The sequence below is a fragment of the Glutamicibacter soli genome, from assembly GCF_003309065.1.
Classification (GTDB): Bacteria; Actinomycetota; Actinomycetes; order Actinomycetales; family Micrococcaceae; genus Glutamicibacter; species Glutamicibacter soli.
The window spans coordinates 1-110,788 of sequence record NZ_POAF01000006.1 but is presented as its reverse complement, the minus strand read 5'-3'; the positions used below and the strand labels follow the sequence as shown (position 1 = coordinate 110,788).

The window sequence follows — 110,788 nt, the reverse complement described above, 5'->3', positions numbered from 1 at the left end:
GTCATCGGTGTCGCCGATTTTTCCTCCTGCGGCTCCAGCTCGCTCGACCAGCTCGTCGACCGCTTCGCGGCTGCCCAGGTCGAATGACACCGTGACCTTCGAGGGCGTATCGGGCCCGCCGATAAGTTCTTCCACGCCTCCGACACTCGCATACATTTCACGGCTGCCGAGCATGACATACTGATCAGCCGAGATCGCAAAACAGGCGACCTCGTCGCTGGACATCTCGGAGTTCAGCGTCCAACCGAGGGCTGTGTAGAACGCAGTGGCCCGCTCGACGCTCTGGACGGGGCACGTAATGAACAGGCTCATGAATCCATGGTTCTCATTCGACGATGCGCTGTCAATGCCCCGCGTCGGCTCGCCTCAAGCATCCGCGAAGGCTCCGGTCCCCGACCTGGACTCAGGCCCCAGATTCCCGGAAGCAGGACCATGCGCCGCAGGCCCGGTGCCTTGGATAGAGGCGTCCGGCCCGGGCGATGCCGAAAGCAGGAGCCGCTTGTTTCTATTTGCAGGTAGCAGCCTGGGCAAATATAGGTAGTGAATGATTGAGCCGTATATTGAATTCCAAATTCATCCTGACAAGACTGAATTTAGGATGGCGCTTGCAACCATCCATTGTTGCCGGGGCGGCGCAAATAATCCCCCAAGTTATTTGTGCGGCAGCGAGGCTCTCCACTTACCCCCAATACGGTGGAGAGCCGCCCCTCCCGATACTTTTTGCCTTGCCGGCTTGGCCGGCATTCACCAGGAACGGCGGATGACTTCCTTGTCCCGGTTCGGCATTCCGTCGACGACCAGATCATAGGAGTCCTCGATGAGCTCGCGCATGGTTTGCTCGTCCAGCCCCATTCGCACCGAATTCCAGTGCTTCTTGTTCATGTGATATCCCGGGGTGATCTCCGGGTGCTCGCTTCGCTGCTGGTCAGCCAGCGCGGGTTCGCATTTCAGGTTCAGCAGCAGTTCGCCGTGCAGGTGCATGATCAAGGCAAACAGCTTGCCGTTCTCCCGGTCCCTGCCGGCGACCTTGAAGACTGTCGTTTCCGGCCCGAACGGATGGTCTTCATAGGCGCGGGGCATCTGCAGGCACAAGGCCCGCCAGGCATTTTCCGTGCGTTCCTTGTCGCTATGCGACGATCCATTGCCCGACATTGTGAGCTCCCCGGTTCACTCAACGATCCACGTTTCGGAGCCAACGGTATCAGCCTGAATCGGCTTCGTGCTGGGCTATCGGCGCCCCGACGATACCGGGTCGCTAAATACGCGGAAATTCGATCATGGGGCAGGTGTCCATGACGACGTCCAAGCCGGCAGCGGCTGCCCTCTGTGCCGCGCTCTGGTCTATCACCCCTAGTTGAAGCCAGATTGCCCGCGCGCCGACGGCAATTGCCTGGTCGACGACGTCGCCGACTTTCTGCGAATTGACGAAGCAGTTCACCACGTCGATCGTGCCCGGGATATCCGCCAGCTTCTCGTAACCGCTCCGGCCGAATACCGACTCCCCGGTGAGCGACACCGGAATGATTTCCATGCCCAGCGAGTCCTGGAGGAAGCGTGCGACCGAAGGCGCGACGCGCCGCGGATTGTTGGTCAGGCGGACAACTGCCCAGCGGCCTCGATTTGTCAGCAGTCGCCGGATGACTGCGGGATCGTTTACGTGGTTGGTGCCCATGTGCGCAACGATACCGCCGTTGCCGATGAAAGTCTGCGGATCAGGAAATGGCAGGCAGATCCCCTCCCAGTTGGATCTGCCTGCCAAGCTTTGTTGCTAGCCCTGGTACTGCATGCTGGCCTCGGAATTTGCGGCCGAGTATTCGGTGAAGGCGCCGCGGTACTGGGCTGCCGGATGGTTTGCCGGGAGCTTGTCCCCGCGTCCGAAGACCTTTTGCCGCAGGCTTCCCGGCGCATACTCGCTCTGCGCCAGGCCGCGGCGGCGCAGCTCCGGAAGGACGCCTTCGATGAAGTTGTCGTACGAGCCGGGCAGCACGTGGTTCATGATGTTCAGCCCGTCGATCCCGGCATCCTGCCAGCGCTCCAGCTCGTCGACGATCTGTTCCGGGGTGCCCACGATCTGCTGGGCCTTGGCCCGGTAGTTCGCCAGGTCGCGCAGGGTTGGATTGCGTCCCGGGGTCGAGGCCAGTACCGCTTCCAGCACGCCCTGGGCGCCTTCGGTCTTCACCGCGCCCAGTGGAGTGTCCAAGTCCAGCCCGCCGAGGTCGACGCCGATGCCTCCCCCAATATGGGCAACGATGGCCTCCAGGTCTAGATACTGGTCGTATTCCGCTTCCAGGGCCTTGGCCTCTGCTTCGGTGGAACCGACCACGAAGGAGAGCCCTGCGAAGACCTTGATATCCGTGCGGGTGCGGCCGGCGGCTTCGAGGTTGCCGATCAGCTGGGCGTTTTTCTTGGCCACGTATTCCGGGTGCGGCGCAAACAGGAACGTCGCCTCCGCATGGGTGGCGGCGAACTGCGAGCCGCGCGGCGAGGACCCCGCCTGAAACAGGAACGGGGTGCGCTGGACGCTGGGCAGGGCCAGGTGCGGTCCGTCGATCGAGTACAGCTGGCCGCGGTGGTTGATCTTGTTGACCCGGGCCGGGTCGGCGTAGATGCCCGACCCCTTGTCTGCCTTGAGCGCATCGTCCTCCCAGGAGCCCTCCCAGAGCTTGTAGGCGGCTTCCACGTACTCCTCGGCCCAGGCGTAGCGGTCGTCGTGCGCGACCAGGTTGTCGCCGCCGAAGTTGCGGTGCGCGTTCTCCAGCACGCTGGTCACGATGTTCCAGGCCACGCGGCCGTTGGACAGGTGGTCGAGCGTGGAGGCCTGGCGGGCAAACTGGAACGGGTGCGCCTGCACCACCGAGCTGGTCATGGCCAGCCCGATGTCGCTGGTGGTGGCGGACAGCGCGGAGAGCAGCACCAGCGGGTCCTGGCTCGGAACCTGCAGCCCCTTGCGCACCAGCGAGGCCCAGCCGCCCTCGTGGTCGCCGTACAAGCCCACCACGTCGGCGAAGAACAGGCTGTCGAACTTGGCGTCTTCCAGCTTCTTGGCCAGCTCCACCCAGAGCGCCAGCTCGTTGAACTTGTGCTGCTCGGCCTGAGGGTGGCGCCACATGCCGCCGAGGATGTGGCTGGAGGTGTTCATCAGGAAGGCCGAGAGCAGGAAGCGCGGCCGCGAGTCGAAGGTTCCCATGGCTACTTGGCTCCCTTGGCTTCGCCGATCGAGTGCAGTCCCGTCGGGATGGTTCCGTTGATGAAGTAGTCGCCCACTGAGCGGGCCTTGAAGGCGACCGGGTTGTGGGTGGCGACGGTGCGGGCATTGCGCCAGAAGCGGTCAAGCGACTTGGAGGTGGAGACCGCCGAGGCGCCGGTGACGTCGAAGAGCTCGCTGGTGGCGTCCAGGACCAGCTTCGGGGCCGCCACGTGCGCCTGCTGCACTGCGAGCTCGGCGCGCAGGAAGGCGGCCTCCGCATCCAGTCCGAGGCCCGGGTCCAGCGCGGCGTCCAGGTCTCGGGCCGCCGACACCACGATCGATTCCGCGGCGAACACGTTGGAGGCCAGGCGTCCCACGAGCTCCTGGATCTGCGGGTCGTCCTTGAACAGCGCGCCGGAGCCGGTGTTGAAGGTACGGGTGCGGGTGGCCACAATGCGGGCGGCTTCGTTGCGGGCCGCCTTGCCGATGCCGACCAGCACCGAAAGCAGGCACAGCTGGAAGAACGCGGGCTCCAGGGTGGAGGCCACCTTACGCTGGATGATGTTCTGCTCGTCCACCGCGACGTCGGTGAAGATCGCGGTGCCGGTGCCGGTCAGCGGCTGGCCAAAGCCGTCCCAGTCGTCGAGGATCTCAACGCCCTGGGCATGGCGGTCGACCACCGCGTACTGGCGCCCCTCGACGCCGTCCGTGGTCGCCATGACAACTACCCAGTCGGCGAAGATCGAGCCGGTGGTGTAGTACTTCTCGCCGCGCAGCACCCACCCGGCATCGGTCTTGACGAGCTTGGTGTTGGTGCTGCCCAGCGCGTTGCCGCCGCGCTCGGTGGCGGCATTGCCGAAAATCTCCCCGGCGAGCACACGCGGGAACCAGCGATCCTGGAATTCCTGCGGCTGCAGCGCAATGGTTTCCACGAAGGAGAAGTGGCTGCGCAGCAGGTGCGACACATTGGAGTCGGCGGCCGACAGTTCAATGAGCAGGCGGAAAAGATGCTCGTGGCTGACCGGATCCCCGCCGTGGCTTGCCGGCACGCGCAACGTGGTGAATCCGGCGTCCTTCAGCCACTGGACCTGCTCGAAAGGCAGGATGCGCTGCTGTTCGCGTTCCCGGGTGCCTTCGGCGATGCGCGCGAATACCTCGCTGAAGCGGGCCGAGAGCTGCTGGTAGGCGGCTTCGCTGCCGTACGGTGCGGTAATGGTCAGGGTCGATTCCAGGGCGTCGGTGCTCATAGTATCTCTTTCGGAATTCAGTGAAATAAGTGGTTCGTGGATGTTCAGCGGCTGCGCGTCTCGGCGAGCTCGCGCAGTACGCGGCCGGGGTTCGCTGCCAGCAGTGTTCGGGTGTACTCGTGCTGCGGGTCGGAGAAGACCTGTGCGACGGATCCGACCTCGACCAGTTCGCCGCCGCGCATCACGCCGACCTGGTGGCTGATGCGTTCAACCACGTGCAGGTCGTGGGAGATGAACAGGTAGGTGAGGTTTTCCTCGCGCTGCAGCGTATCGAGCAGTTCCAGGATTTGTTCCTGCGTCAGGACGTCCAGTGCGCTCAGCGCCTCGTCGAGCACCAGGATCTTAGCGCCGTTTGCCAGTGCCCGGGCGATGGCCACCCGCTGCCGCTGGCCGCCCGACAGTTCGCCGGGCCGCTTGGAGGCAAGCTCCGCACCCAGATTGACCTGTTCCATGAGCTGGGCCACGCGAGCGCGACGCCAGGCCGCGTCGCCCAGGCGGTAGTTGACCATTGGCTCGGCGATGATCGCTTCGACCCGCTGCCGGGGATCCAGCGCGGAGTCCGGGTTCTGGTAGACCAGCTGGGCTTCGCGCCACAGCGCGTAGCGCTGCTTTCCTCCGATGCCGGTCACCTCGTTGCCGTTGACTCGCGCGCTGCCGTTGCTGGCTTCGAGCAGGCCCATGATGATTTTCGCGGTGGTGGATTTTCCCGAGCCGGATTCGCCGACCAGAGAGAACGTGGTCCCCCGGGCGACGTCGAAGGACACGGAAGACACCGCAGTATGGGCCGCAGTCCCCTTGCCGAAAACCTTGCCGAGGTTCGCGACCGAGATCGCCAGGTCATCGGTGCTCCGCGTGTCCTGCTGGTTCGCGGTGGCGTAGGCCTGGTCAAGCAGCGCCTTGGTATACGGGTCGATGCTCTGGGAGACCAATTCCGCCACGCTCCGGTCTTCGAGGATGCGCCCGGAGTTCATGACCAGGACGCGGTCGGCGATATCCGTGGCGACGGCCAGGTCGTGGGTCACGAACAGCACGGTGGTTCCGTTTTTGCGTGCCAGCGACACGAAGATCTCCAGCACGGTCCGCTGCACGGTGACATCCAGCGCGCTCGTAGGCTCATCGGCGATGAGCAGCTTCGGGTTCAGTGCGAACGCAATGGCGATCAGTACACGCTGCTTCAACCCGCCTGACAGCTCATGCGGGTACTGCGACATCCTGCTTTCGGCGCGGTCAATGCCCACGCTTTCCAGCAGCTCGATCGCCTTGGAACGCCATTGGGCTTTGGGGACCGAACGGCTGGGGTGCAGCCTGAACACCTCGATCACCTGGGAGCCGATGGTCTTCACCGGGTCCAGGGAGGCGCCCGGGTCCTGCGGCACCAGCCCGATGCCTGCCCCGCGGATCTTGCGCCATTCGTGCACGTTCAACGTGGTCACTTCGGTGCCGCCAAAGCGCACGCTGCCGGTGCTTTTGGTGCCCTGGGGCAGCAAACCGATCAGGGACTTGGTCAGCGTCGACTTGCCGGAGCCGGATTCGCCGACGATGGCAACGATCTGCCCGCCGGGAATCTGGAGGTTGATGTTGTCCGCGGCGATGGTTCCCTGCGCGTACTGAACCGTGAGGTCTTCAATCCGGATCACCGGATTGGCGGTATTCTGTGGGGCATTCATGGATCTCTCCTTTCAACCGGGTACGGCGCTAGAAGCGGAAGGCTTTGTTGACGGCTCGCCCCAAGGTGGCCATCAGCATCACTGCGGCAACGATGACCAGGCCGGGAAGGGTGGTGAGCCACCAGGCGACAGAAAGGTACTGCCGTCCCTCGGAGATCAGCAGACCCCACTCCGGGGTCGGCGGCGGGGAACCGAAGCCGAGGAAACCGAGCCCCGAGATCGCCAGGATTGCCGCGCCGAGGTCAACGGCCAGCAGCGAGAGCACTGGCCCGATCACGTGTGGAATGATATGTCGGCGCAGAACGGTGAAGTATCCGCCCCCGCTCATCAGCGCGGCCTGCACGAAGTCCCGGGAACGGACCCGGAGCACCTCGGTGCGCACCAGCCGTGCGAAGGCCGCAATGGAAGCGATCCCGACACCGAGTCCCAGCGACAGCGGGCCGGGTTCGGTCGCGGTCACCAGGATCAGGGCGATCAGGAACGCCGGGACTGCCAGGATGACATCCACCAGGCGCATGGCTGCGCTATCGGCAAACCTGCCGGCGGTTCCGGCAAGCAGCCCGAGGATCGAACCGACAATGCTGCCGATCAGGCAGGCAAGCCCCGCGGTGAGCAGCGTCTGCCGGGTTCCGTACACAACTCGGGAGAAGACATCGCGTCCCAGGTGATCGGTGCCGAACAGGTGCTCGGAGCTTGGAGCCAGGAGCTTGTCCGCCGGCACTCCGGTGATCGGGTCGTGGCCGGTGAACAGCGAGGGAACCAAGGCCCACAACAGCACGATGGCCAGCGGAACCAGGACCCACCACCGCGCCAGCCGGCGCCGCGCCGCGGAGGATCCCGAGGTCCGCGCAACCGGCTGTTCGGAAGCGGCCAGGGGTGCGGCGGTCGTATCGACGTTGTCTGCCAGAAGGCTCATGGACTTTTCCTTCCCTAGGCCGCAAGCGCGCGGGGCGAACCGGAGCGGGCGGTGATGATACGCGGATCGAGCTTCGGATGGATGAGGTCAACCAGCAGGTTGACTGTTGTGAACACGACGGCGGTCAGCAGGACCAGCCCCTGGACCAGCGGGATGTCCTGGACGGTGACCGACTGGAGAATCAGCTGGCCCAACCCTGCACGGGCGAAAACGGTTTCGGTGATCACCGACCCGGCAAGCAGCGTTCCGATGGTGATGCCGGCAATGGACAGCGCGGCGGGCGCGGCGTTCTTCAGCGTATGGCGGTAGAAAATCCACGATTCGCTGGCGCCCTTGGCCCGCAGCACGTCCACGAATGGCTGGGTGTTGACTTCCTGCACGCTCTTGATGAGCACCTGGGCGATGGGTGCGCTCAAATGCACCGCCAGCACGAAAATCGGCACCGCCAGAGAGAGGAACGAATCGTCCGGGAACAGCGACATCACGCCGAGCTGGACCGCCAGCAGCTGCAGCAGCACCAGCCCAAGCCAGAAGACCGGGATGGAAACCATGAGCGGCGGAAGATTCAGCAGCAGGTTGCGCAGCTTGGCGCCGCGGGCCAGGCTGGCCGCGGCCGTGAGCGCCACAGCGAAAACGACCGCGACAACGAAGGCCGAGCCTGCCAGCACCAGCGTTGAACCGGCGACTTCGCCGATGCGGGCGGATACTTCAGAGCCGCTGGACAGGGAGTATCCCAGATCTCCGCGCAGCAGACCGAGCAGCTGGGAGAAGTACTGGACAATGACCGGTTGGTCGTACCCGTAGTACTCCTTCATCTGCGCGATAGTCGCCGGATCAGCTGCCGAGTCCGAGTTCAGGAAAATCGTCACCGGGTCGTTGGGAAGCGACTGAACTGCGATGAATACCGCGGTGTAGGCAAGCCAGATCACCAGCAGGGCCTGGCCTACGCGCTTGGCAATGTATCCGCCCATGGCTTCGACTCCTAGCCTTCGCTCTTCCAAGCGCCCTGGAAGATCGGGGCGGTACCGGAGGTGAACTCGACGTGGGCTGACTTGTTCGCGCCGTAAACCTGGACTTCGTCCCACAGTACGAGCGTCAGGGCCTTGTCCAGCACCAGTGCACGCTGTTCTTCCTCGACCAGCTTCAGATGCTCTTCTTCGCTGGTTGCCGCCTGTTCCTTGGCGAAGAGCTTGTTCAGTTCCTCGTCGGAGTTCAGGGTCTGGGTATTGTTGGCCGGCGCGTACACCGGGCCGAGGCCGCCGAGGGCGAACTGGCGGGTGCCGAAGAATTCGACCTTGTCGTCGACCAGTGCGTTGACCAGGAAGGTGTTGTCGGCCGCGCGGTTGACCAGCTTCACGCCAAGGTCGCGCCACTGCTGCTCGATCAATTCGAAGGCCGGCTTGATGACAACCGAGTTGTTCGAGGTGGCCACCGTGATTTCCAGCTTTTCGCCGTCCTTCTCACGGATGCCGTCGGCGCCGACCTTCCAGCCTGCTTCGTCCAGGAGCTGCTTTGATTTCTCCGGGTTGTAGGCGATTTCAGAGGACAGGTCGACGAAACCCGGGGCCTTGTGGTTCAAGATCGATCCCGCCACGACGTAGCTGTCGGACAGCACGGTGTCCTTGATGGCTTGGCGGTCGATTCCGACCTGCAGCGCCTGGCGGACCTTGGCGTCCGCCAGCTTGCCGGAGCCGATGCGCACTGCTGCCTGGTTCGTGGTCAGGTCCACTCCCTGCGCGGCGAAGACCTGGCCGCCGTTGGCTGCCAGTACCTGCTCGTCCACCGGCTGCAGACCTCGGACCAGGTCGACCTGGCCCGACTGGGCGGCGCCGGCGCGGCTTGCGACTTCAGGCAGGTACTTGACCACGAGGGAGTCAAGGTATGCGTCGCCCTGGTTCGGGGCGGTTTCCGGGGCCCAGGCGTAGTCATCGCGGCTGGTGAACACCACTTCTTCGTCCGGCTTTTCCGATTCGAAGACAAACGGGCCGGAACCGACGATCTTGGCGATGGCTGACTGGCCTGCATTGTCCAGCTTCAAGGTCTTCGGGGAGACCAGGCCTGCGGCGACCGAAGAAGTAGCGCGCAGGAAGTTGGCGTCGGGACGCTTCAGCGTCACCTTCACCTGGTTCTCCCCCACGACCTCGGCCGACTTGTAGGCGCCGAAGTCCACGTTTGGAGCGATCTGTGCATCCTTGATGCCCAGACCCAGCGCGTCAAGATTCAGCTTAACCGCTTCGGCATCAAGCGCGGATCCATCCGAAAAAGTCACTCCGTCGCGAATGGTGAAGGTGAATTCCGTCTGCTCCTTGTTCGCCTTGAAATCCTTGGCAATCCAGCCCACCAGCTTGCCGGATTCAACGTCGAAGTAGGTCAGGCGGTCAAGGACCGAGTTCAGCACGTTGGCCTTCTCGTAGAAGCGCGCTGCCTGGGTCTGCCAGTTGTTGATCGGGGTGACCTCGGCGAAGGTGAAGGTGCCGCCTTCAACCGGTTCGCCGGAGGCGGTCGGGGCGCCTTCCGCTGGGGCGGCAGTTGTCGAGTTTCCGCCGCAGGCAGTCAGCGTCAGGCCTAGGACGGTGACAAGGGCCGCTGCTTTCAAGCTCAGGTGCGAAGTACGCATCTTCGTGTGTTCCTCTCGGTGTTGGACCCGAGGATTACGCCTGATGTTCAACGATCCGCTTGTAGCGAGTTCGAGGGAAGGCAGAGATCTCCCCTTGAAGGACCGTTGCGAAATCTAGCAATCTCCATCGGTCCTGGCCTTAGCACCGCTCCCGATGTCGGGTGGTTGCTGCGACGTCAACGAGCCAGGTCTCTCAGTCGCTCTGGATGGTGTGGTGTCCAATTTCTTGAACAATTTCAGTGTCGAACACGGAGTTGAATATGACCAAGCGTGACGTAAGTAAAACGTCATGAAACCCAGCAACGGTTATCAACGCTCTTGAAACGAGTCATTTTGCACGTCACAAAGCGTCTTGTGACGATTCTTGTCGACAGCTCTGACAAATTCTTGACTCGGCACCAGGAAGCAAGATCTGTTGCGGCTCCATGGATGAAGGAGCTGGTTGGACAAAATCGCGATATCAGCGACCACGGCCCGCCCTTCCCAAGCCGATGCGTCCGCCGTCCGGTGAACACGGAAATCACCGTCTCCTGCAGAATGGAACAACCCTCGATTGAAACCGGAAATTAGGTTAGCCTTAATAAAAAATTTCGCCATTCCAATCTCGCTAAGAAAGACGGGCAACATGAGCGCCACCGACGCAACACAGTTTTCCGCCCGGCTTCGCAGCGTCACCCAGGAAGATCACCACGCCGCAGAATCCAGCGACTTCATCACCACGCTGATGGGCGGGGAACGCTCGGCACGCGACTACATGTTGCTGATTGCCCAGTACCACTACATCTACGGTGCGTTGGAAGAAGAAGTCCGGGTGCTTGCCGCGGATCCGGAACTTGGCGAAATCTTGGACGCGGCACTTGAACGCAGTGGGCAGATTGCAAAAGACCTGGATGTCCTGCTGCCGGCCCACGGGTTGAAGGAGATCCCAGCGGCGTTGCCGGCCACCGAGGCCTACGTTGCGGCAATCCGCGCCTCGGCGGCGGAACCGGCGCGCCTCGTCGCCCACCACTACCTGCGCTACCTGGGAGACCTGTCCGGCGGCCTAGCCATCGGAAAGCTCGTACCCCGCCACTATTCCATTCCCGATGAAGCATTGAACATGTGGAAGTTCGAGGCCATCGACAAGCCAAAAATCTACAAGGATTCCTACCGCGACAAACTCGATGTTTTCGGGGCGAACACCTCGCATGCCGAAGCGGTGCTGGACGAGGCGAAGCGCGGGTTCCAGTGGAACAAGGCGATCTTCGAGGACCTGCTGAAGGCAAGCGCCAGCGAGCTGAGCGCCGCATCCTAGGTTTTCGGAAGTTCTGCACCGACCTGCCACCGGCCGCGGGAATGCCTTCGGCCGGCACGTCGTTGGCAACGGTAACCGTCAACGGAGGAAACTCATGAAGATCGCAGTCGCCGGAGCTACCGGAAAACTCGGCACCCTCGTTATCGATGCGCTGTTATCCCGGGGCGCCCCAGCGGGCAGCCTGGTCGCGCTCGGCAGGTCCCCGCAGAAACTCGCCGCCTTGGCAGCCAAGGGCGTGGAGACCCGCGCCGCCGACTACAACGCGGCGCACACGCTCGTCGCGGCCCTCGAAGGCGTCGACAGGCTGCTGCTGATTTCCGGCAGCGACGTGGGACACCGGATCCCGCAGCACGAGAACATCATCAATGCCGCCCGTCGTGTTAACGTCTCGATGATCGCCTACACATCCATCGCCAATGCGCGCACCGGAGCGCTGAAGCTGGCCGCCGAACACGTGGCCACCGAGGACCTGCTGGCGGCCTCCGGGATCCCCTATGTCCTGCTGCGCAACGGCTGGTACATCGAGAACTACACGGACCAGCTCATGGGCTACCTCAATAGCGGGGTCATCCTCGGCACGGCGGGCGAGGGAAAAATCAGCGCCGCCACCCGCGCGGACTTCGCCGAGGCTGCCGCGGCCGTCCTGCTGGATGAGCAGGTTGCCGGGGGAACCATCTACGAGCTCGGCGGAGACAAGCCCTTCACGCTCGGCCAGCTGGCCGGAGCGTTCGGCGCCGCCACCGGGCAAGAGGTCACCTACCGGGATCTGGACCCGCAGACCCTGGCCGGCATCTACGAAGAGTCCGGAATTCCCAAGGTTTACGCCGAGATCCTGGTGGACACCGACGTGCGTATCCGCGACGGCGCCCTTGAGGTGCACGGCTCGGACCTCGCCCGGCTGATCGGCCGCGCACCCACCCCGCTGGGCAGGGCCATCAAGCAGGCCCTGAACAGATAGGCACGGCGCCTTCGGCCCCGGCGAGCGCACGCCGGCTGATTGCGGATATCCTTGGCCTGGATTGAACGAAATGCCCGATTCGCTCGTGTATCAGGCATGAGCGAGAATCAACTCGGAAAATCCCGGCCGCGAAAGGGGCGCGTGACTTCCAGTGATGATGCCACCTTGCGGCTGCTGCACGAACGGTACGCGCAGCCGCTGTGGCGCTATGCCTTCTCACTGACCAGGGACTCGCACCAGGCGGAGGACATCGTCCAGGAGACCCTGCTCAAGGCGTGGAATTCCCCTCGGATTCTCGACGAGCCGGTGGAAGAGGTCCGCGGGTGGATGTTCACCGTGGCTCGGAACTTGGTGATCGACCAGTCCCGCAGCGCACGCTCACGGCATGAACGCAGCATCGAACGGCTGCCTGATCAGCCCGCCGAGGATCACGCCGACCAGATTTTCGACGAGATCCTCATTCATGACGCGCTCGCTGCGCTCAGCGAACCCCACCGGCAGGTGGTGGTGCTGGCCTACTACGGCGCCTACAGCACGCAGCAGATCGCAACGGAATTGGGCATCGCGGACGGAACCGTGAAGTCCCGGCTGCATTATGGGATGAGGGCCTTGAAGCTGGCCCTCCAGGAACGGGGAGTAACACGATGAGCGAGCATGAGAAGTTCGCCCAATGGGATGCCGCCTATGTGCTGGGCGCGCTGGAGCCGGCCGACCGCCGGCTGTTCGAAGAGCACTTGGAGAACTGCGAACGCTGCCAGGGCGCCGTATCCGAGCTCAGCGCGCTGCCGGGCTTGCTCTCGCGCGCGCACGACCCGGAAGAGGTGACGGCCCTGGTGCCGCAGCCCCCGGCGGACCTGTTCGAGAAGACCGCCCGGCGCGCGGTCTCCGCGCGCCGGCGCCGCGGCACCCGCTTGGTCCTGCTGGCCGCGGCCGCCGTCGCCGTGATCCTGGGCATCGGCCTGCCGTTCCTGCTGCGCCCTGCCGCTCCCGGACCGGTGCTTGCCCTGCAGCAGGTTGCCGAGCAGTCGCTGAGCGCCGACGTCGGCTTCGAGTCGGTGGCGTGGGGCACCCGGCTGAACATCGACTGCGACTATCCCGCAGGCTACGAATTCGGCGACGCCAACGGCCCGTGGTCCTACGCGCTGCTGGTGACCGACACCAAGGGAAGCACCATGCAGGTCGCCACGTGGAAGGCAGTGCCCGGCAAGAAGATCACCCTCCAAGCCGCCACCTCGCTGCCGGTCGACCAGATCGCCGAGGTGACGGTGAAGACCCTGGCCGGACTGACGGTCCTGCAGTCGCCGATGGACAAGAATTTGCTGGATCAGTGAACCGGGACGGGCTGCGCCTCGTGTAGCAGGCAAGCCGCTCACGCGGACACCACGAGAAAGGCACAGCTCATGAAATCGTCACTGAAGTCCTGGTGCGCAGCAACCTCAGCCGTCGTGGCCTTGGCATTGGCCCTGACCGGATGCGCGAACGACTCGGGATCCACCGATACCGCTTCCCCCTCCGCCGACGCCCAGTCCAGCGCCGTGTCCTCCGCCCCGGCGGAAAGCAGCCCAAGCGGCGACATGGGTGCCGCGTCCCTGGCGCTCGCCGACTCCTCGCTGGGCAAGATCGTGGTCGATGGCAAGGGCATGACGGTGTACCAGTTCGACAAGGACACCCAGGGCGCCGATTCCTCGGCCTGCACCGGACCCTGCGAAGACCAGTGGCCAGCGGTCCCGGGCGGAACCGATGTCACGGTTGACGGGGTCACCGGCAAGACCGGCACCATTACCGGGGTGAACGGCGAAAGCCAGCTGACGCTGGACGGGTGGCCGCTGTACTACTTCGCCGGCGACAAGAAGGCCGGCGACACCGCAGGCCAGGGCGTGAAAGACGTCTGGTGGGTGCTGGATGCCGCCGGCACCCCGATCAAGTAGCCGAAGCACAGGCCGGCAGGACGCCCGGGGGCACGCAGCGTTGCGTGCGCCCGGGCGTTTCCATGCCCGCGGCCGGTTTAATAATCGGGCGAAATCAGCATGTGGCGCGTGTCACGCGGCGCTGGAATGATGTTTGTCCCGTACATTGGCGCATACTTCATCCCCATCTTCTGAGGAGATTCAGGTATGTCACGACCACGTATCCGGGCCCTTGCCTGCGCCGCAGCGCTGGCCCTAGGACTGGGAGCAGCATCCGCAGTACCGGCGAGCGCCGATCCCAGACAGACCGAGAAGGACCCCATCGCCCAGGGCAGCGGAGGCGCCGTCGCCTCCGTGGACCCCCAGGCCTCCGCAGCGGGAATCGAGATCCTGCGCAAGGGCGGCAACGCCGTGGACGCGGCGGTCGCCACTGCGGCGGCCCTGGGCGTTACCGAACCCTATAGCGCCGGCATCGGCGGCGGCGGATATTTCATGTACTACAACGCCAAAACCGGCAAGGTCAGCACCATCGACGGGCGCGAGACCGCCCCGGCGGCCATGCCGCACGATGCGTTCATCGACCCGGCCACCGGCAAACCCTACAACTTCACCCCCGAGCTGGTCACCAGCGGCGCCGCGGTCGGCGTTCCGGGAACCCTTGCCACCTGGCAGCGGGCGCTGGACAACTGGGGCACCCAGGACCTGAAGAAGGTGCTGCACCCCGCCATCCAGACCGCGTCGCGCGGGTTCGTGGTGGATACGACCTTCCGTGAACAGACGCTGGACAACAAGAAGCGCTTCGAGGCGTTCCCCGACACCAGCGAGCTCTACCTGCCCGGCGGGGACGCCCCGAAGGTCGGCAGCATCTTCAAGAACCACGACTTGGCGGCCACCTACCGGCTGCTGGCCAAGAGCGGGCCGAAGGCCTTCTACCAAGGAGAGCTTGCGCAGGAGATCGCTGACACCGTCACCGCGCCGCCCAAGAACGCGGACACCGACCTGCCGGTGCCGGCCGGCTTCATCACCGCAAAGGACCTGGCCGACTACGCCGTGGTGGAGCAGGCGCCGACCAAGGTCGAGTACCGCGGGCTCGAGGTCTTCGGCATGGCCCCGTCCTCCAGCGGCGGCACCACCATCGGCGAATCGCTGAACATCCTGGAGCAGTTCGACCTGTCCTCCATGCAGACCCCGTCCGCGCTGCACCACTACCTGGAAGCCACCGCACTGGCCTATGCCGACCGCGGCAAGTTCGTCGGCGACCCGGCATTCGTGGATGTGCCGACCAGGACCTTGACCAGCCAGCTCTTCGGCGCCGAACGAGCCTGCGCGCTGGATCCGGCGCGTGCCGCCGTCAAGCCGGTGGCTCCCGGGGACGTCGAGAACTTCGACGGGTTGTGCCCGGCGGAAACCGGCGCACCGGTGGACGAGCAGGACACCGAGAACGTGTCCACCACGCACCTGTCGGTGGTGGACCGCTGGGGCAACATGGTTTCCTACACGCTGACCATCGAGCAGACCGGCGGGTCCGGCATGATGGTTCCGGGGCGCGGCTTCCTGCTGAACAACGAGCTGACGGACTTCTCCACGGTGTACAACCCCGAGGATCCGAACCGCATCGACCCGGGCAAGCGCCCGCGTTCCTCGATGTCCCCGACCATCGTGCTGCGCGACGGGCAGCCGGCGCTGGCCATCGGCTCGCCGGGCGGCTCGACCATCATCACCACGGTGCTGCAGACCCTGGTCAACCGCATCGACCTGGGTATGGACATCGGCCAGGCCATCGCCGCCCCGCGCGCCTCGCAGCGCAATACCGCGGCGGTCACGGCCGAACCGGAGTTCATCACCGCCTACGGTTCCGCGCTGGAGGCCTTCGGCCACAAGCTGACCCCTGCCGGGGACTCGTTCACCCCGCAGGCTGAAATCGGCGCGGTGGCGGCCGTGGAGGTCGACTCCCACGGCAAGCTCACCGCGGCCGCCGAACCAGTGCGCCGCGGCGGCGGCTCCGCGATGGTGGTGAAGCCGGCCAAGTAGCCCGGCGGGCGCCGCCCGCTGCGCCGCTCCTGCGCCCCGTCCGGCCTGCGGACGGGGCACAGCGTGCTAAGCCACTGGCTGCCCGCGCAAAAAAGCTTGCGGGATGCTGAACCGGAGCGGGCTCTGTCTCGTTCTCACCTTGTACGGTTTTCCACGCTCCCGCCCTCGGCTCTGCGGGAGGAACCAGGACGAACAAGGAGCACGATCATGGGCAAGGCATTTTCGAAAGCCGCGGTCCTCACCGCAGCCTTGACGTTGGTTCTGGCCGGGTGCTCCGGCCAGAACGGTTCAGCCCAGGACAATCCAGGCCAGGGCAATTCCGGAACCTCGAACTACGGGGTGCCGAATACCGGCAGCAGCCCGGTGCCGAATCTCAAGCAGAACGGAGCGATCCTTGAAATGCGGCAGACCGAGCTGGGCAGCATCGCCACCGACCAGCGGGGCATGAGCATCTACCAGTTCGACGAGGACACGCAGAACTCCGGGGCTTCCTCCTGCACCGGCGGATGCCTCGACTTGTGGCCTCCGGTCCCCTCGGGCCCGGCCTCGCTGAGCGATGCCAAGGGCATCACCGGGAAGCTGGGCACCATCACCGGCGCCGATGGCAAGCCGCAGCTGACGCTGAACGGCTGGCCCATGTACTACTACGTTTCGGACAGCAAACCCGGAGACACCAAGGGCCAGGCGGTCAGCGACGTGTGGTGGGTCGTGGACAGCGCCGGCGTGCCGATCCACTGACCTGTGGCGCAGCACAACCGCTGGTTAACTGCCGACCGGCCCCGCCGCCCTTGACTGGGCTGCGGGGCCGGTAGGCCGTGCGGTAGTTCCGGGATCAGACCTGGGCGGCCAAGCGGTTGGAGACCTTGAAGGACGCCGCGCGGTGGGTGTCCTTGACGTGGTCGCCTGCGCCGAACAGCTTGTTGCGCAGCGAGCCGTCGGCGTACTCGGTCTTGTACGCGCCGCGGGCCTGCAGCTCGGGAACCACGTACTCGACGATGTCCTCGAAGGTGCCCGGGGTGATGGCGTAGGCCAGGTTGAAGCCGTCGACGTCGGTGTAGTTGACCCAGTCGATGAGCTTTTCGGCGACCTCGGCGCCGGAGCCCACGGTGATCGGGCCGAAGCCGCCCACGCCAACCCATTCGGCCAGCTGGCGCACGGTCCACGGGTTGCCCTCGTCGCCGCTGGCCTTCTGGAAGGTGGCCACGGAAGACTGGATGGCGTTGGACTTCACGTCGGCGCCGATGACCTCGTCCGGGTTGAAGGTGGACAAATCGATGCCCATCCAGCCGGAGATCAGCACCATGGCGCCCTCGATGTCCGCATAGGACTTGTAGTCCTCATACTTGGCCTGGGCTGCTGCCGAATCCTCGGCGGTGATGATGGTCTGCATCGCGAAGATCTTGATGTCGTAGCGGCCGCGGCCCGCGGCCTCGGCATGGTCGCGGATCTTGGTGACGGTGTCCTTGAGCATTTCGCGGGTCGGGCTGGTCACGAAAACCGCCTCCGCGTTCTGCGCGGCGAACTTCAGGCCGCGCGGCGAGGTGCCTGCCTGGTAGATGACCGGGGTGCGCTGGGTGCTCGGCTCGGTAATGGCGATGCCCGGAACCTTGAAGTACTTGCCATCGTGGTTGATCGGGTGCACCTTGGCCGGGTCGGTGTAGACGCCGGTTTCCTTGTCGGCCTGCACCGCGTCGTCTTCCCAGGAGCCTTCGAGCAGCTTGTAGACCACCTCGAGGTATTCGTCCGCATGGTCGTAGCGCTCATCGTGCTCCATCTGGTCTTCCTGGCCCATGTTGCGGGCGGCCGAAGGCAGGTAGCCGGTGACCACGTTCCAGCCCACGCGGCCGTTGGTCAGGTGGTCGAGGGTGGCCAGGCGGCGGGCGAAGGGATACGGGTGCTCGTAGGCGGTGCCGGCGGTGACGCCGAAGCCGAGGTTCTCGGTCACCGCGGCCATGGCGGAGACCAGCAGGAACGGGTCGTTGACCGGGGCCTGGGCGCCGGTGCGCAGCGGGGACTCGTTGGTGCCGTTGTACACGTCGTAGGTGCCCAGCACGTCGGCGATGAACAGGCCGTCGAACTTGCCCTTTTCCAGCACCTTGGCCAGGTGGGTCCAGTAGCCGATGGTCTTGTAGTCGGCGGCCTTGTCCTTCGGGTGGCGCCACAGGCCCGGGGACTGGTGGGCGACGCAGTTCATGTCGAAGGCGTTGAAGAGGATTTCCCGCTTCGCGTTGTGTGGCTGGTTCTCGCTCATGGATGTGCCCCTTGTTCGTGGTTGAGAAGTGGAAGTCTGGTGGGTGCGCGGCGCGGCGGCCGCTAGCTGGCGTGGTGCCCGGTGGGTGCGGCGAGGTCGCCGGTGACCGAGAGGCGCTGGGGTTGGACCCCGTTGATCTCGTAGTCCCCCACGATGCGCGCCTTGTAGATCGCTGGGTTGTGGGTGGCGATGGTGCGTGCGTTGCGCCAGTGCCGGTCCATGTTGCAGCTGCTGCGGGTGGACGAGGCGCCCAGTCCGTCGAAGAGCTTGCTGGTGGCGCTGATGACTAGCGGCTGCACGATGGTCTGCGCCCGGTTGGCGGCCAGCTCGCAGACCGCGAAGCGCTCCTCCGCGTTCAGCTGCGCGTCCTGCAGCGCGGCTTCGACCTCCAGCACCGCGCCGATGACCACCGAGTCCGCGGCGAAGACCTCCGCGGAGACCTCCCCCACCAGCTGCAGCACCTGCGGTTCGCGGTGCACCGGGACGCCGGTGCCGGTGGTGAAGCTGCGGGTGCGCGCCTGCACCGAGCTGCGCATGTCGTTCAGCGCCGCGCGGCCGATGCCTGCCTGCACCGCCATGAGCACCAGCTGGAAGATCGAGGCCTCGGGGTCGTTGGGATCCTCCGGCATGAAGCTGTCCACCGGCACCTGGTGGAACTCGGTGGTTCCGGTGCCGGTCAGCCCCTGGCCGAAGCCGTCCCAGTCGTCCAGGATCTTCACGCCGCTGTGCTGGGTAGAGACCACGGCGATCTGGCGTCCCGGGCGCTCCGGATGGGCCACCGCGACGGTGGTCCAGTCCGCGAAGATGGTGCCGGTGCAGTAGTACTTCTCGCCGTTGACCACCCAGCGGCCGTCGACCTGGCTGGCCTTGGTGTTCAGCGTGCCCAGCGCGTTGCCGCCGCTTTCGGTGTAGGCGTTGCCAACGATCTGCCCGGCCGCGATGCGGGCGAACCACTTGGCCTTCAGCTGCTCGTCCTGCAGGCGCAGCGCGTCCTCGACAAAGGCAATGTGCGCGCGCCAGAGCTGGCCGATATGGGAATCGGCCTCGGAAAGCTCGATGAGCAGGCGGAAGACGTCGCTGAGCCGGGCCCCGTGGCCGCCGTCGGCGACCGGCAGGCGCAGCGCCCCGAAGCGGTCGCGGTTCAGCAGGCCCACCTGCTCGAAGGGCAGGATGCGGTTGCGGTCGCGCTCCTTGGCGCCGGCGGCGATCTGGGCGAACACCGGACGGAAAATCGCTGCAAGGCGCTCGTAGTCTTCGTCGGCCCCCGGCCCCGGAGTCACCTTGAGCAGCTGGCGGGTCGGACGGTCTTCGGTGAACTCGTCAAGCTCCAGCGCATTGCCGGCGCCCGGGGTGCTCAGCGTGTTAAAGTCCACCTCAAAATCGTTTTGGGGTGCGCCAAAAGACATAAAAAGTCCTCGATTCTTTCCATCGATCCTGGCGGTAGCACCGTCCCTGTCATGGGTGGTTGCTGCGGCGTCGTGGAGCCAGATCTCTCAGCCGCTCTGGATGGGTCGTAATCATTTGTAGCCGTAACAATCGGGCGGCTCCAAGCCCCGAAGTCATATTTCGTCGCTGAAAACGCACGGGTTGCAGGGACTCGCGAGTGCCGATTGCCGCGAACCGCCGAAGATGACCCAAGGAAGAGGGGCAAAGATCGATCAAACCAACGCTCAATGAAATAAATAACGAAATATCCCACAGATTACGCGCTTACATCGAATATTTTTCATGTTACGCAGGATTTGCAATGGAATCGTTCGAATGCGTGTAATGGATGCGTAACCATCCCGAGCGGCCGAGAGATCTGGCTCTACGACGCCGCAGCAACCACCGTTGAATTCCCGGAATTCACGGCCGGTGCTACCGCCAGGACCGATGGAGATGATCATGGCTACTGCCTTTGCCCTGCCTCAGACCGAGGTTGCAACCAGCGCATCCAGCGCGCTGTCCGTGGACTTCCACAATGTCTCGCGCACCTTCACCACCAAGAAGGAGCAGCGCACCGTCCTCGCAGACGTCAACCTCCACATCGAAGCAGGACAGGTTGTGGCGATCCTCGGAGCCAGCGGCTGCGGCAAGTCGACGCTGCTTCGCTCGGTGTCCGGCTTGGACCACCCCACGGGCGGCGCAGTCTTCACCGGCACCCGGGAAGTCAACGACATCAACGAGCTGTGCGCGGTGGCCTTCCAGGAGCCACGGCTGCTGCCATGGCGTTCGGTGCGCGAGAACATCGCACTCGGACTGGCTCCGGGGACCAGCAAGCCGGCCGGCATTGAACTCATCAACCAGCTGCTGGAGCTGACCGGGTTGACCCACGCGGCCGATCTGCGGCCACGCGAAATTTCCGGCGGCATGGCACAGCGCGTATCGCTCGCCCGAGCACTGGCCCGCCGCCCCGGCGTGCTGCTGCTCGATGAACCATTCGGCGCACTGGATGCACTGACCCGCCTGAAAATGCAGGACCTGCTCCTGTCCATCCATGCGTCGTTCCCGACCACCGTCCTGATGGTGACCCACGACGTCGACGAGGCGCTGACCCTGGCAGATCGGGTGATCGTCCTGGGGCGTGCCAATGGCCAGCAATCAGCGACGGTCATCGAGGACCTCCGGCTGTCCGCGGCGCACCCGCGCAGCCACAGCGACGCACTGTTCGTCACCAACCGCGCCCACCTGCTGGGACTGCTGGGCGTCGACACCGCAAACCACTAATACCGGCTTCGCCACCGGCATCTCGACTTTCTTCTACGGCTGCATCCACGCAGCCGCTGCACTCGCACGCACAAATCAAGGAATTTCCATGCTCGCAAACCGTGTCACCCGTCGTACCGCACTGTCCATCACCGCCCTGGCCGTCGGTGCCGTGGCCCTCTCCGGCTGTGCCGGAGAGAACGCCTCGGCAGCCGGCGACGGCAAAACCCTGTCCATCGACTACGCCACCTACAACCCGCTGAGCCTGGTGCTCAAGGAAAAGGGTTGGCTGGATGCGGCAGCCAAGGAACAGGGTGTCACCGTCGAGTGGATCCAATCCGCCGGATCGAACAAGGCAAATGAAGCGCTGCGCGCCGACGCTGTGCAGGTCGGTTCCACCGCTGGCTCCGCCGCACTGCTGGCCCGCTCCAACGGCTCGCCGATCAAGACCATTTCGCTCTACTCGCAGCCTGAATGGGCGGCGCTGGTGGTCAACAAGGACTCGAAGATCACCACCCCGGCAGACCTGAAGGGCAAGTCGGTCGCCGCCACCAAGGGCACTGATCCGTACTTCTTCCTGCTGCAGACCCTTGAGGAGGCCGGTCTGAGCGAAAAGGACATCACCCTGCAGAACGTCCAGCACGCCGATGGGCGCACCGCGTTGGCCAACGGCTCGGTCGACGCATGGTCCGGTCTCGACCCGATCATGGCCGCCGCCGAACAGGACGGCGCCAAGCTGTTCCACCGCAACCTGGACTACAACACCTACGGCGCACTGAATGCCCGCGCGGACTTCATCGAGGAAAGCCCGGAGCTGGCCCAGCTGGTGGTCGACTCGTACGAGAAGGCCCGCGAATGGGCCGTTGCGAATCCGGACGAAACCGCGGACATTCTGGCCGAGGTCGCAGGACTGGAGTCCGAAGTCGCCCAGACGGTGATCAACGAACGCTCGAACCTGGACGTGGACACCGTTCCCGGCGAATCCTTCACCAAGGTGCTCGGCAACATCGCCCCTACCTTGGTTGCCAGCGGCGACGTATCCAAGCAGGAAACCGTTGACGAAGCGCTGGCCACCCTGGTGGATGATCAGTTCGCCACCAAGGCCGACGCCAAGAACATTTCCGGAGAGTAATCATCATGTCCACGCCAACTCAGATTTCCCAGGCAGCCGACGGCAGCTCTGCCGCTGCCGACCGGCACAAACCTGGCTTCGCCGCTCGGATCCTGCAGGCGCCCAAGTGGCTGTTGTCCTTGATCCTGCCGGTGGTCATTGTAGCGGTATGGCAGTACGTCACGGTCAGCGGCATCGTCGCCCCCTGGTCGCTGCCGACCCCGGGTGCGGTGCTCGCCGCGGCCGGTGAGCTGTTCCAAGACGGAGATCTGAGCAAGCATGTCGGAATCTCCACCCAGCGAGTCCTACTGGGCTTCGCGATCGGCTCGCTGCTCGGATTGCTCTTTGGCGCGCTGGTGGGCCTGTCCAAGCTCGCCGACGCCCTGCTGAGCCTGAGCATCGGGGCTCTGCGCGCGGTCCCTTCACTTGCCTGGGTACCGCTGCTGGTGCTGTGGATGAAGATGGGCGAGGATTCCAAGGTCACGCTGATCATCATCGGCGCGTTCTTCCCGGCCTTCACCACCGTCTCGCTGGCCCTGCGCCACGTCGATGCGCAGCTGGTGGAAGCCGCACGCTCCTTCGGGTTCAAGGGCCTGAACCTGCTGCGTACGGTACAGCTGCCGGCAGTGGTCCCGTCCATTTTCTCCGGACTCCGGCTTGCACTGGCCCAGGCCTGGCTGTTCCTCGTGGCAGCAGAATTGCTCGGCGCCTCGATGGGGCTCGGATTCCTCCTGACGGATTCGCAGAACAACGGCCGTCTGGACCGCTTGATCTTGACCATCATCCTGCTCGCGATCTTCGGCAAGATCACCGACGCCCTGCTGTCGGTGGCCGAACGCTGGGCCATCCGGCGCTGGACGTAAACCGGGCACCGACACAGCCCATGTTCTAGTCCGCCACCACCCGATTTCGCATTTCAACCCAAGGAAAACCGCAATGACCGCCGAATTGGCATCCAGCACAGCAGCCGCGACCACGGAGAACCGCCACGAATTCTGGGACGAGGCGGCAAACCTTCTGGATTGGGAAACCCCCTGGCACACTACCAGCCAGATCATTCCGGCGGATCCCCAGGCCCAGCGCGGCCCGCAGATCTCCTGGTATCTGGGCGGCACGCTGAACGCCGCAGTGAACTGCGCGGACCGCCACGTGGCCGCCGGCAACGGGGACAAGGTGGCCCTGTACTTCGAGGGCGAACCGGGCGACCGCATCGCGGTCACCTACAAGAACCTGCAAGAACGCGTCTCGCAGGCCGCCAACGCGCTGCTGGAGCTGGGCATCACCAAGGGCGACCGCGTGGTCATCTACCTGCCGGTGCTCATCGAAACCGTGGTGATCACCTTGGCCTGCGCCCGCATCGGCGCCATCCACTCGCTGGTCTTCGGCGGGTTCTCCGCAGAGGCCCTGAAATTCCGCGTGGAAGACACCAAGGCGAAGCTGCTGGTCACCACCGACGGGCAGTTCCGCCGCGGCACCTCGGTGCCGGTGAAGGACAATGCCGACCAGGCCGTGTCCGGGGAGAACAGCATCGAGAAGGTGCTGGTCATCCGCCGCACCGGCGATGACATCGCTTGGACCGAAGGCCGCGACGTGTGGTGGCACGAGGTCGTCGAGACCCAGTCCACCGAGCACACCCCACAGTTCTTCGACTCCGAGACGCCGCTGTTCATCATGTACACCTCCGGAACCACCGGCCAGCCCAAGGGCCTGGTGCACACCACCGGCGGCTACCTCACCCAGGCGGCCTACAGCTACAACCTGCTGTTCGCCAACCCCGACCGGACCCAGCGCGCCGACGACGTGCACTGGTGCACCGCGGACCTGGCCTGGGTCACCGCGCACACCTACGAGATCTACGGTCCACTGGCCAACGGCGTCACCCAGGTCATCTATGAGGGCGTGCCGAATGCCCCGCACCCGGGACGCCACTTCGAGATCATCGAACGCTACCGCGTGACCAGCTACTACACCGCGCCGACCCTGGTCCGTTCGCTGATGGGCTGGTTCCCGGACGGCATCCCTGCCAGCTATGACCTGTCCTCGATCAAGATCGGCGGCACCGTAGGCGAATCGGTTAACCCCGAGGCCTGGCGCTGGCTGCGAAACCAGGTAGGCCGCGACACCGCCGACGGCATCGCCATGGTGGATACCTGGTGGCAGTCGGAGTCCGGGGCGACCATCCTCTCCCCGCTGCCCACCGACACCCACTTCAAGCCGGGTTGCGCCGCGCGCGCCCTGCCCGGGGTGAGCGTGGACATCGTGGACGCAGCGGGGAACACCGTGGGGCCGAACCAGCAGGGAAACATCGTCATCACCGAGACCGGGCCGTCCATGGCCCGCACCGTGTGGGGCAACCCGCAGCGCTACTACACCAGCTACTGGCAGCAATACGTCGAGCAGGGCTGGTTCCTCGCCGGGGACGGCGCGCGCTTCGATGAGGACGGGGACATCTACATCCTCGGCCGCACGGACGACGTGATCAACATTTCCGGGCACCGGCTGTCAACCATCGAGATCGAGTCGGCACTGGTCACCAACGCCGGCGTGGTGGAGGCCGGGGTCTGCCCAACCCAGGATGCCAAGACCGGGCATGCGGCCACCGCGTTCGTGGTCCCGCTGGACAAGTCGCTGATCGCGCTGGATCCCGATGAGGCCACCGCCGCACGCCAGGCCGAGTTCATCGCCCAGTTGCGCGGCACCGTGGCCGCTCAGATCGGCCCGATCGCCAAGCCGCGCGATGTGGTGCTGGTTCCGGACGTCCCGAAGACCCGCTCGGGGAAGATCATGCGGCGCCTGCTCACCCAGCTCTTCGAGGGCACCACGCTGGGCGACACGACAAGCCTGCAAAATGAGCCGTGCATCCCGGAAATCAACGAGATCTGCCGCGCCCGGGGCTGACCGCAGCCGCTGTCCGCACTGATTAGAAGCTGGCCGGGCCCGTGCACCATGCACGGGCCCGGCCAGCTTGTTCAGTTCCGGTTGCCTTGCCGGGGCAACCCATCAGTCGATGTCAGGATTTCTTCGGATCGCCGGGCTTCGGCCCGGCCGTGTCGGTTGGCTCGGTTGGGTCAGCTGGTTCGGTGGCCAGCAGCACTTCGCGCTCTTCCACCACCGTCCCGTCCTCGGTGCCCAGCTTCGCCGCCTCGACCACCGGAATCTCGGTGGTCATCAGACTGAATCCGCCGCCCTCATGGCGGTCCACGCCGCGCGAGACCGAATTCTCCAGGACCTGGCGCGCCACGGTGCTGCGCAGCACCAGCGGATCCTTGCTCAGGTCCTTCCAGATGGCCACGCACAACAGAAGCATCACGACGACAAACGGCAGCGCCGACACAATGGTGATGTTCTTCAGGCCGTTCAGCGCTTCGGCTGGATTGTCGCCGCCCGCCAGCAGCATCACGGCAGCCACCGCTCCGGTGGCCACACCCCAGAAGACGACCGATTTCCGCGTGGGGTTCTCGGCGCCCTTCTCGCTCAGGGCGCCCATCACGATGGACGCGGAGTCCGCTCCGGTGACGAAGAAGATCGCGATGAGCAGCACTGCCAGCACCATCAGCACCACCGACACCCATCCGGCAACCGGAAGCTGTCCCAGCATGTCGAAGAGAATCAGGTCGAAGTTGATGTCCGGAGCGCCGTCCACGATCTGCGCCAACTGCGCCGAGGTATCCCCGGCACGCTCCGCGCGCTCCTGGATGCCGATGGCTCCGCCGCCGAAGATCGCGAACCACAGCAGAGTCACCGTGGAAGGCACCAGCAGCACGCCGGTCACGAACTGGCGGATGGTGCGGCCGCGGGAAATACGCGCGATGAACAGGCCCACGAACGGGGTCCAGGAGACCCACCAGGCCCAGTAGAACACGGTCCACGAGGACAGCCAGGAGGAAACCGCTTCATCGCCCGAGGCCGCGGTGCGCGAGGCCATCTGCGGCAGGTCGCCGATGAACGAACCGATGGCGTTCGGGATGACGTTGAGGATGAACAGGGTCGGCCCGCCGATGAACACGATCAGGGCGAGGATCACTGCCAGCACCATATTGGTGTTCGACAGCCATTGGATGCCGCGCTCGATGCCGGAGACCGCCGAGGCCACGAACAGCGCCGTAAGGATCGCGATGATCACGACCAGGACTCCGGATCCGACCTTTTCCATCATGCCGGTGGCCTGGATGCCGCCGCCGATCTGCAACGCGCCCAACCCCAGGGAACAGGCCGAGCCGAACAGCGTGGCGATGATGGCCAGGATGTTGATGACGCGGCCGCCCCATCCATGGATGGCCCGGTCGCCGAAGATCGGGGTGAACATCGAGGAGAACAGCTGCGGGCGCCCCAGGCGGAAACTGCCGTAGGCCATGCCCAGGCCCACGATTGCATACATGGCCCACGGGAACAGGGTCCAATGGAACAGCGTGGTGCCCATGGCGGTGCTCAGCGCCGCATCCGTCTGCCCCTCGACGGTTCCCGGTGGAGGGGACATGTAGAAGAACAGGGGTTCGCCGACACCGTAGAACACCAGTCCGATGCCCATGCCGGTTGCGAACATCATGGAAATCCACGACACCGTGCTGAATTGAGGTTTCTCGTCGTCCTTGCCCAGCGGGATGCGGCCGAAGTTCTTGGCCGCCACGACGATGGCGAAGACGGCGAAGACCGAGGCGGCGATGATGAACAGCCAGCCCGTATTGGTAATGACCCAGTCAAGGGCTGCGTCCGCTACTGTGCCCAGTCCATCGGGCGTGATGAAACCCCAGATGATGAAGGCCAGTGCGAGTGCTCCGGCAATGCCGAACACCCAGTAGTCGGTGCCTTCGAGCTTGTACTTCTTCGGCTTACGCTGCCGAGCTGAGTGCAGCTCGCCAACGATCTCTTCTATTGATTGGTCACTCTGCTTCATTGCGTTCTTTCCCCACCAGCCAGGCAGGGGCCGAGCATATCGGCCACCTGACTATCGGGGGCGCCAGCTCCCTTGCGGGGGAACGCCATCCGGCTAGTGCATTCGGTTGAGGATTGCTTTGACTGCTTCGGTTCACTGAATCCAAGATCGACCCGCGGCACACGATGAAAGCTTGCGTGCTTGTGCCCATACTCTACGTACAAACCAGGCAATTTGGCGGAAATTATTTGTCGAACCTTGGCTCAAACGGGCCCAATTAGGGCTTTTCCATCATTAGCGAGATCGACAGCAAGGTCAAACTTCACAAATCAGTCAGCGCTTCTATTCCACGGAATTACAATCGATGTTTCCCGTGACTAGAGGGATGCAGGCATCGAATGTGAGCTTCGTCGCCGGTTGAATTTGTCTAATTTATACCGCAATAAAGTTGGATATATTCGGATATTTTCGACAAGGGATTTTTGAAAGATTGCAGAAAACTTTTTCTCATGATCGTGAATTCAAGAAATTCACACCGCTCAAAGATGCCCCGCTACGCCCGAGAGCGGCGCGCGCCACCTCGAAGCGCGCAGTTCCGTGGCCACCACATGGATCAGGGAGAGTTGTGATCCCTGAAACCAATTACATCCATGGAGACGCATATATACATGTCAAGCGATATTCGAGGACATTCATCCCTTGTTCGGAAAAAAGTAACCCGCAACACACCAATTCTTATCTTGACTCATTCAAAATAAGTAGGCATGCTTGAGACATGACATCAAAGGCAGGGATCGAGCAGGTGCTGAAAGAGGCATCCATGCGGGTGACGCAACCTCGTGTTGCGGTACTCGCCGCGGTGACTGCGAACCCCCATGCCGACACCGAAACCATTATTTCGGCTGTGCATGAGGAGCATCCGCATGTGTCCCACCAGGCGGTATACGACTCGCTCAAGCTCTTCACGAGTCTGGGTGTTGTGCGGCAGATCCAGCCTCAGGGGCACATCGCCCGCTATGAGACCCGCGTTGGCGACAATCACCACCATGTGGTGTGCCGCTCCTGCGGGCATCTGGCGGATGTCGATTGTTCGGTCGGGGCAGCTCCGTGTTTGCACGCCTCAGACGATCACGGCTTCCAGATAGATGAAGCCGAAGTGATCTACTGGGGCAAATGCCCGGATTGCCAAGCCTTGAACAGCTGAAAAGCACCCCTTAGTTCCCAAGCCCCGCCGGATGGGCTGAAAGCCTCCCGGCGGACGCTGCCCCAAAAACCCCTTAAACCGGAAGGAAGAGCATATGTCTGAGACGACAGCAGGTCAGTGCCCAGTAGTCGGCGCTGGCCGAGTGCACCCAACCCAGGGCAACGCCAACACCGAGTGGTGGCCGAGCAAGCTGAACCTGAAGATCCTGGCCAAGAACCAGCAGGTTTCGAACCCGCTGGACGAGGACTTCGACTACACCGAGGCCTTCAGCGCCCTCGACCTCGCGGCCGTCAAGGCCGATCTGGCTGAAATCATGACCCAGTCCCACGACTGGTGGCCAGCAGACTTCGGACACTACGGTCCGTTCTTCATCCGCATGGCATGGCACTCCGCCGGCACCTACCGCTCCCACGACGGCCGTGGCGGCGGCGGCGCAGGCCAGCAGCGCTTCGCGCCACTGAACTCGTGGCCGGACAACGTGTCGCTGGATAAGGCTCGCCGTCTGCTGTGGCCAGTGAAGAAGAAATACGGCCAGGCCATCTCCTGGGCCGACCTGATCCTGCTTGCCGGCAACGTGGCTCTCGAAGACATGGGCTTCGAGACCTTCGGTTTCGGCGGCGGACGCAAGGACGTCTGGGAAGCTGACGACGACGTCTACTGGGGCCCGGAGAAGGTGTGGCTGGACAACGAGCGCTACACCGGCAAGCGCGACCTGGAAGCCCCCCTGGCTGCAGTCCAGATGGGTCTGATCTACGTCAACCCTGAGGGCCCGGACGGCAACCCGGATCCGCTGGCTTCGGCTATCGACATCCGCGAAACCTTCCGCCGCATGGGCATGAACGACGAAGAGACCGTAGCCCTGATCGCCGGCGGCCACACCTTCGGCAAGACCCACGGCGCCCACGCCGATGACAAGATCGGCCCGGATCCGGAAGCAGCCCCGCTGGAAATGCAGGGTCTGGGCTGGAAGAACGGCCACGGCACCGGCAAGGGCGCGGACACCGTGACTTCCGGCCTCGAGGTCACCTGGACCTACCACCCAACCCGTTGGGACAACGAGTTCTTCCACATCCTCTTCGCCTACGAGTGGGAGCTCTTCGAGTCCCCGGCAGGTGCCAAGCAATGGCGCCCGGTCAACGGCGGCGGCGCAGGCCTGGTCCAGCCGGCATTCGATACCCTGGAGCACCGCGAACCGCGCATGCTAACCAGCGACCTTGCTCTGCGCTTCGACCCGATCTACGGCCCGATCTCCAAGAACTTCAAGGAGAACCCGGACCAGTTCGCCGATGCCTTCGCCCGTGCCTGGTTCAAGCTGACCCACCGCGACATGGGCCCGAAGTCCCGCTACTTCGGCCCGGAGGTTCCGGCCGAGGATCTGCTCTGGCAGGATCCGCTGCCGGCAGCTCCTGAGGTCACCCTGGGTGCCAAGGAAATCGCCGAGCTGAAGTCCCTGATCAACGGCGCCGAACTGTCGGTGCAGCAGCTGGTCTCCACCGCGTGGAAGGCCGCAGCGACCTTCCGTTCCTCGGACAAGCGCGGCGGCGTCAACGGCGGCCGCATCCGCCTGGAGCCGCAGGTTTCGTGGTCGGTCAACCAGCCAGCGCAGCTGAAGCCGGTGATCGCCAAGCTCGAGGAAATCGTTGACCAGTTCAACGCCACCTCCGAGATCAAGGCTTCCTTCGCCGATGTTGTGGTCCTGGCCGGCAACGTGGGTGTCGAGCAGGCTGCCCTGGCCGCAGGCCAGCAGGTAGAAGTTCCGTTCACCCCGGGTCGCGTAGACGCCACCCAGGAGCAGACCGACGTCGAGCAGTTCGCCTGGCTGGAGCCGGTCGCCGACGGCTTCCGCAACTACGACTCGGGCTTCCTGGACCTGCCAAGCGAGTACCTGCTGATCGACCGCGCGAATCTGCTGGGCCTGTCGGCTCCGGAGATGACCGTGCTGCTCGGCGGCCTGCGCGTTATCGGCAATAACTGGGACGGCTCCAACCTGGGCGTCTTCACCGACACCCCGGGCGCACTGACCAACGACTTCTTCGCGAACCTGCTGGAGCTCGGCCTAGAGTGGACCCCGTCGGCAGACGAGCAGACCTACACCACCACCGACGGCCGTTGGACCGGCAGCCGCGTGGATCTGGTCTTCGGTTCCAACTCCGAGCTGCGCGCCCTCGCCGAGGTATACGCTTCGGACGATGCCAAGGAGAAGTTCGTCAAGGACTTCGCAGCGGCTTGGGCCAAGCTCATGGACGCAGACCGCTTCGAGCTGGCCCGCAAGAACTAGTTCCCTTGCGCTAGCTTCTAGCTGAGAAGCCGGTGGCCGCCGCCTTCCTTCGGGAAGGCGGCGGCCACCGGTCTCTTCATTTGCAGTTGCTGCCGGCACAGTGTTGGCGGCATGCTCAGAACAGGGTGGCTTCGCCGCCGTCGAATTCCGGGTTCTCCAGCTTCAGCAGCTGCGTTTTCACGTCCAGTCCCCCGAGGTAGCCGCCCAGCGAACCGTCCGTGCGCAGCACGCGGTGGCATGGAAGCACAATGGGCAGCGGGTTCGTGGCGCAGGCCGAGCCGACGGCCCGCACCGCCTTCGGCTTGCCGATGTGCTCGGCCACCTGGGCGTAGCTCTGCGTCCGCCCGTAGGCGATGCGGCCCAGTTCCAGTTGCACCTGCCGACGGAACTCGGTGGAAAGCCGCAGGTCCAGCGGAAGGCTGAATTCCTGCAGCGAACCGGAGAAGTACTGGTCGAGCTGCCTGGCCGCATCGTCGAGCGACCGGTCGTCCTTCAGGATCCGCGGACCCACCTTGTGCGCGAGCACCTCGAGGATGCGCTCATGCCCCTCGGTCTCGAAGGCCACCCGGACCAGCCCGGCCTCGGTGGAGGCCAGCAGCAGAGCACCGATCGGGCTGTCGACAATGCGGTAGGAAATCTCGATCAGCTGCTGGCTGCGGGCATCATGAACAAATTTTTTGTTCAATTCGGCCAGGATCCGTTCTTCGTCCCGCGTTGCAGGGACGGCGGCAGTCCGTTCGCTCATGACAACTCCTCCAGCATCTGCGCGTGCTTCCAATGGGTACGCAGGTTCTTGATTCCGTCGCTGCCCGCGCGGCGGGCGGCCGCTTCGGAACCTGAAAGGATCTGCGAGATCTGCGCGTAGCTCAATCCGCCCAGGTACCGGTAGGCGAGCACGAAACGCTGCTTCTGAGGCAGCGCCTTGACCGCCTGCCACAGTTCTCCATCCATGATCCTGGCTTCGGGCCGTCCCGCCTGCCCGACTTCTGTCTCGGGCAGCACCTCGGCCAACACCTCGGACGGGTTCTTGCGCAGTTCGTCGATGGCCTTGCGATGGGCGATGGTGACCAGCCAGGCCTGCACGTTGGCATCATCCGGCAGATCCGGATAGGCCTTGAGCGCGGCTAGGAACGTTTCCGACCACGCATCCTGGGCGCGATGCTCATCCAGCAGGGCACGGCACACACGCAGCACGGCCAGCCCATGGTCCTGGACAATCCGTTCGAACGGTATCTGCATGGCTCTCCCGGCGGCTGCTTCCCCTTGCGGGCTCTCACCTTGTAAACGTACCGCAGGGGCGGTTTGTGAGGTCGGGAGCGAAAATTTTTTGCTCCGCGGCGCCAAGGCGCAATCGGAGAAGCCAGCTACAGGCGCACCGTGTCCAAGTCAGCGGCGATTTCTTCCAGCCGCTTCAGGTCGATGTCGATCACTTCGCCGTTCTCCACGCCCTGGGGCTGCCGGCTTCCGGCGAGCGCGTCGCGGATAGTGCGCATGGTCGCGCCGTGGCTGACGACCATGATCCTGCGCCCCGCGTGCTCCTGCACCAGCTGGAGCAGCGCAGGCAGCGCCCGGTCAAGGATCTGCTGGTGGGTTTCCAGTTCGTGCTGCACCTCGGCGGCTTCCAGATCGCTGACCTCGGCCATGATGCGCCCCTCCAGCGGGCCGAAACTGCGCTCGGTCAGGGTGGGCACCGCCGGTCCGGTCTCGGCCCCAAGCTGCTCGGCGATCAGCGCCGCAGTCTGTTGGGCGCGGGCCAGCGGGGAGGCCAGCAGCAGGTCCCAGCCTTTGCCCTTCAGGAAGCGCCCCAGGCTGCGCGCTTGGTGGCGTCCGGTGTCGTTCAGCTCGATGTCGGTGCGGCCCTGCAGGCGGCCGGCCAGATTCCAGTCGGTCTGCCCATGTCGTACCAATGCCAACGCGGTGTCCATGACTCGAGCATAGGCGCAGCGCAAAGATATCGAAGAATCTGTGGCGAAGGAAGCAATACGCAACGTTACGACTCATAGTTGGGTCATTTTCGGTCATGTTGCGAAGATTGTTACAACCATCCCGAGCGGCCGAGAGAACTGGTTCGATGACGCCGCAGCAACCTGCCACAGCCGGTGGATACGGTGCTACCGCCAGAAACGATGGAGCTGCTTTCCGCCTACCCGGCGTTCAAGCGACATTGACCGGGATTCCTGCCTCGATGGCTTCCGTGTTCGGCACGGAGGCCAAGAACGTATCGACAAGGAGTCATAAGCCACCATGGCAGACCACAAGTTTGGATTCCGCACCCGCGCGCTGCACGCCGGAGGCACCCCCGATGCCGAGCACGGCGCCCGCGCGGTGCCGATCTACCAGAGCACCTCGTTCGTCTTCAAGGACGCCGACGATGCCGCGAACCTGTTCGCCCTGCAGAAGTACGGGAACATCTATTCGCGCATCGGCAACCCGACCGTGGCCGCGTTCGAGGAACGCATGGCCTCGCTGGAAGGCGGCCTCGGCGCGGTAGCCACCGGCTCCGGCATGGCCGCGGAGTTCGTCACCTTCGCCGCGCTGGCCCAGGCCGGCGACCACATCGTGGCCTCGGCCAAGCTCTACGGCGGCACCATTACGCAGCTGGACGTCTCGCTGCGCCGCTTCGGCATCGACACCACCTTCGTCGACTCCAACGACCCGGCCGATTTCGAGGCGGCGATCGGCGAGAACACCAAGGCCGTCTACACCGAGGTCGTGGCCAACCCTTCCGGAGACATCGCGGACCTGGCCGGACTGGCCGAGGTGGCGCATCGCCACGACATCCCGCTGGTGGTCGACTCCACGCTGACTCCGCCGTACATCCTGCGCCCGATCGAGCACGGCGCGGACATCGTGATCCACTCGGCCACCAAGTTCATCGGCGGCCACGGCACGACCCTGGGTGGCGTGGTCATCGAGTCAGGCACCTTCAACTGGGGCAACGGCAAGTTCCCGACCATGACCGAGCCGGTGGCCAGCTACGGCAACGTCTCCTGGTGGGCCAACTTCGGCGAATACGGTTTCCTGACCAAGCTGCGCAGCGAGCAGCTGCGCGACTTCGGCCCGGCGCTGCCGGCGCAGTCGGCCTTCCAGCTGCTGCAGGGCCTGGAGACCCTGCCCCAGCGCATGGACAACCACCTTTCCAACGCCAAGCAGGTCGCCGCCTGGCTGGAAGCCGACGAGCGAGTCACCTACGTGAACTACGCGGGGCTGGAATCCCACCCGCAGCACGAGCAGGCAGCCAAGCTGCTGCCGATGGGCGTTGGCTCGGTCTTCAGCTTCGGTGTCAAGGGCGGCCGCGAGGCCGGCGCCAAGTTCATCGACGCGCTGCAGCTGGCAAGCCACCTGGCGAACATCGGCGACGCCCGCACCCTGGTGCTGCACCCCGCCTCAACCACCCACCAGCAGCTCAGCGCCGAACAGCTGGTCGCCGCCGGCGTTCCGGAAGACCTGATCCGCCTGTCGGTCGGCCTGGAGGACGTCGAGGACATCCTCTGGGACCTCGACCAGGCGCTGGCCGCCTCGCAGGAAGGCACGCTGGAGTCCGACTTCGCGGCACCGGCCTACGACGGAGCATCCTGCGCCGTTCCCGCCGCTTCGAAGGGAGCGAACTAATGAGCACCGCTGAACGCACCTGGCAGGGCCCGGGCGCCGCGCAGCGCCTGAACATCCTGCGCGACACCAAGACCATCGCGATTGTCGGCGCCTCGAACAAGCCCTCGCGGGCCAGCTACTTCGTGGCCACCTACCTGCTGTCCTCCTCGAAGTACAAGGTGTACTTCATCAACCCGGTGCTGGACGAGATCCTGGGCCAGCCGGTGTACAAGTCGCTGGCCGACCTGCCGGAGTCCCCGGACCTGGTCGAGGTGTTCCGCAAGCACGAGGACATCCCGGGCGTGCTGGACGAGGCGCTGGCGGTCGGGGCGAAGACCCTGTGGCTGCAGCTGGGCACCTGGCATGAAGAAGTGGCCCACCGTGCCGAGGCCGCGGGCCTGAACGTGGTCATGGACCGCTGCGTGAAGATCGAGCATGCCCGCTTCCACGGCGGGCTGCGCCTGGCCGGATTCAACACCGGCGTGATTTCCTCCAAGCGCCAGCTGCTGGCCTAGGGAATCTCCGGGACGAACACGGCGGTGCCGCCCTTCTGAATGAAGGGCGGCACCGCTGTGTTGTCTTTTTCGGCGCTACTTGACCAAGTAGCCGCGCAGGTCGTCCAGGATCTGGTTGGCGCCGGTCGGGCCCAGGCCCAGGAACCAGACGTCGTCGTTCACGCGGATGGCCTGGCCGTCCTTGACCGCCTGCATCTGGCCCCAGAGCGGACCTTCCACCGCGGCCTTCTCGCCGGTGGCTTCCGGGGTTCCGTAGGAGGTGTAGAACAGCCAGTCGGAGTCGGCATCCGCCAGGTTCTCCGCGGAGATTTCTGCGGCCAGGTCGTCGATGTCCTGGTTGTCCGGACGAGAGAATCCGGCGTCGGCCAGGATCACGCCGATCAGAGACTTGTTGGCATACAGGCGGATCTTCTCCGGCATGAAGCGCAGCAGCGAGATCTTCGGATCGCCCTCGACGTCTTCGTTCAGCGCGGTGGCCTTGGCCTGGTAGTCGTTCAGCACGGAAACCGCCTTGGTTTCCTCGCCCAGCGCCTCGCCGGCCAGCAGGAAGTTCTCCTTCCACGGGAAGCCCGGGCGGATGGAGAAGACGGTCGGGGCGATCTGGTTGAGCTGGCTGTACAGCTTGTCTGCGCGCAGCTGGGAGCCGATGATCAGATCCGGGTTCAGCGCGGCGATGGCCTCCAGGTTCAGCTCCTGGATGGTGCCCACGGTCTTGGCATCCTTGACCTCGTCGGCCAGGTAGCTCGGCACGGAGTTCGCGCCCTCGGTGGACGGGATGCCTACCGGGGTGACGCCCAGGGAGAGCACCGCGTCCAGCTCACCGGTATCCAGCACGACCACGCGCTGCGGTTTGGCCTGGATTTCGGTGGTGCCGTTGGCGTGGGTCACGGTGCGGGGGAACTGGCCGGCTTCGGCATCCGAGCCGAACTTGGCGGTTTCCTCATCCGCGGTCGTGAAGCTCTGGCCGCCTACGGCAACGTCCTTGTTACCGGCGTTGGAGTCCGAGGTGCTGGTGGCTGCGCCGCAGCCGGCGGTGACTGCAACCATGAGTGCAGCGGTGGCGCCGAGGATGGTGCGGCCCCACGAAGTACGAGTGTTCAAGAAATTCACAACGCCAATATACCGTATTCAGTCGCGCAGCTTGATAGGTAAGCATCATCTACTGCAACATTCACGATAAGGTGTTCCAGTCACCATTCTCAGCGTGAAAGTGCGACCCCCACACCGTGAAGACCTTATCTCCACCCGATGATTTGCAACGTAGCAAGTCACCGAGCAAACATTTGTTGATTCTCGCGATGCTGGCGGTCCTGCTGGTCGCTCTGGCCACCGTGTCGCTGACCATCGGCTCAAAATCCCTGAGCCTGCAACAAATTTTTTCCGCGCTGGCAGATCCCGTGGAGTCCGTCGAGCGCAGCCTCATCCTGTCCTCGCGGCTGCCGCGCGCGCTGTTGGCAGTCTTCGCCGGCGCCGGGCTGGGTGTGGCAGGGTTGCTGGCCCAATCGCTGACACGCAACCCGCTGGCCGAACCGGGCATCCTGGGTGTCAACGCCGGCGCCTCGCTGGCCATCGTGACCGCTGTCGGATTCCTGGGCGTCTCGGGGTTCGCCGGCTATGTCCCCTTCGCCTTCCTCGGCGCCCTGCTCACCGCAGCGCTGGTCTACCTGATCGGCCGTCCCCGCGCGGGTTCCTCGGACCCGGTGCGCCTGGTGCTCTCGGGTGTAGCCATCGGCGCGATCTTCACCGGACTTGGCACCGCCCTGTCGCTAGTGCGCCCGCAGGCCTTCGACCAGCTGCGCGCCTGGACCATCGGTTCGCTGCAGGGCCGGGACGCCTCCATCATCGTTCCGCTGGCGCTGCTGACCGCCGTCGGAATCCTGCTCGCTGCGCTCTGCGCGCGGTCGCTGGACGGGCTGGCGCTCGGAGACGACGCGGCCACCGCGCTGGGCGTGAACGTGCGCAACACCCGCATCCTGGTGCTGATCGCCATCACCATCCTGGCTGCTTCGGCCACCGCCGCGGTGGGCGCCATCGGCTTCATCGGCCTGATGGCGCCGCATGCCGCGCGCCGGCTGGCAGGTTCCGGCACCGGCTGGGTCATGGCCTACACCTGCCTGCTGGCACCCATGCTCCTGCTCGTCGCGGACGTGCTGGGCCGCGTCATGCTTCCCGGCGAGCTGCAGGCCGGCGTGGTCTGCGCGTTCATCGGCGCGCCGATGCTGATCATGCTGGCCCGCAGCCCCAAGGCGGCGGCCCTGTGAGCATCGTATCGACCAACAAGACCCGGAGCCTCAAGCGTTCCACCCGCTCCCGCTCGGTCGGGCTCGCCCTGGCGGCCGCCGTCCTGCTGGCCACCGTCTTCGCGGTATCCGGCGGCGAGTACTCTCTCAGCCCGTGGCGGGTCCTGACGATCCTCTTCGGCGGCGGCGAGGGGCTGGAGACCACCGTCGTCTGGCAATGGCGCATGCCCCGGGCGACCGCCGCACTGGTCTTCGGCGCCGGCCTGGCCGTGTCCGGCGCGGTCTTCCAGACGCTGACCCGCAACCCGCTGGGCTCCCCCGACATCATCGGCTTCTCCACCGGCGCCTACACCGGGGCGCTGGTGGTGCTGACGGTGGTCGGCGGCGGATTCCTCGCCACCAGCCTCGGCGCGCTGGCCGGCGGCCTGCTGACCGCCTTCGTGGTGTACCTGCTGGCCTGGCGCAACGGCACCCACGGATTCCGGCTGATCCTGGTGGGCATCGGCGTCTCCGCGGTGCTTGCCTCGTTCAACCACTACCTGGTACTGCGCGCGGAACTGGACGTGGCCATGGCCGCCGCAGTGTGGGGCGCCGGCACCCTGAACGGCGTGACCTGGGCCGGGGTGATTCCCGTGTCGATTGTCGTGCTGGCCTCCCTAGCCGCGGTGCTTGTCGGCTCGAAGTCCCTGCAGATGCTGCAGATGGGCGACGACCTGGCCAGCGCCCTGGGCATGAAGGTCGAGCGCACCAAGCTGGTGCTGGTGACGCTGGCGGTCCTGCTGGTTTCCGCGGTGACCGCCCTGGCCGGCCCGATCGCTTTCGTTGCGCTGGTCGCCCCGCAGCTGGCGCGGCGCCTGGTGGGCGGGGGCTCGTTGAACCTGATCCCGACGGCGCTGACCGGGGCCTTCCTGCTGGCGCTGGGAGACCTGCTGGCCCAGCGGCTTTTCGCCCCGATCCAGCTGCCGGTAGGTGTGGTCACCGTCTGCATCGGTGGCATCTACCTGGTGTACCTGCTCAATCGCGGAACCCAGAAGGTCCGCGGGTAGCGCCCCGCACGCCCGACTGAGACCCAAGGCACATTTATCCCCGGAATTCCGGTGGTTTTCAGCGGTTTTGATAACAATTCGGTGGAGTTTGCGGACAACGCGGTCCGCCAGTTTGAAAACCGCGGCGGCGGCGCGGGAAGGTTGATTAATGCCTCCCCTTTCCCGCCGCCTTGCGGTGCTCCCTGTCGTCGCGTCCGCACTGCTTTTGGCCTCCTGCACCTCGCAGGTCCAAGCCGAGGACGGCTTCGCCAAGCAGGCGGTGGCGAAGCTGCTTCCCGGCCAGGAAAGCCCTCGGCTTTCGGGGTCCACCGGCGTTCTCGCGCAAGCCGCCCCACAGATCCCCGCCGTAGTGGCGCCGGCCGGGCCGATGCGGCTGCATCCGCGCCCCGAGGTCGACTGCGACCAGTCCAAGTGCGTGGCGCTGACCTTCGACGACGGGCCGGGGCGCCACACCGAGCGGCTGCTGGACCACCTGGCCGCCGCGGATGTCCCGGCCACGTTCTACCTGCTGGGGCAGAACGCGCAGAAGTACCCGGAAACCCTGCACCGCATGGTCATCGAAGGGCACCAGCTGGGCAGCCACACCCACGACCACAAGGCGCTCACCGCGCTGAGCAGCTCGCAGATCACCCACGAGATCGACACGGCGGCTGCCATCATCAAGGATTTGACCGGCGTCCATCCCGGCACCGTGCGTCCTCCCTACGGTGCGCACAACGCCCAGGTCGATGCGCTCATCGACGCCCCGCTGGTGCTTTGGGACGTGGACACGCTGGATTGGCAGCACCGCGACCCGGCGAAGGTCGCGAGCATCGCCATGGAGGAAGTGCGCGACGGATCGATCATCCTGATGCACGACATCCATGAGAGCACGGTCAAGGCCGTGCCCGAGCTCATCAAGCGGCTGAAGCAGCAGGGCTACTCCCCAGTCACCATCGACGAGCTGTTCGACGGGCAGGAGTTCAACAGCTCGACCGCCTACGCCAGCCGCAACCAGATCCGCTAGTCCGGCGCACCCGCGGCCCGCAAAACCCACTCAAACACAGATAAAGCCAAAAGTTTCTCCGCATTTCACTTGACCCAGCCACGCAATCGGGCATAAAGTCATCTAAACACAGATCCATGTGTTGCAGGTCATGAATCCCAGCGGAGGCAGAAATGTTCGCCGAAGAACGACACCGGCTGATCGTAGAGCAGCTCGCGGTCGACGGAAAAGTCACCGTGGCGCAGCTCGCCGACCGCTTCGGCATCACCCGTGAAACCGTGCGCCGGGACCTGGCGCAGCTCGAATCCGAGAACCACCTGCGCCGCGTGCACGGCGGCGCCGTAGCCACCAGCGAAGCAAGCACCCGCGAGGAAAGCTACGTGGTGCGCACCGCCATCCATGCCGAGGCCAAGGCCCGCATCGCCCAGCGCGCGCTGAGCCTGATCCCGGTCTCCGAGGCCTCGGTCATCCTGGACGCCGGGACCAGCACCGAAATCCTGGCCGAGCGCATGCTCAAGACGAACACCGGAAACAGCCTGGTGGTCATCACCCACGCGCTGCCCATTGCCTCGGTGCTCGTGCAGAGCCAGCACATCGCCCTGGAGCTGATCGGCGGACGCGTCCGCGGCATCACCGGCGCGGCCAGCGGCGCCCGCACCGCCCAGGAATACGCCAACTACCGCGCGGACATCGCCTTCATCGGAACCAACGGGCTCGCCGCGGACTTCGGGCTGAGCACCCCCGATCCGCTGGAGGCGGCGGTCAAGCGCTCGCTGGTGGCCAGCGCCCGCCGCGTGGTGCTGCTGGCCGACGGCTCGAAATTCGACCAGGAAACCCTGGTCCGCTTCGCGTCGCTGCACGCCATCGACACCCTGGTCACCGACCGGCAGCCGGGCGCCGAGCTGGCCGCGGCGCTGGAAGCAGCCGACGTCGAGGTGATCGTGGCATGATCGTCACCCTGACCTGCAACCCGGCGCTGGACAAGACCATCGAGCTGGGCGCTGCGCTGGTGCCGGGGGCCGTGCAGCGCGCCGACTCCAGCCGCGTGCAGGCGGCCGGCAAGGGAGTGAATGTCACCCGAGCCATCACCGCCGCGGGATCAGGATCCCTGGCCCTGCTGCCCGGGGACGCCAGCGACCCGCTGGTCATGGCGCTGGCCGCCGACAAGCTCCCGCACCGCGCGCTGCCCATCGCGGCCCCGCTGCGCACCAACATCACGCTGGTGGACCGCCAAGGCGTCACCACCAAGATCAATGAACCGGGCCCGGTGCTCGGCGCCGCCACCCTGGCCCAGCTGGAACAGCTGATCACCGAGCAGCTGGCCGCCACCTCGGCGTCCTGGCTGGTCATGGCAGGCTCGCTGCCCCCAGGGGTCCCGGACGACTACTACGCCAAGCTGACCGCGCGGCTGCGCCAGAGGCTGGGCACCGGCTGCCCGAAGATCGCGGTGGACACCTCCGGAGCCCCGCTGCGCCAGCTGTTCGCCCACGGCCCGCAGCACGTCCCGGACCTGCTCAAGCCCAATGGCGAGGAACTGGCCGAACTGGCCGGATCCACGCTCACCGAGGACGAGCTGGAAGCCTCCCCCGAACTCACTGCCCGCACCAGCGCCACGCTGCTGGAACGCGGAGCCGGCGCCGTGCTCGCCACGCTGGGCGCCGCCGGGGCGGTGCTGTCCACCGCGGACGGCTCCTGGCATGGAATCCATGACCCGATCACCGTGCGCAGCACCGTGGGCGCCGGGGATTCATCGTTGGCCGGCTATCTGCTGGCAGATACGGCGGGAGCGGACCCGGCGCAGAAACTGCGCCTGGCCATCGCCTACGGAACGGCCGCGGCCTCGCTGCCCGGTTCGACCATTCCCACCCGCCACGACCTCCGCACTGACGCTGTCGCCGTCACCGCTCTCACGCCAAGACAAGGATCCTAACCATGAGCGATCTGATCACCCCCGGACTCGTCACTCTGGATGCCTCCCTGGGCACCACCACCCATGACGTCATCACGCATCTGGCCAACCAGATCACCGCGCAGGGCCGGGCCACCGATGCCGCGGAACTGGCCGAGCACGCGCTGGCCCGCGAAGCGAAAACCGCCACCGGCGTGCCCGGAGGCATCGCGATCCCGCATTGCCGTTCGGCCGCGGTGACCGCCCCGACCCTGGCCATGGCCCGGCTGGCCGATCCGGTGGACTTCGGCGCCAAGGACGGCCCGGCCGACCTGATCTTCTTCATCGCCGCCCCGGAAGGCGCGGACAAGGACCACCTGAAGCTGCTCTCCAAGCTGGCCCGCGCGCTGGTGAAGAAGAGCTTCACCGCCGCGCTGCGCGAGGCCAAGAGCCCCCGGGAAATCGTGGACCTGGTCGCCGAGGTCATCTCCGACGCCCCGGCCGCGCCAGCAGCAGCCCCGGCCGCGACTGAACCGGCAGCGGCCGAACCGGCCGTCACCAAGCGCGCGAAGGTCGTCGCGGTCACCGCCTGCCCGACCGGCATCGCGCACACCTACATGGCTGCCGACGCGCTGGCCCAGGCCGCCGCTGAGCTGGGCATCGACTTCGCCGTGGAAACCCAGGGCTCCTCCGGCTCCACCCCGCTGGATGCGGCGCTGATCAATGAGGCGGACGCGGTGATCTTCGCCGTGGACGTGGACGTGCGCGACCGCGGCCGCTTCGCCGGCAAGCCTGTCATCCAGGTGCCGGTCAAGCGCGGCGTGGACGAGCCGGCCAAGCTGCTCACCGACGCGGTGGCGGCCTCCACCGACCCGCACGCCCGCCGGGTCCCTGCAGCTGCGGCCGAGGATCCCGCCCAGGGTCCGGACGCCACGAAGGAAAGCTTCGGCGGAGGGCTGAAGCGCGCGCTGTTGACCGGCGTGTCCTACATGATCCCGTTCGTCGCCGGCGGCGGCCTGCTGATCGCGCTGGGCTTCCTGCTCGGCGGCTACGCCATTACCGACGTGGCCGACACCTACCTGGGCGAGAACACGCTCTGGAACCTGCCCGAGGCAGGGCTGCTCGCCTACCTGGGCGCCGCCGCCTTCAAGATCGGCTCGCTGTCGATGGGCTTTTTGGTCCCGGCGCTGGCCGGCTATATCGCCTACGCCTACGCCGACCGTCCGGGCATCGCCCCTGGCTTCACCGCCGGCGCGGTGGCGGGATTCATGGGCGCAGGCTTCATCGGCGGCATCGTCGGCGGCGTGATCGCCGGCCTGGCCTGCCGCTGGATCAACTCCTGGTCCGTGCCGCGCTGGCTGCGCGGGCTGATGCCGGTGGTCATCGTGCCGCTGCTGGGCTCCATCATCGCCTCCGGGCTGATGTTCCTGGTGCTCGGCGGGCCGATCGCGCGCCTGACCGAAGCGCTGAACGACTGGCTCTCGGGCATGTCGGGTGTGGCCGCCGCCGGCCTGGGCCTGATCCTGGGCCTGATGATGGCAGTGGACCTGGGCGGTCCGGTCAACAAGGTCGCCTACTCCTTCGCCGTGGCAGGCCTGGGCGCCGGCTCGCTGGTGGAGAACCCCGCCCCGCTGATGATCATGGCCGCAGTGATGGCCGCCGGCATGGTGCCGCCGCTGGCCATGGCCCTGGCCACCGTGATCGCCCCAAAGCTGTTCAGCGGGGCCGAGCGCGAAAACGGCAAAGCCGCCTGGCTGCTGGGCGCCGCCTTCATCTCCGAGGGAGCCATCCCATTCGCCGCGGCCGACCCGCTGCGCGTCATCCCCGCCTCCATGGTGGGCGCCGGCGTCACAGGCTCGCTGGTCATGGTCTTCAACGTGGTCAGCCAGGCTCCGCACGGCGGCATCTTCGTTTTCTTCGCGATGAACAACACCTGGCCGCTCTTCCTGCTTGCCACCGTGATTGGTACGGTGATCTCGGCGCTGCTGGTCATCATCCTGAAGAAGTTCGTCCGCAAGTCCCCGGCCGTCCAGGCCCAGCCGGCAGCCGCCGAATCGGCAGGAGTCGCAGCATGAGCACGCAGCAGGTTTCCTACCACGGCGTCGGCGTCAGCGCCGGGCGCGTGATCGGGCCGGTGCTGCGCATGCCCGATCCGATCACCGCCCCGGCCGACGGCGCCCCGCTGCCTGAAGGCTCCACCGCCGACGCTGAAATCGAGCGCCTGGCCGCGGCCACGCAGTCCGTCGCCGCAGCCCTCAAGGCCCGCGCGGCCACCGCCACCGGAGACGCGCAGGCCGTGCTGAAGGCCACCGCGCTGATGGCCAGCGACCGCACCCTGCTCAAGTCCGCCAGCAAGCTGGTCTCCGGCGGCACCTGCGCCGAATCGGCCATTTGGGAAGCCGCCGACGCGGTGGCGACCCAGCTCGCGGCGCTGGGCGGCTACATGGCCGAACGCGCCGGCGACGTGCTGGACGTGCGCGCCCGCATCGTGGCCGAGCTGCGCGGGGTGCCCGCCCCGGGCATCCCGGACTCGGACGTGCCGTTCGTGCTGGCCGCGGTGGATCTGGCCCCGGCCGACACCGCCACCCTGGATCCGGCCAAGGTGCTGGCCCTGGTCACCTCCGACGGCGGGCCGCAGTCGCACACCGCGATCATCGCCCGCTCGCTGGGCCTGCCCGCCATCGTCGCCGCCGCCGGCACCACCGCGCTGGATGACGGCATGCTGGTCTTCGCCGACGGCATCAGCGGCACCGTAACCACGAACCCCGGCGCCGAGCAGGAGCACCTGGCAGCCACCTACGCAAACCGCGAACCGCTGCCGGACTTCGACGGCAACGGCATGCTGGCCGACGGGCATCTGGTTCCGCTGCTGGCCAATGTGGGCAGCGGGACTGATGCCCAGGCGGCCGCGGCCGCCGGTGCCCAGGGCGTGGGACTGCTGCGCACCGAGTTCTGCTTCCTGGGCCGCGATGCCGAGCCGACGCACCAGGAGCAGGTGGCCGCCTACGGCGCGGTCTTCGAGGCCTTCGCCGGCAAGAAAGTCGTGGTGCGCACGCTGGATGCCGGCGCGGACAAGCCGCTGCCCTTCCTGACCGACACCACCGAGCCGAACCCCGCCCTGGGTGTGCGCGGCTACCGCACTGACGCGGCCAGCCCCGGCGTGCTGTCCCGCCAGCTGGCGGCCATCGCGCAGGCGGCCGGGGAGCACCAGGCCGAGGTCTGGACCATGGCCCCGATGATCTCCACCCCGGCCGAGGCCGGCGCGTTCGCGGCCATGGTCGCCGAGGCGGGCCTGCCCACCGGCGGCGCCATGATCGAGGTTCCCTCCGCGGCGGTGCTGGCCGGCGGCATCCTGTCCCGCTGCGACTTCGTCTCGCTGGGAACCAACGACCTGACCCAGTACACGATGGCCGCCGACCGCCAGCTGGGCGCCATGGCCGAGCTGAACGACCCGTGGCAGCCGGCGGTGCTGCACCTGATCAAGGCCACCTCCGAGGGTGCCCGGAGCGCCGGAGGCAAGCCGGTGGGCGTGTGCGGCGAGGCCGCGGCCGACCCGGCGCTGGCCGTGGTGCTGGTCGGCCTGGGCGTGAACACACTGTCCATGAACAAGCGGGCGCTGTCCCCGGTCGCGGCGGTGCTGCGCACGGTGGACCTGCCCGCCGCCCGACGTCTGGCAGCGCTCGCCCTGGACGCCGACTCGGCCTCCGAGGCCCGGCGGCTCGTGCGCGCCGAACTGCCGGAGCTGGACCGCTTCGGCCTGTAGAACCAAGAAAACAAACCACCAGATCAAAGGAGCCTGTCATGGCAGAACGTCAAGCAATCATCGGCAGCCGCGTGGGACTGCACGCCCGCCCGGCAGCCATCTTCGCCGAAGCCGCGGCCGAGGCCCCCGTAGAGGTCACCATCGCCTTGGAAGGCGAACCGGCCGAAGACGCGCTGGACGCCTCCAGCATCCTCTCCCTCATGGGGCTTGGCGCCGAATACGGCACCACCGTCATCCTGCGCGCCGAGGGCGAGGGCGCCGAGGAAGCCCTGGACAAACTGGTCAAGGTTCTGGAAACCGACCACGACTCCGAGTAGTTCCAGCAGCTGGCCACGGCGCCGGCGGCCCCCGATTTTCCCGGGGCCGCCGGCGCCGCTGTTTTGCCCGAAAGATCGCAAAATAGTGATTGACAAAATTCAATCAGTGGCCTGATGATTGATTTCTACACATGCGGGACAGGAGCACGTCATGAGCACCTTGACGACTTCCATGCAGCGCCTGGTCAGGCCATTTTCACAACGGGACTATGCGCTGCTGGCCAGCGCCATGGTGGCATCAACCTTCGCCTCGGGCATGTGGGCCGTGGCAATGGTCTACCAGGTGCGCGCGTTGGGCGGCGGGCCGATGGAGCTGTCGGTGGTCGCCACCGTGAACAGCGTCGGGCTGCTGGCGCTGGTGCTGGTCGGCGGGATCGCGGCCGACCGCTATTCAAGCCGCAGGATCGTGATCGGCATCCAGGCGCTGTACCTGCTGGTCATGTCCGGCACCGCGGTGCTGTCGCTGACCGGCGCGGTGCAGCTGTGGCACCTGAGCGTTACCGGCTTTTTCGCCGGTGCCGGGGCGGCCTTCTTCTACCCGGCGTATTCCGCGCTGCTGCCCAGGATGCTTCCCGGGGAACAGTTGCTGGCCGCGAACGGACTGGAGGGAACGGTCCGCCCGGTCGTGCAGACCGCGCTGGGGCCCATGGCCGCGGGCTTCCTGGTCGCGCTGATTTCCCCCGCCCATGCGATCCTCGGGGTGGCTCTGTGCCACCTTACGGCCCTGGCGGTGCTGCAGTTCATCCGGCGGCGTCCGGAATACGACACCGCGGCCCCGGAAGACGAGCAGGGCCAGCCCGGCATCCTGACACAGCTGCGCGAAGGCGTGGGCTACACAATGCGCACCAGCTGGTTGCGCTGGACGCTACTTTTCTCGGCGGTCTCGGTGTTCTCCTTCATCGGGCCCTTCGAGGTGCTGCTGCCGTTCATCGTCAGCGACCAGCTGCACGGGGACGCCACGCTGTTCGGCTACGCGCTGGCGTTCTTCGGAATCGGCTCGGCGGCGGGATCACTGCTGATCGCCTCCTCCCGGTTCCCGCGGCGCTACCTCAGCCTGATGACCGCCTGCTGGTGCCTGGGCACGCTGCCGCTGGCCCTCGTCGGCTATGTCGACGCCGCCTGGATGCTCTTCGCCATCCTGGTGGTCTTCGGGCTGACCGACGCGGCGGGCATGGTCATCTGGGGCACGCTGCTGCAGCGGCGGGTGCCGAAGCACCTGCTGGGACGGATTTCCAGCCTGGACTTCTTCGTCTCGCTGGCGCTGATGCCGGTGTCCATGGCGGTGGCCGGGCCGTTGAGCCAGCTGCTGAGCCTGCAGGCGATCTTCATCTTCGCCGGGGTCATCTCCCCGGTCTTCGGGATCATCGCCTGGAAAGCCGGGAAATTCGCCAAGGACGAGCTGGCCAATCCGTTGGATACCCCGGATCCCGTGGCTGAACTGGAGAACGGCTAGTTGTTCACCGAAAATCCAGCACCGGATGCGTGGCATTGATGCGGCGCGGAGCGAAAAGCGAGATGGTGGACGCATGAGGTCTTCGTCCACCATCTTGCCGCGCGCCGCCGCAGTGCTGCTGAGCCTCGGCCTGCTCACCGGGTGCGCTTCCGGCCCCGCCCCCTCCGAGACGGCGAGCGCCCCGCCGGAGGAAAGCGCCGCGCCGGTCGACTGCACCGTTGCCAAGTGCGTGGCGCTCACCTTCGACGACGGGCCGGGCGAATTCACCGACCGGCTGCTGGATGAGTTGAAGGAAGCCGACGCCCCGGCCACCTTCTTCATGGTGGGCAAGAACGTGGGCAGATACCCTGACACCGTCAAGCGCATGGTCGCCGAGGGGCACGAGCTGGGCAGCCACACCTGGGACCATGCGGACATCACGACGCTGACCAAGGAGAAGATCGAGCACGAGGTCCAGTGGACCGACGAGGCCATCGAGAAGGCCTCCGGGCGCAAGCCCGATGTGCTGCGCCCGCCCTATGGCAGCCACGGCGTGGTCTACGACCGGCTGGTCCCCTACCCGCTGGTGCTGTGGGACGTGGACACGCTGGACTGGAAGCACCACGATCCGGTGAAGACCGTGAAGATCGCCATGGAAGAGGTCAAGCCCGGCTCGATCATCCTGATGCACGACATCCATAAGAGCTCGGTCCAGGCGGTCCCGGACCTGGTCGGAAAGCTCAAGGAGCAGGGCTACACCCTGGTGACCGTCGACCAGCTCTTCGCCGGAACCGACTTCGTTCCCGGCGCCGCCTATGAGCGCGGCGCGCACCCGGCGGCGGCGCAGGGCTGAGTCGGGTCAGGGAGCGGTTTCGGCGTACATGCGCAGCTGGTCGAGCTTGTCTTCCTCGCTTTCACGCACATGCCCGGCCAGCTCCTCGCACTCCTCCACACTCAGGTCCGGATTGATGATTGCCACCTGGAGCACCACTTCGGTGTACCCGGCGTCGTCCTTCAGGTCGTAGCGGTAGGACAACCCGTCGGGGTTCTGCGAGGTGTGCAGCACCAGCAGCCGGTTCTCGATGAGGTCGCGGACCTCGTACCGGCGTTCGTGCCCGGCGACCCGGTAGGTCAAGGTGGTTCCCACCCGCAGCTGGGGGTCATCCGAATGCATGGATCCGATGCCGTGCATCCACAGGGGTGCCGCCGCCCAGTCGGTCAGCAGCTCCCAGACGCGATGCACCGGAAGATGGATGGTCACGGTGCTCTCGAACACGCTGAACTGGCTCATACCGGCATCGTCCCATCCGCGGCCCGTCTTGCCAAGGGCTGGAAGCCCCGCGGCCCCTGCCGCGGGACGCTGCGGCGCAAGCTCGGAGAACGCAGGCCGGCTCACGCGGCGCCCGGGGCGCTGCGTGAACCGGCCTGCGGCCCTTCCTTCCGGCGTGGTGGCCGGGCGGGAGGGATGATTTACCAGTCTTCGTCTTCGTCCGCCTCGGAGATGCCGAGTTCAGGCTCCTGCTCCAGGTCGAAGTTGTACCAGGCCTCGGCGAAGTCGGCCATGGAGTCCAAGGCGTCCTGCGCGTCCGAGTCCAGCACCTCGAGCGCATCGGGACTGTTGAGGATCGCGGTGATCGCCACGAACGGATGGTGCTCGAAGTAGTCGGTCGGGGTGGCGCCCTCATTGAACGTCAGGTCCTCGCTCTGGGCGAAGAGATCAGTGTACTGAGCCACGGCATCGGGCAACCTGGTCAGATTAATACCGGTCAGGGACTCATTGTAGATTTCGGCAGTGGCATCTGCCCACTGCTCAATGAGCTCCTCGCTCATTTGTGCCATCTGTTTTTCCACCTCGTGCTCGGGAAGTGAACTGCGCGCGCAGTTCGGTAGCACTTCATCTTAAGCTGTGGCGTTCCATGTGCCAAGACGACCCGGCCATCGTGATCCATGCCTCGCGGCAACGGCCGCTAGGGCAGCTCAACGGCCGGCAGCGAGGGCAGTTCAACGATCTCCGGGTGTTGGGTGCGCAGCTCGTCAAGGCTCTCGTCGAGCAGGTTGAAATCCAGCTCGGACCGCTTGGGATCCATCGGCAACGGGTCAGTGGGGGCCAGTGCGGAAGGGCCCACGACCAGCAGCGCGGCGGCGAATCCAGTCGCCAACAGGCCGGGCACCAGGTGCAACCCGATGAAGTAGATCCCCGCCACGTTGCCGCGGACCAGCGCCGCGCGACGGTGCTTGGAGGAGGCTCCCACGACCTGGCCGTAGGCAAATGCGTTGCCCGCCGCGCCCAACCGGATGTGCGCGACGATCAGGGGCACCGCCACTGACAGCAGGCCCAAGCCCAGCGCCGCCAGTGGCACCGTGGCCAGCCTGCTGCCGCCGGCGGCGCAGTAGCCGAACAGCACCAGGTTGATGCACACCATCAGCGCCCGCATCCAGAACCCGGAGGCCAGCCACCCGCTGCGGCGCAGCAGGAACAGCCGATGCGCCTCGCGGTCCGCGGGATCCTGCGGAACACCGGCGGCCTCCCGGTCGACCCACGCGGCGGCCAGCTGGCTGCCCGCCACGCCAAGCAGCAGCACAACGGTCCCCAGCAGGCTTGCGGCATCGAAGCAGGCCAGCAGCGCGCCAACCAGCCCGGCGACCCAGCTTGCCCGGTAGAGCCGCAGCCCCCGAAAGACCCAGAGGTGCCGGGCGCGGATGTCGCCGGCGTACCCTGCCGGCAGGGGTTCGGACGCTTTCTTGAAGGTTTTCCGGTTCCACAGCGCGAAGGCGCCGGACACCAGCACGATCAACGCGGGCATGATGACCAAGACCGCAGCCTCAGCCAGCGAGTCGAACATGGCAAGGCAGGCCAGCAGCGGGATGAAGATCCAGAAGCGGTTGCGGTAGACGCGCTGCTTTTCGATGAAGGTTTCGGCGAAGTCTTCGTGCAGCCCCTGGTTCAGGGGGTCGCGGGCCAGCAGGCCGCGCAGCAGCTGCCCGCGGTCGCCGACAAGCTGCTGGCCGTTCTCCACCTCGGCGGCGTAGCGCAGCATCCCCTGGTGGTGCGGGTCGATGCCCAGGCCCGCCTGCAGGTGGGCCAGGGCGGCGCGGTGGTCCCCCGAGACCCGGGCGGCCATCGCCGCACCGAGATAATACTCGGGGTTCTCCGGTTGCAGCCGAAGCGCATGCTCGGTGGCCTGCCGGGACAGCATGCGGTCTTCGGCGCTGCGCACGGAACCGGCCAGGATCAGGCCCAGCAGGTAGTGGGCATCAGCGAATTCCGGCCAGGTCTCGATCAGCCAGTACACCGTCTGCAGGGCTTCGTCGCGCTGCCCCAGCCGCATCAGCGCGAAGGCCAGGAAGAGTCCCGCTTCGGGCTGCTCGACATCCAGATTGAGCGCTGCACGCGCGGCATCAGCTGCTTCGGCGTGGCGGTCCAGATGCAGCAGCCCGGAGGCGTAGTGCACCCAAAATGCGGGATTCTCTTGGTGCTGCTGCAGGTTTTCCTTCAGCAGGTCCACCGCTTCCGCGGCGCGGCCGGTCGCCAGGTGGTGGCTGACCCGGGTACGCAGTACGTCGAATTCCATCAGACGAGTTTTCCTGTGCGCCCTAGAGCATTTTCCGCGAACGCAGGTAGTCGGCCAGGTCGTCGTAGCGGCCGTGCTCGTTGCCGAAGCGGACCACGTTCCGCGCGGATTCGAGCCACGGCAACGTGGAGGGCTTGACCTCCCCGATGGCCTGATGGACATGGCCCATGTCCACGGGAACGACCTCATTGCGATCGATGGACTGCATCATGGCCTTCTCCGCGGCCGTGGTGCACAGATGCTCCAGGTCGGCTCCGGAGAACCCGTCGGTGCGGGAGGTGATCCATTTGAGATCGATACCGGCGATGGGGCGGCGCTGCAGGTGGTGGCGCAGGATCGACCCGCGGGCCTCGGCATCGGGCGGGGTGACCAGCACGGAGCGGTCCAGTCGTCCGGGGCGAAGCAGCGCCTCGTCCAGATCCCACGGATGATTGGTGGCGGCCAGCACGTAGAGGCCGTCGTTGTTGGCCGAGAGCGAGTCCATTTCCAGCAGCAGCTGGTTGACCATCTGGCGCAGCCAGGAGGCGGAACCGGTCAGCGAGCCGCGGCGCAGGCCCAGCGCGTCGACTTCGTCGAGGAACAGCACCGTCGGGGCGTTCGCGCGGGCCTTGTCGAACACTGCCTTCAGGTTCTTCTCGGTACCTCCCACATGCGAGTCGAGGATGTCGGTCATGGTCACGGCCATGAAGTTCGCCTGCAGCTCGCCGGCAACCGCCCTGGCCACGAAGGTCTTGCCGCAGCCCGGCGGGCCGTAGAGCAGCAACCCGCCGCGCAGCGACTTGCCGAAGGCCTTGGCGATGGCCGCGTTGCGCATGGGAGCCAGGAAGGATTCGTTCAGCCGGTCCTTGACCGCCTGCAGCCCGCCCACGTCGGCCAATGTCACCGGTTCGCCCGCCGGCTCCAGCGGCGGCTCCAGCGCGCCGGAATCCTCGCTGATCTGGAGGGGCTGCTCGATGAAGGGCGCGGCCAGCGCGTCGCCGAACTGCGCGGCGGCCGCGGTCCAGTCATAGCCGCCGTCTGCTGCATCCGTTCCGGATCCCGGGTCGGGTTCAGATGCGGAGGGGGCCGGCGCTGTTGGCTGCGGCGGCTGCACGGGGCGCTCGGCGGCGACCGTGCCGCCGACCAGTGCCGCGGTCACCTGGCCCAGCAGGCCCAGGGCAGTCGCGTTTCCGGGGTCCTTCTGGATTACGAGATTCAGCTGAGCCAGTGCTTCCGCTTGGCGGTTGGCTCCGTGGAGCAGCTGCGCGAGGTGCAGCCCGAGCTCCAGATCTTCGGGGGCCTGCTCAACGGCGCGCTGCAGGCTGGCAATTAGGGCTTCGTTCACGGTTTGTCGGCTCCCCGAGTCTCGTCGTCCCTGCCGCGGATTCCTGCACAGCAGAGCAATGCCTTTTTAAAGGCATCCAGCGGGCGCCCAAAAAGGACACCCGCTGGAATTATACGACTATTGAGCCGGGGAAATCCCCTCCGCACGACACCAGCCGCGCGGAACGGAGCCCCTAGTAGGCCTTGACGCCCTGCTCCACGATCAGGTGGATCAGCGCAAACTTCTTGTCCTCGTCGATGGCCTTCAACGCCGCTTCCAGCGCCGCCGGAACCTCGGCGTCCTGCTCCACGCGCACGCCGAATCCACCGAAGGCCTGGGCCATCAGCGCGAAGTCGGGGTTGGCCAGCTGGGTGCCGGAGACGCGCTCCGGATACTGGCGCTCCTGGTGGGTGCGGATGGTTCCGTACTGCTGGTTGTCCATGATGATCACCAGCGGGGTGGCGCCGTACTGCGCGGCGGTAGCCAGTTCCTGGCCGTTCATGAGGAACTCGCCATCGCCGGCGATGGTGACGACGCGGCGGCCCGGGTAGCTCAGCGACGCCGCCACGGCGGACGGCACGGAGTAGCCCATGGAGCCGTTGCGCGCCGAGATCATCGAGGCGTATCCGTTGGTCGGGAAGTAGCGGTGAGCCCAGTTGGTGTGCTCGCCGGCGCCGAAGGTCACCATGGCGTCCTCGGGCAGCGACTGCACCAGATTGGCCATCATGGTGGCCATCTTGGCCTGGCCCTCGGATGGAGCTGCCGGCGGAAGCTGCGCGAATTTCTCCTGCTCGCCGCGCATTCGCGAAGTCCATTCCTTCCAGGAATCCTTGACCGGCAGGTCCATCAGCAGCAGGTCGCGGACGAACACGTCCGGCTTGGCCACGATCTGATGGGAAACCGGACCTGAACGACCACGCAGGGCGGGGTCGATGGTCACGATGAAGTTCTTCTTTTCCCAGTTCTGGCGGACGTTGAACCCGTCGGTGATCACGTCGCCCGGAACGGTGCCGACGAAGACGAGCAGGTCGGTTTCTTCGAGCAGGTCGTAGGTCGGCTTCGGACGTCCGTAGCCGATCGGGCCGACGTAGGACGGCGAGCTGAACGGGACAGTGCCCTCGCAGCGCCACTCCGCGGCCGCCGGCAGGTCGTGCTCTTCGAGCCAGCGGGTGAAGTCCGCGGCGCCCTCGTGCGACCAGTCGTTGCCGCCGAAGACGAACAGCGGCTTCTCGGCTTCCTGCAGGGCCGAGTTCAGCGCCTTCCAGTCGGTCACGGTCATGCCGCCGGTGGCCACCGGAATCTCCGGGTGCAGCTCGGCGGAGATTTCATGGCGGATGATGTCCTCGGGCAGACCCACGACCACCGGGCCGGGGCGGCCGGACATCGCCGCGAACATTGCCTCGGCGACGATTTCGCTGGCGCGCTCCGCATGGTCGAGGATCATCACGCGCTTGGCGCCGGTGCCGAACCAGGCCTTCGGATCGAATTCCTGGAACGCTTCCTTTTCCCGGTGCTCGAAGGGAATCAGGCCGACGAACAGCACCAGCGGGGTGGAGTCCTGCCATGCGGTATGCAGCCCGACGTGGGCGTTGGCCGCGCCGGGGCCGCGGGTCACCATGGCGACGCCCGGGCGCTGGTGCAGCTTTCCGTCGGCTTCGGCCATGTAGGTCGCCCCGCCTTCGTGGCGGCAGACGATTGTCTCGATCGGCGAATTATGCAGTCCGTCAAGGACGTCGAGGTAGCTCTCCCCCGGAACGACATAGGTGCGCTCAACACCGTGCGCGGCGAGCGTATCGACAATTACATGTCCGGCAGATTTCCGCATCTGCGCTTGACCGTTTTCACTCATGTTCTAGGGGCGTCTTTCTTTTTCTAGGTCGTCAGACGCAACAACGAGTTAAAAGATCATTGTGATCGTGCGATGCAACGTTGCGTCGTCAAAAAACACTACTAAAACCAGAGCAATTGCACAGCATGAATACCTATTGCTACGCGAGTATGACATGATGCGCGACTTCATGCATATCCTTGCTCATATTGTCTACAGAATTCCGAACAGTGGGACAGTGTCCTTCATCACTGAAATCCACTCCCGCCAAACGGCGTCGCGCAACCCCGGAATGTTGACCAGATCACGTTGAAACAATATTCTATTAGAAAACTAATGTTTACTGGCAGGAATCACCGGCTAGTCAAACTCTCCAGTGAGGTTCTCCCATGGAATTCATTAACGGAACGATCGTCGCGGTCTACCTCGCGGCCATGCTGGCCTTCGGCTGGTGGGGCAAGTCCCGGACCAAAAACAGCAGCGACTACCTGGTAGCCGGGCGCCGACTTGGTCCGGTGCTCTACACCGGCACCATGGCCGCAGTGGTCCTGGGCGGCGCGTCCACCGTGGGCGGCGTGGGCCTGGGCTACAAGTGGGGCATCTCCGGCATGTGGCTTGTCGCGGCGATCGGCGCCGGCGTCATCCTGCTGTCCCTGGCCTTCGCCCCGACGCTGCAGAAGCTGAAGGTCTTCACTGTCTCCCAGATGCTGAGCCTGCGCTACAGCAGCAAATCGGCCACGAACACCTCCGGCATCGTGATGCTGGCGTACACGCTGATGCTGTGCGCGACCTCGACCAGCGCCTACGCCACGATCTTCGTGGTGCTCTTCGACTGGGAGAAGTGGGTGGCCATCGCCGTGGGCGGCGCCATCGTGGTGGTCTACTCGACCATCGGCGGCATGTGGTCCATCACCCTGGCCGACCAGGTCCAGTTCGTCATCAAGACCATCGGCATCTTCGCGCTGATGCTGCCGTTCTCGCTGAACGCGGCCGGCGGCATGGACGGCATCCGCGAGCGCATCGGCGCCGAGTTCTTCGACATCACCGGCATCGGGCTGCAGTCCATCATCACCTACTTCGTGGTCTACACCCTGGGCCTGCTGATCGGCCAGGACATCTGGCAGCGCGTGTTCACTGCCAAGACGCCGAAGGTCGCCCGCTGGGGCGGCACCACCGCCGGCATCTACTGCATCATCTACGGCATAGCCGGCGCCCTGATCGGCATGGCCGCCCGAGTGGCGCTGCCGGACATCACCGGGGCCGATACCAACAAGGATGTCGTCTACGCGGAAGTTGCCACGCAGCTGCTGCCGGTGGCCGTGGGCGGCCTGGTCATGGCGGCCGCCGTGGCGGCCATGATGTCCACCGCTTCCGGTGCGCTGATCGCCGCCGCGACCGTGGCCCGCACCGACGTCACCCCGTTTGTCGCCGGCTGGTTCGGCCGCACCATCGAAGTGAACTCGAACGAAAACCCGGAGCACGACGTGCGCGCGAACCGCATCTGGGTGCTGGCGCTCGGCGTGGTGACGGTATCGCTGGCGATCCTGGTGGACGACGTGGTTGCGGCGCTGACCATCGCCTACGACATCCTGGTCGGCGGACTGCTGGTCGCGATCATCGGCGGCCTGCTGTGGAAGCGCGGCAACGGCCTCGGAGCCACCGCCTCGATGGCGGCCGGCACGCTGGTCACCCTGGGCACCATGATCGTGCTGGAGATCCAGGCCGAGAACAAGTTCGACGGCGTCTACGCCAACGAGCCGATCTACTTCGGCCTGATCGCCTCCGCGCTGACCTTCATCGTGGTGTCGCTGGCCTCCAAGCCCACCGATTCCGAGGTGCTCGCGCACTGGAACCTGCGCGTCTCGGGCAAATCGCAGGAAGAAGGCGTCATGGCGGAAACCCGCAACTAGCCTGCGCAGCCACCGCAAAAGCATCGAGCCACCGGCCCCGGGAGGGGCAGGTGGCTCGATGCTTTTCTCCTGTTTAGAGCTTGTCGCTCAGCAGGTCGTGGCGCACGATGGTCTGGTCGCGGTCCGGACCCACGCCGATGGCGGAGATGCGGGTGCCGCTGATCTTCTCCAGGGCCAGGATGTAGTTACGGGCGTTCTCCGGCAGATCCTCAAGGGTCTTGGCTCCGGAGATGTCCTCGGTCCAGCCCGGGAAGTACTCGAAGATCGGCTTCGCGTGGTGGAAGTCGGTCTGGGTCATCGGCATTTCATCGTGGCGCACGCCGTCCACGTCGTAGGCCACGCAGACGGGGATCTGCTCGATGTTGGTCAGTACGTCCAGCTTCGTGACGAAGTAGTCGGTGAAGCCGTTCACGCGCGAGGCGTGGCGGGCCAGTACCGCGTCATACCAGCCGCAGCGGCGCGGGCGGCCGGTGTTCACGCCGAATTCGCCGCCGGTCTTCTGCAGGTACTCGCCCATTTCGTCGAACAGCTCGGTCGGGAAGGGACCTGCGCCCACGCGGGTGGTGTAGGCCTTGATGATGCCGATGGAGCGGGTGATGCGGGTCGGGCCGATGCCCGAGCCCACGGATGCGCCGCCGGCGGTCGGATTCGACGAGGTCACGAACGGGTAGGTGCCGTGGTCGACGTCCAGGAAGGTGGCCTGGCCGCCTTCCATGAGCACGACCTTGCCCTCGTCCAGCGCCTTGTTCAGCACGTAGGTGGAATCGATGACCAGCGGACGCAGGCGGTCGGCGTAGGACAGGAAGTACTGCACGATGTCCTCGGCGATGACGCTGCGGCGGTTGTAGATCTTGACCAGCAGTTCGTTCTTCTGGCGCAGCGCGCCTTCGACCTTCTGGCGCAGGATGGATTCGTCGAAGACATCCTGCACGCGGATGCCCAAGCGTCCGACCTTGTCCATGTAGGCGGGGCCGATGCCGCGACCGGTGGTGCCGATGGCGCGCTTGCCCAGGAAGCGTTCGGTCACCTTGTCCATGGTCTGGTGGTACGGGGCCACCAGGTGGGCGTTGGCCGAGACGCGCAGGCGCGAGGTGTCCGCGCCGCGGGATTCCAGGCCGTCGATTTCCGCGAAGAGGGCTTCCAGGTTCACCACGCAGCCGTTGCCGATAATCGGGTTGGTGTCAGGGGAAAGAATGCCGGCTGGCAGGAGCTTGAGCTCGTACTTTTCGCCGTTAACGACCACGGTGTGCCCGGCGTTGTTGCCGCCGTTGGGCTTCACTACGTAGTCGACCTTGCCGCCGAGCAGGTCGGTGGCCTTTCCTTTACCTTCATCGCCCCACTGGGCTCCGACGATCACGATTGCTGGCATGGGATCCTCCCCCTTGCATAAAAAGCAGCGGTTGCGGCGTGCTTCGCGCCGGCCCGGCACGGTACCGGGCAAAAAATATGCCCCTGTCCTGCTCACTTGCCCGAGCCGGGCATCGCAAGAGTTAGGGGCTCTTACGACCAAAGTTTACCGAACCGCTAGCGGAAGTGCGAGCCGGGAAGCCTCCCGGCGCGTGGTGGGCTGGTTCTGCACGCGTCGAGAAGCCCGGAAAAACGGTATGCATTGGGCTTCAATTCACTCCATAGCCTTGATTAATCCTGCAGCTACGGCAGTATGGATGGACGGCGCCGGATAGTCATTTGCACCACGTGGCACGCACCGTTTGCACCGCACCGACAGGACCGTACACAACGCAAGGACAACCGATGAAAACGCAGCCTCGTCTTCTGGCTCTCATTCCAATCGCGGCACTTCTCGCCGCGTGCACGCCGGGCTCCCCGGACGCGCCGGCGGGCGATTCGGCCACGGCTTCCAGCACTCCTACGGCCGCATCATCAAGCCCGACCATGACAAATAGCCCGAGCGCTACGCCAACGCGGCAATCGCCAAGCACCACCGAAACCGAGTCAGCCGCCGAGGTCGACACCCGCGACTGGAAGACCTTTGCCGTCCACGGCATTTCCTTCAAGTATCCAAGCAACTGGACCATCCGCGTGGATGACTTGGACGACCCGTCTCCCGATCCGGATAATCCCTATCAGGATTGGGACATCGTCACCGAAAAAGGCCACTCCATCGCCACGTTCGAGGCGAATTCAGCCAAGGACACCGACGGCGATCTTGCCACCTACAAGCGCACCACCTTGGAAACCGAAAAGGTTCCGGCGAAGCTGCACACCCCCGCAGTGTTCGTGGCGGAGCACTTCGTCCAGACCGAATCCGGAGACGACTCGAATGACGAAAAGTTCGTCATGTTCCTGAGCACCAAAGAAAGGGCCGAGGACCGCGGCACGGACCCTGCGTTGTCCTACTTCATGCCCGTCGCCGACTTCTATACCATCTTCGAGTCCGATGGCGATCTGCCAGAGGCATTGGGCATCGACGACGACCACGTAACAATCGAAGCGGCCAAGAAAATCATGAAATCGCAGGAATACCGAACCCTGAAGGCGATGATGCTCAGCGTCTCCGTCAAGTGACAGCAAGAAAATCTGCCTCATTCTTGACCCTGACACCGTGTCAGATGGGATAACTGAAGACATGTTGACCATTGGGCAGTTCGCGCAGATCGGCCAGGTGACCCACCGCATGCTGAGGCACTGGGACACCGCTGGCCTCTTGGTCCCCGCTCACGTGGACCGGGCCAGCGGCTATCGATCCTACGATCCCTCGCAGCTGCATCGGCTGCACCGGATCGTCGCGCTGCGGCAGCTGGGGTTCGGCCTGGCCGAAATCTCGTTGATGCTCGAAGGCGCAGCAGATCTCGAACGGCTCAAGGACCTGCTTCAAGCCCGCAGGTCTGATGTCGCCGCCGAGTACGAACTGGCAACCACCCGGCTGGCGGATGTCCAACGCCGGTTGGATCTCATCGAACAGGAGCACCACATGTCCAGGATCGAACTGATCGACAAGCCGTTGCCGGCGCTGCGACTCGCCGCGCTGACACGTACCGTGCAGTCCCAGCCCGAAATCGCGACCGTCATCGGCGGCATGTTCGCCCAAGTCGAGGCCGCGCTTCCCGAAATTCCCGACTCCATGGCCATTGCCCAGTACCGTCCGGTCGAAGACGGGCTGGAAGTCACGGCGGGTTTCGAATATGCAGGGCCGGCGGTGGCCGGATGCGACATCGTTGAGCTTGGCGCGCAGCCGGCGGCGCTATGCGGGGTGCATCTGGGGTCCATGGACCGCATCCACGAAAGCTGGCAGGCGGTGCACCAGGAAATCCTCGACCGGGGTTCGGCCCCCAGCGGCCCGTGCCGGGAACTGTACGTACGCTCGGAACCGGAGGACCAGTCCGACTGGGTCACCGAACTGCAGCAGCCCTACGCGCGGAGCTAGTCGACGTCCAGCAGCACGCCGGCTCGCAGCGGCACCCGGGACCGGGGCCGCAGAAGCAGGACAACCAGCGCCGCGGCGATCAGCACCATGCCAATCCACCCCATCAGGCCCACGCGCTCGCCCAGCAGGAACACGGCGAGCGCCGCGGCAACGGCAGGTTCGCTCAGCGTGACGGTGGTTGCGGTACTGGCCGGGACCCGGGACAGGGCGATCCCGAACAGGACGTATCCCAGGAACATCGGGACCAAAGCCAGATAGGCGGCGACCGCGAAATTCAGCGGATCCTGTACCAGCGGCGCCCCGGTGGCCAGCAACACCGGCATCAGCAGCAAACCTCCCAGGCCGAAAACCGCTCCCACCGCTGCCTTCCGTGGAATCCCGTTGGCCATCAGCCGTCCGGCGGCCCAGGAATAGACTGCGTAGCTGGCACCGGCGGCAAGTCCCAGCAGGCAGCTGGCAAAGACCGTTTCGGCATTGGCGTTGTCCCCCGCGGCCCTGGCGAATCCCAGCAGCGTACTGCCGGAGATGCCCAGCGCCGCGGCCAGGTACCAGCGGGTGGTGAGCTTGATTCCGTCGATGAGCCGCTCAAGAAGTCCGGAGAACAGCGGTGCGGTCCCCAGCGAAATCACGGTTCCCAGGGCGACGCCGCCCAGATGCATGGACGAATAGAAGGCCAGCGGATAAACCAGGATGCCCACGGCCCCGAGCATGACCAGGCGTCGGTTGATCACCAACGGGACTCGGGCTGCCTTCAGGGAACGTGCGCCGAGCACCGCTTGGAGCAGCCCGCCGATGCCGAGCGACGCAGCCCCGATGGCCAGGGGCGAGACGCCGTGGGCCTGCGCCGCGGCGGTGCCGGTGGTTCCCCAGAGCACCGAAGCCGCCAGCAGCATCAGCACCGCTGTGCCCTGCGCACCGCCGGCCGGATTTTTCACAGGGCACGCACCATGCTGGTGATCAGCGACTTGGCTCGGTGCAGCAGTTCGCTGTGGCCTTCCAGGCCGGCCCGCGAGATGGCGCCCTCAAGCAGGAAAGAGATCTGTTCGGCGAGCGCGGCGGCCTGCCTGGAATCGGTCAGCGATTCAAGATGTTCGCGGAGCAGGTCTTCAACTTGGGCCTTGTGCCCGGCCACGATGGACCGTCCGGGGTCTCCCGCCGGCAGCTCCGCGGCCGCGTTCAGCAGCCCGCAGCCGCGGAAACCATGCTCATAACCGGCCTCGGCATGGTCGAGGTAGGCGTCCACGATGGCCAGCACGCCGCCGACCGGATCCGAGGACGCACCGAGGCGGGCGCGATATAGTTCCAGCCATTCCTCGTGGCGGGCCTGCAGGTAGGCCGCCACCAGCCCCGACTTGGATTCGAAATTGTTATAGAGGCTCATCTTGGCCACTCCGGCTTCCGCGATGACTGCATCGATGCCCGTGGCGGAAATGCCGTGGGCATAGAAGAGCCGGGCCGCGGCATCCAGGAGCTTGGATCTGGCATCAAGGCGCGGGGACAAGGGAACCTCCAAGTAGACAGGTCGGTCTAAATAGACAGACTAGTCTAGTTAGACCGATCAGTCTAGGTTGTTCCCGCGGCTTCCTTCAGGCATCGCAGAAACACGTCCGCCGCGGGATTATCCGAGCTCGCCGCCGAATAGAGGGCGCTGCGCGGATTGCCGGCGATCGGCCGGAACACCACCTCCGGCATCTGGAAACGCGACACCGAGGCCGGAAGGATCGACACCCCGAGCCCGGAGGCCACGAGCCCCAGGATGGTTTCCTGATGGATGGCGCGTTCGACGATGCGTGGCGGGGAAAAGCCTTCGAACAACGAATGCACCAAGGTGTAGAAACCATTCATGAACTTGTAGGGGAAGAGCACAAAGTCCTCACCCAAAAGCTGCTCAATCTCCAGCTCCGCCTGCCCCGCGAGGCGGTGGTCCGCTTGGATCACCGCTACCAGCGGCTCGGCAAGCACCTCGGTGAGCACGAGTCCCGGAACCGGAGCCGGGTCACGCAGGATTCCCAGATCCAGCTTCCCATCCAGCAGCTGGTCAACCTGCTCATCGGTGGTCAACGGGCGCAGCGCAAGATCCACACTGGGCCGCAGCTCGCGAAATAGCCTAATGGCACCGGGCAGGGCCGCATAACTGGCCGAACTGACGAAACCCACGGCGATCCTGCCCCGCAGCCCAAGCCCGGCCTCGGTCAACTCATGGTTGGCCCGCTCAAGATCCGCCAACAGCGGGCTTATCCGATCGCGATAGGCGCGCCCCGCAGGGGTCAGCTCGACGCTGCGCGTGGTGCGGCTGAAAAGCCGCACCCCGAGCTCCTGCTCAAGCTTCTTGATCGCCACGGTCAAGGGCGGTTGCGACATCCGCAGCGAGTCGGCGGCGCGCCCGAAGTGCAGGTGCTCGGCCACCACGAGAAAGTACTGAAGCTGTCGAAGTTCCATGCATCTATTGTTGCACGAACACTAATAATTTCATTGAAAATAGTATTGGACTAGATAATAATTTTTGTGGGTTACTGGAAGCGGAACAATCGCACACCGCCGTCCAGGAGCACACAATGAGTCAGAAGACCCACGCCCCATCCGCCGAATACATTGTCATCGGAGCGGGCTTGAGCGGTGCCGCAGCCGCATGGAAGCTCGCCCAGCGCGGCCACGAAGTCGCACTGCTCGAGCGCAAGGTTCCCGCCGCGGCCGATGCCAGTTCGCATGGCTCGGCGCGCATCTTCCGCTACGCCTACCCTGACAGCTTCTACACGGATCTGGTCTGCAGGGCGCGGACCGCCTGGGACGAACTTGAGCTGGCCAGCGGGCAGCAGCTGATCTCCCCGCACGGCTCGGTCGACTACGGGGCATTGCGCAACCCCCGCCATTTGGCGTCGGTATTGGAATCCGCGGGAGTCGAGCACGAACTGCTCAGCGCATCCGAAGCGCGCGACCGCTTCGCGGGCATCGACTTCGACACCGAGGTGCTTTGGCATCCGGGTGCCGGCGTCATCGATGCCGAACGGTCGGTGCAGGCCATGGTCGCCCAGGCCAAGGCGCATGGTGCTCGGATCGAAACCAACTGGCCCGTCGCATCCGTTGAAGCAGCCGGCAGCGGCTACCGGGTCAACAGCGCGGACGGGCGCTCCTACCTCGGGTCCAGAATCGTCGTGGCCGCCGGAGGGTGGCTGCCCGGGCTGCTGGGCAACCTGCCGCTGCCCGCGGGCTTCGCAGGCAGCGTGCCGACGATGGACGTCTACCAGGAAAACGCATACCACTTCCCCTACCGCAACCAGGATCCCGAGGCCCGCCTGGCCTGGCCCACGTATATCCACAAGGATCCAGCATTCAAGTCCTATGGCCTGCCTGGCGGACGCGATGCCGGGTTCCGCGGTCAAAAGGTCGCCGAATACATGGGCGGGCGCCGAATGGACAGCGCCGCGGCGCAGGACGGGCGCATCGATCCGGCCAACCGCGAACGCGTCATCGACTACGTCAAGCGCTACCTGCCCGGTCTGGACCCGACCCCGTATGCGGAGGCCACCTGCATCTTCACGTCCACGCCCACCGAGGACTTCATCATGGACGAAACCCAGGGCATCACCATCATGTCCCCCTGCTCGGGACACGGGGCGAAGTTCGGCCCGCTGCTCGGTGACCTGGCCGCAGACCTGGCCACCGGAACCGGCACGGTTCCGGAGCTCTTCCGCCTGTCCTCCCATGCCAAGGCCCTGGCCTAGAACGAACCCGCAGGAGAAATCGCATGCATCATCTTGACACCGCCAGCACCATCCCCGCTTCCACCGTCGCCTCGCTGATGGGGCAGATCGCCGGCATCGGGCGGGACCGGCTGCGCGGCGGCTACACCCGTCCCGTGTATTCCACTGCAGAGCTGGACCTGCGCGGCTGGTTCACCGAGCAGGCCGCCGCGCGGCAGCTGAGCGTGGAGCAGGACGGAAACGGCGCGCTGTGGGCTTGGTGGGACCTTCCCTCCGGGATCCGCGCGGACGCCGTGGCCACCGGAAGCCATCTGGACTCGGTCCCCGGCGGCGGGGCCTTCGACGGGCCGCTGGGGGTAGCCAGCGCGCTGGCCGCCGTGGACATCCTGCGGTCCAGGAACCTGAAACCCACCCGCCCACTGGTCTTGGCAGTCTTTCCCGAGGAGGAGGGATCCCGCTTCGGGGTGGCCTGCCTGGGTTCACGGCTGCTGACCGGCGCCATCGACCGGGACAAGGCGCTGAACCTGCGCGATCCGGACGGCAACACCTTCGCCGAAATCGCCGCGCACCATGGGCTGGACGTACGGCGCATCGGAGCGGATCCGGCGCTGCTCGGACAGCTCGGCGCCTTTGTCGAACTGCATGTGGAACAGGGGCTCGGGCTTGGACAGCTGCAGCATCCGGTGGCCGTGGGCGGATCCATCCTGGGCCACGGGCGCTGGAAGCTGTCCATGTCCGGGCAGGGCAACCACGCCGGCACCACGCTCATGCGCGACCGCCGCGACCCCATGGTCGCCGCCGGCCGGACCATCGCCGCCGTGCAGCAGATTGCCCGCGCCCAGGACAACGCCCGCGCCACCGTCGGAAGGCTGCACCCCGTTCCCGGCGGCACCAATGTCATTGCCTCGCGCGTGGATTTCTGGCTGGATGTCCGGCACCCGGACGACGCGGTCACCGCAGCCGTGGTCCAGGACATCCACCGCGCCGCGCAGCAGATCGCGGCGGAAGAAGACTGCGGCTTCGAATTCTCGCAGGAGTCGCTCAGTCCGACCGTCGGCTTCGACGCCGACTTGTCCCGCAAGCTGGGCGCGTCGCTGGGCAACGCTCCCGTCTTGGACACCGGAGCGGGCCATGATGCGGGCGTGCTCGCCGGGCACGTTCCCAGCGCCATGCTGTTCGTCCGCAATCCCAGCGGCATCTCCCACTCCCCCGAGGAATACGTCGAGGATGCGGATGCCGAGCTCGGCGCGCTGGCACTGGCTGACGCGCTGCAGGGCTTGTTGAGCTGATCCCCGCGCCAGACGAACCCCCTGCGCGAAAGCCCGGGGCCGCATCCGGAGAATTCCGGATGCGGCCCCGGGCTTTCGCCCGCGCCGCCGAAGCTGCCACCGGCAACCCGAGGCTCGTTCCAGTCAGAAGGACTTCAACAGCGCCGGGACATCGTTCCGGTCGGGATTCGGGTGCCCGTAGTTTCGCGCACGTACCGCGACCACCAGGCCGAGCACGAGCAGCAGCAGCCCCGCGGCCGTGGTGAATCCCAGCAGGGCCGCCAAGCATGCGGCAAAGAGGATCAGCGTGTTGCGGCGGTAGACTCTCGCCACCGACCGCGGCTGGGAACGCGCCGCGTTGCGTGTCGCCAGCCAGTACACCACCGCGAGGGCCAGCTGCGGCCAGCCCGCTGCATAGCCCGGCAGCAAAAGAATCCCCGCGCCGGATGCCGCAAAAACCAGAACTTCGGCCGCTGGCCTCATCAACAAGCACCTCCCCGTGCATCACTAGGACCCCATGCTATCGGCCGCCCGGCGCATCCGGCCCCACCCGCCACGCGGTCGGGCGCGGACGTTAATAGCAGTTAAATAGCAGTTCCCCGGACGGGGGCCACACTCCGCCGTCCGGGGAACTACATCCATGCGGGCTCCGTTTCCGAAGCCCGGGTCTCTTGCCGGGTGCCGCTACGCGAGCACCGGGGCCTGCCACAGGTTCAGCACCTGGCCGAGGTCCTTCTGCTCCGCCGAACGGTACAGGTCCGTCGCCCACGCCACATCCTCGATCGGCATGCCGCCGACCGAGTAGAGGATGATCTCCTCGTCATTGCGGCGCGCGGGGATCTTGCCGGTGGCCACGTCCGCGATTTCCTCCAGCTTGGACTCGGGCAGCTTGCCCTCGCGCATCAGGTCGTGGAAGTGCGTACCGGGGATGCCCAGCAGCTCGTAGGCCTGGGTGTCGTATTCCTCGGCCCAGGCGTCGTACAGCCCCCGGGCATCGAGCACCAGGCGGGCCTGGTTGATCACGAAGTCGTCGTCGAACCTGGCCGCGGCCGGCAGCAGGAACAGCGCCCCGGGCTTGATGGCGGAGGCCGGGAAGTACGGGAAGGCCCCGGAACCCTCGATGTCCGTGCTGGTGGTAGCCATGACGATGTCCGCGTCCTTGATGGCCTCCTCGATGGTTTCCGCTGCGATGACGTTGGCCACCTGCGGGAAGTTCTCGCGGATGTACGCGGCAAAGGTTTCCACGCCGGCGGCCGAACGCCCCTTGATGCGCACGGTGTCGATGCCCGGGCGCAGGGTCAGCGTGGCGTCGATGACGGACTTGGCGATCACCCCCGGCCCCACCACGGCGGCGATCTTCGCATCTTCCCTGGCCAGGTGCTTGACGCCCACGCCCGGCACCGCCCCGGTGCGGTAGGCGCTGAGCAGGTTGGCGCTCATGATCGCCATCGGCGCCCCGGTATCGGTGTCGTTCAGGGTGAACAGGTGGATGGAGCGGGGCAGGCCCTTGGCGCGGTTGGCGGTGTTGGAGCCGTACCACTTGACCCCGGTGGTGCCGAAGCGGCCGCCGAGGTAGGCGGGCATCGCCATGAAGCGGCGGTCCGGGCCGTCGCAGGGCATGCCCTCGTGGACCGGCACCTCGGGGAAGGTGATCATCGCCCCGTGGGAGTTGCCGTTTTCGCCGGCCATCATGTAGTCCCCGTTGCGGAGCAGAATCAATGCCTCTTCCATGACGTCGGTGCAGCGGGCGATGTCGGTGACGCCGGCGGCGATCATGTCCTGTTCGCTGAGGTAGCGGAAGTTGATTGCGGTCATTGGTGGACCTTTCGTGAATGAAGTGCGGAAGCTGGTGGTTGGTGGATTTCTAGATGGCCGCTTCGCCGGTTTCGCCGGTGCGGACGCGGATGATCTGCTCCAGCGAGGCAACCCAGACCTTGCCGTCGCCGATTTCGCCATCCGGGCCTGTCCGCGCGGCCTCCAGAATGGTGTCCAGCGCGCTGTCCACCTTCGCGTCCGGAACGAGCAGTTCCAGCCGGATCTTGGTGCGGAAGTTCACCGAGTATTCCTGGCCCCGGTAGTATTCGGTGCGCCCGCCCTGGACGCCGCGGCCCTGCACCTCGGTGGCGGTCATTCCTGTGAATCCGGCTTTCTCCAATGCGGCGCACACGCTTTCGAGCCGGATCGGCTTGATCACTGCGGTGACGAGTTTCATTTGCCTGCCTTTCGATGCGGGATTTAGAACGGACGGCTGTCGTAGGCGGTTTCGGCATGGACCGAACGGTCAAGTCCGGCTTCCTCGTCCGCCTCGTCCACACGGATCGGGCGGATCTTGTTCATGACCCACAGGATCGCGAAGGTCATGCCGAAGCTGTAGCCCAGCGTGACCGCAATGGCGATCAGCTCGCTGCCCAGCTCAGAGAACGCCCCGCCGAAGACGATGCCCGCCATCTCGCCGGGAGCCGCCGGGTTGGCGAAGAACGTGGCGAACAGCGAGCCGGTGATGCCCGCGATGCCGTGCACCGCGAAGACATCCAGCGAGTCGTCGATGCGGTGGCGGCGTTTCCAGGTGATGGCCCAGGCCGCGGCCGCCGCAGCCAAGAAGCCGACCATGATGGCGCCGACCGGGCCGACCACGTCGGCCACCGGGGTGATGCCGACCATGCCGGCGATCGCGCCGGTTCCCAGGCCCAGCATGGTGGCGTGCCCGTCGCGGATCCGTTCGATCGCGATGAATCCGAGCATGCCGCCGCACAGCGACAGCAAGGTGGTGAGCACCACGTACTGGGCCAGGAAATTCGCGCCCCCGGCCGTGCCGCCGTTGAAGCCCATCCAACCGGTGGCCAGCAGGCCCACGCCGATCATCATCAACGGGAGGTTGTGCGGACGTCCGGCCTGCGCCTTGCGGCGGCCCAGCACCACCGCCAGCGCCAGGCCGGCGGCGCCGGCGTTCATGTGCACCGCGGTGCCGCCGGCGAAATCATGGAAGCCCAGCTGGTTGCGCATCCAACCGCCTACGGTCCCGGCTTCCGGATTGTCGAAGGCGAAGACCCAGTGCGCCAGCGGGCTGTAGACCACCAGAACCCACAACGCCACGAAAACCAGCCAGGATCCGAATTTCATGCGGCCTGCGGCGCCCGAGGCCACCAGGGCGGCGGAGATCGCGGCGAACAAGACGTAGAACGCCGCCCAGAAGGTTCCGCCGGCCTCGTCATCGCTCATGAAGTCGGTGTAGAACGAGAAGTCCAGCGGGTTGCCGATGAGCCCCAGTCCGCCGACCGAGTCGCCGAGTACAAGCCCGTGGCCGACCACGACGTAGACGACGCCGGTCACGGCCAGTGAACTGAGCACCATGAGCATCATGTTCAATACGTTGCGTCCGTTGAGCATGCCGCCGTACAGCATTGCCAGCCCAGGAAACATCAGCAGGACCATGGCGAATGCAGCCAGCAGCCAAGCCATGTCAGCAGCTTCCATCTCGGGACCCCTTTCGAAGAGTTTGAGTGCGAGTGGGTTCAAACTATCGACGTGAGATTCCGCGGTGCTTTCGATTTTGTTTCTGCGAAGAAACAGAATGTTTCATTATTCGAGCCACATATCGCGGTCGTGACATTTATGTAAATTGCGCGTCGCTGCCCGAAATAATTTTTGCCTCGCATTCACTCCGGGAGTATTTTCGAGAGCACATTCATACACGCCAGCACGGGATTGTTAACGGAAGGCTATTGAAGAATTTCCGGAAATCCCGATGAAACAATCCTGACCTAATCACGAAATCACGCGGTTTTACACTGGCAGGGCACCCGCGAATTTACCGCTCCGACGCATCTGCCGGGAGCGGCCAAAGCCAAATGGAGCCCGACATGGAACCGATGAAAATTGCCGTCCTGCATATCCGCGACACTCGCGAGCACGACCCCGGATTCCAGCTGGAGCTGGACGAGCTCAATGCCAGCGCCGCCACACAGATCCTCGCGGAGGGGCATGAACCGGAACTTGTCGCGACCTGGCAGCTGTCCTTGGAACAGGTGCAGCAGCTCGTGGACTGTTCGGATGCCGTCATCATCATGGGCGGCGAAGATGTGGACCCGGAATTCTACAACGGCCCTGAAGACTACCCGGGATCCGGAACCCACGAGCCGCAGGCCGACCGCATTCAGATCGCCGCCATCCGCTACGCAATGGCCACCGGCACTCCCCTGCTGGGCATCTGCCGGGGCATGCAGCTGCTCAACGTCGCCTTGGGAGGAACCCTGGTGCAGCACCTGCACAACGTGCAGGACCACCGGTGCGAAGGGACGGATCCGTTTGCGCAGACCCGTGTGGGCTTTGTCGCCGAAGCGCTGGCCGAAGACTTGTCGTCCGGGGACCTCCACCTATGCTCGCACCATCAAGCCATCCACGCCCTCGGGGCGGGGCTGCAGATCGCGGCCATGTCCAGCGACGGCGTGATCGAGGCAGTGGTCCACGACTCCGCCAAGGCCACAGCGGTGCAGTGGCACCCGGAGCACTCGCAGACTGCTGCTGCCCAGCTGGGTCCGTTAATCCGGCGGCTGGCGCACCAGCACGCGCAACCGGCCGCAGGGGAGGCTGAAATCCTGCAGCACCAGTTCGCCGGCGCATAGCCGCCGGTCCGTGGGACAGGGCGTACGTCTAGACTTGAGGCATGGCATTGACTCAGTTAACGGTCGTGGATACCGCGGTCGACATCCTGCAACAGTTCGGATTGGCTGATTTGTCGATGCGTCGACTGGCCAAGGAACTGGATGTCCAGGTCGGCGCCCTGTACTGGCACGTGAAGAACAAGCAGGAGCTGCTGGCCCAGGTCGCGGCGAAGCTGCTGAACACCCCGGCGCTCGCGGTGCGGGCCGAGGACTTCGCTTCGCCGGGCGAGGCGGTGCTGCAATTGATGCGCAAGCTCTATCTGGCGCTGCTTCCCATCCAGGACAGCCCCGAGGTCATCGAGGTTGCCAGCGCCATGCAGGTGAAGGACCTTCAGCCGGTGCTGCTCCTGCGTGCCCTCTTGCAACGGGCCGGGCTGACTGCCGAGCAGGCGCGCTTCGGCCAGCAGCTTTTGCTCAACCACGTGCTGGGCTCGGTCGCCTACCGCCAGAACCTCATCCAGCTGGACGTGGACTCGGAGGAAAGCGACGGCTACGACTGGGGCCTGCAGCGGGCCGTCGCCGGGCTGCTTTCCCCGGCGCCAGCCCCCGCGCAGGATTAACCGAGCGTTCCCCCGGAAAGCTCCAGATAGCAGGCCGCGCACAGCGATTCGTACCAAACGTCCTCGCCGTCGATGGCCACCTGGTCCCCGTCGAACACCACGTTCTGGCCGATGCGCCGGGTGTTGAACATGGCCTTGCGCCCGCAGCGGCAAATCGTTTTCAACTCTTCAAGCGAGTGCGCCAGCTCCATGAGCCGGGCCGATCCGGGGAACGCATGGGTGCGGAAGTCCGTGCGGATGCCGTAGGCCAGCACCGGAACGTCATCGAGCACTGCAATACGCAACAGGTCGTCGACCTGCTGCCGGCTCAGGAACTGGGCTTCGTCCACCAGCAGGCAGGCCACGGGCGGAGCGTCGATGTGCGGGACGAGCGCGTCCGGGTCGTCGCCCGAAGCCAGTGCCGCGAACTGCTCGCGGACGTTGTCCAAGGGCGACACAATCAGGTCCACCGCACGGCTCAGCCCGAGCCGGGAAACGATCGAGCTCTCCCCCTTGGTGTCCACCCCGGGCTTGGCTAGCAGGATCCGCTGCCCGCGCTCTTCGTAGTTGAAGGCGGCCTGCAGCAAGCTCGTCGATTTGCCCGAGTTCATTGCCCCGTATCGGAAATACAGCTTGGCCACAGTCGCCCCTTGTCGAATCCATCGGCCTGCCAACGGCAGACCACCTACGATTTTAGCGCCCGGGGCCCATTCCTCCATGACACTGCATGTCGTTCCGCGACCAATTGTGACCGAGCGGCGTGCGGATCGCCGCCGCCGCTTCCCCCGCACCGAAACGGTTTTATAGCATGGAGCCAGCTTCACGAGATCTGATCGCTGGGAACCCCACGGGTTCCGGCAAGGCTCCGACCGATCAGGCGCCAACCCCACACAGTTGTACGGCGGGTGGCTCGGATGACGAAGCGGCTCGCGGCGCATCCGGCGCTTCGGGCAAGGACAACAACCTGCAAAGGCGTGGACCCATGAGCAAGCAAACCCATCTCGGCCTGGCCGCGAAGCCGCTGACAGCCAACCCCCTGCCCCGCTTCGCCAATGACTGGATCAGCGCCTGGCTGCAGTTGGACGGCGGCACCGGGCTGCTGCATATCGGCGCGGGCCCGCGCGAATGGATTCTGGAACCGCTCGATCCGACGGCGCTGGGCGCCGCCGTAGATCCGGGAACCCAGATCGAGGGCCAGTTCAATCCCGATTTGAAGATCGCCCTGATCCCCGGATCGCATCTGGTGGCGGGCAGCTCGTTCTTCCGGCTGCGCGCGTAGTCAGCTGCGCGCCACGGGCTGCCGGCGGACGAAAACCAGCCAGTACAGCAGCGACATCACGACCACAAACGGCAGGCCGAAGACCAGCGTGAACTTGAATTCCTCGACGAACAACGTGGTCAGCAGCAGCCCGCCCAGCAGCGCCGCCCCGAGGATGGAAGCCGCCGGGTAGCCCGGCAGCTTGAATTCCAGCGGGCTGCGCTCGCGGGCGGCCTGGCGGCGGAAGCTGACGTGGGTCAACAGGATCATGAACCAGGTGGCCAGCGCGCCGAAGGTGGCCAGCGACATCATTAGGCCGAAGCCTCCCTCGGGAAGCACCGCAACGGCGATCGCCGCCACGGCGATGCCTCCGCCTGACATCCACACTGCATGCACCGGGGAGCCGTTGCGGCTGGTGCGGTGCGCCAGCTTCGGGGCATGGCCTGCATCTGCCAGCGAGTGCAGCATGCGGGTCGCCGCGTAGAGCTGGGCGTTCATCGCCGACAGGGCCGCGATGATCAGCACGAAGTTCAGCACCGAGCTGGCAAAGGGGATGCCCACCTGATCCATGACGGTGACAAACGGCGAACCGCCGGAGATCAGCTCGCTGGTCGGCGCAATGGCAAGGATCAGCGCCATGGTCAGCACGTAAAACAGCAGCAGGCGCAGGAAGGAGACCTTGAAGGCCTTGCGCACCGCGAGCTGCGGGTTGCGGGCCTCGGCGGCCGCGATGGAAATCGCCTCGATGCCCATGTAGGAGAAGATCGCCACGATCACCGCGCTCCAGGTGCCCGACAGGCCGCTGGCGAAGAAGCCCGAATCAACGCTGTAGTTCGCGAACCCGAAGCCGTCGGCCGGGTCGTGGAACACCAGCCAGGCGGCGATGACGATGAAGGCGATGACCGCGAAGACCTTGATGGCGGAGAACCAGTATTCGGTGGTGCCGAAGACCTTCACGCTGGAGAAGTTCACCGCGAGCAGGGCGGCGGAGAACAGCAGCACCCACAGCACCCCGGGCACCTCGGGGAACCAGAACTGCATGTATTCGCCGATGGCGCTGACCTCCGTGCCGACCGCAAAGATCAGCGCTGACCAGTACATGTATTTGGTCAGGTAGCCGGCGTAGCGGCCGAGGTAGCGTTCGGCGTACACGCCGAAGGAGCCGGCCACCGGCTGCTTCACGGTCATTTCGGCGAGCGCTCCCATGACCAGCAGCGCGATCACTCCCCCCAGCACGTAGCTGAAGATGACCGAGGGGCCTGCCATCGCGATGGCGAGCTTGCTGCCGGCGAACAGTCCGGTGCCGATGGCGCTGCCCAGGGCGATCATCGCCATCTGGGCAGGGGTCAGCGATTTCTTCAGGCCGGGGCCGGGCCCCTTGGTTCCAACCGGCTGCTGCGCCAACGATGCTCCCTGCTGTGTACGTGTGCGGCACGCGGATCTTCATTTGCGCGCCGCGTCTAAGCGTACTCGGGAGCTTTCACCCCGGATCTTCGCCGAAGATCCGGGGTCTGGCGGATACCGCCTAGGTCACGGCATTTCGGACCGTGAACTCTTCGCGCTGCCAGTCGCCGGTGTGCAGAATCTCACGCAGGATTTCCACCGCATCCCAGATGTCGGTGCGCGAGAGGTACAGCGGGGTGATGCCGAAACGCAGGACCTCCGGCTCGCGGTAGTCGCCGATGACGCCGCGGGCGATCAGCGCCGCCATGATCTCGTAGCCGTGCTCGTGGCGGAAGCTGACGTGGCTGCCGCGCTGGGCGTGCTCGCGCGGGGTGACCAGTTCCAGGCCGTGGTCGGCGCAGCGGGTCTCGACCAGCTCGATGAACAGGTCGGTGAGTTCCAGCGAGGCGGCGCGCACCGCGTCCATGTCCGCTTCCAGGGCGATATCCAGCCCGACCTCGATCATGGCCAGGGAGGTCACCGGCTGGGTGCCGCACATGAAGCGGCGCACGTCGTTGGCCGGGGTGTAGTGCTCGGCCATCTCGAACGGGGCGTTGTGCGACCACCAGCCGGACAGCGGCTGCCAGAAGCGGTCGTGGTGGCGGGCGTTGACCCAGATGAAGGCCGGGGATCCGGGCCCGCCATTGAGGTACTTGTAGGTGCAGCCCACCGCGTAGTCCGCGTCCGCGCCGTTCAGGTCTACCGGGACCGCACCGGCGGCATGGGCCAGGTCCCAGATAACCAGCGCGCCGGCGTCGTGGGCGGCGGCGGTGATCTGATTCATGTCCCACATGGAACCGGTCCGGTAGTTGACGTGGGACAGCGCCAGCACGGCGGTGTCATCACCCAGGGCCGCGCGCAGCGAGGCCTCGTCATCGATGAGCTTGACCTCGTAGGGCACACCCGTTTCCTGCGACAGCGAGTTGACCAGGTCGGCCAGTCCCTCGGCGATGTAGATGTCGGTCGGGAAGTTGTCCCGTTCGGTGATGATGACCCGGCGCTGCGGCGCATCAGACTTCTGGGTGCGCAGCGCGGAGGCCAGCGCCTTGAACAGGTTCAGACTGGTGGTGTCCGTGATAGCGGTTTCGCGGGGGTTCGCTCCCAGCAGCTGGCCCAGCTTGTCGCCGAGCACCAGCGGAAGCTCAAACCAGCCGGCTTCGTTCCAGGAGCGGATCAGGCCTTGGCCCCATTCTGCGGTGACGACCTGCGCCGCGCGTTCGGCCGCGCCATGGGGCAGCGCACCGAGCGAGTTGCCGTCGAGGTAGATCACCGATTCGGGCAGTGCGAAGCGGTTCTTGAACCGGCGCAGCGGATCCTGCGCGTCGAGCTGTGCCAATTCCTCGCGGGTGTGTACCGTCTGCACGCTGTGCTTCCCTTCCTGGATGCCATGAATGTCCCTCCATCGTAGAATCAGAAGCAGGAAAATTTCTTGGGTTCCGAATTTTTGCAAATAATAGGGAGGCTGATCCGTGCCGGATTCAGTATGGGCAGTTTCGGGGGCCGACTCGGCGAATTCCGTTCACATCGACGAGGTTGACTTGGCGATCCTCGTCGAACTGAGCCGGGATGCCCGCCTGGCGAACAACGTCTTGGCGCAGCGGGTGGGCTTGGCTCCTTCGACCTGCCTGGGACGCGTCAAGATGCTGCGCACCCGCGGGGTGATCGAGGGCTACGAGGCCAAGATCAACGAGAAGCTGCTGGGTGTCACGGTCAACGCGATGATCTCCGTGATCGTCGCCCCGCAGGCCAGGGACCGGATGCTTCCCGCGGCCAAGGCCCTGGCGGCGCTGCCTCCGGTCCGCGACGTTTTCGTGCTCGGCGGCACCCCGGACCTGCTCATCAGGGTCGCCACCCGGTCCATCGACGAGTTGCGCACTTTCGTCGCGAGCCATCTGGGATCTAACCGTGCGTTCTCCTCCACGCAGACGAATATCATCTTCGAGCACCTGCGCTAGCCGGGGTGCCGGTGGACGTCAGGTGAACATCCGCTGAAATCCAGGTGCCTGCGCTGCGGACTGCGCCGTCGCACCACATCATTCGAAGAATTCTGCGAACCCTCGATGACCTGATGATTTTTATTTCACATGGCCGTATCATGAGCCTTGCTGCGATTGGGGAGCACACCACACGATGAGCCGTTTTCTCATGTTCGTCTCATCTGGCACGACGAGAATGAGGACATGGGAAAACGCATAGCGCTTCGGGCGATTGGCCTGGTCGCGGCTCTCGCCATCATCGGAGCGGGAATCGCGGCTCTGGCTCAGTTGGTCTCCGGACCTTCCCAGAGGGATCTGGGCCCAGGCATCGTCGTCCACCAATCCGAGGTGCCCAGCGAGGACGCCGGCTTCGCCGAGCGTACCGGGGAACCTGCCGACCCGTCGGCCGCGCCTACCCCGAGCAAAGACCCCAAGGAACCGGCCAGCCCGTCGGCCTCGGCGAGCCCCTCGGCCTCCAGCAAGCCGAGGCCTTCGAAAACCAGCTCTCCCAAGCCCACCCAAGGTCCGGTCAAACCGCTTCCGCCGAAGGCCCCAGTGGATGATGACGACGCTTGGGACGACGACGCCTACGATGACGACGATGATGACGACGACTAGCAGACCGCCGCGTCGCCGGGTCTCCATCCGAGCCCGCGTGCTCGCCTCGATGATCCTTCTGGTTGGCTTCGCCCTGGCGGTCTCCGGTGCCGCGATCTACGTCTACGAACGCCAGGAGCTCAACGCGCGCTTGGATGATTCGCTGACCCGCACTGTGGAGGAATTCCGGGTGCTGGCGGAAACCGGCATCGATCCGCAGACCGGCAACGGCTTCAAGCACGCCGAGGACCTGCTCTACACTGCCATGCAGCGCACGCTGCCCGCCCGCTACCAGGGCATGGTGGGTTTGAGCGCGGACCAGCTGCAGTGGACTGCCCCCGCCACCGTGGAAATGCGGCTGGAGGAAGACCCGCAGTTCCTGGAATGGGCCAAGACCAGCGCCGCGGACCAGCATGTGCGCATCGAGAATTTCGAGACTGAACTAAGCGAATACCGCGCCATCGTGGTTCCGATCCAGCTCTCCTCCGACCCCAAGCCAGCACGCTTCGTGCTGGCCTACGACTACACGGCCGAAGTCAGCCGCATCAACAAGCAGTTCATGGTGTTCTTCGGCGTGGGCCTGGTGGTGATGCTGCTTGCCGGAGGTGCAGCCTACCTGATTGTCGGGCGCATGCTCGAACCCATCCGCCGGCTGCGCGACACCGCCCGCCAGATCTCCGAATCCGACCAGTCCTCGCGCATCGAGGTCACCGGGGACGACGAGTTCGCGGAGTTGACGGTCACCGTCAACGACATGCTTGACCGGCTTCAGGACGCACTGAATTCCCAGCGCCAGCTGCTGGACGACGTGGGCCACGAGCTGCGCACCCCGGTGACCATCATCCGCGGCCACCTGGAGCTCATGGATGTCCAGGATTCCGAGGACGTCGCCCAGACCAAGGACATCGCACTGGACGAACTGAAGCGCATGTCGCTGCTGATCAACGACCTGATGACCCTGGCTGGGGCCAATCGCGCGGATTTCCTGTCCGCCAAGCCGACCGACATCGGCACCCTGCTGGACGAAATCCTGGACAAGGTCCGCGCGCTGGGAAACCGCGACTGGCGCATCGGCCACCGCGAGGAAGCCAACGTCACCCTGGACCCGGCCCGCATTACCCAGGCCATGTTGCAACTGGCCGCCAACGCCGTGAAATTCTCCGACGAGGGTTCGCGCATCGATTTAGGCTCGGCCATGCTCGAAGAGCAGGACAAGGCGCCGGTGCTGCGCCTCTGGGTGCACGATGCCGGCGTGGGCATCGCCCCCGAAGACCTTGAACGGATCTTCGAGCGCTTCGGCCGCGGCCAGAACAGCGACCGGGCCAAGGGCTCCGGGCTGGGCCTGAATATCGTATCGGCCATCGCCGATTCCCACGGCGGATCGGTCTGGGTGGATTCCGTGCCCGGCAGCGGTTCGACGTTCTACATCGACATCCCCTTGGCCGAAGGAGCCCACAGCGTATGAGCCTCATCCTGATCATCGAAGACGAACCGCGAATCAGCTCCTTCATTGCCAAGGGCTTGAAGGCCGCCGGCTTCATCCCCACCGTCTGCGCCACCGCGCGCGAGGGCTACGCCCAGGCCCGGTCCGGGAATTTCGAGCTGATCATCTTGGACCTGGGGCTGCCGGACGAGGACGGCTTCAGCCTGCTGCGTCGGATGCGCGAATCGCACATCGACGTCCCGGTGATCATCCTGACCGCCCGAAACAGCGTGGACGACACCGTGGCCGGGTTGCAGAACGGCGCGGACGACTACATGGCCAAGCCCTTCCACTTCGACGAGCTGCTGGCCCGGGTGCGGCTGCGGCTGCGCACCGAAGACTCGTCCTCCGACGTCTCGGTCCTTTCGCACGGAAACATGGAAATGGATCTGCTGCGCCGTCTGGTCACTGTCGACGGTGTCGAGGTGGACCTGTCAGCCCGGGAATTCTCACTGGCCGAGGCCTTCCTGCGCAACCCGGGGCTGGTGCTCAGCCGCGAGCAGCTGCTCTCCAGGGTCTGGGGCTACGACTTCGACCCCGGCTCCAACGTGGTGGACGTGTACGTGCGCTACCTGCGCAACAAGCTGGGCGGGGAGCGTTTCGAGACGGTGCGCGGCGTCGGCTACAGGCTGGCCCGCGAATCCTAGGATCCCGCAAAACCAATGCCTTGGCCGCCTGTCCCCTTGCGGGGCTGGCGGCCAAGGCATTGAGGAGCGCCTTCCGTGGAGGGGGCCGGAGGCGCCGGCCGCGCTAGCTAGCGGCGGCCTGCCAGGGCCCGGTGCCCCGGAGCTTCGAAGCGGGTCGCGGACCGCTGGCATGCCGGGACGACCCGAAACGCTGCTCCAGCAGCCGGCTCCACTTGTTGGCAGGAAGCTGCGGATTGAGCAGCGCAATGCCGATGCAGTACTTGCTCATGCTCACCGGGCGGATTCCCAGTGCCGCCAGCGCCTGGTCGCTGACTCCGCGCCCGTCCGCTGACTTGGTTTCCACCACCACCAAGTCCGGCCCCTGCACCTGCTGCCGGCCGTTGGCGTACTCCAGCTCCACGTCGCAGGTGACCCGTTCCCCGTCCAGCGGGTTCACGAAGGTGCTGCGGATGTAGGAGCTGTCCAGCACCGGCATTAAATCGGGCACCTCTTCGCCGTATTCCCTGGACACCACCTGGTCCAGGAACTCCAGCGAGCTGTCGGTCAGCCGCCCCGCGTCGTCCAGTTCCTGTTCGATGCGGTGTTTCACGGTGGCGCCGCGCAGGCCCTTGGTCTTGATCTCGAACATCGACAGCCCGGTGTCCGCATAGGTGCGGCTGCGCACCTTGTAGCGGCGCCGGCGCCCCTGGCGGTGCGCGCGGTACTGGGCGAAATCCTCGGTGTCGAAGTAGACCGATTCGTAGCGGAAGGTCCGCAGACCGTCGATCTCCATGATCTTGAAATCCTCCCGCAGCCGCTGCGCCAGGGCCGTGAACTCTTGGGCGGTGAGCAGGAACTTGCGGTCCACGCGGGTCTGCAGGGCCGCCTGGTCGATCACCTCGTCCAGGCCGATAGGTGCACGGCACACCACTGCTTCTTCCAGCGCGGCTTTGGCGCGGCCTGCGAGCGGCTGCATCAGGACCACGTCTCCTGGGCGACCGGCGCATTCTGCCGGGGCGCGTTGGCCAGCTGGTACGAACCGCCGGATTCCCGCTCGCCGCGGCTCGGGCCGACCCGGAAACGCACGTCCACAATGGTCAGGTCGCGGACCATGTCCAGCTCGATGACCACGGTACGCAGGACCTTGGCGCCCAGCAGCTCCTCCAGGGCCCGGGCCAGATCTTCCGAGCGCGGGTAGGCCTTTTCCAGGGTCACTGTCTGGCGTTGGGTGCGCGGGGCGAAGCCGGGATGGTCGGCGAAGAACATCACCACGACCAGGGCCGCGGTCACCGCCGGGGAGAACCAAGCCGGGTCCGGATGCAGGCCGTTGACCAGGCCGATGGCCAGCGAGATGAAGTAGTAGGCAACTTCCTCCTGGGTCAGGGTGTCAGACCTCAGGCGGATGATCGAAAGGATGCCGAACAGGCCCATGCCCAGGCCAACCCCGGCGCCCGAGCCGGACAGCAGCATGGTGACCGCGAAGATGCCCATGCTCAACGCGATGTAGGCAAGGACCAGATCACGGCGGAAGTGCCGGCGGAAGTAGACGAAGTACACCAGCACGGTCATGCCAACGACGTTGGCGGCCAAACCCATCCAGAATGACAACATTTTATTTACCTTTCACCGAAAGTTCATCTCTTGTTTCAAGAGTAGGAAGGCCAAATGAAGGAAATAAAAGAAGCCGATGAGAAGACTCTCATGTGCGTCTTGGGATGCATGACAACAACTGGCGGTCCGGCGCTACCGGTGGAGGCCCTGAAAAACCCGCATCAATCACCCGAGAGAACAAGGGACCCCGGCGCACGAGGAGTCAAGGGCGGATCGGGTGCCTCCGGAAGCGATCAGAAGATAGACCAACTCCAGCGTCTTCTTATCAACTAGATCGCTGAACCAGGCAGCTCACCAGCTTGCGGTGCCCCTTTCAGGAGCCAGATCTGCCTGATGCACCCATCGGAAGATTCGACCCACACCCCCAGTGCGTAGTCCTTCCGCACTTCGTCCCTAGGTGTACGGTCGCCTATTTCATTAGATACAGTGCGTCAGATGACCTTTTAATGCCTACCACCGGAATCCACGGGGAGTCCAATGGAATGTAGCAACAATAACGGTTCGGCGCGCGAAAGCTTGAACTTCTTTGAGTAAAACATTATATTTTCAATTTCTCTGGAGGCCGGTGATCCGTCAGATTTTTGAACGTAAATTACCAACAGACCATCATGGTGTCCGGTGACCGTGCCCAAAACCGTCTTGCAGATTCGATATAGCCGTTGTGGCGTGACACCGCGCTCAAGTTCAAATGCAGTCTTTTCGTACTTCTGGGCACTTTCTAGTTGCCACATTCCCTCAAAGTACCTTGCAAGCCGTGACTACTATGACCAGAAACGAGGCCAAGGCAAACGGCATAATCAGGCGCTCATCGCCCTGGCTCACCGCCGGCTGACGGTGCTGTTCGCGATGATCCGGGGTGGGTCACTTTATGATGTTCCAGAGCTGAAAATTGCTTGAATTTAAACATGGGGGCACCCCCTGAATAGCGACTACCACTTGTCCCGGCGTCCGGCACCGCCCTTCCAGCGGGTTCGATCGGCTTGTTGAACCAATAACGTCACGACGACAAGTAAAGGTTGGAGTCCACGCGCCGATGTCTACAGATTTCGCTTATGAGTTATCGGGAAGCTACTTGCCCTACACGGAAAGCTGACATAACCGCCCCGGCGGGATTGCCTCGACGTCATATAACGCACTGCGAAGAAAATTGCGGGCGCCATTATTGATTCGGCGGACCCTGAACCGAGCGTTCTTCAAACTCTTCCCTCACGACGCGACACATTGCCGGTTCTCGAATAGCGCCGATCCGCCAGGAACCTGAAGTGTGCCCCGATAATGGCCCCGGACGCCGCACTCACCAATTCCGTTGGCCACAAACCCAGCCATCGGCTCTCGGTCAGGCCAAGCAGCGCAATGCTGGCGAAGACCACTAGTGAAAGCGCCACACCAGCCAGATTTGGACGCAGAAAATAGTACATCGCAGATCCACACAGCACTCCTACGGCTACTCCCAGCAAAAGCAGTGGAAGCACACCCACCCCCACGAAGGACAGAGACAACGCAACTGCCGACAATGGAGCGGCGATGGCAACGGCCCAGGACACGGCGTCGGCCCCCTTGGCATAACGCGGTTTGCGCTCAGCTTTCTCAATCATTGTCTCCACCGACTTCCATTACAGTCATCTTCCTCGAACGGCGATTCGATGCTCACTGTTGCAATCTCCACGCAACCACTGTGTTCGAAGCTTCCAGACATCGCGACAAGCTGACGACCGAACGTCACTCAGCACCCTCCCAGTTCCGTCAGCCGCTTCAACTTGGCTGCCACGGAACTTCGGGACCGCTAATCCTATTCGGCATCCACCTGGTCGTAATTTTCACGTAGCCGGATTCTGCGTACACATCGGTGGGTACCGTGAGCAAGCAATGTCGCTTGTGTGATCGCGGATTGGCATTCAATTCAACGCGAAGGACTCCATGAAGTACAACCTACCGTTTCCGCCTACCCAGCAAGCCGAATAGACCGGTCCGTCCGCCGTTGTGCCGGGCGAATCTGCGCAGCTCCCCGATCAGCACCGCAAATCTTGCCGTAGCTTGAGAATCCACTTCCCCGCTTGAATTCGTTACCGGATGATCGCTGATGCTCATGGGACCGGCTCGCAGCGCCTCTTGCAGTTCCCGGGTGATCTGCCGCAGCCGATCAGGACGGACACCCGCCTCAAGTTCACTGGCGAACGCCCTGAATGTCTGGGCGGCTGCCGTGAGGCGCTCGTGTTTCACGTACGAAGACAGTTCACGCAACTGCTCCGCAACTTGCCCGAACGATTTGCGTTCTAGTTCAGCTGCCATGATTCAATGATCTCCCCTCGGTCCCACGGGTTCGGGATATAGGTCTGATTTGTCCCTCCAGGATAAATAGTGCCATCATTGCCCGTCTGGGGTGCCACAGTCCCTGAATAAGTGGTTGTGCCCGGCGTGAACGAGGCACGGTATGCGCTGTCGATGGGGCTCGCGTCACCCGTGGGCCACACCGGAAGGACCGCCTTGTCGTTTCTGACCTGCTCAATACTGACTGGACGATCACTGGACCAGAATCTGCCCCACGGAGAGGTGCTCGTGCTGTCACCCGCGCGGTACAGGAGGGTCTCGCCATGCGTGTACCCGGACCGGTAAATTCCGAACCTGAAGGTGCTGGCGGTGTCGCGGTTCAACCATGCAGGTTTGTACCCGGTAACCCCTCCTGTTATTCCGCCGATCCCTGCCCCGGTCAGGCCTGATTGCACGTACCCTTGCACGGTGTGCGGCCCGTCTCCCACCGCGTATCCCGCAACGCCCGACACACCACCTTCAACAGCACCGCTCGAAGCACCGACTGCTGCGCGTGCGGCCAGACCCCCACCATATTTGGCAGCTACTAATGCGCCGGTCCCCGCACCAAACGCACCGGAAACTCCCCCAATGGCGGCATCTACTCCCGCTTTCCCCCAATCCACAGTTCCGTTCTGGTGCTTTTGCGATGCCACGGAGATTCCGCCTGAAACGAGCGCTCCGGCACCGGCCATCAGGGCCAGTCCAGCTGGACCGCCCACACCCGTGAACATCAATCCGACACCCACCACAATGGCAGCGCCGGCAACAACATACTCCCAGTTCTCGCTCATCCAGTCGCCGGCCGCGGCCAGCGCGCCGTTGTTCGATTCGCGGTATGCCGTCAACTCGTCTTCGGTGACCGGGCGCAGGCCGAGCGGGTCGATGGCGTGCAGCGGGTCATTGCCCGCATAGGAGTAGGGGTTGGCCGCCCAGCCGGCACCGATCACCGGCTCCAGCGGGTCCACGGACAAGAAGCCGCGGGTGGACGGATCGTAGGCGCGCGCGCCCAGCCAGTCCAGCCCGGCAACCTGTACGCCGCCGTTGGCGGCCAGGCCCAGGCCCTCAGACAGGCCGGGCAGCGACTGTCCTGCCAGAGCCCAGGGGTTGGCCGCCGCCGTGGGATGTTCGCCGCGCCAGCCGGCCGAGAGCAGGGTGCCGTCCACCGCGGCCAGCCCGCCGGGCATCGCGGTGACCGAGAGGCCACCCACCGACAGGACGCGCGGTGCATACTCTGCGGTGTCCCACCACAGGCCGGTGCCGTCAACCTCGGCCAGTTCACCCAGCGCGTCGACCCACAGCTCGTGGCGGGTGGTGCCCGTAGCAGCGGTGCGCTCGACCTCGCGCAGCGTGCCCATGGCGGACCACTGGTAACGGGTGGTCCCGTCCTGCGCGTGTGCGGCGGTGCGCCGTCCCGCGCCGTCGTAGTCGTAGGTGGTCGCCGTGTCATCGGTCGAGCGCACGCGTAGCTGCCCGGCCGCGTCGTACTCGTAGTCGCGGGTCTGCCCATCCACGGTTTCACGCGCCAGACGCCCGGCGGCGGCGTAGCGCCACTCGGTCACGGTGCCATCCGCCCCGCTCATCCGCACCAGCTGGCAGGCGGCATCATAGGCGTAGGCGGTGGTGCCGTCGGCGTCATGGATGGCGGTGATGCGCCCGTCCTCGTCGCGTTCCAGGGTGCTGGTTTCCATCCCGTCCGGCCCGGCGAGGCGGTGCGCGACCAGGACGCCGCCGCGGTAGTCCCAGTACTGGGCCAGGTCTCCGGCCACGGCACCGACCAGGTTGCCGGAGAGGTCGTAGGCGTAGCTGACGGTGCCGAACACCGGGTGCTGCACGGCGCTCACGCGCCCGGCGGCATCGCGCTGCCAGCGGGTGCGCCGGCCGTTGGCGTCGGTGTGCGCGGTGCGCCCGTCGCCGCGGGTGGCATCGGTGATGCGCACGCAGCGGTTGGCCGCATCGCGCTGCAGCTGAACCAGGGTGTTGCCCGCGCTGGCGGTGGCGGACAGCCGCCCGTGCGGATCCTGCTGCCAGGTGGGCCGTCCGGCGGCGTCGTACCCGGCGGTGGTGCGCCGGCCCAGCGGGTCGGTTTCGGCGATCACGCGGTCCACCGCATCGTATTCGCGCGTGGTGACCGCGCCCAGCGGGTAGCTTGGCTGCACGTTGCTCATCGCTATTCCGCTGCTTGCTATCGAACGCGTCGAAGCGCACGATTGCCCGGGCCGATGCGGGACCGGCCCGGGCAATGATGCGAGGATGCTGCTTCTCGGGCTACTTGGCCTCGATGGCCGCCCGGGCGCTCGGATCCGAATCGTTCAGGAACTTCCCGATCCGCTCGACTTCCTCGGCTTCGCCGATGGCTGCGGCCGCGCGGCCCAGCGCGTACAGCGAGCGCAGGAAGCCGCGGTTCGGCTCATGGCTCCATGGCACCGGACCCTGTCCGCGCCAACCGGCCTTGCGCAGCGCGTCAAGGCCGCGGTGGTAGCCCACGCGGGCGTACGCGTAGGATTCCACGGTGCGGCCTTCGGCGTGTGCTTCGTCGGCCAGCAGCGCCCACACCAGGGAGGACGACGGGAACTTCGCAGCCAGATCCACCGCTTCGTCGCCGGCCTCAAGGCGGGCGAGCACGTCGGTTTCCTCCGGCAGCAGCGTGGCCGGGATGCCCAGCAGGTTCTCTCCGACCATGGCTACTTCAGGCTCTTTCCTGCCGAGCCCAGCTGGCGGGCGGCTTCCACGATGCGGGCGGCCATGGATTCTTCGGCCTTGGCGCCCCAGACGCGCGGGTCGTAGGTCTTCTTGTTGCCGATCTCGCCGTCGACCTTCAGCACGCCGTCGTAGTTGGCGAACATGTGGCCAGCCACCGGTCGGGTGAAGGCGTACTGCGTGTCGGTGTCGATGTTCATCTTGATCACGCCATAGGACACCGCGTCGGCGATTTCCTGGTCGGTGGAGCCCGAGCCGCCGTGGAAGACCAGGTCGAACGGGTTGGCCTTGCCGATCTTGGCGCCGACCTTGTCCTGGATGTCCTTGAGCAGCTCCGGACGCAGCTTCACATTGCCCGGCTTGTAGACGCCGTGGACGTTGCCGAAGGTCAAAGCGGTGATGTAGCGGCCCTTTTCGCCGGCGCCCAGGGCGTCGATGGTGGCTAGCGCATCCTCGACGGTGGAGTACAGCTTGTCATTGATGGCGTTCTCCACGCCGTCCTCTTCGCCGCCCACGGCGCCGATCTCAACTTCGAGGATTTGCTTGGCGGCGGCGGTGCGCGGCAGCAGCTGGGCTGCGATGCGCAGGTTCTCTTCCAGGGTCTCGGCCGATCCGTCCCACATGTGCGAGTTGAAGAACGGGTCGCGGCCGGCGGCGACCTCTGCCTCCGAGGCGGCCAGCAGCGGCAGCACGAAGCCGTCCAGCTTGTCTGCAGGGCAGTGGTCGGTGTGCAGCGCGATGTTCACGCCGTAGTTCTTGGCGACCTGGCGGGCGAAGGCTGCGAAGCCCAGCGAGCCGGCAACCATGTCCTTAACCGAGGCGCCGGACCAGTAGGCGGCGCCGCCGGTGGAAACCTGGATGATGCCGTCGGATTCGGCTTCGGCGAAACCGCGGATGGCGGCATTCAAGGTCTGCGAGCTGGTGACATTCACCGCTGGGAAGGCGTAGCCGCCAGCCTTGGCGGCATCGATCATTGCATTGTACTTATCGGGGGTTGCGATAGGCATGCTTCACTCCTGTGAGGATTGGCGGGGTTCACGCGTCGCCGTCGACGGCAGTTCGTGTCCATCCTATCGGTTTGCAGGGGCCGGCAGACCTAAATCTGTCTTCGTGACACGCCAACTTCTGCCCCTGCCCCGGCTGCATCGCGGGCTAGCTCGACTCGGCGGCGCCGGAGCCGGACCCGGACGGGCTCTGCGAGCCCGGCTTTTGGGTTGGCGCCGAGGTTGGCTTCTTGCTCGGGGTCGGTCCGGTCGAGGGGGCTTCGGTTGGCGGCGTCGCCTCGCCGGTGGGCTTCGCCGATCCGCTGGGCGACTCGGATTCGGACGGCGCAGTGCTTGGCGAGGGCTTGGCGCTTGGCGATTCGGAGTCTGGAGCCGAGGATCCCGGGCGTTGGGTCTGGCTCGGCGACGGCGCGGGCTTCTGGGACTGCGAAGGCTTGGGCTTGGCACCGGGCTTCGGCTTGGGGACCACCGGGGTGTCATCCTTCGGCACCACGACATCCGGATCGGTGCTCAGATCGGATTCGTCGCGCACCGGCGGCTTGCCGCCATCGCCCTTCGGCGCGCTGTTGGCATTAACTGTCAGGCGCGAGGAATCGATCATCGCTTGGCCCTGGCCCGGAATGATCGGCAGGTAGTTGCGCGGATCATGCCAGCGGCCGTCCACGATGACCTCGAAGTGCACATGGCATCCGGTGGAGTTGCCGGTGGTTCCCGACAGGGCGATCAGCTCGCCCTGCTTGACCTCCTGGCCCACCGAGGCGATGAGTTTTGAATTGTGGCTGTAGCCGGTCTGCACGTCGCTGCCGTGGTCGATGCTCACGCGCATGCCGGAGTGCCCCGCCCAGCCGGACACCGTCACGGTCCCCGCCTCGGCGGCATACACCGGGGAGCCGCAGGCGATCGGGTAGTCCTGGCCGATATGGATCTGGTTGCCGGCGCCGGTAGGGTTCGACCGCCAGCCGTAGGGGCTGGAGATACGGCGGGTTGTGACCGGGTGCATCAGCTGCAGGCCGCCGGGGAGTTCGCCGACCTGGCCCACCTCGCCGGCGAGCAGCGTGGAGTTCTCCTCCGATTCGGACTGCTCATCCACCGGGGATTCGTCGGCGCCGGCCAGCATGCCCAGCGGGCGTCCGTCGATGGCCAGCTCCTTGCCGGAGCCGCCGAATGCATGAAGCGGGGCGTCCTGGCTAACGAGGATCGGATCGTTATACAGCCCGGGCTCGGATAACGCGTTGATGGCGACAGGGATGTCGCCGTTGCGCGGATCAGCCGACTGGGCCACCAGGGGAATCGCCACGGCGCTGGACAGCGCCAGTGCTGCGGCAGTCGATATCCCCCAGACCACCACCGGTTTTTTGCGTCGGGGAAGCCCGGGCAGAAGAAGGTCATGGTTCACCTGATGACGTCGACGCACGGATTAATCCCCCCGGATCACAAATTCATATCGTTTCCAAGCCTAGGGGTTCAATGGCAACTAATCCAGATGCTCGACTAAAGAGCTTATTAATAAATTCCTTGTTAACCTACTTTTTGCCCGAAGACGTGGCGGCGGATCCAAGCATGCATCGCGATGCCTGCGGCCGAGGCCGCGTTGATCGACCGGGTGGAGCCGAACTGCTCGATGGACAGCGTGTCCTTTGCCGCGGCGTGGACTTCCGGGCTCAATCCCGGCCCTTCCTGGCCGAACACCAGGACGCAATTGCGCGGGATGTCGTAGGTTTCCAGCGGCACCGAATCCGGGAAGATGTCGATGCCCAGGATGGTCAGCCCTTCAGCTTCGGCCCAGGCGACAAATTCCTCGACCGTGGCGTGGTGGCGCACGTGCTGGTAGCGGTCGGTGACCATGGCGCCGCGGCGGTTCCAGCGGCGGCGTCCAATGATGTGGACTTCCTTGGCCAAGAAGGCGTTGGCGGAGCGGACCACGGTGCCGATGTTCATGTCGTGCTGCCAGTTCTCGATGGCGATGTGGAAGTCGTGGCGGCGCTCGTCGAGGTCGGCGATGATCGCATCCATGGTCCAGTAGCGGTATTTGTCGGCGACGTTGCGGCGGTCGCCTTCGGCCAGCAGCTGCGGATCATATTTTTCGTCCTGCGGCAGCTCGCCTTCCCAGGGCCCTACGCCGATGACGTGCTCGGCGGTGTTCTCGGTTGCTTCGTTCACTTCGTGGCTCACACATTTAAGGGTAGTAGGTCGCGGGAGTGCCGCCGTTCACTGCACCTCCCGCGGATGCTGTGTAGGCTTTGGGTTACAGGGAAACTTTCAGCGCAGATAGCTCCCGCCACCTACTGCCAATGGAGGAATGACACCTCGTGACCCTCAGCAACCGCGCCGCACGCACCGTCCACGATATCGAATGCTGGCTGACCGACATGGACGGCGTCCTGGTCCACGAAAACCACGCACTCAAGGGCGCCTCGGAGCTCTTGCAGTACTGGCGCGAGAACAACCTGCGCTTTCTGGTGCTGACGAACAACTCCATCTACACGCCGCGCGACCTGCGCGCCCGCCTGCTGGCCTCCGGGCTGGACGTGCCGGAGGAGAACATCTGGACCTCCGCCATGGCCACCGCCGAGTTCCTGGCGCGCCAGCGCCCGGGCGGACGCACCTTCGTGATCGGCGAGGCGGGATTGACCACGGCCCTGCACGACGCCGGGTTCATCATGACCGACCAGAACCCCGATTACGTGGTGCTCGGCGAAACCCGCACCTATTCCTTCGAGGCCATCACCAAGGCCATCCGCCTGATCGAGGGCGGCGCGAAGTTCATCGCCACCAACCCGGATGCCACCGGCCCATCTGCCGAGGGCAGCCTCCCGGCCACTGGCGCGATTGCCGCGCTGATCACCCGGGCGACGAACCGCGATCCGTATGTGGTGGGCAAGCCGAATCCGATGATGTTCCGCTCGGCTTTGAACAGGATCGACGCGCACTCGGAGACCACTGCCATGATCGGCGACCGCATGGACACCGACATCGTCGCGGGCATGGAAGCAGGCCTGCTGACCGCGCTGGTCTACTCGGGAATCACCGCGCGCGAGGACATGGACACCTTCCCGTTCCGCCCCGACCTGCAGTACCCGTCGGTTGCCAACCTGCATGCCGAACTCGTCAAGGGGCGCGTCCCGTCCGACGCCAATCCGGCCGAAACCAAGGCCGCTTCCAAGTAGCCTAGTTTCCCATGCCCCGGCAGCCGTTGAACCGGCTGCCGGGGCATTTTTCTTTGTCGCACCAACACCCTAGGCAGGGACGGAACACTGGCGGATACTAGGTGCCATGGAGAACTATCGTTCCCGGCGGCGGGTCTGGAAGTTCGTGCTCATCGCCGTGGGACTCTATCTGGGCCTGACGCTGCTGATCGCCGTGAACTACGCGATGCGCTCATGCCTCGGCGCCGGGGCGGAACTGCACTGCTCCATGAGCAACACCGTGGTGTGGGGCGAGCACAAGCTGTTCGGCTTCATCGTGCTGGTCTACCTGGTGCTGGTCGTCGGACTGTGGGCCAAGCGCCGTTGATCCGTTCCCGAGGCCGCCGGGGCGGCAATTCGCCGCCAAGCATTGACCCTGCCACGGCAGGGGTCTCTAATTCATTGTGTGACCAACAAGACTGCATGCATCCAGGTCCAGCGGTTGAGCGTCAAGAGAGGCAAATCGCTGGTTCTCCAGGACATCGACTGCGAGCTGGCCCCGGGCCGCATCGTCGGGTTGCTGGGGCCCAGCGGCAGCGGCAAGAGCACGCTGCTGCGCAGCATCGTGGGCAACCAGATCACCGCCGGCGGCACGGTCACCGTCCTGGGGCAGCCGGCCGGGCACAAGTCCCTGCGGCATAGGGTCGGCTACATGACGCAGGCTGCCAGCGTCTACGACGACCTGACGGTGCAGCAAAACGTCGCCTATTTCGCCAAGGTCCTCGGCCTGCCAGATGCCGAAGCCACCCGAGTCATCGAAGCCACCGACCTGCAGGACCAGGCCAAGCGGCTGGTGCTGGACTTGTCCGGCGGGCAGCGCAACCGCGTATCCCTTGCCATCGCGCTGCTCGGGTCTCCTGACATCGTCATCCTCGACGAGCCGACGGTCGGGCTGGATCCGGTACTTCGCGCGGAGCTCTGGGCCCTGTTCGCCAAGCTGGCGAAGACCGGAATCTGCCTGTTGGTTTCCAGCCACGTCATGGACGAGGCCATGCGCTGCGATGAAATGCTGCTGTTGCGCAACGGAAAGCTGCTGGCCCAGCTCTCCCCCGGCGAACTGCTCAGGCGCACCGGCGCCAGCGACCCGGAAGACGCATTCCTCAGGCTCATCGCCTCCGGCGGACTGGGGTCCGCGCCACCGCGCGACCCGTCCACCGCACGGCACCGGGCGGAAGGAGAGGGATCGTGAAACGAACCGCGGCCACCGCGGCCCGGGTCTTGACCCAGATCCGACACGACCCGCGCACCATCGCGTTGATGCTGGTAGTCCCCAGCCTATTGATCGGCTTGATGGCCTGGATTTTCACCGATACCGAGGTGTTCCAGCGCATCGGCCCGGCGATGATCGCGCTGTTCCCATTTGTCGTGATGTTTCTGGTGACCAGCATCGCGACGCTGCGCGAACGGCGCAGCGGCACCTTGGAGCGGCTGCTCAGCATGCCGCTGGCCAAGGGCGAGTTCATCTTCGGCTATGCGCTGGCGTTCACCTTGGTTGCGGTGCTGCAGACCGTCATCGCGGTCTCGTTCGCCCTTCTGGTACTGGGGCTGCAGATCTCCGGAAGCCTGGTGCTGCTTTTCAGCGTGGCGGCGCTGGATGCCCTGCTCGGAACCAGTCTGGGATTGATGGCCAGCGCCTTCGCCCGCACCGAATTCCAGGTCGTCCAGTTCATGCCGCTGCTGATCTTTCCACAGTTCCTGCTGTCCGGGCTGATCCTGCCACGCGAGCAGCTGCCGGGGACGCTGGAGGTCATCGGCGATTGGCTGCCGCTGTCGCATGCCATCGACGCGCTGGGCGATGTCGCTGCGGGCACCGAGGACAGCGGCACCTGGGCCAGCCTTCTGGTCATCGGCGCGTGGATTCTCGGCGCCCTGCTGGTCGGATCGTTGACCCTGCGTCGGCGGACGCCGTAGCGCTTCGCTTGCTTGAACTAGCCGGGCAGCCCCACGGCCGGTTGCTCCATTAAACCCGGCCGTACTTCTTGTGCGCCGCCTGCTTCGAAATCTCCAGGGCAGATGCGATGGCTTGCCAGGAATACCCGTTGGCGCGCGCCCGGCGCACCTCGGCGGTTTGCGACCGGGCCAGTTCCCGCTGCCCCTCGGTCAGACGCCGAAGCTCCGCCAAGGGACCTCCGTGGTCCTCGGAGTCGACGGCTGTTCGAATCCCCTCATCCATGGGGTCAACTTTAGTTGACGGCATGTTGCAAGTCAATCAAAGTTGACGGAATTCAGGGTCGGGAAAATCCGCAAGGGCTGGGCGAACCTTGAGGTTCGCCCAGCCCTTGCGGTCGAAGAGATTGACGGGAAAGCTGCAGACTACAGACCCAGCTCGTCCTTGCCGTAGGCGAAGAGGTAAGGCACGCCGGCCTCTTCCTCGATGCGCTCCTTGGCACCGGTGTCGCGATCCACGATAACGGCCACGGCGATGACGTTGCCGCCAGCCTTGCGGACACCCTCGACCGCGGTCAGCGCGGAGCCGCCGGTGGTGGAGGTGTCCTCCAGCACGATGACGTTGCGGCCCTCAACGCTCGGGCCTTCAACCTGACGGCCCATGCCGTAGGACTTCTGCGCCTTGCGCACCACGAAAGCGTCGATGGCGCGGTTCTTTTCGCGCGCAGTGTGCATGATGGCGGTGCCCACCGGGTCAGCGCCCATGGTCAGCCCGCCCACGTTGGTGAACTCCAGACCGGCTTCATCCAGAAGATCAAGCATGACCTGGCCGACCAGACCTGAAGCTTCCTGCTGCAGGGTGACCCGGCGAAGGTCGATATAGTAATCGGCTTCCTTGCCAGAGGAGAGGATGACCTTGCCACGCACAATGGCAAATTCCTGGATCAGTTCTTTTAGCCGCCCGCGGGCGCTGGTTTCGCTCATACCCTCGATTCTAGTCGGCATCCTCGCTAGGCTGATCCCATGAACGCTACACGCCCCTTGGGTTACTGGTTGAAATTGGTGGATTCGCTGATTGACGAGCAGTTTGCTGCGACGCTGGAAGAGCATGGCGTGACACGCCGGCAATGGCAGGTGCTGAATCTCCTGGAACAGCAACCCGCCACCGAGCCGGAACTGACCGCCGGACTTTCGCCATTCTTCGCGTCGCCCGACGAACCGACGTCGGTCTCCGAGCACCTCATGGAATTGGTGGAGTCTGGATGGATTTCGCACGACGAGGGCGAGTTCTCCATCACCGACCGCGGCCACGTCTCGTTGATGAAGCTCAGCGAACTGATCGAGAAGATCCGGACGCAGTCGGGACAGGATCTCGACGGCTCGGAATACGCTGCAGTGGTCGCCACGCTGGAGAAGATGGCGCGCAACCTCGGATGGGACCCGGACGCCGAAGAAAGCTAGGAGTTGCGGCGAATGTTGAGAACTCGTTAAGTTTCGCCGCCCTTCCGCAGTTACGACCGCATCCTGCCTCCGATATACCTAGGATTAGTTACATGCGTGAACTTCAAGCAGCAATCATTGAAGAGCTGGGCGTCAAGTCGTCCATCAACCCGGCCGAGGAAGTGCGATCCCGAGTCGACTTCTTGAAAGACTACCTCGCCGCGACCGGCGCGAAGGGTTTCGTGCTGGGCATTTCCGGCGGCATCGATTCCACGCTCGCCGGACGCCTGGCTCAGCTTGCCGTCCAGGAAGTGCGCGAAGCCGGCGGCACCGCCGAATTCATCGCCGTCCGCCTGCCCCACGGGGTCCAGCATGATGCGGCGGATGCCGCGGCGGCCATGCAGTTCGTCGCCGCCGACCAGGAGTTCGAGGTCAATATCTCCAAGCCCGTGGCGGGACTGGATGAAGCCCTGGCCGATGCCGGGCATCCTGCGATCAGCGATTTCAACCGAGGCAACGCCAAGGCCCGCATGCGGATGATCGTCCAGTACGCGGTGGCCGGGGACCGCGGCATGCTGGTCATCGGCACCGACCATGCGGCGGAGTCCGTGACCGGGTTCTTCACGAAGTTCGGCGACGGAGGCGCAGACCTGCTGCCGCTGGCCGGGCTGAACAAGCGGCAGAACCAGGCGCTGTTGCGCGAGTTGGACGCCCCAGAGCTGCTCTGGGCCAAGGCTCCCACCGCGGACCTGCTGGACGGCCAGCCGCAGCGTACCGACGAGGACGAACTGGGACTGACCTACGCGCAGATCGACGACTACCTCGAGGGCCGCGAAATCGACGAGGCCGCCGCGCTGTCGATCGAACGGCGCTTCGTTCTCTCGCGACATAAGCGGACCGTTCCCGCCACCAACCTCGACAAATGGTGGAGAGCCTAGAGGAAGTCCTCCCAGACGCGGGTTTCATGGATTTCACCGACTTCGGGCGCTAGGCTGCGGCCACGGTGCCGCTACGGCACCGCCCCACGGCAAACGAGGACGCATCCATGGAAGCCGGATCCGAACACCGCACGGCGGGTGCCGCCGGTTGGCGGCCGGTGCTGGGAATTCTCCTCGGCATCTACATCGGCTACGCCGGATGGAGCTGCTCACCTCGGGCAGGGCTTCGGCATCGCTCTGAGTTTTGCGCTGTGGGCGGTGAGCGTCTCGAACCTGAGCTTGATCCAGTCCTCAGCGGTAGCTGGGGCCGCACGCGTCCCGCGCCGGCTGGCCTGGACTGCGGCGATGGCCGCAGGGGCCGCCCTCCCGACCGGCCTTCCAGCCGATCCCTTCTGGGCCGTGCTGGCCGTGCCGTTGCTCATCGCTGCGGCAGGGAGGATGTGGAGCCGAGCAGGAAAATCCGCCCGGTCACCACGGCCCGCCGCGAAATGACGGCGGCTAGGCCAGGCCGGTAACTTCCTTCAGTGCCTGGACGTGCCCCGTGAAGGCACTGCGCCCTTCGGGGCTCAGCTTGGCCCAGGTCCGAGGACGTTTTCCCACGAATCCCTTGCGGATTTTGACGTGGCCTTTTTCCTCCAAGGCGCTCAGATGGCGGGACAGCACAGAATCCGAAATTCCCAGCGCTTCCTTGAGCGACTTGAAATCCGCCTCCTCCACCATGTTCAGCGCGCCCATGATGGACAGGCGGACGGGATTGGAGAAGTCGTCATTGAGTCGGTTCCGGGCATGCGTGGTCATTTCCGCACCATGCCGATTCCCACAATCAGTAGCGGGGCCGATACAACGATCCAAATCAGTCCTAGGATGGCCCAGGAACTCAGCTGCTGCGGAAGGAGCGCCAACGAGGCCGCATAGAAGACGATGGTCAGGGTGAACCCCCAGGTGTAGCGTTTTGACGCGCCGATCGGAAGCGAACGGTAGAGCTTACGGTAGGCCAGCGACGCGGCGAGGATCGCCACCACGTAGAGTCCAATGATCACGATGAAGCCGGCCATGTGCTTCTGCGGTGGATACAGCTGCAGCAGGAAAGCGAGGGCGCCGATGACCAGCGAAACGATGATGCTGTACCAGCCTAGAAGCCTTGAGCCGTAGCCAACGGCACGGTCCATGTCGGCTTGGGCCTGCGCCAGCGCTGCCAGCTGCTGTTCCGGGTTGAGGTTGTTTTCGGCGCTCATGACGCGCGCTCTTCCGCGCGGGCCGCGGCCTGCTGCCGAGCGTGCAATGAGCTCATGGTCATCGTCACGGCGAAAAAGATTCCCATTCCCACGAAAATCAGCGCGTTGCGGCCGCTGAAGTAGGCGAAGAGCGCGAGAGCTGCGAAGAGCACGCCCGCAAGGCTGATGATGATCGAGTACGTGGCATTGGACATCTTGTTCATGATCCTGCTCCCGCGGTTCCGTTCCTCCGATGTACCAAAAGACTAACAAGTACTTTCTGTATTGGAAAGTACTTTCTCAGTTTTTGTTTTAGCGGCTGCCAACCCCGGATCTTCCAGGGCCGGCAGCCTGGGCGCGCGTGCAAAACGGGAGGAGACGGCGAGCGGCGCCCATGTAATCAGACGAAGGCGCCCGTTCCAGTCAACGCACGCCCCACAATGAGCGAATTGATCTCATAGGTGCCTTCGTAGGTATGGAGGATTTCAACATCGCAGAAGATCTTGGCCATTTCGTATTCCGAGGACACCCCATTGCCGCCAAGAAGTGCACGGCCCTTGGCCACCGCATCCCGCGCCAGCCGGGTTGCCGTCGACTTGGCCAGCGCTGCATCGGCCATGGTCAGCTTTCCCGCCTCCTGCTTGCGCGCGATGTCGCCCATCATGGACAGCCCGGCCCGGGCATTGCCGGCGATTTCGGCAAGGGCCTGCTGGATGAGCTGGAAGGATGCCAGCGGCTTGCCGAACTGCCCACGGCTGACCGCGTAGGCCGTGCAGACGTCCAGGGTCGCCAGCATCGCGCCGGCAGCCTGCCAGCCGACCCACGCCCGGGATTGCATGAGCAGGTGGTTCGCTGCGGCGAAGCCTGTGGCTCCGGGAAGCTTGTTTTCCAGCGGAATACGCACCTCGTGCAGTTCGATGTCGGCATTCTGCATGATGCGCAGGCCGATCTTGTTTCCGATCTTGGAGGCGCTGAATCCCCGCCTGCCGGATTCCACCAGATAGGCGCCGATGTCCCCGGATTCCGGTTCCCTGGCCCAGACCAGCGCGAAGTCCGCGATGGTTCCCATGCCGATCCAGCGCTTGCGCCCGGTAAGGACGTACTCGTCGCCTTCCCGGTGCACGCTGGTGGCCATTCCCCCGGCAATGTCCGATCCATGCTCCGGCTCGGTCATGGCAAACGCTCCGAATGCCTCAAGCCTGCCCAAACGCGGCAGCCACTCTCGGCGTTGCGCTTCGGAGCCTAATTCGTTGATCATTCCGAGCACAAGTTCATTGTGGATTCCCACCACCGAGGAGAGGGAGATGTCAGCGCGGGCCAGCTCGGCATGAATCAGCCCACGCGCCAGATGCGAGCAGTCCTCCAGCTGCACCGCGCCCAGGCCCGCGGCGCCGAGCTCCGCCACCAGCCCGGGAGCGAAGTCCTCGCAGTTCCAGTACTCGATGGATTGCCTGCGGATCCTGCCTTGGGCGAGTTCACGCACCTGGGCCAGGCGCGCGCGCTCGGACTGGGTGAGTTGCGCCGAAATGTCGGTCATGAGGTCCATCCGGGATCTCCTTCCAAACCTTAGGATGTCCAAGTATATTGTTGGACTAGGTCTTATTTTGGGGGTAGAAAATGTCGTCACCATTGCCGCGCGACCCGATTGCCCAGGCCCGCGACCAGTGGGTCTCCCATGGCTGGGATGCCGAGGCGGACTCCATGGCCGCGATTACCGCAGTCATGCGCACCGCCTCGATCTTTCTTCAGCGCGCGGATTCAATACTCAGGCCGCACGGCCTGACCTTCGCCCGCTTCGAGGTGCTCGCGCTGCTCGGCTTCTCCAAGCGAGGTTCGCTACCCATGACCCACGCCAGCCGCCTGCTGCAGGTGCATGCGACAAGCCTGACCAATTCCGTGGACCGGCTGGAAGCCACCGGCCTAGTCCGCCGGATTCAGCATCCCACCGACGGCCGCACCCGGCTGCTTGAACTGACCGCCGAGGGGGCGAATGCCCTGGCCGCGGCCCGCGACGATCTCAACGAGCAGCTGTTCGCCGACAGCGGCCTGCCGGTCGCGGATGCGCGGGAGCTGTTCCAGATCCTCTCGCGCTTCCGCAGGGCCTCGGGCGACTTCCTATAACGTTCCTTCGCGCACCGCGTTGATGATTCCCGAGAAGTCCGTGCCGGCATTTCCCTCGTCGCTGAACTTGCGGTAGAGCGCCGCGGCCAGGGCGCCCATTCGCGCATCGGTATCGGTATGCTCCAGCGCGCTGGACGCCAGCCCAAGGTCCTTGGCCATCAGCGCCGCGGCGAAGCCGGGCTGGTAGTCGCGGTTCGCCGGCGACGCGGGCACCGGCCCGGGGACCGGACAATTGGTGGTCACCGACCAGCATTGGCCCGAGGCAGTGGAAATGACGTCGTAGAGCGCTTGGTGTTCCAGACCCAGGCGCTCGCCCAGGACGAAGGCCTCGGCCGCGCCGATCATTGAAACGCCCAGCAGCATGTTGTTGCAGATTTTCGCGGCCTGCCCCGAACCGTGGCCGCCACAGTGCACGATCCGCTTGCCCATATGCTCCAGCACGGCAGTGATCTCCGCCAGGTCCGCGGCCTCGGCTCCGAGCATGAAGGTCAAGGTCCCTGCTTCGGCTCCGACCACTCCGCCGGAGACCGGCGCGTCCGCGCTGCGATGCCCGGCGGCGACGGCCAGCTCAGCCGCTTCGCGGGCCTGAGCGACATCGATGGTAGAGCATTCGAGGAACAGCGTATTCGGCGCCGCGGCGTCGAGCAGGTAGCTCCGGTAGGCGTCCAGCACATGCTGGCCCGAGGGGAACATGGTCAGCACGATGTCGACGTCCTTCGCCGCGTCGGCTCCGCTGTCGACCGTTTCGATGCCGGCATCCGCCGCGGCTTGCACCGCCGCAGGGACGACATCGAAGCCCTTAAGCTTGTAGCCGGCCCGGTGAAGATTGATGGCCATGGGCAGTCCCATGTGCCCTAGTCCCAGGAATCCAATAACTGGCAGATTGCTCATCGTCCACTCTTTTCGCATAGTCCCTGGTCAATCAGGGTGAAATTCAATTCGGAGCCGGCCAGCGGCCTGAAATGCCTGGCCGTGCGCTGCTCGGGGCTGAGGTTTTCCAGCGGTTCGTTCCACTGCGGCTTTCGGTCCTTGTCGATCACCGCGGCACGGATGCCCTCAGCGAAATCCGGGTCGTCGAGCCGATGCACGGCCGCCCGGAACTCGCGGGCCAAGTCCGCGCGCAAGTCGGCCCCGGCGTCCCGCAGCAGCTCGTCCACAAGCCGCACCGAGCTCGGGCACGCGGCTTCCAGCGCCGCCAGGGCCGCTGCAGCCCGTGGGTTCTCGAACTCGGACAGTTCCGCCGCGACCGCCGGAATGCTCGGCTCGGAGAAGGACTGGACCCACTCTTCGTGCAGGTACCCGGCCTCGGGGATTCCCGCGAAGCGCGACACCGCGCGGTCCACCGGCTCGGTCCGCAGCGCCTCAAGCAGGGCCGCCAGATCCTTTTGCAGTACGTAGGTATCGGCGAGTCCCAGCGCCATGGTGTCCGCGGCGCCGAACTTCATGCCGGTCAGCGCCGCCAGGCGTCCTGCCGCCCGCGGGGCGCGGGATAGCAGGTGGGTGCCCCCGACATCCGGGAAGAATCCGATGCCCACCTCCGGCATGCCGCACCGGCTCGTTTCGGTCACGATGCGATGGCTCCCGTGAGCCGAGATGCCGATGCCTCCGCCCAGCACAATTCCGTCCATGAACGCGATATACGGCTTGGGGTACTCGTCGATCAAGACATTGAGCTGGTATTCGACCCGCCAGAATTCTTCCGAGGAACCATTGCGCTCCAGGATGTCCTGGTAGATGGCGACGATATCCCCGCCGGCGCAGAAGGCCCGGTCGCCGGCCCCGACAACAGCCACGTGTTCAATCTCCGGATCATCGCGCCACTGCAGCAGCGCGTCCAGGATGGCGCGGCACATGTCCGTATTCAGTGCGTTCAGGGATTTCGGACGGTTCAGGGTAATGAGCCCCAGATGTCCGCGGCACTGGGTCAGGATCTCATGCAAGGGCCTCTCCTTTGAGTGATTGGGGTCACCTTCAGAGACGAATATACTCGGACTTCCAAGTAAATTGAAGTGGCTCGCTCGGTCAAACTTGATAGGTTGAAGAAGTGAAGATTGCGACTTGGAATGTAAATTCGCTGCGTGCCCGAGCCGACCGTGTTGAGGACTGGCTGCGCCGCACCGACGTGGATGTCCTGGCCATCCAGGAAACGAAATGCAAGGACGACAATTTCCCGTGGGAATTGTTCGAGAACAACGACTACGAAGTCGCGCATTGCGGCGTGAACCAGTGGAACGGCGTGGCCATTGCCTCGCGCGTCGGTCTGGATGACGTGCAGCGCGGTTTCGCCGGGCAGCCGGAATTCGGCAAGGGCGGCAAGAACCCGATCCTAGAGCCGCGTGCCATCGGCGCGACGTGCGGCGGTGTGCGCATCTGGAGCCTCTACGTCCCCAACGGCCGCGCCCTGGATGACGAGCACATGGGTTACAAGCTCAGCTGGCTCGACGCGCTCAAGCAGGACACCGTCGGCTGGCTGGAAGCCGATCCGCAGGCGCAGATTGCGCTCATGGGCGACTGGAACATCGCCCCGAAGGACGAAGATGTCTGGGACATCAACTTCTTCCTGGAAAACGAGCTGACCCACGTTTCTGCTCCCGAACGCGCGGCCTTCGCGGCCTTCGAGGACGCCGGATTCACCGATGTCGTCCGCCCGCACACCGAAGGCCAGTTCACCTACTGGGACTACACCCAGCTGCGCTTCCCCAAGGGCGAAGGCATGCGCATCGATTTCTCGTTGACCTCGCCGGCCCTCACCGCGCGGGTCACCGGCGCGAGCATTGATCGCGAAGAGCGCAAAGGCAAGGGCGCGAGCGATCATGCGCCGGTAATTGTGGAGCTGGGCGGATAGATTAGGGGAATGAAGATGACTGGGCCCCTGTACGACCTGACGGCAGCGACCGCGCACCTGCGTGTCTACGAACCGCTGTCCGCGTTCGAGGACTGGGCCCAGTCCATTATCATCAACACGCCCGGGCGCAGCGCGGACCAGCTCGACGTACTGGAGAACCAGCAGCTGTGGGAGCGAACCCTGCGCGGCGTCTCCGACCCGTTCCCCCACACCGAGCAGGAAACCTTCCGCACCGTCAAGATCCTCGACTACCAGGGCGCCGAGCATACCCGGTACTGCCCCTCGCAGATCCAGGCCCGGAGCCTGCTGGCCGCGGAGCAGGCGGAGGAAGCCATGCGCGCCGAAGTTTTCGATCTGCTGATCCCTCCGGCCGCCCGCCGCGCGAACGGGCAGCGCGTGGACACGGACAAGCTTGCCGCTGACCTGACGCACCTGCACACCCGGACCTCCACCTGGGGCATCCCGCTGAGCTGGTTCTCGCTGTTCCGCGATGACGACGAGTGCGAGGTCCTCTACGTCGGGGAGCGGCTGCGGACAGTTCGGTTGCTGGTTCCGCTTGAGCAGGCCATCGAGCGCCTGGCCTGGGCGGTGCAGACCATGGCTACCCACGCGCCGCAGGCACCGCTGTTCGAAGAACTGGGGTCACTGGGCGGCTGGCTTGAATCCTTCGACCCGCAGTCGGTGATCGAGCTGGATTACGGGCTGCTTGCGGACATCGTTTGGCCCGATGAATCCGTGAACGACCTGATGCACGGAATCCAGGCCCTGGAGGACGGCGACATGACCATGGCCGCGGCGGCCTACCGGCGCCTGAGCAATCGATGGATCGGCCCGCGCCAGCTGGGCCGGGCCAACTAACCGGACCCAAGCGAAACCGGGCCCGTTCCGGGAAAGGGAAAAGCTCCAGTTCGCTTGAACTGGAGCTTTCATGTACTGCGACCCTGACGGGACTTGAACCCGCGACCTCCGCCGTGACAGGGCGGCGCGCTAACCAACTGCGCTACAGGGCCTGGTGTTTTGGGATAATCCCAATTCACACAGTAAAACCCTCGGTTACCCGAGGGCCTGCGTGGCTCCGACCGGCGTCGATCCGGTGACCTTTCGATTTTCAGTCGAACGCTCTACCAACTGAGCTACAGAGCCTGGCGTCACAATATTTGGACACCTAATTTACTATTGCTAGTAAATTGAGCGACCCTGACGGGACTTGAACCCGCGACCTCCGCCGTGACAGGGCGGCGCGCTAACCAACTGCGCTACAGGGCCTTGCTTTCGCAAGCCGATGGATTTCTCCATCTGACAACCACAAAGTGGCTGTTTGTACCCCCAACGGGATTCGAACCCGTGCCGCTGCCGTGAAAGGGCAGTGTCCTAGGCCGCTAGACGATGGGGGCCTATATCAGCTGCGGTTTCTTTCGTCTCCGCTGCGGACTCCAATAACTATACGTGGGCTTTTTTGTTTTCGCAAAATCGGCATTCGCAACCTCTCGAACCACCCCAAAAGCGGGTCGTCGACCTAGGCTGGAGGCATGGATCTACAGATGCCCGACGACGAGTTCGACGCCCTGGCTCAGGAGGCTATTGACGCCATTCCGCAGCAGGCCCTGGACATGATGGATAACGTCGTTTTCTTTATTGAAGACGAGTACGAGCCACTCCCCGGAGAGCCGGAAAACACCGAGATTCTGGGGATTTACGACGGAGTGGCACTGACCGAACGAGATCAGGGATGGGAGGCTGGAGCCCTTCCCGACCGCATCACCATCTTCAAAAATCCCACGCTTCGGGCCTGCGAAACTCGAGAGGATGTTGTCCGCGAAATCAAGATTACGGTCATGCACGAAGTAGCCCACCACTTCGGCATCGACGACGCCAGACTGCACGAATTAGGGTGGTCATGAGCGCATTTCCCGAAAAAGTCTTTCTGAGATGTGCGTCACAAAATACGGTGAGATTGCAGCCACCTGCCCCAGCGGCGGTGTCCGACCTCACAGAGAAACCCCTTCTGTGTTTGCAAGTCACCCGGTCCGTGCCCGGCTCATCGCGCAGTCAGCGGAGCGCCGCAACCGGGTCACGCGGCGGATTTCGCCCGCACGTTTAAGAGGTCAAAAAATCGGTGTCGCGGTCGGCAGTGATCGACCGTTACATTTTCGTCACTCGATGGCCCCGTTAACCACGAACTGGGAAAGGGGACCGGTGATCTTCGAGAGTTTCCATCGGCCGCGAACCCAGCCCCCGTTTTCACGTCGCTCCACATCACAGGCATTTTCAGTCTCATAAATCCGTCAATGTAATTCGTGTGACTGGTGTGACTACTGTTGCGAACGGTACCGATGTTGGCATAGTGTGCTATTTGGGGCTTATCCAAATCGTGACCTAACCCCGTTGGATGATCACGGATTGAAACTGCCCCAATGTCATCTCTTGGAATCAGTGAGGAACGATATGGCTTACCGCCACACGCTCGGCGTTGCAGCGAGCACTCTTGCATTGGCAGTTACCTGCCTTGCCGGAGCAGCACCCGCTTCAGCAGCAACCACTACGTCATTCCCGACCACCGTGTCGATCGCAGCCGAGCGTTCGGTTTCCGGCCTGCCTAGTGCAGCGGAGATCGAGGCAGCCAAGAAGGACAAGGACTCCACCAATGCGATGATCGCGCGCCTGGAAGCTTCGCTGGCCTCCAGCCGTGCCGAGTTGCTCCAGGCCGAAACGGCGGCCGCCGAGGCCCAGGAGTCGCTGCTGACCGCAGGCGAGGAGCGCGATCTGCGCACCGCCGACGCCGAAAAGGCCGTCAAGCAGCTGGAGTATGCCAAGCAGTACCTCAAACAGAGCCAGACCGATCTGGGCGCCATCGCTTCGGACATCTACCGCAACGGCGCCGGCAACTCCACGCTCGGCATCCTGTTGAACAGCGACGACTCGAACGACCTTTTCTACAAGGCCGCCACCATTGACACCCTGAGCCAGCAGCAGGTCCAGTCGGTCAATTCGGCCACCGAGGCCGAGGCTCTGGTCTCTTCCTGGGAATCCTACGCAGACGCCGCGCAAAGCGCAGCGAAAGAAGCCGCGGCGAACTACGATGCCTCCGCGTCGACCGCCAACAGCACCTTGGCCACCTACCAGGCCGCCATCAAGCCAGAGCAGGACCTGCGCGACGAGCTGATCAGCAACCTGGCAAGCCTGAAGGACCAGGAAGAAGCCGAGGTCCGCAAGCAGGTCGAAAAGCAGGAAGAGGCGGAACGCGAAACCGCCCTGCAGGAAACCCTCAGCGCCGACGACGAACCGGTCGTCAAGCCAAGCCAGACCGGCACGATCCAGCCGCTGGCCGTGGATGCGCCGCAGGAACTGGAAGTCGACGAGTCGACCGCCGAGCCAACCGTGAAGCCAAAGCCTGAAGCGCAGCCGCTGGACGAAGTGGATACCGTCACTCCGACCTTGGCTCCTGAGCCGGAGAGCGCTCCGAAGCCGCAGAAGACCGAAACCCCGCAGGTCGAAGAAACCCAGAAGCCTGCCGAGACTCCAAAGGCCGAGGAAACCCAGAAGCCGAAGGAAACCCCGAAGGCGACCGAAAAGCCGAAGGAAACCCCGAAGGCCACCGAAAAGCCGAAGGAAACCCCGAAGGCAACGCAGAAGCCGAAAGAAACCCCGAAGGCAACGCAGAAGCCGAAAGAAACCCCCAAGGCCACCGAAAAGCCGAAGGAAACCCCGAAGCCCAAGCCGAAGCCGCAGAAGACCGAAGCTCCCAAGCAGGAGCAGGAAGTTGCTCCCCAGAGCAGCGGACGCAGCTACGGCGCTGCAATTTCCTGGGCACTGAATACCGCCAGTGACAACAGCAAGTACTACGTCTACGGCGCCAACGGCCCGAACGCCTTCGATTGCTCCAGCTTCTCCCAGCGGGCATTTGGCAAGTCGGGCATCAGCCTGCCGCGCACTTCGACCCAGCAGTTCTTCGCTGCACCGCAGTACGTGTCGCTGAACAACCTGCGCCCCGGCGACCTGGTGTTCTCCTCCTCAAACGGAGGATCCTCGTTCTACCACGTGGCCATCTACATCGGCAACGGCCAAGTGGTCCACGCACGCAACCCGAATGCAGGCATCTCGGTCACCCCGCTCAGCTGGGTGAACAACCTCCACTCGAAGGCCGCCCGCTACTAGGAGCAGGCCACAGCAGAGCACCCGCAGGGAAGTCCCCGCGGGTGCTCTGCTGTTTTCCGGCGCAGACAGCAGCGTGCCCCCGGGGATCGCTCCCCGGGGGCACGTCAGGCTTGCGCGGCGGCCTGGATGCTAGTCGTTGGCGCGGGTGTCGAAGTTCTTCCGGTCCGCCAGGCGCGGGTCGTCGGAATCCGGAACCACCATGACCGGGCCCTTGGAGTGGTGCAGTACGCCCTGGGAGGTCGAGCCCAGCAGCATGCCGGCGAAGCCGCCGCGGCCGCGCGAACCGGTCACGGTCAGCACCGCGTGCTCGGATTCACGGATCAGCACCTCGACCGGAGGGCCGCTGATTACATCGGTCTCGATCTTCAGGGTCGGGTAGTGCGAGGACAGCCAGGCCACGCCGACGCTCATCTGGTAGCGCACGTCCTCGAGCACCGCCTCCTGGTCCACCGTCGCCGGCATCCAGGCCAGCGCGGCGCCCACCGGGGCGACCGCGCAGATCAGGCGAAGGGTCAGGTCGCTGGCTATGGCGGCGTCCGCTGCGGCCAGCACCGCGGCGCGGGCGCGGTCCGAGCCGTCGACGCCGACCACGATCGACTTGCGCGCCGCGGCGGCTGCAGCCGCTGCGTCGCCTTCCTGCTCCTTGGCCACGGCCAGCGGAACAACCACCGTCGGGCACTTGGCGTGCGCCGGCAGGGCCGAGGAAACCGAGCCGAGCAGCCGGCCCACGAATCCGCCGCGGCCACGGGTGCCGACCACCACGAGCTCGGCGTCCTTGCTCAGGTCCAGCAGCACACCCGACGGGTCGCCGGATTCGATGTAGGTGCGGATGGTGGCCTCGCTGTTTTCCAGCTCCTTGCGCGCCTGGCGCACGATGTCCTCGGCGCCGCCGCGGATCAGGTCGTCGTCGAGGGTCGAGTAGCCCGCATCCATGGAGGAGGCGGCGAAAACCGGGATGGTGTAGGCCGAAACGATGTTCAGCACGCTTCCGCGGCGCACCGCTTCGCGTTCGGCCCAGCGCAGTGCGCACTTGCTCTGCTGCGATCCGTCGACGCCGACCACGATGCCTTCGATTTTTTCAGCTGCGACTGGTGCTTCGTCACTCATCAGACCCGCTCCTCAACTACTTCCGGTTTCACATGGGCGTGATGCCCCTTACACCCAATGTACTTCGTTGGTGCGCCATCATGTGAGTTGGATCTAAAGATTTCACGCAGAGCCTACTCAGATTCGAATTGGGTATTGGAATGAGCCCGAAAGCACCTAGAATTTTCCTATGTCCTCCTCCACAAAATCAGCGCCTGCCAGTAGTATGCGCGAACGCCTTGACCGTTACTTCAAGATTTCGGAGCGGCGCTCCACCTTCTCCACCGAACTGCGCGGCGGCATCGCCACGTTCTTCGCGATGAGCTACATCGTGGTGCTCAACCCGCTGGTGCTCTCCGGCGCCGACTCCTCCGGCGGCGAGCTGGGGATCCAGCGCGTGGCCGCCGTGACCGCCTTGGTCTCCGGCATCCTGACCATCATCATGGGCATCTGGGCCCGCAGCCCGTTCGCCATGGCCACGGGCCTCGGCGTGAACGCGTTCGTGGCCATCACCGTGACCACCAACCCGGAACTGACCTGGGCCGACGTCATGGGTCTGGTGGTGATCGCCGGCATCGTGATGTTCATCCTGGTGCTCACCGGGTTTAGAACCGCGGTGTTCAACGCGGTCCCCGCGGGGCTGAAGACCGCCATCGTCGTGGGCATCGGCATGTTCATCGCCCTGATCGGCCTGGTCAACGCCGGCTTCGTGCAGCGCGTCCCGGATGCCGCGCACACCACCGTGCCGGTGGGCCTGGGCTTCGACGGCCAGCTGATGGGATGGCCGATCCTGGTCTTCATCATCGGCCTGCTGCTGACCATGACCCTGGTAGTCCGCAAGGTCAAGGGCGCGATCCTGATCGGCATCGTCGTCTCCGCGATCGTCGCCAACATCTTCGAGGCAGTGTTCCACGTCAGCGAGTCCGAGACCAACGGCTGGTCGCTGGTGGTTCCCTCGCTGCCCGACTGGCACCTGCCAGACCTGTCGCTGATCGGCGAGGTGAGCTTGTTCGGCGCCTTCGCCAAGATCGGCCCGACGGCCGCCTCGCTGCTGGCCTTCGTGATCCTGCTGTCCATCTTCTTCGACGCCATGGGCACCATGGTGGGCCTGGCCGCAGAGGCGGACCTGGTGGATGAGAACGACCAGATCCCCAACGTGGACAAGGTGCTGCTGGTCGATGCGGCCGGCGCTATCGTCGGCGGCGGCACCTCCAGCTCCTCGGCACAGATCTTCGTCGAATCCGGTGCCGGCATCGGCGAGGGCGCCCGCACCGGCCTGGCCTCGGTCTTCACCGGCCTGCTGATGATCGTGGCGATGTTCCTCAGCCCGCTGATCTACCTGGTGCCATTCGAGGCAGTGGCCCCGGCCCTGGTGGTTGTCGGTTTCATGATGATCACCCAGATCACCAAGATCGAGTGGAACGACTGGGGCGTAGCGCTGCCTGCCTTCCTGACCTTCACCCTGATGCCGTTCACCTACTCCATTGCCAACGGCATCGGCGCAGGCTTCATCTCCTACGTCTTCATCCGCGCCACCCAGGGCCGCGCGAAGGAAATCCACCCGCTGATGTGGGTTGTGGCTACCGCCTTCGTGCTGTTCTTCGGCATCGGACTGATCGAGGACTGGGCCGGGGTCAAGTAGGCATACCCCTTCCAGCCACGCGCGGCGGCCCGTCCCGATTCCCTCGGGGCGGGCCGCCGCCGTTCCCGGACGGGCCCGTGCCGCTTCGCTAGCATGGGGGCATGGCAGATCACAACGAAACACCGGGGACTTCCCCGGCGGGAGCCTGGATCCAGGTGGCGGCGGGGCTGAAGAACCCGGCGATGCGCAAGCTGCTGGGCCAGGTGCTCACCGGGCAGGACCCCGAGCAGGAAGCGGCAGGGGCCCGCAGGGCCAAGGACCTGGCCCGTTGGGAGCAGATCGGCTTGCTGCGCCTCGGGGCGGGCGGGACCTGGGAGCTGAACGAGCAGCTGCTGGCCGACACCCTGGCCGCGGCGGGAACCGCCAAGGCCGACCGCAGCGGCATCAACCGCTTTTTCACCGGCACGAAGCTGCACACGCTGCCTGCCAAGCCGGCGGACCGGCTGCAGGTCATGGCGTACCTGCGCGACGCGGTCATCGACGGGGACGAGCAGCTGCGCGAGGAGCAGCTCAACGAGCGGCTGCGGGTATTCCACCCGGATACCGCGCTGATCCGCCGCTACCTCGTGGACCACGGCCTGCTGCTGCGCGCCGCCGACGGATCCAGCTACCGCCGCGGCGACCGGTTGCCGGAAGCCTAGTCCTCGATGGGTGCCGCGGAGCCGGCGAACCGCGCGACGGCCGAGTTGGACACCAGCTGCGCGGGCAGCGGCGCGGTGCGCAGGCTGCGTTCGAAGGCCGGGCCCAGGGCCAGCGGCTCGTCGCCGGCCAGGAACACGATGTTCCCGTAGCGCCGGCCCTTGAGCATGGGCGGATCGGCGATCAGCGCCACGTGCTTGAACACCGACAGCAGCGTGGCTGCCTCGGCCCGGGCCCCGGCCAGGTCCGCGGTGTCGCCGCAATTCAGGATGTACACCCCGCCCGCGTCCAGCACGCGCTGGGCCTGGCGGGCGTAGCCTACGGTGGTCAGCTGGCGCGGGGTGGTGCTGCCGGCGAACACGTCGCGGATGATGATATCGCGGCTGTCCTCGCTCAGCGTGGGAAGCACCTGCCCGGCATCCCCCACGCGCAGGCGCACCAGCGGGGCGCGCGGCACCTGGAAGTTGGTGCGCACCAGCTCGGCCAGCTTGGCATCCAGCTCCACCACGACCTGGCGGGCGTTCTCGTAGCGCGACGCGACCCAGCGGGCCATCGAGCAGCCCCCGCCGCCCAGGTGCAGCACCCGCAGCTTGCGGGCGCGGCCGTCATAGTCCTCCGGCGGGTAGCCCGTCAGGAAGATCGGCTCCATCCAGCGCATGTACTCGAAGTCCAGGTAGCCTGGGTCGTCCAGGTCCACATGCGAGGAGGGCACCCCGTTGACCTTGAGGATGTAGCGGTTGGCCCCGTAGGGGTCGGATTCGATCTCCGCCAGCCCGGTGTCGATCGGGTAGCTTCCCACGAGCGTCGGCGCGGCGTCCCTAGCCATTGCGGCGCACCATCCTCAGCTCGGTCAGCCCGTTCCACGACCCGGTGAGCTCCTCGCTGACGCCGTCGAGCTCGAAGCCGTGCTTGCGGTAGAAGGCGATGGCTCGTTCGTTGCCCTGCAGCACCCAGACCAGCGCCGGACGCTGGCCCAGCACCACCTGGAGCAGGTGGGCACCCAGGCCGGAGCCGTAGAAGTCGGCCAGGATGTAGAGCATGCCCAGCTCGATCTCGACGCCGGCGTCCTGGTCCTCGTCGATGACCGGCGTCCCGCCGGCCAGTCCGATGATCCGCCCTTCGGCGTCCTCGGCGATGTAGAACTGGGCGCCGCCGGCCAGCCCGCGTTCCCACCAGGCCACTTGGGCCTCGAGCTGTTCCTCGTGGAAGGCGAAGAATTCCTCACCGCGGAACCCGCTGTAGGCTTGCCGCCAGGCAGCCAGCTTCATTTCCAGCGCCGGGCGCACATCCGCGGCGGTTGCCGCGCGGATTCGATAATCTTTCAGTTCAGGCACGCTACCAACCCTACGGCAGGGCGGCGGCCCAGCCCCGGAACGCACCACCCCTCCTACTTAAGTACGATTGCGGTCGCAGCTGGTTTTTGAAATGATGGCCGGATAACTACAGCTCATTGATGGAAAAGGGGTCAGTCCGTGCATCGGAACCAGTCGTTCGCCGCGCTGACCGGTGGAGTGATCGCCAGCCTGACCGTGGTGGTCAGCCTGTCCCCGAGTTTCTGGGTCATCCTGCTGGGAAGCCTGGTCCTGGTCATCGGATTCAGCACCCTGGCCAAGCTGGAGCGTTTCTGGGGTCCTGCCTCGTCGGGGTCCTATTTTTATGTCGCGCCCATGGTCGTTGGCCCGGCGGCCGGCGGCTTGCTGCGCGATACCCAGTATGCGGGCTGGGCCGGCGCGGCTGTCGGCCTACTCTGCGGCTTGGCCGCCTACCTGCTGATCATGAAGTCCCCGCCATTCGCCGAACCGGGAGCCGATGAAGAGGCGGACGAGAATTACTTTCTGAACGTCCGCGAATCTTCGCGCAGCTAGTCGGCGAAGCTAAAGCACCCGGGCCAGCGCAAAACCGTCCCATCCCTTGGACCCGACGGTCTGCAGCGCCGTGGCCGAAACCCGCGGCTCGTCACGCAGCCAGCGCAGCGACTCCTGCACCCCTCGAAGATCCGCTTCCTGCAGCCCGTGCTGCGCCGGATCGTCGAGGATCTTCCCGGCCCTGATGACGTTGTCGAGCACCAGCACGGTTCCGGAGCGGGACAGTCTCACAGCGCGCTCCAGGTACACCACATTGTTCCGTTTGTCGGCGTCGATGAAAATCAGGTCGAACGGCGCGCTGCGCGAGCCGATCAGCCGCTCCAGGGTCCCCTGCGCGGCGCCGAGCTTGATCTCCACCCGGTCCGACAGCCCCGCACGCTCCAGGTTCTCGCGCGCGACGGATGCATGCAGCGGCTCGAATTCGCAGGAGACCACCTTGCCCCGGGCTCCGACGCCCCGGGCCAGCCAGCTGGTCGAGTAGCCGCCGAGCGTACCAATTTCCAGGACGCGGGTTGCGCCGGAGATTTCCACCAGGAGCTGCAGGAATTTGCCCTGCGCGGTGCTCACTTCGATGCGCGGCAACCCGGCATTGCGGGCATGCTCTCGCCCGGCTTCCAGCTCCGGAACTTCCAGTCCGAGAGCTACATTCAAGTAGTCATCGACTGCAGGGCTCTCACGGTCTGCCAGATGGTGGATCATCGTCTCTGGTTCTCCTCACGTTCCCGGCTGCCTGGTGCAGCACACCGCCCCTGCGAACCGGCCACCCGTTGGGGCGAACCGCGCAGGAGCCGGCCCTCCGGCGCGCCCGAGAACGCCTCGCAGATCAGCTGGTGATCGGCGGGCGGCTTTCCGGACCGGCCGGTACAGGTCTGTCGAGTTCAGGGTACTCCTGATGCTCCAGGAAGTGCAGGGGTCACGCCAATGACCTTGCCCATGCACAGCCGCGGCAGGGTGGAGCGATGGCGGGGCAATTGCCCCGGCACTCCGGCTACGCCCCGGATGCGTCGATGGCGCGTTCCAGGCGCTCCAGCTTGCCGTCGATCTCACCGGTGTATCCGGGGCGGATGTCCGCCTTCAGAACCAGGGACACCCTGGATCCGAACTGGCCAGCGGCGAACGTGGCCCGCTTGACGACGTCCATGACTTCGTCCCATTCACCCTCGATTTCGGTGAACATGGAGCTGGTGCGGTTGGGCAGACCCGATTCCCGGACGATCTTCACGGCTTCGGCGACCGCGTCGTGCACGGAGCCGTTGGGGTTGTCGGTACTGGGGGCAACTGAGAAAGCTACGATCATGAGTCCACTGTCCCACCGGACACGGGGAAACTCCTAACGTGTTGCGCCGCTGCCGGGAGATCCGGGTGCCCTGTCCGCAAGCCGCCCGCGCTGTTATGGTGAAAGAAGGATGCGGTGACTGCGTCACTTCCTTCGGCAAAGCCACTACTCCTTGCAGTTTGCGGTGGAAACTACCGGGAAGGGGCAGGAAATGACACACGAAGAACAGGTCATGCGGAGGCAGCGGATCACCATACTCCTGCTGGTTTTCTTGGCCATCGCGGCCTTCGCCTTGGCCATCACCCCGGCGCTGGCCGGCCTATCCGGCGCGTTCGCGGCTTTCGGCGGGCTCTGCCTGCTGGTGTCGTTGGGCATCGCCATCAACAGCTACTGGCGCACCACCCGGACTCCGGATTGATCCGCCTGCACGGCACCCCTCGGCCGGGCCGGGGTGTCAGGCGGCCAATCCGGTAGCCCGCAGCAGAACCGCCGCCAGTGCGCCGGCAATCACCACCACCAGATACGGGGCCTTGAAAACCAGCGCGACGACGGCGGCGGCCAGCGCGCCGATGCGCGCATCGATCACCAGCTCCTGGCCGGAGGTGAACGCATTCACGGTGACCAACGAGGCCAGCAGTGCAATGGTCAAGGTGGCTGCGACATGGGACATCGTCGGCGAGTCCAGGACCTTGCGCGGTACGAAGTAACCGCAGATCTTGATCGCATAGGCGGTCAGGCAGGCTGCAAGGATCCACCAGCTCAGTTCGCTCATGCCCGGTCCTCCTGGACGTTCTGCAGCTCTCCGTGCTCGGTTGCCGGCTTGCTCCGGCGTCCGGTCGTCAGGGCATAGACCGCGGCGCAGGTGGCGGTGATGAGGATCGGCAGTCCCGGGCTCGTCAGCGGCACCGCGATCGCGGTGACCACCGCGGCGGCTAGCGCGATGAGCACCGGCTCCATGGCTTTCAAACGCGGCCACAGCAGTCCGATGAACGCCGCCACCGCTGCCCCGTCCAGCCCCCAGGCCGCGGGATCGCCCATGCGCTCTCCGAGCAGCGCCCCGGCAATGGTGAAGAAGTTCCACAGGACATACACCCCGACCCCGGCGCTGAAGAACCCGCGGCATTTTTCGTCCACCTCGGCCTGCCCCAAGCTGACGGCGGTGGATTCGTCGATGGTCACCTGCGCCATCCATGGCACATGCCTGCCCCGGGGACGCAGCGCTTGCTTGATCTGCATCCCGTAGACGGCGTTGCGGATGCCCAGCAGGGATGCGGCGGAGAACGCTGCCGACGCGGCGCCGCCGCCCGAGATCACCCCGATGAAGGCGAATTGCGAACCGCCGGTGAACATCAGCGCGCTCAGGGCAACGGTCTGCCAGAGGTTCAGCCCCGCGGCGATGGACAACGCACCGAAAGAGATTCCGTAGAGGCCCGTCGCAATGGCGATGGACAGGCCCATCTTCGTCGCGGGGGTGAGCCGGCTACTCCGCGTGCCGGGCATCGTACCGGACCTTGTAAACGCCGCGCTTGACCTTGGCTTCCTTGATCACCACGTCCGCCAGTTCGCTCACGTGGCTGACATGGGTGCCACCGCATGGTTCGGCGTTGATTCCCTCGATGCGCACGGTGCGCAGCCCGTCGGCGTCCATGGTGCATATGACGGCCCCGCCGCCGGACAGCAATTCATCCACGCGTTCCTGCAGCCAGTCCCTGGCGGCTGCACGTTGCGTGTCATCCGCCAAGGGCAGGTCCACGCTGGCCGGGTCGAAATCCAAACGGGACTGTCCGGGAAAATGCGAATGGCCCTTGTGCTGCCAGCCGCGGTCTTCTCCCGCGAAACCCACGACATGCCCTGCGGTGTGCAGTGCCGCGTTCAGCAGGCGCTGCTGCTTGTCGATTGAGCTGAACACCTGCGTGCCCGGTTCCAGCTCCGGTGCGCCGTGGAGGATCACCAGGCCGTCCTGGTTGCGGCTCACGCTGACCGGGTGCCCGTTTACCGTCCCGCTGTCCTCCGGTTGACCGCCGCCTCGCGGATGGAAGATGTTCGGACTGAGCGCGATCCACGCTCCGTCTTCGTCGACACCGGTGGCAAGCACCTGCGCTTGGGCTTCAAAAGCATAGGTGTCCTGCAGATACAGATTTTCTTGCGTTGTAGCCGTGCTCATGTTTCCTAGTTCTGTTCCAATTCCCTGCGCAGTTCAGCAGGCCGGTTGCTCGTCAGTTGGTTTACGCCGAGGTTGACCAGGTATTGCGCGTCGGCTGGCCGGTCAACGGTCCAGATCCTGGCTGTCAGGCCACGCCCAAGCCACTCGCGCACGATTTTCTCATTGGCCCGGGTCCACGCAACCCCGGGACCGATGATTCCGGCGCCGCCCTGGTCGATGAACTCGATCCCTTCAGCTACCGACCGATACAGCACCTCATACACCGCTGCGCGCCCCATCTGGCCGGTGGAGACCAGCTCGTCCACCCACGATGCGTCCACCTCGGTGATCAGCTGGCAGAGCAGCTCCTTGTTCACCGTGCGGGAGAGGTACCGGAGCGATTCCGGTTCGAAGCTCATGAGGGTGACGGCAATCTGGTTCTTGCTGCCGGCCGTACCGGTAGAACGATCGAAATGGTTGTCGGCCAGGACCTTGAGCACCCCGTCTTCGAGCAAGTGCCCGAACGGGCTGGGATGCTTGATCTCGATGGCCAGGCCAATGGGCTGTCCCCGTTCCTCGAGGATCTCGAAGAGTTCGGCCAGGCTCAGGAGCTGTTCATTCTCCTGCCCGTAGCCCGCAGGAATCAGGTTCGGGATGACTCCGGTGAAGTCCATGGCCTTCATCTGGGACAGCGTGAACCCGGAAACCAGACCCGTCGAATCCGAGGTACGGTCCACGGTCGGATCATGGTGGCATACGACAATCCCATCCTGGGTCAGATGGACGTCACACTCTATGCCATCAGCTCCCTCGTCGATGGCCTGAAGGTAAGCTGCCCGAGTGTTCTCAGAGAACTTGTGGGAGCTGCCCCGGTGCGCGTAGAAAAGCGTATCCATGGTCTCTACGCTACGCGGTATGGCCCTGCTCTCACCAAACGTTCTCAGGTATGTTGCTTCTTTCCCTGTTAAACAAAAAAGGGGGAGCTTCTGCTCCCCCCGCCGGCCACCCAGCCAGGCCAGGCGCCCAAGCACCGACCGGGTTAAACAGCAGAAGGCCCCAACACTGTTGGAGCCTCCCACTTCTCAAGTTAAGTCCGGCGGTGACCTACTCTCCCACACCCTCACGAGTGCAGTACCATCGGCGCAATGGGCCTTAGCTTCCGGGTTCGGTATGG

General features: G+C 65.1%; 110 protein-coding genes, 4 tRNA genes, 1 rRNA gene, 1 pseudogene and 4 riboswitches (1 of these 120 cut by a window edge). Of the genes and pseudogenes, 53 read left to right on the top strand and 63 right to left on the bottom strand.

Annotated elements, in window-relative coordinates; genetic code table 11:
* The 9 genes from C1H84_RS13020 to C1H84_RS12980 form a co-directional block, all read right to left on the bottom strand.
* Positions 1 to 312, bottom strand: the 5' portion of a protein-coding gene (locus tag C1H84_RS13020; protein ID WP_053797240.1) for a VOC family protein. The gene continues 93 nt to the left of window position 1, outside the view; 312 of the gene's 405 nt are visible here — the first part of the coding sequence; its start codon is at positions 310 to 312; the stop codon falls past the left edge of the window.
* 432 nt (positions 313 to 744) lie between these two features.
* Positions 745 to 1,152 (bottom strand): MmcQ/YjbR family DNA-binding protein, encoded by a 408-nt coding sequence (locus C1H84_RS13015; protein ID WP_047118100.1) that lies wholly within the window; start codon positions 1,150 to 1,152, stop codon positions 745 to 747.
* 103 nt (positions 1,153 to 1,255) lie between these two features.
* Entirely contained in the window at positions 1,256 to 1,672 is a 417-nt protein-coding gene (locus tag C1H84_RS13010; RefSeq protein ID WP_113607717.1) for a CoA-binding protein, read from the bottom strand.
* 96 nt (positions 1,673 to 1,768) lie between these two features.
* Positions 1,769 to 3,187 (bottom strand): NtaA/DmoA family FMN-dependent monooxygenase, encoded by a 1,419-nt coding sequence (locus C1H84_RS13005; protein WP_053797239.1) that lies wholly within the window; start codon positions 3,185 to 3,187, stop codon positions 1,769 to 1,771.
* A 2-nt stretch (positions 3,188 to 3,189) separates the two neighbouring features.
* Positions 3,190 to 4,434: an acyl-CoA dehydrogenase family protein gene (locus C1H84_RS13000; RefSeq protein WP_113607594.1), complete on the bottom strand. Its 1,245-nt coding sequence runs from the start codon at positions 4,432 to 4,434 to the stop codon at positions 3,190 to 3,192.
* 44 nt (positions 4,435 to 4,478) lie between these two features.
* Positions 4,479 to 6,101, bottom strand: coding sequence for an ABC transporter ATP-binding protein (locus C1H84_RS12995; RefSeq protein WP_113607593.1), 1,623 nt, complete (start codon positions 6,099 to 6,101; stop codon positions 4,479 to 4,481).
* Positions 6,102 to 6,129: 28 nt separating this feature from the next.
* Positions 6,130 to 7,017 (bottom strand): ABC transporter permease, encoded by an 888-nt coding sequence (locus C1H84_RS12990; protein ID WP_113607592.1) that lies wholly within the window; start codon positions 7,015 to 7,017, stop codon positions 6,130 to 6,132.
* 14 nt (positions 7,018 to 7,031) lie between these two features.
* Positions 7,032 to 7,988 (bottom strand): ABC transporter permease, encoded by a 957-nt coding sequence (locus C1H84_RS12985; protein WP_113607591.1) that lies wholly within the window; start codon positions 7,986 to 7,988, stop codon positions 7,032 to 7,034.
* 11 nt (positions 7,989 to 7,999) lie between these two features.
* Positions 8,000 to 9,634 (bottom strand): ABC transporter substrate-binding protein, encoded by a 1,635-nt coding sequence (locus C1H84_RS12980; RefSeq protein WP_113607590.1) that lies wholly within the window; start codon positions 9,632 to 9,634, stop codon positions 8,000 to 8,002.
* 121 nt (positions 9,635 to 9,755) lie between these two features.
* A riboswitch (SAM riboswitch) is annotated at positions 9,756 to 9,847 on the bottom strand.
* Positions 9,848 to 10,259: 412 nt separating this feature from the next.
* Here C1H84_RS12980 and C1H84_RS12975 point away from each other — a divergent pair.
* From C1H84_RS12975 to C1H84_RS12945, 7 genes are all read left to right on the top strand, one after another.
* The gene (locus C1H84_RS12975) at positions 10,260 to 10,928 is read left to right on the top strand and encodes a biliverdin-producing heme oxygenase (protein ID WP_113607589.1); all 669 of its coding nucleotides are present in this window, start codon (positions 10,260 to 10,262) and stop codon (positions 10,926 to 10,928) included.
* Between the two features lie 94 nt (positions 10,929 to 11,022).
* The gene (locus C1H84_RS12970) at positions 11,023 to 11,886 is read left to right on the top strand and encodes an SDR family oxidoreductase (protein ID WP_113607588.1); all 864 of its coding nucleotides are present in this window, start codon (positions 11,023 to 11,025) and stop codon (positions 11,884 to 11,886) included.
* Between the two features lie 141 nt (positions 11,887 to 12,027).
* Positions 12,028 to 12,534 (top strand): sigma-70 family RNA polymerase sigma factor, encoded by a 507-nt coding sequence (locus C1H84_RS12965; protein WP_244910904.1) that lies wholly within the window; start codon positions 12,028 to 12,030, stop codon positions 12,532 to 12,534.
* Positions 12,531 to 13,217 carry an anti-sigma factor family protein gene (locus tag C1H84_RS12960; protein ID WP_113607586.1) on the top strand — a complete coding sequence of 229 codons (687 nt, stop codon included), beginning with the start codon at positions 12,531 to 12,533 and terminating at the stop codon, positions 13,215 to 13,217. The genes C1H84_RS12965 and C1H84_RS12960 overlap by 4 nt, the downstream gene beginning before the upstream one ends.
* Before the next feature lie 69 nt (positions 13,218 to 13,286).
* Positions 13,287 to 13,814: a COG4315 family predicted lipoprotein gene (locus C1H84_RS12955; RefSeq protein ID WP_113607585.1), complete on the top strand. Its 528-nt coding sequence runs from the start codon at positions 13,287 to 13,289 to the stop codon at positions 13,812 to 13,814.
* Between the two features lie 186 nt (positions 13,815 to 14,000).
* Entirely contained in the window at positions 14,001 to 15,824 is a 1,824-nt protein-coding gene (gene ggt / locus C1H84_RS12950) for a gamma-glutamyltransferase (RefSeq protein WP_113607584.1), read from the top strand.
* A 207-nt stretch (positions 15,825 to 16,031) separates the two neighbouring features.
* Positions 16,032 to 16,562 (top strand): COG4315 family predicted lipoprotein, encoded by a 531-nt coding sequence (locus C1H84_RS12945; protein WP_047118112.1) that lies wholly within the window; start codon positions 16,032 to 16,034, stop codon positions 16,560 to 16,562.
* A gap of 94 nt (positions 16,563 to 16,656) precedes the next feature.
* Here the strand turns inward: C1H84_RS12945 and C1H84_RS12940 are convergent, their stop codons facing one another.
* Together C1H84_RS12940 and C1H84_RS12935 are read right to left on the bottom strand one after the other, a co-directional pair.
* Positions 16,657 to 18,075, bottom strand: a complete 1,419-nt coding sequence (locus C1H84_RS12940; RefSeq protein WP_047118113.1) for an LLM class flavin-dependent oxidoreductase — start codon at positions 18,073 to 18,075, stop codon at positions 16,657 to 16,659.
* Between the two features lie 62 nt (positions 18,076 to 18,137).
* The gene (locus C1H84_RS12935; RefSeq protein WP_244910903.1) at positions 18,138 to 19,448 is read right to left on the bottom strand and encodes an acyl-CoA dehydrogenase family protein; all 1,311 of its coding nucleotides are present in this window, start codon (positions 19,446 to 19,448) and stop codon (positions 18,138 to 18,140) included.
* Positions 19,449 to 19,497: 49 nt separating this feature from the next.
* Positions 19,498 to 19,588: riboswitch (SAM riboswitch) on the bottom strand.
* A 266-nt stretch (positions 19,589 to 19,854) separates the two neighbouring features.
* A riboswitch (SAM riboswitch) is annotated at positions 19,855 to 19,957 on the top strand.
* Between the two features lie 5 nt (positions 19,958 to 19,962).
* Here C1H84_RS12935 and C1H84_RS12930 point away from each other — a divergent pair.
* The 4 genes from C1H84_RS12930 to acs all read left to right on the top strand — a co-directional run bounded on the left by C1H84_RS12930 (position 19,963) and on the right by acs (position 24,772).
* Entirely contained in the window at positions 19,963 to 20,784 is an 822-nt protein-coding gene (locus tag C1H84_RS12930; RefSeq protein WP_047118237.1) for an ABC transporter ATP-binding protein, read from the top strand.
* Positions 20,785 to 20,872: 88 nt separating this feature from the next.
* Positions 20,873 to 21,895 (top strand): aliphatic sulfonate ABC transporter substrate-binding protein, encoded by a 1,023-nt coding sequence (locus C1H84_RS12925; protein ID WP_113607582.1) that lies wholly within the window; start codon positions 20,873 to 20,875, stop codon positions 21,893 to 21,895.
* Positions 21,896 to 21,900: 5 nt separating this feature from the next.
* On the top strand, positions 21,901 to 22,737 hold the full coding sequence (locus tag C1H84_RS12920) for an ABC transporter permease (RefSeq protein WP_113607581.1): 837 nt from the start codon (positions 21,901 to 21,903) through the stop codon (positions 22,735 to 22,737).
* Positions 22,738 to 22,810: 73 nt separating this feature from the next.
* Positions 22,811 to 24,772, top strand: coding sequence for an acetate--CoA ligase (gene acs / locus C1H84_RS12915; protein WP_113607580.1), 1,962 nt, complete (start codon positions 22,811 to 22,813; stop codon positions 24,770 to 24,772).
* 112 nt (positions 24,773 to 24,884) lie between these two features.
* Here the strand turns inward: acs and C1H84_RS12910 are convergent, their stop codons facing one another.
* A complete protein-coding gene (locus tag C1H84_RS12910) occupies positions 24,885 to 26,768 on the bottom strand; it encodes a BCCT family transporter (RefSeq protein ID WP_047118117.1) in 1,884 nt (627 codons plus the stop codon).
* 754 nt (positions 26,769 to 27,522) lie between these two features.
* Here C1H84_RS12910 and C1H84_RS12905 point away from each other — a divergent pair.
* The gene (locus tag C1H84_RS12905; RefSeq protein ID WP_181728134.1) at positions 27,523 to 27,951 is read left to right on the top strand and encodes a Fur family transcriptional regulator; all 429 of its coding nucleotides are present in this window, start codon (positions 27,523 to 27,525) and stop codon (positions 27,949 to 27,951) included.
* 94 nt (positions 27,952 to 28,045) lie between these two features.
* Positions 28,046 to 30,229 carry a catalase/peroxidase HPI gene (katG, locus tag C1H84_RS12900; protein WP_047118118.1) on the top strand — a complete coding sequence of 728 codons (2,184 nt, stop codon included), beginning with the start codon at positions 28,046 to 28,048 and terminating at the stop codon, positions 30,227 to 30,229.
* A gap of 115 nt (positions 30,230 to 30,344) precedes the next feature.
* On the opposite strand, the gene C1H84_RS12895 is transcribed toward katG, so the two are convergent.
* The 3 genes from C1H84_RS12895 to C1H84_RS12885 all read right to left on the bottom strand — a co-directional run bounded on the left by C1H84_RS12895 (position 30,345) and on the right by C1H84_RS12885 (position 32,154).
* Positions 30,345 to 30,974, bottom strand: coding sequence for a methylated-DNA--[protein]-cysteine S-methyltransferase (locus tag C1H84_RS12895; RefSeq protein ID WP_113607579.1), 630 nt, complete (start codon positions 30,972 to 30,974; stop codon positions 30,345 to 30,347).
* Positions 30,971 to 31,468 carry an RNA polymerase sigma factor gene (locus C1H84_RS12890; protein ID WP_113607578.1) on the bottom strand — a complete coding sequence of 166 codons (498 nt, stop codon included), beginning with the start codon at positions 31,466 to 31,468 and terminating at the stop codon, positions 30,971 to 30,973. The genes C1H84_RS12895 and C1H84_RS12890 overlap by 4 nt, the downstream gene beginning before the upstream one ends.
* 125 nt (positions 31,469 to 31,593) lie before the next feature.
* A complete protein-coding gene (locus C1H84_RS12885) occupies positions 31,594 to 32,154 on the bottom strand; it encodes a histidine phosphatase family protein (RefSeq protein WP_113607577.1) in 561 nt (186 codons plus the stop codon).
* Positions 32,155 to 32,267: 113 nt separating this feature from the next.
* Positions 32,268 to 32,362: riboswitch (SAM riboswitch) on the top strand.
* A 111-nt stretch (positions 32,363 to 32,473) separates the two neighbouring features.
* Here C1H84_RS12885 and C1H84_RS12880 point away from each other — a divergent pair.
* Both C1H84_RS12880 and C1H84_RS12875 read left to right on the top strand, forming a co-directional pair.
* Positions 32,474 to 33,841, top strand: coding sequence for an O-acetylhomoserine aminocarboxypropyltransferase/cysteine synthase family protein (locus C1H84_RS12880; protein WP_047118122.1), 1,368 nt, complete (start codon positions 32,474 to 32,476; stop codon positions 33,839 to 33,841).
* Positions 33,841 to 34,335: a CoA-binding protein gene (locus C1H84_RS12875; RefSeq protein WP_047118123.1), complete on the top strand. Its 495-nt coding sequence runs from the start codon at positions 33,841 to 33,843 to the stop codon at positions 34,333 to 34,335. Before C1H84_RS12880 ends, C1H84_RS12875 begins: the two co-directional genes overlap by 1 nt.
* A 75-nt stretch (positions 34,336 to 34,410) precedes the next feature.
* On the opposite strand, the gene C1H84_RS12870 is transcribed toward C1H84_RS12875, so the two are convergent.
* On the bottom strand, positions 34,411 to 35,445 hold the full coding sequence (locus C1H84_RS12870; protein WP_047118124.1) for an ABC transporter substrate-binding protein: 1,035 nt from the start codon (positions 35,443 to 35,445) through the stop codon (positions 34,411 to 34,413).
* 188 nt (positions 35,446 to 35,633) lie between these two features.
* Between C1H84_RS12870 and C1H84_RS12865 the strand changes: the two genes are divergently transcribed.
* From C1H84_RS12865 to C1H84_RS12820, 10 genes are all read left to right on the top strand, one after another.
* Positions 35,634 to 36,596, top strand: a complete 963-nt coding sequence (locus tag C1H84_RS12865; protein ID WP_052772215.1) for a FecCD family ABC transporter permease — start codon at positions 35,634 to 35,636, stop codon at positions 36,594 to 36,596.
* A complete protein-coding gene (locus C1H84_RS12860) occupies positions 36,593 to 37,621 on the top strand; it encodes a FecCD family ABC transporter permease (RefSeq protein ID WP_181728133.1) in 1,029 nt (342 codons plus the stop codon). Before C1H84_RS12865 ends, C1H84_RS12860 begins: the two co-directional genes overlap by 4 nt.
* A gap of 148 nt (positions 37,622 to 37,769) precedes the next feature.
* Positions 37,770 to 38,627, top strand: coding sequence for a polysaccharide deacetylase family protein (locus C1H84_RS12855; RefSeq protein ID WP_113607576.1), 858 nt, complete (start codon positions 37,770 to 37,772; stop codon positions 38,625 to 38,627).
* A gap of 152 nt (positions 38,628 to 38,779) precedes the next feature.
* Positions 38,780 to 39,556, top strand: a complete 777-nt coding sequence (locus C1H84_RS12850) for a DeoR/GlpR family DNA-binding transcription regulator (protein ID WP_053797218.1) — start codon at positions 38,780 to 38,782, stop codon at positions 39,554 to 39,556.
* Complete coding sequence (locus tag C1H84_RS12845; RefSeq protein WP_047118128.1) at positions 39,553 to 40,536, top strand: 1-phosphofructokinase family hexose kinase; 984 nt, start codon at positions 39,553 to 39,555, stop codon at positions 40,534 to 40,536. Before C1H84_RS12850 ends, C1H84_RS12845 begins: the two co-directional genes overlap by 4 nt.
* A 2-nt stretch (positions 40,537 to 40,538) precedes the next feature.
* Positions 40,539 to 42,569, top strand: a complete 2,031-nt coding sequence (locus tag C1H84_RS12840) for a PTS fructose transporter subunit IIABC (protein WP_047118129.1) — start codon at positions 40,539 to 40,541, stop codon at positions 42,567 to 42,569.
* Positions 42,566 to 44,257: a phosphoenolpyruvate--protein phosphotransferase gene (gene ptsP, locus C1H84_RS12835; protein WP_113607575.1), complete on the top strand. Its 1,692-nt coding sequence runs from the start codon at positions 42,566 to 42,568 to the stop codon at positions 44,255 to 44,257. Before C1H84_RS12840 ends, ptsP begins: the two co-directional genes overlap by 4 nt.
* A 38-nt stretch (positions 44,258 to 44,295) precedes the next feature.
* On the top strand, positions 44,296 to 44,574 hold the full coding sequence (locus C1H84_RS12830) for an HPr family phosphocarrier protein (RefSeq protein ID WP_047118131.1): 279 nt from the start codon (positions 44,296 to 44,298) through the stop codon (positions 44,572 to 44,574).
* Between the two features lie 151 nt (positions 44,575 to 44,725).
* Positions 44,726 to 46,027 (top strand): MFS transporter, encoded by a 1,302-nt coding sequence (locus tag C1H84_RS12825; protein WP_082344603.1) that lies wholly within the window; start codon positions 44,726 to 44,728, stop codon positions 46,025 to 46,027.
* A 73-nt stretch (positions 46,028 to 46,100) separates the two neighbouring features.
* Positions 46,101 to 46,859, top strand: coding sequence for a polysaccharide deacetylase family protein (locus C1H84_RS12820; protein ID WP_053797215.1), 759 nt, complete (start codon positions 46,101 to 46,103; stop codon positions 46,857 to 46,859).
* Positions 46,860 to 46,865: 6 nt separating this feature from the next.
* On the opposite strand, the gene C1H84_RS12815 is transcribed toward C1H84_RS12820, so the two are convergent.
* From C1H84_RS12815 to C1H84_RS12795, 5 genes are all read right to left on the bottom strand, one after another.
* Positions 46,866 to 47,297 (bottom strand): SRPBCC family protein, encoded by a 432-nt coding sequence (locus C1H84_RS12815; RefSeq protein WP_047118133.1) that lies wholly within the window; start codon positions 47,295 to 47,297, stop codon positions 46,866 to 46,868.
* Between the two features lie 179 nt (positions 47,298 to 47,476).
* Positions 47,477 to 47,845, bottom strand: a complete 369-nt coding sequence (locus tag C1H84_RS12810) for a hypothetical protein (RefSeq protein ID WP_146956065.1) — start codon at positions 47,843 to 47,845, stop codon at positions 47,477 to 47,479.
* 128 nt (positions 47,846 to 47,973) lie between these two features.
* Positions 47,974 to 49,578: a tetratricopeptide repeat protein gene (locus tag C1H84_RS12805; protein WP_113607574.1), complete on the bottom strand. Its 1,605-nt coding sequence runs from the start codon at positions 49,576 to 49,578 to the stop codon at positions 47,974 to 47,976.
* Positions 49,579 to 49,600: 22 nt separating this feature from the next.
* Positions 49,601 to 50,902 carry an ATP-binding protein gene (locus C1H84_RS12800; RefSeq protein ID WP_113607573.1) on the bottom strand — a complete coding sequence of 434 codons (1,302 nt, stop codon included), beginning with the start codon at positions 50,900 to 50,902 and terminating at the stop codon, positions 49,601 to 49,603.
* 172 nt (positions 50,903 to 51,074) lie between these two features.
* The gene (locus tag C1H84_RS12795) at positions 51,075 to 52,730 is read right to left on the bottom strand and encodes a thiamine pyrophosphate-dependent enzyme (protein WP_113607572.1); all 1,656 of its coding nucleotides are present in this window, start codon (positions 52,728 to 52,730) and stop codon (positions 51,075 to 51,077) included.
* Between the two features lie 368 nt (positions 52,731 to 53,098).
* On the opposite strand from C1H84_RS12795, the gene C1H84_RS12790 reads away from it, so the two are divergent.
* A complete protein-coding gene (locus tag C1H84_RS12790) occupies positions 53,099 to 54,619 on the top strand; it encodes a sodium:solute symporter family protein (RefSeq protein ID WP_113607571.1) in 1,521 nt (506 codons plus the stop codon).
* Between the two features lie 73 nt (positions 54,620 to 54,692).
* On the opposite strand, the gene C1H84_RS12785 is transcribed toward C1H84_RS12790, so the two are convergent.
* Positions 54,693 to 55,988 (bottom strand): adenylosuccinate synthase, encoded by a 1,296-nt coding sequence (locus tag C1H84_RS12785; protein ID WP_047118139.1) that lies wholly within the window; start codon positions 55,986 to 55,988, stop codon positions 54,693 to 54,695.
* A 524-nt stretch (positions 55,989 to 56,512) separates the two neighbouring features.
* On the opposite strand from C1H84_RS12785, the gene C1H84_RS12780 reads away from it, so the two are divergent.
* Together C1H84_RS12780 and C1H84_RS12775 are read left to right on the top strand one after the other, a co-directional pair.
* Positions 56,513 to 57,145, top strand: coding sequence for a hypothetical protein (locus C1H84_RS12780; RefSeq protein WP_113607570.1), 633 nt, complete (start codon positions 56,513 to 56,515; stop codon positions 57,143 to 57,145).
* 61 nt (positions 57,146 to 57,206) lie between these two features.
* A complete protein-coding gene (locus C1H84_RS12775) occupies positions 57,207 to 58,004 on the top strand; it encodes a MerR family transcriptional regulator (protein ID WP_113607569.1) in 798 nt (265 codons plus the stop codon).
* On the opposite strand, the gene C1H84_RS12770 is transcribed toward C1H84_RS12775, so the two are convergent.
* From C1H84_RS12770 to C1H84_RS12760, 3 genes are all read right to left on the bottom strand, one after another.
* Complete coding sequence (locus C1H84_RS12770; RefSeq protein WP_244910902.1) at positions 58,001 to 58,939, bottom strand: DMT family transporter; 939 nt, start codon at positions 58,937 to 58,939, stop codon at positions 58,001 to 58,003. The two genes, C1H84_RS12775 and C1H84_RS12770, sit on opposite strands and share 4 nt — an antisense overlap.
* Entirely contained in the window at positions 58,936 to 59,505 is a 570-nt protein-coding gene (locus C1H84_RS12765) for a TetR/AcrR family transcriptional regulator (protein WP_231736029.1), read from the bottom strand. The genes C1H84_RS12770 and C1H84_RS12765 overlap by 4 nt, the downstream gene beginning before the upstream one ends.
* 62 nt (positions 59,506 to 59,567) lie before the next feature.
* Positions 59,568 to 60,443, bottom strand: coding sequence for a LysR family transcriptional regulator (locus C1H84_RS12760; RefSeq protein ID WP_113607568.1), 876 nt, complete (start codon positions 60,441 to 60,443; stop codon positions 59,568 to 59,570).
* 116 nt (positions 60,444 to 60,559) lie between these two features.
* On the opposite strand from C1H84_RS12760, the gene C1H84_RS12755 reads away from it, so the two are divergent.
* Both C1H84_RS12755 and C1H84_RS12750 read left to right on the top strand, forming a co-directional pair.
* Complete coding sequence (locus C1H84_RS12755) at positions 60,560 to 61,726, top strand: FAD-dependent oxidoreductase (protein WP_113607567.1); 1,167 nt, start codon at positions 60,560 to 60,562, stop codon at positions 61,724 to 61,726.
* 23 nt (positions 61,727 to 61,749) lie between these two features.
* The gene (locus C1H84_RS12750) at positions 61,750 to 62,994 is read left to right on the top strand and encodes an allantoate amidohydrolase (RefSeq protein ID WP_047118144.1); all 1,245 of its coding nucleotides are present in this window, start codon (positions 61,750 to 61,752) and stop codon (positions 62,992 to 62,994) included.
* A 123-nt stretch (positions 62,995 to 63,117) separates the two neighbouring features.
* Here the strand turns inward: C1H84_RS12750 and C1H84_RS12745 are convergent, their stop codons facing one another.
* The 4 genes from C1H84_RS12745 to C1H84_RS12730 form a co-directional block, all read right to left on the bottom strand.
* Entirely contained in the window at positions 63,118 to 63,456 is a 339-nt protein-coding gene (locus tag C1H84_RS12745) for a hypothetical protein (RefSeq protein WP_146956063.1), read from the bottom strand.
* Between the two features lie 201 nt (positions 63,457 to 63,657).
* Positions 63,658 to 64,788: a tyramine oxidase subunit B gene (locus C1H84_RS12740; protein WP_053797209.1), complete on the bottom strand. Its 1,131-nt coding sequence runs from the start codon at positions 64,786 to 64,788 to the stop codon at positions 63,658 to 63,660.
* A 49-nt stretch (positions 64,789 to 64,837) separates the two neighbouring features.
* Positions 64,838 to 65,185, bottom strand: a complete 348-nt coding sequence (locus C1H84_RS12735; RefSeq protein WP_047118147.1) for a P-II family nitrogen regulator — start codon at positions 65,183 to 65,185, stop codon at positions 64,838 to 64,840.
* Between the two features lie 23 nt (positions 65,186 to 65,208).
* Positions 65,209 to 66,447: an ammonium transporter gene (locus C1H84_RS12730; protein WP_053797208.1), complete on the bottom strand. Its 1,239-nt coding sequence runs from the start codon at positions 66,445 to 66,447 to the stop codon at positions 65,209 to 65,211.
* Between the two features lie 386 nt (positions 66,448 to 66,833).
* Between C1H84_RS12730 and C1H84_RS12725 the strand changes: the two genes are divergently transcribed.
* A complete protein-coding gene (locus C1H84_RS12725; RefSeq protein ID WP_052772216.1) occupies positions 66,834 to 67,595 on the top strand; it encodes a gamma-glutamyl-gamma-aminobutyrate hydrolase family protein in 762 nt (253 codons plus the stop codon).
* A 41-nt stretch (positions 67,596 to 67,636) separates the two neighbouring features.
* The gene (locus C1H84_RS12720; RefSeq protein WP_047118149.1) at positions 67,637 to 68,194 is read left to right on the top strand and encodes a TetR/AcrR family transcriptional regulator; all 558 of its coding nucleotides are present in this window, start codon (positions 67,637 to 67,639) and stop codon (positions 68,192 to 68,194) included.
* Here C1H84_RS12720 and C1H84_RS12715 read toward each other — a convergent pair.
* Positions 68,191 to 68,814, bottom strand: a complete 624-nt coding sequence (locus tag C1H84_RS12715; protein ID WP_047118150.1) for a thymidine kinase — start codon at positions 68,812 to 68,814, stop codon at positions 68,191 to 68,193. The genes C1H84_RS12720 and C1H84_RS12715 overlap by 4 nt on opposite strands.
* A gap of 341 nt (positions 68,815 to 69,155) precedes the next feature.
* Between C1H84_RS12715 and C1H84_RS12710 the strand changes: the two genes are divergently transcribed.
* Positions 69,156 to 69,452 (top strand): hypothetical protein, encoded by a 297-nt coding sequence (locus C1H84_RS12710; protein ID WP_053797205.1) that lies wholly within the window; start codon positions 69,156 to 69,158, stop codon positions 69,450 to 69,452.
* On the opposite strand, the gene C1H84_RS12705 is transcribed toward C1H84_RS12710, so the two are convergent.
* Complete coding sequence (locus tag C1H84_RS12705; protein ID WP_244910901.1) at positions 69,453 to 70,835, bottom strand: amino acid permease; 1,383 nt, start codon at positions 70,833 to 70,835, stop codon at positions 69,453 to 69,455.
* Positions 70,836 to 70,956: 121 nt separating this feature from the next.
* Positions 70,957 to 72,237 carry a kynureninase gene (gene kynU, locus C1H84_RS12700; protein WP_113607566.1) on the bottom strand — a complete coding sequence of 427 codons (1,281 nt, stop codon included), beginning with the start codon at positions 72,235 to 72,237 and terminating at the stop codon, positions 70,957 to 70,959.
* Between the two features lie 106 nt (positions 72,238 to 72,343).
* Between kynU and C1H84_RS12695 the strand changes: the two genes are divergently transcribed.
* The 4 genes from C1H84_RS12695 to C1H84_RS12680 all read left to right on the top strand — a co-directional run bounded on the left by C1H84_RS12695 (position 72,344) and on the right by C1H84_RS12680 (position 75,577).
* Positions 72,344 to 72,829: an Lrp/AsnC family transcriptional regulator gene (locus C1H84_RS12695; protein WP_047118154.1), complete on the top strand. Its 486-nt coding sequence runs from the start codon at positions 72,344 to 72,346 to the stop codon at positions 72,827 to 72,829.
* 225 nt (positions 72,830 to 73,054) lie between these two features.
* Complete coding sequence (locus tag C1H84_RS12690; protein WP_113607565.1) at positions 73,055 to 73,468, top strand: hypothetical protein; 414 nt, start codon at positions 73,055 to 73,057, stop codon at positions 73,466 to 73,468.
* Positions 73,452 to 74,912, top strand: coding sequence for a sensor histidine kinase (locus C1H84_RS12685; protein ID WP_231736031.1), 1,461 nt, complete (start codon positions 73,452 to 73,454; stop codon positions 74,910 to 74,912). Before C1H84_RS12690 ends, C1H84_RS12685 begins: the two co-directional genes overlap by 17 nt.
* A complete protein-coding gene (locus C1H84_RS12680) occupies positions 74,909 to 75,577 on the top strand; it encodes a response regulator transcription factor (RefSeq protein ID WP_047118157.1) in 669 nt (222 codons plus the stop codon). Before C1H84_RS12685 ends, C1H84_RS12680 begins: the two co-directional genes overlap by 4 nt.
* A 103-nt stretch (positions 75,578 to 75,680) precedes the next feature.
* On the opposite strand, the gene C1H84_RS12675 is transcribed toward C1H84_RS12680, so the two are convergent.
* The gene (locus C1H84_RS12675) at positions 75,681 to 76,532 is read right to left on the bottom strand and encodes a polyphosphate polymerase domain-containing protein (RefSeq protein ID WP_047118243.1); all 852 of its coding nucleotides are present in this window, start codon (positions 76,530 to 76,532) and stop codon (positions 75,681 to 75,683) included.
* Entirely contained in the window at positions 76,532 to 77,167 is a 636-nt protein-coding gene (locus C1H84_RS12670) for a DUF4956 domain-containing protein (protein ID WP_047118158.1), read from the bottom strand. The genes C1H84_RS12675 and C1H84_RS12670 overlap by 1 nt, the downstream gene beginning before the upstream one ends.
* Positions 77,168 to 77,917: 750 nt before the next feature.
* Here C1H84_RS12670 and C1H84_RS12665 point away from each other — a divergent pair.
* A pseudogene (locus C1H84_RS12665) lies at positions 77,918 to 78,064 on the top strand (IS110 family transposase); the annotation flags it as partial.
* A 296-nt stretch (positions 78,065 to 78,360) separates the two neighbouring features.
* On the opposite strand, the gene C1H84_RS12660 reads toward C1H84_RS12665, so the two are convergent.
* The 7 genes from C1H84_RS12660 to C1H84_RS12630 all read right to left on the bottom strand — a co-directional run bounded on the left by C1H84_RS12660 (position 78,361) and on the right by C1H84_RS12630 (position 85,350).
* Entirely contained in the window at positions 78,361 to 78,762 is a 402-nt protein-coding gene (locus C1H84_RS12660) for a hypothetical protein (protein WP_047118159.1), read from the bottom strand.
* Between the two features lie 334 nt (positions 78,763 to 79,096).
* Positions 79,097 to 79,456, bottom strand: a complete 360-nt coding sequence (locus tag C1H84_RS18030; RefSeq protein ID WP_146956061.1) for a hypothetical protein — start codon at positions 79,454 to 79,456, stop codon at positions 79,097 to 79,099.
* On the bottom strand, positions 79,441 to 81,642 hold the full coding sequence (locus C1H84_RS12650) for an RHS repeat-associated core domain-containing protein (protein WP_113607564.1): 2,202 nt from the start codon (positions 81,640 to 81,642) through the stop codon (positions 79,441 to 79,443). The genes C1H84_RS18030 and C1H84_RS12650 overlap by 16 nt, the downstream gene beginning before the upstream one ends.
* A 100-nt stretch (positions 81,643 to 81,742) precedes the next feature.
* Positions 81,743 to 82,156 (bottom strand): DUF3151 domain-containing protein, encoded by a 414-nt coding sequence (locus C1H84_RS12645; RefSeq protein ID WP_053797195.1) that lies wholly within the window; start codon positions 82,154 to 82,156, stop codon positions 81,743 to 81,745.
* Between the two features lie 2 nt (positions 82,157 to 82,158).
* The gene (fbaA, locus tag C1H84_RS12640; RefSeq protein ID WP_047118166.1) at positions 82,159 to 83,181 is read right to left on the bottom strand and encodes a class II fructose-bisphosphate aldolase; all 1,023 of its coding nucleotides are present in this window, start codon (positions 83,179 to 83,181) and stop codon (positions 82,159 to 82,161) included.
* Between the two features lie 145 nt (positions 83,182 to 83,326).
* Complete coding sequence (locus C1H84_RS12635; protein ID WP_146956059.1) at positions 83,327 to 84,574, bottom strand: M23 family metallopeptidase; 1,248 nt, start codon at positions 84,572 to 84,574, stop codon at positions 83,327 to 83,329.
* A 122-nt stretch (positions 84,575 to 84,696) separates the two neighbouring features.
* Complete coding sequence (locus C1H84_RS12630; RefSeq protein ID WP_082123777.1) at positions 84,697 to 85,350, bottom strand: TrmH family RNA methyltransferase; 654 nt, start codon at positions 85,348 to 85,350, stop codon at positions 84,697 to 84,699.
* A 197-nt stretch (positions 85,351 to 85,547) separates the two neighbouring features.
* Between C1H84_RS12630 and C1H84_RS12625 the strand changes: the two genes are divergently transcribed.
* From C1H84_RS12625 to C1H84_RS12610, 4 genes are all read left to right on the top strand, one after another.
* The gene (locus tag C1H84_RS12625) at positions 85,548 to 86,345 is read left to right on the top strand and encodes an HAD-IIA family hydrolase (protein ID WP_113607713.1); all 798 of its coding nucleotides are present in this window, start codon (positions 85,548 to 85,550) and stop codon (positions 86,343 to 86,345) included.
* A 106-nt stretch (positions 86,346 to 86,451) separates the two neighbouring features.
* On the top strand, positions 86,452 to 86,691 hold the full coding sequence (locus C1H84_RS12620; RefSeq protein ID WP_113607562.1) for a hypothetical protein: 240 nt from the start codon (positions 86,452 to 86,454) through the stop codon (positions 86,689 to 86,691).
* 78 nt (positions 86,692 to 86,769) lie between these two features.
* A complete protein-coding gene (locus C1H84_RS12615) occupies positions 86,770 to 87,552 on the top strand; it encodes an ABC transporter ATP-binding protein (RefSeq protein ID WP_244910900.1) in 783 nt (260 codons plus the stop codon).
* The gene (locus C1H84_RS12610; protein ID WP_161449994.1) at positions 87,549 to 88,274 is read left to right on the top strand and encodes an ABC transporter permease; all 726 of its coding nucleotides are present in this window, start codon (positions 87,549 to 87,551) and stop codon (positions 88,272 to 88,274) included. The genes C1H84_RS12615 and C1H84_RS12610 overlap by 4 nt, the downstream gene beginning before the upstream one ends.
* A 49-nt stretch (positions 88,275 to 88,323) precedes the next feature.
* Here the strand turns inward: C1H84_RS12610 and C1H84_RS12605 are convergent, their stop codons facing one another.
* Together C1H84_RS12605 and pyrE are read right to left on the bottom strand one after the other, a co-directional pair.
* Positions 88,324 to 88,536, bottom strand: coding sequence for a hypothetical protein (locus C1H84_RS12605; RefSeq protein ID WP_047118248.1), 213 nt, complete (start codon positions 88,534 to 88,536; stop codon positions 88,324 to 88,326).
* A gap of 140 nt (positions 88,537 to 88,676) precedes the next feature.
* The gene (pyrE, locus tag C1H84_RS12600; RefSeq protein WP_181728131.1) at positions 88,677 to 89,234 is read right to left on the bottom strand and encodes an orotate phosphoribosyltransferase; all 558 of its coding nucleotides are present in this window, start codon (positions 89,232 to 89,234) and stop codon (positions 88,677 to 88,679) included.
* A gap of 39 nt (positions 89,235 to 89,273) precedes the next feature.
* Between pyrE and C1H84_RS12595 the strand changes: the two genes are divergently transcribed.
* Both C1H84_RS12595 and nadE read left to right on the top strand, forming a co-directional pair.
* The gene (locus C1H84_RS12595) at positions 89,274 to 89,711 is read left to right on the top strand and encodes a MarR family winged helix-turn-helix transcriptional regulator (protein WP_047118172.1); all 438 of its coding nucleotides are present in this window, start codon (positions 89,274 to 89,276) and stop codon (positions 89,709 to 89,711) included.
* Between the two features lie 92 nt (positions 89,712 to 89,803).
* Positions 89,804 to 90,628 (top strand): ammonia-dependent NAD(+) synthetase, encoded by an 825-nt coding sequence (gene nadE, locus C1H84_RS12590; protein ID WP_047118173.1) that lies wholly within the window; start codon positions 89,804 to 89,806, stop codon positions 90,626 to 90,628.
* A gap of 498 nt (positions 90,629 to 91,126) precedes the next feature.
* Here the strand turns inward: nadE and C1H84_RS12585 are convergent, their stop codons facing one another.
* The 4 genes from C1H84_RS12585 to C1H84_RS12570 form a co-directional block, all read right to left on the bottom strand.
* Complete coding sequence (locus tag C1H84_RS12585; protein WP_113607561.1) at positions 91,127 to 91,426, bottom strand: winged helix-turn-helix domain-containing protein; 300 nt, start codon at positions 91,424 to 91,426, stop codon at positions 91,127 to 91,129.
* Positions 91,423 to 91,863, bottom strand: coding sequence for a transmembrane 9 family protein (locus C1H84_RS12580; RefSeq protein WP_047118175.1), 441 nt, complete (start codon positions 91,861 to 91,863; stop codon positions 91,423 to 91,425). The genes C1H84_RS12585 and C1H84_RS12580 overlap by 4 nt, the downstream gene beginning before the upstream one ends.
* Positions 91,860 to 92,066 carry a hypothetical protein gene (locus tag C1H84_RS12575; RefSeq protein ID WP_047118176.1) on the bottom strand — a complete coding sequence of 69 codons (207 nt, stop codon included), beginning with the start codon at positions 92,064 to 92,066 and terminating at the stop codon, positions 91,860 to 91,862. Before C1H84_RS12575 ends, C1H84_RS12580 begins: the two co-directional genes overlap by 4 nt.
* A gap of 176 nt (positions 92,067 to 92,242) precedes the next feature.
* Positions 92,243 to 93,388 (bottom strand): acyl-CoA dehydrogenase family protein, encoded by a 1,146-nt coding sequence (locus tag C1H84_RS12570; RefSeq protein ID WP_113607560.1) that lies wholly within the window; start codon positions 93,386 to 93,388, stop codon positions 92,243 to 92,245.
* A gap of 71 nt (positions 93,389 to 93,459) precedes the next feature.
* Between C1H84_RS12570 and C1H84_RS12565 the strand changes: the two genes are divergently transcribed.
* Positions 93,460 to 93,963 carry a MarR family winged helix-turn-helix transcriptional regulator gene (locus tag C1H84_RS12565; RefSeq protein WP_113607559.1) on the top strand — a complete coding sequence of 168 codons (504 nt, stop codon included), beginning with the start codon at positions 93,460 to 93,462 and terminating at the stop codon, positions 93,961 to 93,963.
* Here the strand turns inward: C1H84_RS12565 and mmsB are convergent.
* Complete coding sequence (gene mmsB, locus C1H84_RS12560) at positions 93,958 to 94,854, bottom strand: 3-hydroxyisobutyrate dehydrogenase (protein ID WP_047118178.1); 897 nt, start codon at positions 94,852 to 94,854, stop codon at positions 93,958 to 93,960. The genes C1H84_RS12565 and mmsB overlap by 6 nt on opposite strands.
* Complete coding sequence (locus tag C1H84_RS12555) at positions 94,851 to 95,903, bottom strand: 3-hydroxyisobutyryl-CoA hydrolase (protein ID WP_113607558.1); 1,053 nt, start codon at positions 95,901 to 95,903, stop codon at positions 94,851 to 94,853. Before C1H84_RS12555 ends, mmsB begins: the two co-directional genes overlap by 4 nt.
* A gap of 104 nt (positions 95,904 to 96,007) precedes the next feature.
* Between C1H84_RS12555 and C1H84_RS12550 the strand changes: the two genes are divergently transcribed.
* On the top strand, positions 96,008 to 96,808 hold the full coding sequence (locus C1H84_RS12550; protein WP_047118180.1) for an exodeoxyribonuclease III: 801 nt from the start codon (positions 96,008 to 96,010) through the stop codon (positions 96,806 to 96,808).
* Positions 96,809 to 96,823: 15 nt separating this feature from the next.
* Positions 96,824 to 97,666 carry a DUF8083 family protein gene (locus tag C1H84_RS12545; RefSeq protein ID WP_047118250.1) on the top strand — a complete coding sequence of 281 codons (843 nt, stop codon included), beginning with the start codon at positions 96,824 to 96,826 and terminating at the stop codon, positions 97,664 to 97,666.
* A gap of 78 nt (positions 97,667 to 97,744) precedes the next feature.
* Here C1H84_RS12545 and C1H84_RS12540 read toward each other — a convergent pair.
* From C1H84_RS12540 to C1H84_RS12525, 4 genes are all read right to left on the bottom strand, one after another.
* Positions 97,745 to 97,818 (bottom strand) — tRNA-Asp (locus C1H84_RS12540).
* Positions 97,819 to 97,878: 60 nt separating this feature from the next.
* Positions 97,879 to 97,951, bottom strand: a tRNA-Phe gene (locus tag C1H84_RS12535).
* A 49-nt stretch (positions 97,952 to 98,000) separates the two neighbouring features.
* Positions 98,001 to 98,074: transfer RNA gene (locus tag C1H84_RS12530), tRNA-Asp, on the bottom strand.
* 55 nt (positions 98,075 to 98,129) lie between these two features.
* Positions 98,130 to 98,202, bottom strand: a tRNA-Glu gene (locus C1H84_RS12525).
* Between the two features lie 135 nt (positions 98,203 to 98,337).
* On the opposite strand from C1H84_RS12525, the gene C1H84_RS12520 reads away from it, so the two are divergent.
* Complete coding sequence (locus C1H84_RS12520; protein WP_047118181.1) at positions 98,338 to 98,709, top strand: metallopeptidase family protein; 372 nt, start codon at positions 98,338 to 98,340, stop codon at positions 98,707 to 98,709.
* A gap of 544 nt (positions 98,710 to 99,253) precedes the next feature.
* Positions 99,254 to 100,963: a C40 family peptidase gene (locus tag C1H84_RS12515; protein ID WP_146956057.1), complete on the top strand. Its 1,710-nt coding sequence runs from the start codon at positions 99,254 to 99,256 to the stop codon at positions 100,961 to 100,963.
* 129 nt (positions 100,964 to 101,092) lie between these two features.
* Here the strand turns inward: C1H84_RS12515 and C1H84_RS12510 are convergent, their stop codons facing one another.
* A complete protein-coding gene (locus C1H84_RS12510) occupies positions 101,093 to 102,070 on the bottom strand; it encodes a universal stress protein (protein WP_113607556.1) in 978 nt (325 codons plus the stop codon).
* A 169-nt stretch (positions 102,071 to 102,239) separates the two neighbouring features.
* Here C1H84_RS12510 and C1H84_RS12505 point away from each other — a divergent pair, with 169 nt between their 5' ends.
* Both C1H84_RS12505 and C1H84_RS12500 read left to right on the top strand, forming a co-directional pair.
* Positions 102,240 to 103,691 carry an NCS2 family permease gene (locus tag C1H84_RS12505; protein ID WP_181728130.1) on the top strand — a complete coding sequence of 484 codons (1,452 nt, stop codon included), beginning with the start codon at positions 102,240 to 102,242 and terminating at the stop codon, positions 103,689 to 103,691.
* 101 nt (positions 103,692 to 103,792) lie between these two features.
* The gene (locus C1H84_RS12500) at positions 103,793 to 104,332 is read left to right on the top strand and encodes a DUF2087 domain-containing protein (RefSeq protein WP_082636919.1); all 540 of its coding nucleotides are present in this window, start codon (positions 103,793 to 103,795) and stop codon (positions 104,330 to 104,332) included.
* On the opposite strand, the gene C1H84_RS12495 is transcribed toward C1H84_RS12500, so the two are convergent.
* Together C1H84_RS12495 and C1H84_RS12490 are read right to left on the bottom strand one after the other, a co-directional pair.
* Positions 104,329 to 105,156 (bottom strand): spermidine synthase, encoded by an 828-nt coding sequence (locus tag C1H84_RS12495; protein WP_047118185.1) that lies wholly within the window; start codon positions 105,154 to 105,156, stop codon positions 104,329 to 104,331. The genes C1H84_RS12500 and C1H84_RS12495 overlap by 4 nt on opposite strands.
* On the bottom strand, positions 105,149 to 105,664 hold the full coding sequence (locus C1H84_RS12490; protein ID WP_047118186.1) for a GNAT family N-acetyltransferase: 516 nt from the start codon (positions 105,662 to 105,664) through the stop codon (positions 105,149 to 105,151). Before C1H84_RS12490 ends, C1H84_RS12495 begins: the two co-directional genes overlap by 8 nt.
* A 138-nt stretch (positions 105,665 to 105,802) precedes the next feature.
* Here C1H84_RS12490 and C1H84_RS12485 point away from each other — a divergent pair, with 138 nt between their 5' ends.
* A complete protein-coding gene (locus C1H84_RS12485; protein ID WP_047118187.1) occupies positions 105,803 to 106,195 on the top strand; it encodes a hypothetical protein in 393 nt (130 codons plus the stop codon).
* Positions 106,196 to 106,204: 9 nt separating this feature from the next.
* Here C1H84_RS12485 and C1H84_RS12480 read toward each other — a convergent pair whose 3' ends face one another.
* The gene (locus C1H84_RS12480) at positions 106,205 to 106,894 is read right to left on the bottom strand and encodes an O-methyltransferase (RefSeq protein WP_052772224.1); all 690 of its coding nucleotides are present in this window, start codon (positions 106,892 to 106,894) and stop codon (positions 106,205 to 106,207) included.
* A 289-nt stretch (positions 106,895 to 107,183) separates the two neighbouring features.
* Positions 107,184 to 107,492 carry a thiamine-binding protein gene (locus C1H84_RS12475; RefSeq protein ID WP_047118188.1) on the bottom strand — a complete coding sequence of 103 codons (309 nt, stop codon included), beginning with the start codon at positions 107,490 to 107,492 and terminating at the stop codon, positions 107,184 to 107,186.
* A 190-nt stretch (positions 107,493 to 107,682) separates the two neighbouring features.
* Here C1H84_RS12475 and C1H84_RS12470 point away from each other — a divergent pair, with 190 nt between their 5' ends.
* Positions 107,683 to 107,889, top strand: a complete 207-nt coding sequence (locus tag C1H84_RS12470; protein WP_047118189.1) for a hypothetical protein — start codon at positions 107,683 to 107,685, stop codon at positions 107,887 to 107,889.
* A gap of 36 nt (positions 107,890 to 107,925) precedes the next feature.
* Here C1H84_RS12470 and C1H84_RS12465 read toward each other — a convergent pair whose 3' ends face one another.
* From C1H84_RS12465 to rrf, 5 genes are all read right to left on the bottom strand, one after another.
* Positions 107,926 to 108,243 carry an AzlD domain-containing protein gene (locus C1H84_RS12465; RefSeq protein ID WP_047118190.1) on the bottom strand — a complete coding sequence of 106 codons (318 nt, stop codon included), beginning with the start codon at positions 108,241 to 108,243 and terminating at the stop codon, positions 107,926 to 107,928.
* Positions 108,240 to 108,971, bottom strand: a complete 732-nt coding sequence (locus tag C1H84_RS12460; protein ID WP_244910899.1) for an AzlC family ABC transporter permease — start codon at positions 108,969 to 108,971, stop codon at positions 108,240 to 108,242. Before C1H84_RS12460 ends, C1H84_RS12465 begins: the two co-directional genes overlap by 4 nt.
* The gene (locus C1H84_RS12455) at positions 108,952 to 109,635 is read right to left on the bottom strand and encodes an alanyl-tRNA editing protein (protein WP_113607554.1); all 684 of its coding nucleotides are present in this window, start codon (positions 109,633 to 109,635) and stop codon (positions 108,952 to 108,954) included. Before C1H84_RS12455 ends, C1H84_RS12460 begins: the two co-directional genes overlap by 20 nt.
* 5 nt (positions 109,636 to 109,640) lie before the next feature.
* A complete protein-coding gene (locus C1H84_RS12450; RefSeq protein WP_113607553.1) occupies positions 109,641 to 110,510 on the bottom strand; it encodes a glycerophosphodiester phosphodiesterase in 870 nt (289 codons plus the stop codon).
* 195 nt (positions 110,511 to 110,705) lie between these two features.
* Positions 110,706 to 110,788 (bottom strand): 5S ribosomal RNA (rrf, locus tag C1H84_RS12445); the annotation flags it as partial.

Excerpts from the sequence above, each read along its gene's own strand:
- C1H84_RS12570 (WP_113607560.1), bottom strand. The coding sequence starts at position 93,388 with ATGGACCTCATGACCGACATTTCGGCGCAACTCACCCAGTCCGAGCGC.
- C1H84_RS12815 (WP_047118133.1), bottom strand. The coding sequence starts at position 47,297 with ATGAGCCAGTTCAGCGTGTTCGAGAGCACCGTGACCATCCATCTTCCG.
- C1H84_RS12460 (WP_244910899.1), bottom strand. The coding sequence starts at position 108,971 with ATGCCCGGCACGCGGAGTAGCCGGCTCACCCCCGCGACGAAGATGGGC.
- C1H84_RS12895 (WP_113607579.1), bottom strand. The coding sequence starts at position 30,974 with ATGAGCGAACGGACTGCCGCCGTCCCTGCAACGCGGGACGAAGAACGG.
- C1H84_RS12750 (WP_047118144.1), top strand. The coding sequence starts at position 61,750 with ATGCATCATCTTGACACCGCCAGCACCATCCCCGCTTCCACCGTCGCC.
- C1H84_RS12605 (WP_047118248.1), bottom strand. The coding sequence starts at position 88,536 with ATGGATGAGGGGATTCGAACAGCCGTCGACTCCGAGGACCACGGAGGT.
- C1H84_RS12865 (WP_052772215.1), top strand. The coding sequence starts at position 35,634 with ATGCTGGCGGTCCTGCTGGTCGCTCTGGCCACCGTGTCGCTGACCATC.
- C1H84_RS12795 (WP_113607572.1), bottom strand. The coding sequence starts at position 52,730 with ATGAGTGAAAACGGTCAAGCGCAGATGCGGAAATCTGCCGGACATGTA.
- nadE (WP_047118173.1), top strand. The coding sequence starts at position 89,804 with ATGCGTGAACTTCAAGCAGCAATCATTGAAGAGCTGGGCGTCAAGTCG.
- C1H84_RS13010 (WP_113607717.1), bottom strand. The coding sequence starts at position 1,672 with ATGGGCACCAACCACGTAAACGATCCCGCAGTCATCCGGCGACTGCTG.
- C1H84_RS13015 (WP_047118100.1), bottom strand. The coding sequence starts at position 1,152 with ATGTCGGGCAATGGATCGTCGCATAGCGACAAGGAACGCACGGAAAAT.
- C1H84_RS12760 (WP_113607568.1), bottom strand. The coding sequence starts at position 60,443 with ATGGAACTTCGACAGCTTCAGTACTTTCTCGTGGTGGCCGAGCACCTG.
- C1H84_RS12455 (WP_113607554.1), bottom strand. The coding sequence starts at position 109,635 with ATGAGCACGGCTACAACGCAAGAAAATCTGTATCTGCAGGACACCTAT.
- C1H84_RS12875 (WP_047118123.1), top strand. The coding sequence starts at position 33,841 with ATGAGCACCGCTGAACGCACCTGGCAGGGCCCGGGCGCCGCGCAGCGC.
- C1H84_RS12945 (WP_047118112.1), top strand. The coding sequence starts at position 16,032 with ATGGGCAAGGCATTTTCGAAAGCCGCGGTCCTCACCGCAGCCTTGACG.
- C1H84_RS12585 (WP_113607561.1), bottom strand. The coding sequence starts at position 91,426 with ATGACCACGCATGCCCGGAACCGACTCAATGACGACTTCTCCAATCCC.
- ptsP (WP_113607575.1), top strand. The coding sequence starts at position 42,566 with ATGAGCACGCAGCAGGTTTCCTACCACGGCGTCGGCGTCAGCGCCGGG.
- C1H84_RS12730 (WP_053797208.1), bottom strand. The coding sequence starts at position 66,447 with ATGGAAGCTGCTGACATGGCTTGGCTGCTGGCTGCATTCGCCATGGTC.
- C1H84_RS12690 (WP_113607565.1), top strand. The coding sequence starts at position 73,055 with ATGGGAAAACGCATAGCGCTTCGGGCGATTGGCCTGGTCGCGGCTCTC.
- C1H84_RS12830 (WP_047118131.1), top strand. The coding sequence starts at position 44,296 with ATGGCAGAACGTCAAGCAATCATCGGCAGCCGCGTGGGACTGCACGCC.
- C1H84_RS12850 (WP_053797218.1), top strand. The coding sequence starts at position 38,780 with ATGTTCGCCGAAGAACGACACCGGCTGATCGTAGAGCAGCTCGCGGTC.
- C1H84_RS12960 (WP_113607586.1), top strand. The coding sequence starts at position 12,531 with ATGAGCGAGCATGAGAAGTTCGCCCAATGGGATGCCGCCTATGTGCTG.
- C1H84_RS12905 (WP_181728134.1), top strand. The coding sequence starts at position 27,523 with ATGACATCAAAGGCAGGGATCGAGCAGGTGCTGAAAGAGGCATCCATG.
- C1H84_RS12500 (WP_082636919.1), top strand. The coding sequence starts at position 103,793 with ATGGCAGATCACAACGAAACACCGGGGACTTCCCCGGCGGGAGCCTGG.
- C1H84_RS12745 (WP_146956063.1), bottom strand. The coding sequence starts at position 63,456 with ATGAGGCCAGCGGCCGAAGTTCTGGTTTTTGCGGCATCCGGCGCGGGG.
- C1H84_RS12840 (WP_047118129.1), top strand. The coding sequence starts at position 40,539 with ATGAGCGATCTGATCACCCCCGGACTCGTCACTCTGGATGCCTCCCTG.
- C1H84_RS18030 (WP_146956061.1), bottom strand. The coding sequence starts at position 79,456 with ATGGCAGCTGAACTAGAACGCAAATCGTTCGGGCAAGTTGCGGAGCAG.
- C1H84_RS12725 (WP_052772216.1), top strand. The coding sequence starts at position 66,834 with ATGGAACCGATGAAAATTGCCGTCCTGCATATCCGCGACACTCGCGAG.
- C1H84_RS12845 (WP_047118128.1), top strand. The coding sequence starts at position 39,553 with ATGATCGTCACCCTGACCTGCAACCCGGCGCTGGACAAGACCATCGAG.
- C1H84_RS12740 (WP_053797209.1), bottom strand. The coding sequence starts at position 64,788 with ATGACCGCAATCAACTTCCGCTACCTCAGCGAACAGGACATGATCGCC.
- C1H84_RS12735 (WP_047118147.1), bottom strand. The coding sequence starts at position 65,185 with ATGAAACTCGTCACCGCAGTGATCAAGCCGATCCGGCTCGAAAGCGTG.
- C1H84_RS12980 (WP_113607590.1), bottom strand. The coding sequence starts at position 9,634 with ATGCGTACTTCGCACCTGAGCTTGAAAGCAGCGGCCCTTGTCACCGTC.
- C1H84_RS12890 (WP_113607578.1), bottom strand. The coding sequence starts at position 31,468 with ATGCAGATACCGTTCGAACGGATTGTCCAGGACCATGGGCTGGCCGTG.
- C1H84_RS12805 (WP_113607574.1), bottom strand. The coding sequence starts at position 49,578 with ATGGAATTCGACGTACTGCGTACCCGGGTCAGCCACCACCTGGCGACC.
- C1H84_RS13005 (WP_053797239.1), bottom strand. The coding sequence starts at position 3,187 with ATGGGAACCTTCGACTCGCGGCCGCGCTTCCTGCTCTCGGCCTTCCTG.
- C1H84_RS12450 (WP_113607553.1), bottom strand. The coding sequence starts at position 110,510 with ATGGATACGCTTTTCTACGCGCACCGGGGCAGCTCCCACAAGTTCTCT.
- C1H84_RS12510 (WP_113607556.1), bottom strand. The coding sequence starts at position 102,070 with ATGAGTGACGAAGCACCAGTCGCAGCTGAAAAAATCGAAGGCATCGTG.
- C1H84_RS12495 (WP_047118185.1), bottom strand. The coding sequence starts at position 105,156 with ATGGCTAGGGACGCCGCGCCGACGCTCGTGGGAAGCTACCCGATCGAC.
- C1H84_RS12720 (WP_047118149.1), top strand. The coding sequence starts at position 67,637 with ATGGCATTGACTCAGTTAACGGTCGTGGATACCGCGGTCGACATCCTG.
- C1H84_RS12650 (WP_113607564.1), bottom strand. The coding sequence starts at position 81,642 with ATGAGCAACGTGCAGCCAAGCTACCCGCTGGGCGCGGTCACCACGCGC.
- C1H84_RS12880 (WP_047118122.1), top strand. The coding sequence starts at position 32,474 with ATGGCAGACCACAAGTTTGGATTCCGCACCCGCGCGCTGCACGCCGGA.
- C1H84_RS12580 (WP_047118175.1), bottom strand. The coding sequence starts at position 91,863 with ATGAGCGCCGAAAACAACCTCAACCCGGAACAGCAGCTGGCAGCGCTG.
- C1H84_RS12820 (WP_053797215.1), top strand. The coding sequence starts at position 46,101 with ATGAGGTCTTCGTCCACCATCTTGCCGCGCGCCGCCGCAGTGCTGCTG.
- C1H84_RS12565 (WP_113607559.1), top strand. The coding sequence starts at position 93,460 with ATGTCGTCACCATTGCCGCGCGACCCGATTGCCCAGGCCCGCGACCAG.
- C1H84_RS12985 (WP_113607591.1), bottom strand. The coding sequence starts at position 7,988 with ATGGGCGGATACATTGCCAAGCGCGTAGGCCAGGCCCTGCTGGTGATC.
- C1H84_RS12790 (WP_113607571.1), top strand. The coding sequence starts at position 53,099 with ATGGAATTCATTAACGGAACGATCGTCGCGGTCTACCTCGCGGCCATG.
- C1H84_RS12515 (WP_146956057.1), top strand. The coding sequence starts at position 99,254 with ATGGCTTACCGCCACACGCTCGGCGTTGCAGCGAGCACTCTTGCATTG.
- C1H84_RS12470 (WP_047118189.1), top strand. The coding sequence starts at position 107,683 with ATGACACACGAAGAACAGGTCATGCGGAGGCAGCGGATCACCATACTC.
- C1H84_RS12710 (WP_053797205.1), top strand. The coding sequence starts at position 69,156 with ATGAGCAAGCAAACCCATCTCGGCCTGGCCGCGAAGCCGCTGACAGCC.
- acs (WP_113607580.1), top strand. The coding sequence starts at position 22,811 with ATGACCGCCGAATTGGCATCCAGCACAGCAGCCGCGACCACGGAGAAC.
- C1H84_RS12885 (WP_113607577.1), bottom strand. The coding sequence starts at position 32,154 with ATGGACACCGCGTTGGCATTGGTACGACATGGGCAGACCGACTGGAAT.
- pyrE (WP_181728131.1), bottom strand. The coding sequence starts at position 89,234 with ATGAGCGAAACCAGCGCCCGCGGGCGGCTAAAAGAACTGATCCAGGAA.
- C1H84_RS12775 (WP_113607569.1), top strand. The coding sequence starts at position 57,207 with ATGTTGACCATTGGGCAGTTCGCGCAGATCGGCCAGGTGACCCACCGC.
- C1H84_RS12925 (WP_113607582.1), top strand. The coding sequence starts at position 20,873 with ATGCTCGCAAACCGTGTCACCCGTCGTACCGCACTGTCCATCACCGCC.
- C1H84_RS12620 (WP_113607562.1), top strand. The coding sequence starts at position 86,452 with ATGGAGAACTATCGTTCCCGGCGGCGGGTCTGGAAGTTCGTGCTCATC.
- C1H84_RS12990 (WP_113607592.1), bottom strand. The coding sequence starts at position 7,017 with ATGAGCCTTCTGGCAGACAACGTCGATACGACCGCCGCACCCCTGGCC.
- C1H84_RS12940 (WP_047118113.1), bottom strand. The coding sequence starts at position 18,075 with ATGAGCGAGAACCAGCCACACAACGCGAAGCGGGAAATCCTCTTCAAC.
- C1H84_RS12780 (WP_113607570.1), top strand. The coding sequence starts at position 56,513 with ATGACAAATAGCCCGAGCGCTACGCCAACGCGGCAATCGCCAAGCACC.
- C1H84_RS12625 (WP_113607713.1), top strand. The coding sequence starts at position 85,548 with ATGGACGGCGTCCTGGTCCACGAAAACCACGCACTCAAGGGCGCCTCG.
- C1H84_RS12920 (WP_113607581.1), top strand. The coding sequence starts at position 21,901 with ATGTCCACGCCAACTCAGATTTCCCAGGCAGCCGACGGCAGCTCTGCC.
- C1H84_RS12480 (WP_052772224.1), bottom strand. The coding sequence starts at position 106,894 with ATGATCCACCATCTGGCAGACCGTGAGAGCCCTGCAGTCGATGACTAC.
- C1H84_RS12505 (WP_181728130.1), top strand. The coding sequence starts at position 102,240 with ATGTCCTCCTCCACAAAATCAGCGCCTGCCAGTAGTATGCGCGAACGC.
- C1H84_RS12575 (WP_047118176.1), bottom strand. The coding sequence starts at position 92,066 with ATGAACAAGATGTCCAATGCCACGTACTCGATCATCATCAGCCTTGCG.
- C1H84_RS12475 (WP_047118188.1), bottom strand. The coding sequence starts at position 107,492 with ATGATCGTAGCTTTCTCAGTTGCCCCCAGTACCGACAACCCCAACGGC.
- C1H84_RS12675 (WP_047118243.1), bottom strand. The coding sequence starts at position 76,532 with ATGCAGCCGCTCGCAGGCCGCGCCAAAGCCGCGCTGGAAGAAGCAGTG.
- C1H84_RS12520 (WP_047118181.1), top strand. The coding sequence starts at position 98,338 with ATGGATCTACAGATGCCCGACGACGAGTTCGACGCCCTGGCTCAGGAG.
- C1H84_RS12595 (WP_047118172.1), top strand. The coding sequence starts at position 89,274 with ATGAACGCTACACGCCCCTTGGGTTACTGGTTGAAATTGGTGGATTCG.
- C1H84_RS12465 (WP_047118190.1), bottom strand. The coding sequence starts at position 108,243 with ATGAGCGAACTGAGCTGGTGGATCCTTGCAGCCTGCCTGACCGCCTAT.
- C1H84_RS12660 (WP_047118159.1), bottom strand. The coding sequence starts at position 78,762 with ATGATTGAGAAAGCTGAGCGCAAACCGCGTTATGCCAAGGGGGCCGAC.
- C1H84_RS12680 (WP_047118157.1), top strand. The coding sequence starts at position 74,909 with ATGAGCCTCATCCTGATCATCGAAGACGAACCGCGAATCAGCTCCTTC.
- C1H84_RS12645 (WP_053797195.1), bottom strand. The coding sequence starts at position 82,156 with ATGGTCGGAGAGAACCTGCTGGGCATCCCGGCCACGCTGCTGCCGGAG.
- mmsB (WP_047118178.1), bottom strand. The coding sequence starts at position 94,854 with ATGAGCAATCTGCCAGTTATTGGATTCCTGGGACTAGGGCACATGGGA.
- C1H84_RS12755 (WP_113607567.1), top strand. The coding sequence starts at position 60,560 with ATGAGTCAGAAGACCCACGCCCCATCCGCCGAATACATTGTCATCGGA.
- C1H84_RS12685 (WP_231736031.1), top strand. The coding sequence starts at position 73,452 with ATGATGACGACGACTAGCAGACCGCCGCGTCGCCGGGTCTCCATCCGA.
- C1H84_RS12955 (WP_113607585.1), top strand. The coding sequence starts at position 13,287 with ATGAAATCGTCACTGAAGTCCTGGTGCGCAGCAACCTCAGCCGTCGTG.
- C1H84_RS12975 (WP_113607589.1), top strand. The coding sequence starts at position 10,260 with ATGAGCGCCACCGACGCAACACAGTTTTCCGCCCGGCTTCGCAGCGTC.
- C1H84_RS12855 (WP_113607576.1), top strand. The coding sequence starts at position 37,770 with ATGCCTCCCCTTTCCCGCCGCCTTGCGGTGCTCCCTGTCGTCGCGTCC.
- C1H84_RS12810 (WP_146956065.1), bottom strand. The coding sequence starts at position 47,845 with ATGGCACAAATGAGCGAGGAGCTCATTGAGCAGTGGGCAGATGCCACT.
- C1H84_RS12930 (WP_047118237.1), top strand. The coding sequence starts at position 19,963 with ATGGCTACTGCCTTTGCCCTGCCTCAGACCGAGGTTGCAACCAGCGCA.
- C1H84_RS13000 (WP_113607594.1), bottom strand. The coding sequence starts at position 4,434 with ATGAGCACCGACGCCCTGGAATCGACCCTGACCATTACCGCACCGTAC.
- C1H84_RS12970 (WP_113607588.1), top strand. The coding sequence starts at position 11,023 with ATGAAGATCGCAGTCGCCGGAGCTACCGGAAAACTCGGCACCCTCGTT.
- C1H84_RS12910 (WP_047118117.1), bottom strand. The coding sequence starts at position 26,768 with ATGAAGCAGAGTGACCAATCAATAGAAGAGATCGTTGGCGAGCTGCAC.
- ggt (WP_113607584.1), top strand. The coding sequence starts at position 14,001 with ATGTCACGACCACGTATCCGGGCCCTTGCCTGCGCCGCAGCGCTGGCC.
- C1H84_RS12995 (WP_113607593.1), bottom strand. The coding sequence starts at position 6,101 with ATGAATGCCCCACAGAATACCGCCAATCCGGTGATCCGGATTGAAGAC.
- C1H84_RS12545 (WP_047118250.1), top strand. The coding sequence starts at position 96,824 with ATGACTGGGCCCCTGTACGACCTGACGGCAGCGACCGCGCACCTGCGT.
- C1H84_RS12825 (WP_082344603.1), top strand. The coding sequence starts at position 44,726 with ATGAGCACCTTGACGACTTCCATGCAGCGCCTGGTCAGGCCATTTTCA.
- C1H84_RS12670 (WP_047118158.1), bottom strand. The coding sequence starts at position 77,167 with ATGTTGTCATTCTGGATGGGTTTGGCCGCCAACGTCGTTGGCATGACC.
- C1H84_RS12785 (WP_047118139.1), bottom strand. The coding sequence starts at position 55,988 with ATGCCAGCAATCGTGATCGTCGGAGCCCAGTGGGGCGATGAAGGTAAA.
- fbaA (WP_047118166.1), bottom strand. The coding sequence starts at position 83,181 with ATGCCTATCGCAACCCCCGATAAGTACAATGCAATGATCGATGCCGCC.
- katG (WP_047118118.1), top strand. The coding sequence starts at position 28,046 with ATGTCTGAGACGACAGCAGGTCAGTGCCCAGTAGTCGGCGCTGGCCGA.